Below are 115,343 nucleotides of genomic sequence, written 5' to 3'. Positions count from 1 at the left end.
CTTCCTTCACTTATGGGAGGCTGGGGACGACCCGTTGGAAAGCTATGAGCAGTTGGAGCCATGGGTGGAGCATTTCCATCTGAAAAATATCCTCTCTCTTGCTCACTGCAGCGTGTTTCAACCCCATCAGGTGTATGCGGCTAACGGCAGCCGGCAAGGGATGGTTTCGCTGGCGAACGGAGCGGTCGATTACCGTCGTATTATCGATCGCATCGGGTCGAGCGGCAAGTTCGCCTCTTTGGAATGGTTCGGGGCCGAACCTGGACGGATGCTGAGTGGGGAAATCGGATGGCTGCGTCGCAGGCTGGACCGTTTATACGCGCCAGCTCCATAAATGCTCGTGAATGAAAGGCAGCGCTAAAAGCTGCCTTTTTTTTGCAATCAAATCTCGCTCCTATCATGGAAATCGTTTACAGCCTGGCGAAACTGCGGTAATCTATGGGTACTGGGAGGCGGCGATTAAAATTGGATTTTATAAGGACCATGTTGCGCCATTTTACTCAATATAAACTACTGTTCTCCATTTTTTTGTTTAGCATCTTCTTTGAAGTCGCTTATGCGGTGGCAGCCCCCTTGAGCCTGAAATACTTGGTGGATGAGGCATTCACACCTAAGGACTTCCAAGCGTTCACGATCATTCTGAGCATTTTGCTCGGAGGCGGATTTTTCAACATTTGCGCAAGTGCATGCGGGGATTACTCGTTAGGCAAGCTGAGCGGCGAGGTGATTCGGGAGCTGAGAACCGAGCTGTTTATCCATCTGCAGCAGCAATCGCTGCCTTTTTATCAACGATACAGAGTCGGCGACCTTGTTACTCGTTTCGCAGCGGATATGGCGTCCATGGAGAAAGTGATCCGCATCTCGTGTCCCTTCTTTCTGAAGGAGGCTTTAAGCATCCTGCTCGGACTCTTTATGCTGTTTTCAATCGAATGGAAGCTCGCGCTGGCCGTGCTTGCCGGCTCCGTACTGATGTTTGTCGGGCCCAGACTCCTTCAAGCCCGTGCGGAAACGGCCAATGCGGGCTATAAAGAAGCCCAGGAGCGCTTCTCCAATACGATCGACGAGATGGTCAAGGGTCATAAAACGATTAAAGGCTTGCATCAGCAGGCCAGGTTGCGGGAGCGGGCCCGTAAGCAAATTCAAGAGCTGTTTTCCTTTGGTTTGAACATGCACATGACCAACTCCCTGATGGAGCGCTTGCCTCTAACGGCTTTATTGATCTTGAACGGGATTATGCTCGGCTTCGGCGGATATTTGATACTCCATGACGATATGACGGTCGGCGGCTTTATGGCCTTTTTTACATTGTTTATGAGCGTTGGTCAGGCGGCCTCCAATTTATCGTTCCTGATCCCGAACCTCATTGATTCGAGCGTTAGCTTCCGGCGCGTCGGGGAAATTTTCGATCAGCAGCCCGGCGTTCCGGAAGCCGCCAACCCCATAGAGCTTCCATCTTCCATAACTTCGATCCGGATGGAACGGGTCACCTTCGGATATACCGAGGAAACCGATCAATTGCGGGACGTCAGCCTGCACATCGCAGCCGGCAGCTATACGGCATTCGTAGGTTCAAGCGGCTCCGGCAAAAGCACCGCGTTGCAGCTGCTGTCCCGTTTCTACGATCCCAGGCAGGGCACGGTTGCGATGGATGATTATGACCTGCGTACCGTAAGCGAGGCTTCCTTAAGAAAGCTATCCACGTTGGTTACTCAGGATACTTTTTTATTTAACACAACGATACGGGATAATTTGCTGCTGGACGGGGTTGACGTCACGGATGCGGACATGGTTGAAGCCGCGAAGCAGGCGAAAATACATGACGTCATTGCAAGCTGGCCTGCGGGATATGAGACAATGATCCACCATGAAGGGGGATCTTTGTCAGGGGGTGAACGGCAGCGCATCGCGATTGCACGGGCGATTCTGAGAAATCCGAAGCTGCTGCTGCTTGATGAGGTGACGTCGGCACTGGATCCGGCTACGGAAGCGGATATCAATCAATGGATTCAACAGATTCGCAGGCACACTACGATTATTTCCGTAACCCACCGGTTAGCCTCTGTTGTGAATGCCGATAGGATTCATGTGTTCAAGGAGGGCCGAATCGTCGAATCCGGTACCCACCAGGAACTTCTGCAGCAAAACGGACTATACTATAGCCTTTGGGAAAAGCAGCATGGGTTTCACTTGTCTCAGGATGGCCTTCATGCAACGGTGGAGGTTGACCGGCTTGCGAAGCTGCCCTTCTTCGAAGGGATCGAGCTTCCGCTGCTCCAGGACATGGCTAGCCTGTTTTCCACCGAAACGTGCAAAGAGGGCGAGGCTATTGTGCGTGAGGGAGAGGAAGGCCATAAATTTTACATTATTGTCCGCGGCAAGTTTGAAATCGTGAAGCAGGTTCCCGAAGAGGGAGATAAGCGGGTAGCCGTTCTGCAGGACGGTGATCACTTTGGCGAAATCGCCCTGCTCAGGGATATTCCAAGGACCGCTACGGTGAGGGCCATGGGCCCATCGGTGCTGCTATCTGTAAGACGGGAACAATTTCAAATATTAACAAACCAATACCCTCAAATTCTTCAAACGCTGGAGCAAACGCTGAAGAAGCGAATTTGACGTCTCGTGGAGACAGAAAGAAGGATCGCAATGACGACGCTTTGCAGACGCTGTTCCAATGATGATGAGTTCGCCAAAGTCAGTTTATTCTTTCTTGAGAACAGACGCGACCTGCATCTTTCTTATACAACCATGGATACGATTAGCCTGCTTTATTCCTATTTGACGCAGGGCCATTTGCTTCAAGCCACGGATGCCGACAACCGGGTGATCGGAGTATTGGGTTATTATCAGGGTACACCGGAAGAGGAATTTAAGGATAAAGAGGTTGCTTTTGCGGATATGGTCATTTTAGACAAAGCCCACAGGGGGACGCGGCTATTTATTACCGGGCTGCGGTTTTGGGTTCGTGAGCTCGTGAAGGAGCATCCGGAGGTGCAGGAATTGAGATTCGCCGCTCTGGAGGAAAATCAATATTTATGCAAATTGTATTCCAAATTTTCCGAAACAAGCTACAGACGTGAGGGTATGCTTGGAGAAGAATTGGTCTTTTGTGTGAAAATTAACCAGATTAGGACTATCTTAAAAATTTTCGACAAGGTATAATTAGGAAAAAGAAAACAAAGGATTGATTTCGAAAAGGAGGGGTACCGAATGATTCCACCAAAAGGATTTGGTTCTAAAGGAACCGGCGGCAAAGGTGACAGATTTGGGCAATTAGTCATCATCAATGATTCCTTAAGAGCACAACCGAAGTAATGCCCTACGAATTTCGTCCTTGCGATTTGGAAATGGACTATGAATCGTATGTAAAGTTTGTAATCAAGCATCACGATGAACTGAATTTGCCTTATTCATTTGCCATTAAGCTTAGTTTTATCAGCAGCCCTTTAATTTTTGGCAAAGCCATGCTCATCTTCAGTGAAGAGCCTTACGAGATTGTCGGTGCGGCCGGTTTCGTCTATGGTACCGGCGCCAACCAATATGAGGACCGGGAAGTATGTCAGGTGGAGGTTGCTTTTATTCAGAAGGCTTATCGGCGCACATTTGTGTTTGCACGAGGATTGCAGGCGCTGATTGACCAGATGAAAGCGGGAAACCCGAATGTCGAGAAGGTTCAGTTCTGGGCTTCTGAGGGTCAGGGGGAACTGGAAAGGCTCTTCACGAAATTCAGCGAACTGCCTGGTTCGACAAAATCCATCGTGAACAACTTGGCTCTCTATACGGTTTCGTTTCATGAGCTGGAGGCCTATTGCCTTCGTTTTGGAGCCGCTGATGGACTTAGAGGAAACGAAGGCCGTGTCTACTGAACACGTGCTTCAGACCGTCGGGAATTCTCGATGGTCTTTTCTTTACGCTGTTTTCGTGAGCAAAGCAGACCAAATAGAGCTGTTCAGAGCGATTAAGAATGACTTGTTCCCTGATTCGCTAAGGATAAAGGTTTTCAGCACGAAAGTGGTTTATCTTCTAAATGATTTTATAAAAAACTCCTATCAAAAATCTTGCGAATGGTGTTGTAAGGGGAAGTAAAATAAAAGCATAGATTGTACCCCAAACGAATGTACCTTCAACGTTTATCGTTTCCAATCCGCCCCTAACGATAGTTTCGCCAAAAATCGCACCAACTGTTCCGCTGTATAAGGTTACGAGAAATGCACACTTATAAGGCTTATCAGCCAAAGTTTTTTGTTAGATAATGCATTTCTATTGTGAAAATATCCACCTAAAACTGCAAAGGTAATAGCAAAAGGAATTATCACTGAGAAATATAGCCACTCTTCACCCCAGAATGAAGTAATTCCACCAGCCCAAACTTGACCTATTAACATAAATAATAATGCAGTAATGAATGAAAATAAAGCACCGAAGATAAGACCTTTTATCCAAGAAAGATGTTTCATCATCTAATCACCACCAAATATTGATTTAGAGACAAGACGGATTTATCCTATTTCTTATTTACAATATTACAGAAAATCTGGATATTATAAAACTTTACCCTAAAACAACAATCTTTGCGAAAACAGCGTTTCTTTATTTTAAGGCTCTGTTAAATTTTAATGTTGATTTTCAAGAAATTAATGAAGGGTGGCATCATATGCCACCCTTTTCAGGTCAATTTTCTATCCAAAATCTTTTTACAACGTTACCATCCTCTTCAGTGAAACTTGCAGCTTGTAGTTATCGAGTGTCTTGTATCGAAGCATTACTGTTATTCTCGGCCAGTACTGTCAGAGGATCGTATGGAGGACCGACCACTGTTCCAGGTATCAGCGCGATATCTACAGCGTTTTCCGGGATGCCCCATGAATTTCCGGAAAAGACAAATACAGCTGCTTCAACAACAAATCCGCGGGTGTTATAGACAACATTATCCAGGATATTGCCGTTTGTACCCGGATTTAAATACGCTGGCTGGCGAAGAGAATAGAAGAGATTATTTTGCACCAACAGGTTGTTCATGTTGCCTGTTTGTGTCACAAAGCCGCGATTGACTACCCAGCCCGTTGAAGGCCCGGCTTGTGGAGGGCCGAATATGGTGTTGTCCAGTATTCGATGATTGTTACCTCCAATTTGAATAAATTCCCTTGCATACGGGATATCGCTGGTCATGGTCAGCCCTTTGACCGTTACTCCGCTTCCCAACACTATAATTGGAATGACATTCGCTTGCAGCATGACGATCGCGCCCGGATAACCAACTAAACTGACGCCGGCTTTGTTAACCAAAATGGTGGATGTGACCGGATACGTTCCCGGCAGAATGTGAACCGTTCCGGTGGGCAATACTGCCGTTACGCCTTGCTGGATTGTACCGAACGGGCTTGCTTGCGATCCATCCCCGCCTATTGCGCCTGCCTGAACATAAACTTGAAACGGATTGGGCTCAACCGTTCCGGTAGGCCCTGTCGCGCCAGTCGCGCCAGTTGCGCCCATCGGTCCCGTCGCACCTGTCGCTCCCGTCGGTCCGGTCGCCCCCGTAGGTCCTGTCGCGCCGGTAGGCCCTGTTGCTCCAGTTGGTCCAGTTGGTCCCTGCGGCCCGCCGGAAGGTCCTGTCGGTCCTGTCGCGCCCGTTGCTCCAGTCGCCCCAGTTGCGCCAGTTGCGCCCGTTGCGCCCGTTGCTCCGGTTGCGCCCGTTGCTCCGGTTGCGCCCGTTGCGCCAGTTGCGCCCGTTGCTCCGGTTGCGCCCGTTGCGCCCGTTGCTCCAGTTGCGCCCGTGGCTCCGGTTGCGCCCGTTGCGCCTGTCGCGCCCGTTGCTCCGGTTGCGCCCGTTGCTCCAGTCGCCCGTTGCGCCGGTTGCGCCGGTTGCGCCCGTTGCGCCTGTCGTCGCCCGTTGCTCCGGTTGCGCCCGTTGCGTCCAGTCGCGCCCGTTGCGCCCGTTGCGCCCGTTGCGCCTGTCGCGCCCGTTGCTCCGGTTGCGCCCGTTGCGCCTGTCGCGCCCGTGGCTCCGGTCGGCCCTGTCGGTCCCGTCGGTCCGGTAGCTCCACCCCCTGCCGCCTCCAGTAACGCTGCGTCATCCGCAATGACATCCGGACTACCCGTCTGAGGAAGTTTATTGATCAGGACTAAAGCTTGCGTAGTACCTGCCGGCGCCACAGAGGTTGTTTGGTAGATTTCCAGCCAAGTATCATCGTTTACATCAGGCAATCGGTCGGTCTGAATCGTAGTAATCAATCCGTATCCCAGAAATGTGAATGAATCGTTATAAAAGGCGACAGTCAAGGAAATGGGAGGGCTTGGCGCAGTTCCGACCTTCGCAAGTGAAACCAGGAATTCGTATGACTCTCCGGGGGTTGCGGGCACAAACTGCGTAATAAAGGAGTTTAAATCTCCGCCGAGCAAACGCGCTGCGTAAAAACCTGAATGCGAGAAATCGGTTGTAATGGTTGCATTAAAATTAATCCAGGGCAATAAAGACCCTGTTTCAAACCCGCCATTGACAATAATGTTAGTGATAGACATATGTTCTCACCTCTTTTAGCGCCATAACTAGGACGCAATAGTATTATATGTTGTCCAACTTCTTCTGCCACGTCATCTATAACTGCCAAAACACACAAATCGTATTGAAGAAGGCGACGATAATCAAGTAATCCAAGATGCACAAATCCAAGTGACCCGGTGTAAAGAAAGTTTTTGAAATGATAAGTATTTAGCAGTTTTTATTTGATTAAGTTGATACTATCGATATGAAAGCACTTACATTATGTGAATGGTACAATAAAAACTGGATTGCAAGGAGATGGTGCAAAAAATGAAACTTGGTTCCTCGTACCATAACGGATGGGTTTTGGCAAATGGGGTGAGAACACATTATTCTTGGGCCGGAACTGAAGGGCCTGCGGTTGTTTTATGTCATGGCGGCGGCCCCGGTTCGTCTGGAGGAGCCGGTTGGAGATTCATGCTGCCGGCTTTGGCAGAAGCAGGCTTTCGTGTATATGCGCCTGACCAGATTTCCATGGGATGGACGGATGCCCGGCCTCATGCTTGGCCTGTGCTGGGGCATCAGAGCCTGGTTAATCATGTAAGTGATTTTATTGACGCGTTATGTTTGGATGAGGTGTATTTGGTTGGCAATTCGCAAGGAGCTTACGTGGCGGCTAAGTATACGATTGACCATCCGGAACGTGTGAGGAAATGCTTCCTTATTGGCAGTGCCACCATCGCCATGTCCATGGGCCTCGAGCGGCCGGACGGGGGGAACAATGCAGCTTTCCAAGCCCTGCTCCACTATGACTATACAGAAGAGGCGATGCGCAAGTTCCTCACGGCCATTATCAACGACCCGACCAAAGTGACGGATGAGCTTGTGAGAGCTCGCCATGTGGCGGCCAACCGTCCTGGTATTCGCGAATCGATGCAGGCTTTTCAAGACTACCAGTCGCGTATGCGGAGAGAGCCTCAACTTTGGGATCGGTTCAGCTTAAAGGATTCATTGCCACAATTGAAGGTGCCGACCGAGTTTATATGGGGGATCGACGACAGCTTCGCTCCTGTGGAGATGGGGCATGAATTAGAGAAGCTGTTGCCCAATATTCCATTTTCTTACATCAGAGAGGCGGGTCACCAGTGCCAAACGGATCAGCCGGAATTGGTAAATCGCATGGTGATCGAGTTCTTCCGGCAAGAGTAAGCGTGGACATCAAGGCTGCATGTGTCCATGCAGCCGATCAGATAGATAAGAAAGGAAGGTGGATGTTGAACGATGGCAAGAATCGTCTTCGCAGCTGCCGTTGCTCATACAGCGCTGATACTGCGGGCCAAAGACAAGGCTCCTCAGGAACAAATGGAACGGGTTTATAAGGCTTTTGGAGAAATAAGACGCCGCCTGGAGGAAAGCGGGGCAGAGACGGTGATCCTTTTTTCCGCCGAACACATGAAGAGTTTTTTCTTGGATAACATGCCTTCACTTTGTATAGGGACAGGTGAAAAAGCACAGGGATGGGGCGAAGCCGGCGTTCCCCCCTATTCGGTTGATCTGGATTTGGACTTGTCACAGCATGTATTGCAGTACGGTCTTGATCAGGAGTTCGACCTGGCTTATTCTTACGAGATGCGACTGGATCATGGCTTTATGGTACCATTGCACTTTCTGACACCGCAGATGAACATTCCGGTTGTTCCTGTGTTCATGAATGCCGCATCGCCCCCGATTGCGCCGCTCCACCGCTTGTACCACTTTGGGAAGATGGTGGCCGATGCGGTTAACGGGTGGGAGAAGGACCGGAAGGTGGCGCTGGTGGCCACGGGCGGAATTTCGCATTGGGTGGCTGTTCCCCGCATGGGGGAGATCGCCGAATCCTTTGACCGGCGTTTCCTGGAATTGCTGCTGCACCATAGGGACGAGGAAATTCTCGGATGGAGCAACGCACACATCGAGGAAGAAGCGGGCAACGGCGCGTTGGAAATTAAAAGCTGGATGGCTCTGGCAGGAGCGCTGCCGCAGGGACGGCGTGAGCTTATTTGCTATGAACCAGTCGAAGCTTGGGGAACGGGAATTGCCCTTATTGATTTTGGTGCAGTGATCAAGTGAAAGAGGTGTGTGGCATGAACGGTTACCGTATCAACAAATTTTTGTTTCACCTGTCGCAACGGGAAGAGCACCAGCTTCTCTTTTTGCAAGGCGATGCAAATCTTTTTGATGATTACGATCTTGAACCTGAAGAGCGTGAAGCGATCTTGCAGTGCAGCGTAACCCGTTTACATCAGGAGGGTGTTCATCCGCTGCTGCTTATGCACCTGTCTCTGATCCATAGGATGGACATACGGGAACTGTACAGACAGGGGATATAACAATCCATAGAGGTATAAAGTCGCCTTGGATGAAGGTCTCCTTACAGAAGTTGAGTTGAAAATATCGACGGCACTAAAGGATTGAGGAAATAAATGTCTAATATCTCATTGTGGGACTTTAGGATTAAGAATGCTGATAAAATTATGGCGGTGAAAGGGGAAATTTAAAAATGGTTCAACAAAAAGATGAGATTATGGTTCGTCAACGTGAGATGGTCCGTCAAGCCACACAACAGTGGAAAGGTCAAGTGGACGGAAAGGTTGCGGTAGTCACAGGCGGTGCTCGCGGGATTGGCCGAGTGATCGTAGAAGGTCTTCTTGCGGCTGGAGCCAACGTAGTGGCTGCGGATCAAAAGTGGGACAATGCTGAAGAGTTTCGCAAGCATTTAGAAAGCACGGGAAGAGGAATGGCCGTACAAGTGGACGTGGCGGAGGACGCTTCACTGGATTCGGCTTATGAAGCAGTTATGGAGAGATTTGGGACTGTTGATGTTCTGGTGAACAACGCCGCTCTTGTATCGGAGACACTTTTTTATCCGCAAGGTCATGTCAAGACGCTCGATACAAAGGATAGCGATTGGGAAACGATGTTCAAAGTGAACACGTTCGGTGTTTTGAAAGCGATCCGGCGGTTTATTCGCCCGATGCTTGATAAAGGCAGCGGCAGCATCATCAACGTCGTTAGCAGTGGAGTGCTGCCGACCCATCAAGGGGGATCTTATTTCGCGCTGCGCCCGTGGACGGTGGAAATGCCGTATCAAGCCACAAAGGCAGCGACGATGGCGCTGACCTTCTATTTGGGGGAAGAGGTTCGGGGGGAAGGCGTTGCCGTCAATGCGATCATGCCCGGACATACGCGTGCTTCGTGGTTCGACGCAACGGCGAAGTCTTGGAGCGAAATGGGGATGGTTTACTTCATGCGGCCATCCATTCCGGAACATGTCACGCCTTCGATTCTTTTCCTAGCGGGGCAAAACGGGCAAGGGGTCACGGGACGGCTCGTTTATGTCCCGGAATGGAACTACGATCACGGATTCGGCGATTCCGCTGCTTGGAGCGACGTTTCGTTGCCGCCGGAAATGGAAGAGATGTACAGCAAGCTGGAAGCCGTCATGCCGAAATACAGCCGTTCGGGCGTGTCGCACTTGCCGTTTGACGCTTGGGCCGCTCTTTGGATTTCCGCCTCTGAAAGGCTTGCTTCAGAGCAAGGGCAGTCATAGCGGAACAACCGTGTCGATCCTGTCAGACGGCATCGAGAACTGTGATTGTGCAACTTTTTAAATCTCAATGGAGGTGATTGAGTAATGCTGAATTTGGATAAGGCAATCAGAGATCAGGAGGGCTACATCGATTCCAGGATTTTCACGGATGAAGAGCTTTATCGCCTGGAAATGGAAAAGGTTTTTCAACACACCTGGTTATTTGTTGGTCACGAATCGAGTCTCCCCAAGCCGGGCGATTATATCCTCAATAAAATGGGCGAGGACGAAGTCATCGTGGTCCGCGATCGGAGCAATCGTGTACGCGTCTTTTTGAACCGCTGTACGCATCGCGGGAATAAAGTTTGTCTTTTTGACCGCGGTTCGCAGAAGAGTTTCACCTGTACGTTTCATGGCTGGCAGTATAATATCGAGGGTGGGCTGATGGGACTTCCGCAAGGCGAATCCTATGCCGGCAGCTTGAAGCGGGAAGAGTGGGGCCTCAAGGAGGTTCCGAAAGTCAGCAGCTACGGAGGGCTCATTTTTGCCAGTTGGGATGAAGAGATCTGCTCCCTGGACGATTACCTGGGCGACATTCGCTGGTATCTTGACCGCATGCTCCTCAAGCCTTTTCTCGGTGGCATCGAGGTGCTGCCCGGTAGGGGAAAATATATGATGCCGACCAATTGGAAGATGATGGCGGATAATTTCATGCACGACGAGTATCATGTGCCCATCACCCATGTCTCCTTTTTTCGTGCGCTGATGCATATGTCTCAGAATGGTGGAGACAACTGGATGTGCGGCAATCAGTTTGATCGGGGTTTTAATGTTCTCGCCACTTCTCCGGCAGGCGTTCCCCATGCCGCTGGCCTGGTTGAATTCTGGAATGACCCGCGTCCGGATTCATCGGCTCAAGTCCAACCCCTGAATGACCGGGCCATAGCTGAGCGTCTAGGTCCCGAAGCCGTAGAATGGCTGCAGGAGCGGGAGCGCAGGATGAAAGAATTCATGGAGGAAGAACAACATAAGGTTCATGGCAGCGCGAACTGGACCATTTTCCCCAACCTCAGCTTGATTCTTATGCCCGGTGCCTTGCGGGCAAGCGGCATTATCCAATGGCACCCGAAGGGGCCTATGATGCTTGAAGGCTGGCAGTGGTTTGCTGTTGAGAAGGACGCTCCGGACGTTGTGAAGCGGTATGGCGCGAGTGTTCTGGCGGCTGATCAGGCGCCGGCCGGCATGATTACGACCGACGATACGGAGAACTTCGACCGGATGTATAAGAACGTTATATCCAAAGGAGTGGAAGAACGTCCCTTCAACTATGCCATGCCTGGTATTGACCTGCAGCGCTTCTATGAGGAATTCCGTGAGGCAGGCCTTGATTTGGAAGCGCTACCAGGAACTCCTTTGCCGGTATTCACCGAGGAGAAGGCTCTTGCATTCTATCAGTATTATCGTGATCTCATGAAAAAGGAACGCTGAAGCGTCCCCCATTGATATGTAACCCATTGTGAAAGGAAGGTGTGACATGAGCTTCGCTTCGACAACAGTACTGAAACAGGAGATTGAGGAGTTTCTCTACCGGGAGGCTTGGCTGCTCGACAACTACAAGGTACGCGATTGGCTCGAACTCCTTACGGACGATATCCGCTACTGGATTCCGACAATCGAGAGCGTTTTTGGAGAAACCGGGTCTTATCGCGAGGATGTTCCTTATGTCCCGTATGTAGATGATAATCGTGATCTGATAGAAATGCGGGTCATTCAACTGGAGACGGGGCTGCGACACAGCGAGATTCCAGTTTCAGTCACGCAACGAATCGTTACCAATATTCTTGTAGATCCCGCCGAGCGGGAAGGAGAAGTGAAAGTGCATTCCAATCTGCAGGTGACCCAGGTTCGCCATGGAGATATTGAGACGGTCTGGCGCGCCCGGCGGGAGGATCTGCTGCGCAGCACGAATGGACAATGGAAGCTGGCCAAACGTAAAGTGATCTTGCTCGGTTCGGTAATACCGCGTACACTGGGCATATTCTTGTAGGAGAACGACTGCTCTCCCGGGGAGGAAAAGATGGAACGCTTAAAAAACAAGGTTGCTATTATTACGGGTGCAGCATCAGGACAAGGCAAGGCAGCATCTTTGTTGTTTGCCCAAGAGGGCTCAACGGTTATTGTGGCGGATTTTAACGATGAACAAGGACGAAAAGTGGTCGATGAAATTGCGGCCGGGCATGGACATGCGGAGTTTTATCATGTCGATGTAACGGAAGAGTCGTTGGTCGAATCATTGGTGAAGTATACCGTAGAAAAGTACGGTAAATTGGACATTATGTACAACAATGCCGGTTTGGTCAAAATGCGCCCTATAGGTGAGTTGCCCACGGATGAATGGGATTTTACAATCAGGTTCGAGTTAAACCAGGTGTATTACGGTTGTAAATATGCGCTTCAACAAATGGAGAAGCAAGGATACGGTGTGATTCTGAATACAGCGTCCACGTCCGGGTTGATTGGCATACCGGGTCATGGTCCGCATGCTGCATCGAAAGCGGGCGTGATTGGCTTGACCCGCTCCATCGCTGTGGACTATGGACCCAAAGGGATACGTTGTAACGCGATAGCGCCAGGGTTTATTCCCTATACGCAGCAAACGGAAGATCTATCCAACGATCAGTTTATCAACATGATGCTTCAGGTTCAGCCGATTAAACGTCATGGCCAAGTGGAAGATATTGCGCAATGTGCTTTATTTTTATGTTCGGATGAATCGTCGTGGATTACGGGGCAAGCCATTGCTGTAGATGGCGGGCATACTGCAATGTAGGTTCTATCCGAATGAGGATCCGCAGATTCGTCTGATTCTGCAAGCTGTTTATTATGGAGGTATAACTATGGGGAAAATTGCGACTGCTCTGGCATCATCCCGAAATAATAGTTTTACCATACAATGCATATGTTAGTATACCTTGATGAACTTTCAAAGGATGACTTGTCTTATTTGGAAATTTTTAAAAGCCTGGGCAGTATAACTTGTCACTCCAAAAGATCTGTCGTTTTTGAGCAGAAGGATGTCGGGAAATATGCCTATTGCACAGTCAAAGGGATCGCGAAAGTGGTATTACTATCTGAAACCGGACAGATTCGAACGGTTAATTATGTGACGCCTGGTATCTTCTTTGGGTTATCAGCCGTTTTTCTGGAGCGTCCTATTTCGAATTCGATCGTAGTTATGTCTGTAACGGATGTGGAAATCTTATCCATATCCAAGGAGGTTGTCCTGAATTGCATTCATAATAATCCGAATATAGCCTCCTATTTACTAAAGTGTGTAGCCCTTCAAATTGAAAGTTTATTCAATCATGTTGAAATAGACAGTTTCGGCGATTTAATATTCCAAGTGGCTTCTGTTTTAAATTCTTTTCCTAAACAACAAAAATCCGGAAGAAATTATGTGACACTCTCCCAGGAAGAACTGGCATCAATTATCGGTAAGTCTAGAATTACAGTAGCAAAGTCGCTTCATCAATTGCAAGATTTAGGAATTATCAGATTAATAGGAAAGAAAAAGATAGTCATTGAAAATGAGGTAGAGTTAGCGTATTTATCAGGGAATCTACAAAAATAGAGCAGGCATGGACGGAAGAAAAACGTCCTGCCTTTCGAGTTTTAAAATGAACAAATATTAAACAACGTACCTTTTGTTGTTTAATGCTTGTTCATTTTTTTTCGTTAATGATCATGATTACCATTCACATGAAACCGTAAATTGATGAGGTTGAATTTTGGTATTTCGTATTGACAATATAAGGAAAATGATTTATCGTTATATATAGAAACTCGAGTTTCAAATACGAACACACGAGGAGGGTATAGCGGAACGAAAAATTTTATTGCAAGCAATTTGTAAACGCTTACCAACCTAGACTTAGCTTAATTGTGAATTTCTCATGAGTAAACGATTACTATGGATTTCACGAATCTAATTGTAGGAGGGAAAACAGTGTCTGTTACCCAACAAACGAAAGCGCTTACATTAAAGGAGCTTATCTCACGCAGGGACCAGCTGACGAAAGAAACAGGGAATTACTATGGAATCAAGGACCTAAAGCTCAAAAATAGCGACCCGGTTAAATATGAACGTTTTTATTCAAGATTGCATGCCTCTGTTTTGGCGGCTCGAGAAGTGGCGAGATACGTCACGGCATCACCCGGTTCGCGGGAAATGGGGGAATCGTTGTGGACGCTCACGACCCCTGAGGGTGATACCTTAGTGATTTCACTCGGCTTCTTCAGTCACCTGACTTCCAGCCAGGTCGCCATACGTTTTATGGCAGATCATTATTATGACATGAATCCCGGCATTCGGGACGGCGATGTATTTGTAACGGATGACGGGAAGACGGGCGGCGCTCCACATCCGGGTGACACGTATACTTATGTTCCGATCGTAATTGACGGAGAAGTCATCGGGTGGGCCATGTCGGTGAACCACATTATGGAGGCCGGAGCTCCGGTGGCCGGCAGCTGGCCAGGCTTCTCCGTAGATACGTTTATGGATGGGTTTGTCATTCCGCCGATGAAAACCGGAGAAAAGCTGCGTCAGTTTACGTGGTGGGAGCAGCTGTGGAAAACACGCACCCGTGCCGGGACTTTAAATAATCTGGACGACAAGATGCGATTGGCCGGTTGTGCCATTATTCATAAAGCCGTACATGAAATTATTGAAGAATTTGGTATCGACTACTACAAACAAGCGATCCGTGAAATCATCGAGGAAAGCCGTTTGCAAATTTTGCAAAACATTCGCACCTTGATGGTTCCGGGCCGATACACAAGCGTGGCGTTCCGCGCAGTCAAATATAAAGGTCTCCAAAAGCTTTGGGTCCATGCAGATAAAGATTCACTCATTCATATCCGTCAAAAACTGGAAGTGAATGAAGAAGGCGGCTTGTACGCAAATTTTGAAGGCACGTCAAGGTGGGGCTACCATGCATTCAATGGTTACCCGGGCGGCGCGGATGTTGCCTTTTATTTGTCCATGATCAATCAATTCGCTCACAATACCAAACCGACCGGGGCTATTTCTTATGTAGCCAAGGCACACATCCGGAAGGCTCGATTTATAATCCGGATATTAGCACGGCAAGCTTTTCTAATATATGGGCACAGTCTATGTCAATGAACACGTTAGGTTTTAACGCCATCAACCGGGCCTTGTTCTCCCGTGGTTATATGGAGGAGGCGTTTACAGCCGACGGCAACTGGGAGGGCATTCAAGGCGCCGGTGTGCTGGAGGATGGCACGACGTACGGATTTACAAACTTTGAATCGGTTGGCGGCGCAGCTATGGGGGCCTTTAGTTTCCGCGACGGTCAACCGCTTGCCTGGGCAGAATGGACGCAGCTGCCGAATATCGGGAATGCGGAAGAATTTGAATATTTAATCCCTCCGTTATTTTACATCGGACGCAAGCTGCTGCCTAATTTCTGCGGGCACGGCAAATTTAGAGGCGGTATCGGCGATTCCTCGATACATTGGATCAAGAACCCCGGGAAGCAGCTCGGCATTAGCCGTGGGGGCTCCCAGGTGGCGGCGACTACGTTTGTCGGACTTGGCATGAGCGGGGCTTATCCGGCACCGAGCGCTTTCCACGTATCGGCACGGGGGAGCAATACGAATGAATTGGTTCAGCAGGGTGTAGCGCTTCCGAGAGATGCTTCCGAAGTGCTGGAGTACGCTGAGCAGGGTATCCTGAAAGCGGAAAATTTAGATGTTTGGAAATTCGATATGCCGGAACAAAGCTTCGGGGATGGCGATATGTTAGCCGATGCGGCCGGGGCTGCCGGGGGATGGGGCGATCCGATCGAACGTGACCCGCGTTCCGTGCTGGAAGATGTCGTCTACGGCTGGGTCGATCGCAAATTCGCGGAGGGATTGTACGGGGTTGTATTGAAAGATCATGCTTCCGGCTCGCTTGAAGTGGATGAAGACGCAACGCGAAGCCTGCGCAAACAAATCATTGAAGAAAGACGGCAATTGGCAAAGCCTGCTTTTGAGTGGTGGCGGAACGAACGCGAGCTTGTCATCAAACAAGACTTTATTGACCCTGTACGGGATATGTACGAAGGCTCGATGAGTTTCCAGGCTTTCCGGGATGAAATGATCCATTTTTGGCAAGTGTCCGACCATTTTTCTGGATGAGAGGTGAGTTCTATGTCAGAGTCCATTGATAAGGACCTTATCCGTCAACTGCTGGACGGCACGATCAGCGATGATGATGTGCAACGGCTGCAGAGAATGCCGGACAAGGATGCCGATCGTTTTTGGCAATACGCCCAAGTGCTGCAAGAACGCGTTTCATGGGACGATCAGATTTTATTGCGCTTAAACGATCATCTTTATGTGGTAAGAGACAAGGCGAAAAACCGGATTGTAAAGTGCGATTGCGGGCATGAATTTGGCGATTACCGGATCAACTGGAAACTTCATTCACTTGTTCGGGTGCGTAAAACCTTGGATGAGTTCAAAAAGGTGTATGCTCCTGAGCCGGCCTGTCCGGAACCTGAATGGCAGGAAATTCGGGAATTTTACTGCCCGAATTGTGTGGCTCAATTAGCTGTGGAAGTCGTGCCTCCAGGCTTTCCGCTCGTATTCGAGATGCTGCCGGATTTAGACAGATTATATCGGGATTTTTTGGGTAAACCGCTTGAAGATGAAGCACCGGACTGGTATGAGGATCGTTCTGAACAATTGCTTGCTGCATGGGGTCAGAAGTTAAGTAGTTAAAATGGGGGGTAGACTATGGTGAACAAGGAAGAAACGAATCAAGGGTATATTCTTGCCCTTGATGCGGGCGGAACCATGACAGATACAATCCTGGTGAAACCGGATGGTTCCTTTATTGTGGGTAAATCCTTGACGAACAGGGAGGACGAGAAAACCAGCTATCTGGAGTCTGTTGGGGATGCAGCGAGTTATTTGGGCTTGACCTCTGCCGATATTCACAGTCGCTGCGCGGTGTCGATTTATGCGGGCACGGGCATGTTGAATACGATTTTAACGGGTACGGGGGCTAATGTCGGATTGCTAGTCACCAGAGGGTTTGAACATATGACCGTCATGGAGGGCGGCTTGACTTGGCTTGGGGAGAGTCAGGCGGAGATTTTGCATCAGCAATTACGCCGGCATACAACCCCCTTGGTGGATAGTCGCAATGTGATCGGCGTCAGCGAGCGGATTGCAGGCCCCACCTATCTTACGGCGGAAGCCGATTCGGGTGAAATCCTGATCCCGCTGAATGAGAAAGAAGTCGAGGCGGCCGTCAAGGCCCTTCTCAAGAATCGCGTTGAAGTGATCGGGATTCTGTTTGTGAACGCCTATGTCGATGCGAGACATGAACTGAGGGCGAAGGAGATTGCTGAACGCGTCGTGCAGGAGAACGGGGCCGATGTGGCGGTCGTTTGCTCTGCTGAAATAGCCCCCGTCATGCGGGAGAACAACCGCGTCAAAAGCGTCCTGTTTCAGACGTTCGCAGCCGAGAAAACGCGGGATCAACTGAGACAAGTGGAGGAGTCCGCCCAGAATGAAGGGTATAATGCCCCCCTGCAAACCCTGCTCTCCTACGGCGGAGCCGTAACGATCCACTATCCGCGTCTGTACGAAACGGTACTTTCCGGTCCCATCGGGGGACTGACCGGGGCGCAGCAGATTGCCAAGATCACAGAATACAAGAACATCGTCACGGCGGATCTTGGAGGAACCAGTTTTGACGTCGGCTTGGTCGTGGACGGCCTGATCGGTATCCGTAAAGATGCGGATTTTGCACGGCATCGTCTGGCACTGCCGATGGTTGCGCTGGATTCCGTTGGCTCCGGTGCAGGCTCGGTCGTTCGCATAGACGATTATCGCCGGATGCATATCGGTCCGCAAAGTGCCGGATATCGCGTAGGTCTTTGTTATCAATACCCGGAGCTGACCATTACCGACGTCAATGTGGCGCTCGGCTATGTAGATCCCGATTATTTCTTGGGCGGCAAGGTGAAATTGAATCGGGATAAAGCTCTTGCAGAGCTGGAGCAGCGTATAGCAAAGCCTTTGGGAATGGACGTTTACAAAGCTGGCGAAGGTGTACTCGACGTATTCCATACTCAGATGAAAGATTTAATTCGCGTAACCATGCAGTCTCGAGGCTACAACCCGGCTGAGTTCACCCTGCTCAGCTATGGCGGCGCGGGCCCGGTTCATATGTGGGGCTACAGCGAAGGAACGGGTGTCGGCAATATTTTGACCTTGCCGTTTGCGGCAGCGTTTTCAGCTTTTGGAGCTGCTTGCTCTGAATATACCCATCGGTATGACAAAAGCTTGGTGGTGCTCCTGCCCCATTCGCTTGGTAATGATGAGAAACAGCGGGCGGCTGAAACCATTAACGCTGCCTGGCGCAACCTTGAAGGTATCGCGATTCGCGAAATGGCTGCTGAAGGCATTGATCTTAAGGATATTTCATTCAGGTACGGGATATATGCCAGGTATATCGGCCAACTGGAAAGCTTTGACACGCCTTTGACATTTGATCAGATACATACCGCAGATGACATTGGCCGGTTAACGGCAGCGTTTGAGAATGTTTATACGAAAATTTTCCCGGAGGGAGCCCGGTTCCCGGAAGCCGGCTATGCAGTGACGGAGGTTTACGTTCAGGCCGTCGCCCCGAAACCGGTTCCGGTTATCCGCGAGTACGCGATGGAGGGAACGAAGCCTGCGGATTCCGCTTTTGTCTCTACCCGTGAAGTTTATCACAAAGGTAATTGGAAAATATTCACCGTATGGGAAATGAACGATCTGAACGCAGGCAATATTGTGAAGGGGCCGGCCATTATTCAAGACCCCATGACAACGGTGGTCATTCCACCCGGCAAAGAAGTAGCTTTGGATAAATTCCGTTTGCTGCACTATCGGGACGCCAGATAACGGATAAAGCCTAAATTCCAGCTAAGAAAGCGAAGTGAAGAGCTTGTTTGCATTTCATAACAAAGTAGCTCTTGTAGTGGGCGGGACGGGTGGGATCGGGCAAGCGATTGTTCGTGGATTAGCAGCAGGTGGAGCCAAGGTAGCGTTCAGCTACCGCTCCAATGCTGCTGTCGCCGAGCGGATTGTATCCGAACTATCGGCAGAAGAACAGCCTTGCATGGCCCTGCAGGGGGAGATCACAGACATTGCCTCAACCCGGGATCTGGTTCAATCAACAGTGAAGCAGTTTGGAGGCCTCGATATTCTCATTAACACGGCAGGCTGGCACACGATGGGGCCGTTTATGGAAGACACCTCCGATAATATTGAAACGGTGATCGACGTTGAATTCCGGGGGGTTGTCTATCTCGCTCAAGCCGCATTGCCCGCTTTGGTGCAGAGGAAGGGCAAAATCGTATTTATCGGTTCCGATTCCGGGAAGGTGGGCAATACCGGGATGGCGGTGTCCGCCGGATGCCGTGGGGCGATCAACGCTTTTGCGAAATCATTGGCGCGGGAACATGCACGGGATGGGGTGCTGGTGAACGTAGTGGCTCCGGGACCGACAGACGATGAGCTTTGGAAGCATTTTAAAACGCAAAGCGAGTGGGCGTCTAAAGTTTCTACAGCGATGGAACGCGCTATCCCGCTCCGCAGGCTTCCCCGTCCCGAAGAAGTGGCTTCGGTGGCCCTGTTTCTTGCTTCAGATGCGAACTCGGTGATGACAGGCCAAGTGGTAAGTGCTTCCGGAGGCTTGACGATGTGTTAATTTCATGAGAGGAGGGTCTGTCAAAAATGGAATATAGTGACATTTTGTTTGAAAAGGAAAACGGAATTGCTATAATTACCATAAATAGACCGAAAGTTCTAAATTCCTTCAGACGTCAAACGGTGGAAGAACTGATCATGGCGTTTGAAGCTGCCGGTCAGGACCCGAACATCGGGGTCATCTTATTGACAGGGACCGGAGACAGAGCTTTTTGTGTAGGGGGCGACGTGAAGGAGTGGGGGCCATCAGGATATGATGGCTCCTCTTGGATCGATATCGGACTCCCTGTAGTCCGGCTTCAGGAGTTAATACGCAGTGTCCCCAAACCTGTAATCGCAGTCGTCAACGGGTATGCAATAGGCGGGGGGCATGTGCTCCAGGTTGTGTGCGACTTGGCCATTTCGTCGGAAAATGCCATTTTCGGTCAGGCTGGCCCTAAAGTGGGCAGTTTTGATGCAGGCTATGGTACAGCCTATCTGGCTCGCCTGGTCGGGGAACGTAAAGCCAGAGAAATTTGGATGCTTTGCAGGCAGTATACAGCAGAAGAAGCGTTACAAATGGGACTTATTAATAAGATCGTGGAATCTTCGGCATTAATGGACGAAGCCCGGAAGTGGGCTAATGAAATTCTAAGGTTGAGCCCAAGCGCTTTAAAAATGATAAAAGCTTCTTTCAATGCCGATACCGATCACATTCATGGCCTTACGAAGCTTGCCTTTGGCGCTTTAAATTTCTTCTATGCCACGCCTGAATCGAATGAAGGGCACCAAGCCTTTATCGAGAAGAGAGCTCCTGATTTTTCGGAGTTTCGTGACAGAGGTGAGAACCTTTGAGCATGATCAAGGAAGATCCCATTTGGTTTCCCTCCGAAAATTACATTGCCGGTTCGCATTTGCAAACGTTGATTCATCGGCTTGGGTTAAACAACTACGATGAACTATACGACTTTAGCGTGCTGCACATGGATAAGTTTTGGCAGGCTGCGCTCGATGCGTTGGGGATTGAATGGTTTACTCCGTATCATAAGTTTGTCGATCTAGCGGCGGGGCCGCAGTGGCCAAGGTGGTTTGTCGGCGGACAGATTAACCTTGTGCACAATGCTTTGACGCGGCAACTGAAGCTGGGACGCGGGGATCAGACGGCTATCGTCTGGGAAAGCGAATCAGGGAGCAGCCGATCTTTAACCTACAGGGAACTTGATGAGCAAACCGCTTGCGCCGCCAATGGTTTAATCGAACTTGGATTTCGGCGGGGGGACGCCGTAGGTTTATTTGTTCCGATGATCGTAGAAGCGGCTGTCTTTTTTCTGGCCGTCATCCGGCTGGGAGGGATTGTCGTTCCCATTTTCTCTGGATACGGAGCCGAAGCGGTTGCTACGCGTTTACAGGATGCGAAGGTTCGTTATTTGCTGACGGCGGATGGAATCGAACGTCGGGGCAAGGTGCTGCCGATGAAGAGCGTAGCGAATGAAGCTGTAAGTAAATGTTCGACCATCGAACGCGTCATTATGGTTGAACATCTGCACAATGTCCCCGGAGCCGAATTAACGGATAAGGACATCACATGGTCGGACTTGACCGAAGGCAAGGAAACTTCGGCGCCCATAGAGGCGATGGATGCCAACGATCCGTTTATGATCATATACACCTCGGGAACTACGGGTAAACCTAAAGGGGCTGTACATACGCAGGGCGGATTCCCGTTAAAGACCATTCAAGATATGGCGCATGTGTTCGACCTGAGAGCGAAGGAGACGTTATTATGGTTAACGGATCTCGGATGGATGGTTGGACCCGCTGTCATCATAGGCGGACTTACACTAGGCGCAACGACGGTATTTTACTCGGGTGCTCCGGATTACCCCGAACCGGACCAGATTTGGAATATCGTCGAACAAAACAAGGTAACGCACCTGGGACTGGCTCCAACCCTCATTCGTTCCTTGCGCGCATTTGGAGAGGAGCCGATGAACCGGCACAATCTCGATTCGCTGCGAGTGCTGATTTCGACAGGCGAGGCTTGGGATCTGGAGTCGTATGTGTGGTATTCCCGCAAGGTTGGTAAGGGAAAATTGCCGATTTTAAATTATTCGGGGGGCACCGAAGTGTCCGGAGGCATTCTGGGATGCGTCACTCATCGGCCCATTAAGGCTACTGGCTTTAATACGGCTGTCCCGGGCATCCAGGCCGCTGTTCTGAATGATGCAGGACAGCTTGTACAGGATCAAGTAGGCGAGTTGTCCGTGCTTCGTCCCTTTGTGGGAATGACGAACGGATTCTGGAACGACCAAACCAGGTATCTGGAATCGTATTGGTCAAGATTTGACCAGGTGTGGGTTCACGGAGATTGGGCTTTTCAGAACGCTGACAACCATTGGTTCCTGTTTGGACGCTCTGACGATGTCATTAAGATCGCCGGTAAAAGGGTAGGGCCGACGGAAATTGAAGCCGCCGCCGGTCAGCATCCGGCAGTAGTGCAGGCTGCTGCGGTGGGGGTACCGCATCCGGTGAAAGGAGAGGAGGTGGTCCTCTTTGTCATCGCTCATCCTTCGTTCACACCCAGTGAGCAATTGGCAGAAGCGGTCAAGGAGGAGGTCACGCGTACGCTAGGAAAATCATTAAAACCAAGTCACGTTTATTTCGTCAAGGATCTGCCGCGAACACGCAACGGGAAAGTGATGCGCCGCGTGATCAGAACCGTATATCAAGGACAACAAACCGGCGATCTTTCGGCTTTGGAGAACCCGGATGTGATCGGGATGATCCAAAATTTGCATAAAACGCGGGACTGAAAAATGTGTGCGTCAACCAGAGGGAGGAACCTGCCATTTTTGATAACGACGATAAGTACATTGTTCCATCTGTGAAACAGGCTGTAGAAATTCTGCATTTGTTAAGTCGGACGCAGCATCAAAATAAAAAATTCGGCGAAATCATGGACATATTGAATATTCCGCGAACAACGACGATGCGTTTGCTGCGAACTTTAATATCTTACGGTTTGGTTTATTATGACGAGCGTTCACAAACGTACAGCCTGGGGCCATATCTTGTTATTTTAGGCGCGAGAGCGACAGAGTTTCTTGATTATCTGGGCATTGTCAGAAAACATTTGTCCCAGATCCAGCAAGTTACCGGACTGACTTCGGTGGCCGCTCAGCGGATCAGACGCGATCGGTTAACGTATCTGGTAAAAGAAGAGAGCAGAAACTTTGTACACGTGACCGTATCTTTAGGACAGCAATTTCCGATTGACCGCGGGTCCTTCGGGAAAGTGTTTTGTGCCTATTTAGAGGATGAAGAATTAAAGGAAGTCGCTTCCAGCCGCTACAACGAACCATTTATAGCGGAGCTTAAAGAAATCAGGAAATTGGGATACGCGACCAGTAAGGGAGAACAAGTGGATGGAATAAGCGGGGTTGCAGCCCCCATATTTGGACCGGACGGTCAAGTGTTTCTCGCTATTTCATGTATCGGCGTTATGGAGCAGCTGCCTTCTTCCAAAATGATCGAGTACGGGGAGCTGCTGCGGGATAAAGGGATTCGGATCACCCAGGAAATCGGGGGAGTCGTCCCCAAGTACGTGAACTCGTAATCACAGTTCGACAGGGACGGACGCTTTGGTGAAACGGCTTTGCCCTGTTCTTGGATTCGTTGGCGAATACGCTGTTGGAGGTGCGACGCAGGTATATGAAAATTCTCGTTTTAATGAAGCAAACGTTTGACACCGAAGAAAACATTGTGCTGGAAGACGGCCAAATCAGCGAGGACGGGGTAAAGTTCATCATCAACCCGTACGACGAGTATGCGATCGAAGAAGCCATTGTGCTGCGGGATAAGTTTGGCGGCGAAGTGACGGTGATCACCCTTGGTCCGGCGCGGGCGAAAGAAGCGCTGCGGAAAGCGCTTGCCATGGGGGCGAATCACGCCGTTCACATTCATGACGCAGCATGGTTTGGCGATGAATACAAGGCCGCCAAAGTGCTGGCGGCCTATATCAGGACGCAGGAATATAACCTCATATTGGGCGGCAATCAGGCGATTGACGACGGTTCCGGACAGGTTGCCGTACGGGTTGCGGAACTGCTCGGTATTCCTCATATTTCGACCATTACGAAACTTGAGATTGACGGCGTGAAAGTGACGGCGCACCGCGATGCGGAAGGCGATACGGAAATTGTGGAAACGTCAATGCCCGTACTCCTGACGGCCCAGCAAGGATTGAACGAACCTCGTTATCCTTCCTTGCTGGGAATTCGCAAGGCCAACCATATTCCGCTGAAAGTGATCGAGGCGGTCGATCTGAACGTCGACGCGTCCTCCAAGAACGAAACGGTCGAAATTAATTTGCCGAAGGAAAAAAACGGCGGGCGGCTGCTTGAAGGCGAGCATGCACACCAAGTGAAAGAACTTGTAACCCTGCTGCGCAGCAAAAACAAAGTTATATAATGACCTGCAAACAGCCATTAGCGGCAGCTTGAAGCCAGGTATGGATGCGTACGGAAAACAAGAGATGGGAGGGTGAAGAGGATGAGACGCCATGTACTGGTGCTTGGAGATACACGGAACGATAAACTTCGCCATGTGACATTCGAATCTCTTACCGCTGCCTGCAAACTGGCAGACGGCGGTTCGGTTTACGGTGCCTTACTCGGCAAAAATGTGTCCGGTATGGCGGATCAGCTGGCGCATTACGGAGCGGATCGGGTATTTGTTGTAGAGGACGACGTACTGGCTAATTATGTGCCGGATGCTTATGCCAGAGCGCTTGAAACCGTCATCCGGGAAAGCGGGGCGGAAGTTGTACTGATGGCGCATTCGGCGATTGGCCGTGATTTGGCACCGAAGCTGGCCGCGCGCTTTGAAGCGGGTCAGGTGTCCGATATTGTAAATATTCAAATCGAAGGGGACAGCCTCGTATTTACCCGTCCGATCTATTCGGGAAAAGCGTTTACGACAAATGTTATGAACGAGGGCATGGTGTTTGCAACCGTTCGCCCGAATAATCTGGCTGCGGCTGTAGCCGATAGCTCGCGAAGCGCAAGCGTCACCAAGGTAACGCTAGAGTTGCCGGCAGATGGTTTGCGCACATATATCAAAGAAATTGTAAAGAAAAGTACCGGGGATGTTGACTTGTCAGAAGCCAAGGTCATCGTATCGGGAGGACGTGGGGTTAAAAGCGCGGAAGGATTTAGACCGCTTCAGGAACTGGCCGGCGTGCTCGGGGCAGCTACCGGGGCTTCACGCGGCGCGTGCGACGCAGGCTATTGCGACTATGCGCTGCAGATCGGACAGACGGGTAAAGTGGTCACGCCCGACCTGTACATCGCCTGCGGTATTTCCGGCGCTATCCAGCACTTGGCCGGCATGTCCAGCTCCAAAGTGATCGTGGCCATCAACAAAGACCCGGAAGCGCCAATCTTTAAGATCGCCGATTACGGAATTGTGGGCGATTTGTTTGAAGTCGTTCCACTGCTGACGGAAGAACTGAAGAAAGTGTTGTAAGGAGAACCCGACAGTCGGCCAGAAGGGAAGTTTATCGATCTTGACTTTTGTAAGTGCCGTGATCGACAGATATCGGCTAACGAAGGGGGATTGCCATGAAGGTTGAGAACATTACCGTGATAGGTTCTGGGGTCATGGGGCAAGGAATTGCCTATGCAGCTGCAGTCGGGGGATTCCACGTTCAGCTGTATGATATTAAGCGCGAGTCGATGGATCATGCGTTTCAGGTCATCCAACGTGATTTGGAAGAAGCGGTCAGGCGGGGAAAACTTACGGTGCAGCAGGCCGACGCGGCGATCGGACGGCTTCAGTTGACTGAATATTTCGACGAATCTATAAAAAATGCTGATTTGGTGATAGAAGCCGTACTAGAGTTAATCGACCTTAAAATGGATATTTTTCGCAGATTGGATGCGATCTGTCCATCCCATACCATTCTGGCTACGAATACGTCGACGATGAGTCCAACGGAAATAGCCGCCGTCACCCGCAGGGCAGACCGCTGCGTGGCCATGCATTTTTTTAACCCTGTTGCGAAGATGAAGCTCGTCGAGATTATTCGCGGCATGGACACGTCGGATCTGACGGTTGCAGCGGTACGGGCGGTCGCCAGGCAAATGGGGAAGGAAACGGTTGAAGTCAACGAATTTCCAGGGTTTGTGCCGGGACGCATCAGCGCTCTTGTGGGGAACGAAGCCATGTACATGCTGATGGAGGGGGTCGCCAGCCGGGAAGATATTGACAAGGCGATCAAGCTCGGACTCGGTTATCCGATGGGGCCGCTCGAACTTGCCGATCTCGTCGGTTTGGACACCCGGTTGAGAAATCTGGAGTATTTGCATAAAACGCTAGGGGAGAAATACCGCCCTTGCCCGCTTTTAACGAAATATGTAAAGTCCGGCCGGCTGGGCAAAAAAAGCGGCCGGGGAATTTTTGAATACGATGAACTCGGCCAGAGGCTGTCGTGAAGTGAGAGAGAAAACTGTACGGAAAAGGAGAGACAATCATGCAGTTCACATTTTCGGAAGAGACAGAAGCGATTCGTCAGATCGTCAGGGAGTTCGTTGCGAATGAAGTGGAGCCTGCAGCTCATTGGATTGAGGAGCATGATGAAATCCCCCGAGAAATTGTGGAAAAGTCACAAGAATTGGGGCTGTTCGGGATCAGCATTCCTGAGGAGTATGGGGGTCTTGGGATAGGCATGGTTGGGAAATGCGCCATCTACGAAGAGCTGGGAAAAACCCATAACGGGTTTACCACTTTGATCGGCGCACACACCGGCATTGGATCGGTCGGCATTGTGGAGATAGGAAATGAAGAGCAGAAGCAGCGTTACCTGCCCAAAATGGCGTCTGGGGAGTGGATCGGGGCCTTTGCTTTGACCGAACCAAGCGCAGGTTCTAATGCGACGAATTTGAAAACTACGGCCGTCCGAAAAGGAGATCGGTACATTATAAATGGTTCGAAGCATTACATTACCAATGCAAGAGACGCTCATGTATTTACAGTCATGGCGGTCACGGATCCGAGCATGGGCTCCAAAGGGATTACTTCTTTTATTGTGGAGCGGGACTTCCCTGGATTTACGGTCGGCAAAACGGAAAAAAAGATGGGGCTGCGGGGCTCCCATTCCTGTGAGTTGTTCTTCGAAGATCTCGAAATTCCGGCAGAAAACCTGTTGGGGGAAGAAGGGCAAGGCTATGTAAACGCATTGAAAATTTTGGCCAACGGCCGTGCCGGTCTTGCCGCCAGAAACCTCGGTTCCTGTCACTATTTACTGGATAAATCGGTTCAATATGCGATGGAGCGGGAACAATTCGGCAAGCCGATCTTCGAACAGCAGGCGGTTCTCCATATGCTGGCCGACATGGCGGTGGAGGTTGAAACACTCCGGTGGATGACCTATCGGGTGGCCTGGATGACCGATCAGGCCATCAATGTCATTAAGGAATCGGCCATGGTGAAGCTGTATGCTTCCGAAGTTTACAACCGGATCGCGGATAAGGCTGTGCAGGTGCACGGGGGGATTGGCTATATCACGGAATATCCGATCGAACGCTTCTATCGGGACGCAAGAATCACGAAAATATACGAAGGAACGTCGGAAATTCAGCGTAACATCATCGGAACACAGTTGATTAAGGAATACAGCGGGAAGCACTCGCCAACACGAATAAAAAAATGATCGTTGTTGTGATCCATAGAGGGTCTTTGCAAGCAGATTCGGTCGAAGAGGAGAGGAGCAAATATGTCTGGAGTTGTCATCGTCGATGCCGTTCGTACAGCGGTCGGAAAGGTAGGCGGCGCATTAAAGGGCGTAGAAGTGGATTATTTGGCTGCGAGTGTGATCGGTGAAGTGCTCAAGCGCAATGCGATCGAAGGCTCCGAAGTAGACGAAGTCATCTTAGGGCAAGCCAAGCAAAGCACCGATACGCCGAATTTGGCGCGTGTGGCCTTGCTTCGGGCGAAGCTGCCGGTGGAGGTTCCCGGATTTACGGTTCACCGCCAATGCGGGTCCGGGCTGCAGGCGATTAACAATGCGGCACAGCAAATTCAGTGTGCGCTGGCTAACATCATCGTCGCAGGCGGCGCGGAAAGCATGAGCACTGCCCCCTATTACATTCGGGGGGCCCGGTTTGGACTTGAGGCGGGAAACGGACAGCTGCTCGACCCGAACACGGAGAGTCAGCCCCGCTCACAGCCGCCTGAAGTGTACGGCAAAGAATTGACGATGGGACTGACGGCGGAAATTTTGGCGGAACGATATAATATCAGCCGATTGGAGCAGGATGAGTTTGCGTTCATCAGCCAAAGTCGGGCAGCCAGCGCTATTTCGTCCGGCAAGTTCAAGGAAGAGATTGTACCGTATGAGGTCCGGTTTAAGAAAGGGACGGTGCGATTTGAGGTGGATGAACACCCTCGTTTGACGCCGGTTGAAACATTGCTTACCCTTCCTGCTGTCTTTAAAAAAGAAGGAACGGTGACCGCTGGAAACTCCAGCGGCAGGAATGACGGGGCTGCCGCGGTGCTTATGATGTCGGAGACGGAGGCCAATCAACGCGGTCTGAAGCCGAAGGCCCGGATTATCGCGCAGGCGGTTTCCGGCGTGTCCCCGGAAATGATGGGAATCGGGCCGGTGCCGTCGACGCTCAAAGCATTGCGGATGTCCGGTCTGCAGCTGCAGGACATGGACCTGATCGAGCTAAACGAAGCGTTCTCCGCGCAAGCCCTCGCCGTCATCAAGGAGCTTGGCCTGGCTATGGATCGGGTGAATGTCAACGGCGGAGCTATCGCATTGGGTCATCCCGTAGGCGCGACGGGTGCCATTCTGATGACCAAATTAATCTATGAAATGAAGCGCCGGGGTTCTCGATACGGTATGGTTACCCTTTGTATCGGCGGCGGACAGGGGATCACAACCATTATCGAAAATTTGCAGCGATAGTGGAACATAACCCTCGCCATGGTACGGTAACAAATAGAGAGGGTGCTCCGATCCTCTCGCTTTTCGATTTCTAGAAGCAACCTGCGCTGTGGTTGGGTGTGGCTGGGGAGAGGAGCAGCATTCTACTTCAAGGCTTTAGGAGAGGTGAACGGCTGATGCGGTTTTCGGGCCTTGTATTTACACTTGCCTTTTTGATCCTTCTCGGATATTCGTTGTTTACGTTTTGGAAAGTCATGTACGCCCGCTACAAATTCATCCAACTGGGGCAACCGGAGCCGCTCGGCGGTTGGGGGGAGCGGATTACGGGCGCCCTGTACCAAATATTCGGGCACAGTAAGCTTTTTAAAGACCGGAAAAGCGGTTTGGCCCACTTGGTCATCTTTTATGGATTCATCGTCCTGCAATTCGGGGCTGTAGAACTGATTTTGAAAGGCTTTGTCCAAGGGTATCACTGGCCGCTCGGCTCGTTTCATCCCGTCTTCAGCTTATCGCAGGAATTTACGGTTATGGCTATCATTCTTGCGGTTGGGTACGCGGCGTACAGAAGGTTTGGCGAAAAGCTGCCCCGATTGAAACAAGGGGCGAAGACTACTGTGCTGTATGGGTTTATTTTTCTTCTAATGGCAAGCATTTTGTTGACACTGGCGTTCGAGAAGGTTTGGCTGGGGGAGCTGCCATCAGGGGCCAGTCCGATTTCCTCGCTTCTATCGCTTGGGTTGGCAGGGGCAGGTCAGCAAGCAGCCTATTGGCTGTTTTACGCTTGCTGGTGGCTGCATCTCCTGATTCTGCTTGCCTTTCTGCTGTATGTGCCGCAGTCGAAGCACGCCCATTTGTTGTTCGCGCCCTTCAATATCGTATTATCGAGCATGGGGCCTCCCGGCCGGCCGTCGAAGCTTGATTTTTCCGATGAAACCGCGGAGGAATTCGGTGTGGGCAAGATTGAACATTTTACGAAGGGGCAGCTGCTTGACTTATATGCGTGTGTGGAGTGCGGCAGATGCACGAACGTGTGCCCGGCTTCCAATACGGGTAAGATGCTGTCGCCGATGCATTTGATCACAAAGCTCCGCGACCATATGAATGAAAAAGGGGAAGTCCTGCTGGCACAGTCGCCTTGGGCGCCGGGAAGAGTGATGGGGTCTCCCCAAGGAATGGCTCATGCTATGAGCGAGGTTCCTTGTGTCCAAGGGGAGCCGGAAGGCTATCGGGCCAATTCACATTGGCATACGGACATTGCCCCGACTATGCGTAGACAGGAACAGGTATGGCAGTTGCAGGAGAAGGAGGCTGCCGGTCTCTCCTTAATCGGCGATGTAATTTCCGAAGAGGAGCTGTGGGGCTGCACGACCTGTCGCAACTGCGAGGACCAGTGCCCGGTCGGGAATGAGCATCTTAGTCTCATTTACGGGATGCGCCGCTATCTGGTGATGACGGAGGGAAGCATGCCTGCTGAAGTCACCCGGACCTTGAACCATATCGAGCGGCAGGGAAACCCTTGGGGAATGAACCGGAATGATCGCGTCCGCTGGCGGGATGAATACCACAATCTCAACATTCCGACGGTCGATGAAGTGAAGGAATTCGAGTATCTGTTCTGGGTCGGTTCGATGGGATCGTACGATAACAGAAACCGCAAGGTGATCGCGGCATTTGCCAAAATTATGAATGAGGCGGGGATTTCGTTCGCGATCTTGGGGAATGAGGAATTAAACTCCGGGGACACGGTACGCCGTGTGGGGAATGAATTTCTGTTTCAGGAACTGGCGCAGCAGAACATCGAGCTGTTTACGGTATACGGCGTCAAGAAGATTGTGACATGCGATCCGCATGCTTTTAATTCATTTAAAAATGAATATCCGGACTTCGGATGGACAGCGGAAGTGTATCATCACACCCAGTTAATCAGTCAATGGATCAAGGAAGGCCGGATCAAGCCGGAAGTTCCGGTTGAAGAACGGGTCGTTTACCACGATTCTTGCTACCTGGGCCGCTACAACGGCATCTATGACGCCCCGCGGGACATACTGAACGCCATTCCCGGCGTACAGCTGCTCGAAATGAAGCGAAATAAAGAAAACAGCATGTGCTGCGGAGCAGGCGGCGGCAAAATGTGGATCGAGGAGCAGGAGGGCGTGCGCGTTAACGTGAAGCGGGTTGAGCAGGCGCTTGACGGAAATCCGACCGCTATCGGCAGCAACTGTCCGTATTGTTTAATTATGATGGGGGACGGTTTAAAGCAATTTGATGCCGATGAGCAGGTCGCCGCGCTCGATCTAGCCGAATTGGTCGTAAGGTCGCTGGGGTCAAAGGCTTAGTCCGTTTTGATGAACGCAATCAACGGCACCGGAGCCCTTATAAGTACGGGACTCGAATCCAATCGGAAGAGGTGCAGGTCATGGCATATAAACATTTGTTAGTCCAGGCGGAGCAAGGCATCGGCTGCATTACGATCAACCGGCCGGAAGTACGCAACGCTCTGAACGCTGCGACGATCGACGAGATCAGGGATGTACTGAATAACTGGAAAAAGGATTCCAATGTACAGGTCGTCGTTATTATCGGGTCTGGCGACACATCATTTGCCGCCGGAGCGGATATTGCCCAATTGAGGGAACGAACGGTGTTTGATGCGCTGGAAGCCCGGATGCAGTCCTTTTACAGTGAACTGGAATTGTACGAGAAACCAACCATCGCTGCAATCAACGGGTATGCATTGGGCGGCGGATGCGAGCTTGCCATGTCCTGCGATATTCGGATTGCCGGCTCCAATGCCAGATTGGGACTTCCGGAATTAAACTTGGGGATCATTCCCGGAGCGGGAGGCACACAGCGCCTGGCCCGACTGGTCGGGAGAGGCAAAGCGGTAGACATGATCCTGACGGGTGCGATCATTGATGCGGAAGAAGCCTTACGAATCGGCCTGGTTACCCAAGTCGCCCCCCTGGACAAATTAATGGAAACGGTACGCATCACGGCGGAAGCCATCATGGCCAAAGGGCCGCTTGCCGTTCGTCTTGCCAAACTTGCCATCCAAACCGGATTGGATACGAATCTCCAGACGGGACTTGTAGTCGAGAGGCTGGCACAAGCCGTGCTGTATACATCCGAAGACAAGCGGGAAGGGACTGCGGCATTCCTGGAAAAGCGTAGAGCGGAGTTTCAGGGACGATAACCGAACGCATAATCCGTCCCCTCCGAGTGCAAAAAATTTGCAGTGTGCAAAACCAGCGATGCATAAACAGGAGGGCGACATGAAAGCTGTAACTTTCGAAGGGGTAAAGAATATGTGAAACAGGTCGCCGATCCGGACGCTCCAGAAAAATGACGGGATTATCGTTCGGATCACCTCGACGGCCATATGCGGTTCCGATCTCCATATTTACCAGGGGGCGATCCAAGCCCAACCCGGATACGTGGTCGGACATGAACCGATGGGCATCGTCGAAGAAGTAGGCCCTGAGGTGACAAGGGTCAAGAAAGTCAACCGGGTCGTGCTGCCGTTCAATATCTCGTGCGGCAACTGTTTTTACTGCCAGCATGAAATGGAGAGCCAATGCGACAACTCCAACCCCAATCCTCAAGTGGATACGGGAGCCTATTTTGGATTTGCCGAACGTTACGGGAATTATCTGGTCGGGCAAGCCGAATTGCTGTATGTGCCGTACGGCAATTTCATGCCGTTCGTCATTCCGGAGTCATGCGAATTGGAGGACGAGAAGCCCGTTCAACATCGCGATGAACGCGGTGAGAAAATTCGGCACGATTCAGATTACGGGGGTATACGGTTCTAAATACAACCAGTTCATGTTCGGAAACATATGGGAACGAAACGTGAAACTGACCATGAGTCAGGCCCACGTGATTCACTACATGCCGATGAAAGCATTAAATACGTCTTGAAGCCGTAAAGTATGGATCCTTTTGGCACCGCCATAAATAAAAATCCTTGAAGAATCAGGGATTTTTTTTGTTTTAGAGATAGGAATGCTAATCATGGTATTCCAAACGGTCATGATGTAGTGTTAGAATGAGTAAAACGGAGATTCTGGAGGAAGCGCCATGGAACTTCTGGAAGTATTTAAAGCGTTGTCCAATGAAACGAGAATGCAGATCATACAGTGGTTAAAAGATCCGGAGATTCATTTTCCAAAACCGCAAAACGGGGATATACAAGAAGACGGGGTTTGCGTGAGCGATATCCATAAAAAAGTTGGATTGTCACAATCCACAGTGTCCCTTTACCTATCCATGCTGCAAAACGCCGGGTTGATAAAAGCAAAACGCATTGGGCAATTTACTTATTATAAAAGGGATGAGGAAAACATCAAAAAAATGACGGAATGGTTATCCAAAGAATTGTAAATCATAATCTTTGTATTCCACTCCTTTTTTAATGCTTGCATGATCCCGATTTTTATTTTATTATATCGATAATTATAGATATCTAAAAATAAGGATATGGAGGGACGAAGATGAATAAATTTGGAAAGCATAAAGGGTACTCACGCATGTTTAAAGAAAACAATCTGACTCTCGGATTGTTCTTTCCGTTGGAATCCTACGCAGGCAGCATTCCGGAGATGAATCTGGAAAAGCAAATTAAACTGGCGAAAAGAGCGGAGGAGCTGAATTTTGCCGCATTGTTCGTCAGGGATGTTCCGTTGCATGACCCGAATTTTGGGGATGTGGGCCAAATCTATGATCCCTGGGCCTATTTAGGATATATTGCCGCCCATACCCGAAACATCGCACTGGGCACCGCAAGCATTATTCTCACCTTGCGTCACCCGCTGCATGTCGCTAAAGCGGCGGCTTCCATCGATCACCTGTCCGGCGAACGTCTGGTTCTCGGCGTGGCGACCGGGGATCGCCCAATAGAATTCCCGGCCTTCTCAGTGGATTTCGAAGACCGTCCCCAATTGTTTCAGGAAGCCTTAACGGTCATGAGAAAAGTGTGGGGAGAGAGCTTTTCGACGATCCGATCGCAACGAGTCGAACTGTTGCAAGGGGGGGACCTGTTGCCCAAACCGCGGCTGGCGGATATTCCAGTGCTGGTAACCGGCCACAGCTCGCAGTCTGTTGAATGGATTGCCGAAAATAGTGACGGTTGGATGTATTATCCCCGAAACTTGAAATTCCAGGCGGATCTGATTAAAAATTGGCGCTCTCTTACCGATGAGTTTAAACCATTCAGCCAGTCTCTCTATATAGATTTGGCGGAGGATCCGAATCAGGCGCCAATCCCTATTCATCTAGGATTCCGAATCGGTCGCAAACCGCTGATTGAATTCATTCAGTTTCTTAAAAATGTGGGTGTCAATCATGTGATTATCAACTTGAAATATGGCCATCGTCCTGTTGAAGAAGTGATTGAAGAACTGGGAGAAGAGGTTCTCCCGCACTTTCCCGCATTAACCGGCGAACCACAAGAAATTTCGTAACAGGAAAGCCCCGGTTGCCGCGTGATCGGTTGGTTCACCAAAATCTGATGGGGAGTGGCTGATAATGAAGGTGCTGACGATCGTCTCGCATCCCAGAAGGGAATCCCTTACGTTTTCTGTGGCCGATCGTTTTGTTCAAGGACTCACCGATGCCGGACATGAAGTTGAAATGGCGGATTTGTACGGGGAGGAATTTCATCCGCTCGTCTTCGAACAAGATGAACCTGATTGGGATAACCCCCGGAAGAGCTATTCCGCACGTGTTCAAGCTGAAATGGCAAGGCTGAAGAGAAACGAGGGACTTGCGTTCATCTTTCCGTTATGGTGGTATTCCTTACCGGCCATGACGAAAGGCTATATAGACCGCGCGTGGAACTATGGTTTCGCTTATGGCGGAGCGCACCTTCCACACCAAAAAGTACTCTGGATTCCGCTTGTCGGGGAGACAGAAGATAGCTTGAAAAAACGGAGTTTCGATACCATGATTTCCCATTATCTGAATGTCGGTCTGGCTGGATATACGGGCATTTCACAGTCGGAAGTAGCATTTCTGTATAACACGCTGGCTGAAGAACTGGAGAGCGGGGATGAAATTAACAAGCATTACGAAAGTATGTTTCAACGAGTGTATGAGTTAGGGTATACCTACAGCGATTCGCTCGCTCACAAGTAAAAAATGAAGACGTATTAAATCGATGCGTTCATGGGAGAAAGACCCGGGAATCGATTTGCCGATAAGGAGGAGCTGGCAGCGATGGCTTACCGTGTTTATGCTATGGATTTTTCCTTCTACAACTCCATGGGAATTTACAGTTTTGAAGCACGATGCGAGATGCTGAAAGAGATCGGGTACGATGCGGCGCATTTGTCCATCTGGCACGGAGAGCGGTGGCGGGACGCGGCGAAGCTCGGCAGCGTCAAGCAGAGATATGGGCTGGACGTCGCGGGTGTGTACGTCGTGTTGGATCTCTCTTTAGGCGAGAGCCATCCGAGAAACCAAGGCATCCTGAATTTGTTGGAGACGCTGGAGGGTTGTTCGACCGTTGAGCTGGCGATCCAATCCGCAGGAAGTCATCTGCGCCCCTCAGACCCGGCGGGTGACGACGCTGTGGTGAAGTGGCTGGAACAAGCGCTCCAGATTTGCGAGCGGCGCAACATCGACATCCTGCTATACACGCATCTATCCTTCTGGGTCGAACGCCACGAAGATGCGGTGCGACTGTGCCGGCGTCTGAATCATCCCCGTTTGGGGATCGTATTCTGCGGTTTCCATTGGTACGCCGTTGACGGGACCAATCTAACAGGTACGCTGGAGGCGGTGGCGCCGTACCTGAAGCAAGTGAACCTGTCCGGCAGCCGTCGGAATCCGCACGGTTTTGGTGACGTTGCGACGATCGAGCCATTGGACGAAGGCGAGTTGGATAATTTCGCGTTGCTTGGGCAGCTTAAACAGATCGGTTTTCACGGGATGATCGGCTTTCAGGGTTGGAGCGAGGGGGGCGACGCCTACCTGAAGCTGAGTCGCTCGCTCCAAGCATTCCGTGACATGGAACGGCGTCTTGAGGCACATCCGCATTGGGCGGAGTTGAAATTGCTTCCGTAGCGTTTGGAAAACAGGAATATATTGCATAAACTAACTTGACAGATATGAATAGTATGATTAAAATCAATATGATCCATGGATTTGCAGATGGATATAAAAACTTAATCGACCGTTCAAACGGAGGTTCCCTACTACTTTCACAGTCCGAAAGTAAAGGGAACCTTTTTGGTTTAGAGGGTAGAAGGGGGATCTGACACGGAATAAAGTAATATATTTTTATATCTTAAAACTGACTAAACCGATAAACATAATCAAATTATCGGGATCAAGTTTAGACAAGAAAGGGGATTGACCACTATGGCAAAAAAGATACGCTTAAATCTATTTGATATGAATGTGATCGGGCATCTTGCACATGGAATATGGAATCATCCATCCGATGAACGCCGGCGGTTCAATGAACTGAGCTATTGGGTGGAATTGGCGCAGCTTGCAGAACGGGGGAAGTTTGACGCCATTTTTTTAGCAGACATTCTTGGGGTGTGTGACATTTATCAACAATCGCGGGACATTTCCGTGAAGACGGGCATGCAGGTACCAGCCAACGATCCCATGCTGATTGTCCCGGCGATGGCGCAAGCTACGACTCATTTGAGCTTCGCGGTAACCATTTCGACAACTTACGAGCATCCCTTTTCCTTAGCCCGCCGGTTGTCTACTCTCGACCATTTAACCAATGGACGGGTGGCATGGAATATTGTAACCACGGCCGTGACGAGCGCTGCCCGTAATTTTGGGCTGAGCGAGGTGATTCAACATGACAACCGATATGACATCGCTGACGAATTTTTAGAAGTTTGCTATAAATTGTGGGAAGGCAGCTGGGAAGACGATGCAGTTGTGCTCGAGAACGGCATCTATGCCGATCCGGCCAAAGTACATGAAATTAATCATCAAGGTCAGTATTTCAAAGTAGAAGGTCCTCACTTATGCGAACCGTCATCACAGCGTACGCCGGTCATTTATCAGGCAGGCAATTCAGATCGCGGGCGGAAATTTGCGGCCAGGCATGCGGAGTGCGTTTTTGTCGGTGGTACTTCGATGGATGCTGTTCGTTATTACACACAGGATATTCGTGAGAAGGCAAAGGCTTACGGCCGTGATCCCGAACAGCTGTTGATGTTCAAGGGACTGAATGTAGTGGTTGGGAAAACAGCAGGCGAAGCCAGGGATAAGTTCGAAGATTACAAAAAATATTGGAGTGCCGAAGGAGCTTGGGCTCATTTTGGCGGATCGACGAATTTGAATTTGGCTGATTATGATCCGGATGAGATCTTCGAATATGTGGAAACCGTGGGCAACCAAACCCACACCGCTCAATACAGCAAGTTCGGGAACAAAAAGCGGACTGTGCGGGAGGTGATGGAAGCTATCGGGGATTTCGGAGGCAGTGCAGGCGGAGCCAATATGGTTGTCGGAACGCCGATCGAGGTTGCTGATTACATTCAGCACTTGGTCGAGGAAGCCGGAATCGACGGCATTAATCTGGCCCAAGTCACGACACCGGGAACCGTGAAGGATTTTATCGAACTTGTGCTGCCGGAGCTGCAAAACCGCGGGCTTGTAAAAGAAGAGTACGAGGAAGGCTCGTATCGGCAAAAACTATTCGGGGGCAACGGTCGACTGCCCGACCATCATCCGGGAGCTCGCTTCCGCAAAGTCGGTCTTGCAAAGTGATGACCTATCACAATTTATTTTTAGGGGGAGGGAAACCAATGAAAACAAAGACAGCACATGCATTTATAGCATTAGTCGTCGTTTTTGCCATGATACTTTCGGGCTGCACAAGCAAAGAGCAGGGAACCATCGCCGAATCTACCTCCACGAAAGACGCACCGAAACAAGGCGGAACGCTCATCGTAGGTCTTAATGCGGAAATTACGGTACTCGATCCTTCACGGGAGGCAGGTTGGGAAACTTTCCGGGTCAACCGTCAAATTCACGAATCGTTGGTAACCGAGGATTTATCCAAGCCGACAAAGGAAGTGCCGATTCCTCCTCTTAAACCTGCACTGGCTGAATCCTGGAAAGTTTCTGAGGATGGTCTGATATATACGTTTCACTTGAGGCGGGGAGTCAATTTCCATGACGGCACGCCATTCAACGCTGCGGCTGTGGAATTTAATATCCGCCGAGCCTGGGATCCTCAGTTCGAATATTACGATAAGATTAGCGCCGCAGTCATGCAGCTTACCTATAACGGCTTGAAAGAAATTAAAACCCCGGATGATTACACGGTCGAATTGATATTTGAAAAGCCGTTTTCCCCTTTCCTGCGCATGCTCGCTCAAGGCAGTGGGGGTACGGGATTGATCTTGAGTCCTACGGCGCTCAAGAAATGGGGGAACGACGGTTATGCAGAGCATCCCGTTGGAACAGGCCCGTTCCAATTCGTTGAAAGGATTCGTGGGGAAAAAATTGAGTTGAAACGTTTCGATGGATACTGGGGAGATAAACCTTATCTCGACAAAGTGATTTTCCGGCCGATTCCTGATGACAATGCTCGAGTAACCGCTTTGGAGACAGGGGAAATCGATATCATTTCGTGGCCATCAAGGGATAGTGTTGCCAAACTAAGGGATAAAGGGTTCAAAATTGGGGAAGGTGACTTGCCATCTATTTTTTATTATGCTTTTAATTTTGATAGTCCATACTTTAAAGATCCCAAAATCCGGCAAGCGTTTATTTATGCCATTGATCGAGAAGGACTTGCGAGAGATCTGTTAAAAAACACCGTTTCTCCGGCATTTAGTATTCAAAATCCCGGCAATGAAGCTTTTGATCCGAATTTTAAGGATTTCAGCTATAATCCGGAGAAGGCTAAGGCGCTTTTGAAAGAGGCAGGTTATCCGGAAGGGTTCGAAACAAAATTGATCACCTATGCGGGGAAGGAACCTGTCGCCGAATGGATACAACGGGACTTGGCCAAAGTCGGAATCAAGTTAAAGATCCAGACCTATGACTGGAACAGCTATTTAGCCGTAAAGAAAGCCAAGACGCCAGATATAGGTTTAGACAGTATGGAATGGGGATTTGTTACTCCCTATTGGCTATATATTGTCGCTCATTCTAATAGCGGGTCAAACAGCGGAAAGTACGTAAGCCCTGCCTTCGATCAAGCCGTAGACAAAGCCATTCTGGAACCGAACCAGCAAAAATCAATTACCTATTGGAAAGAAGCTAACAAGATTATTGCTGAGGATGCTGGAATACTGCCAATCTATTACGATCGCACACATTATGCGATTGGTAAAAATGTGAACGGGTTTGTTGTCGCTGCCCAAGATTGGTATGACTTGAACAAAGTTTGGATTAAACAGTAAACAAATCTTGATAAGGAGGGGAAGATCGATTTGATGTCGGGATTCGTATTGAAGAGAATTCTCTCGGTACTTCCTGTGCTCTTCAGCGTGACTTTCTTTGTATTTTTAACCGTCTATTTAAGCCCCGGCGATCCGGTGTCCAATATTCTGGGGCAACAGGCCACGCCGGAGAATGTCGTGGAATTACGTAAAGAGTTCGGTTTAGATGAACCGTTTTTGATGCAGTATTTCCTTTGGTTGAGTCACATCGTAAAAGGGGATTTGGGAGATTCGATCATTATGCGTGTTCCGGTTATGGATGTTTTGATGAAAAATTTTAAAAACACGCTCATTCTGACTTTGGGAAGCCTAATCATTTGTGCCGGTTTAGGAGTAGTAATCGGTGTGTTGTCCGGTTTAAAACCGTCTTCCTGGTTTGATCGAATCAGTATGTTTCTTGCACAGCTCGGTGCCAGTGTTCCGGTGTTTTGGCTTGGGATTGTCCTCATGTGGATATTCTCCCTTCAACTCGGATGGCTCCCTTCATCCGGCATGTACGATATGAGAAATGAGGGAAGCTTCTTCAGTCTTCTCGAGCATATGCTGCTGCCTTCCGTGGCTACGGCGATCGTATCGCTGGCTGTTATTGCAAGGCTGACCCGTTCGAGCTTGATGGATGTCATGAATGCCGATTACATTAAAACGTTTCGATCCTATGGGATGCCGGCAAGCTTGATCATACGAAGACACGTGTTCCGTAATATGCTATCTCCAGTCATCAATATTACCGGATTGCAAATCGGACATTTGCTTGGGGGCGTATTATTCGTGGAAATGGTTTTCTCCTGGCCCGGCATAGGAACGCTGCTTTACCAAGCCATAACAGCCCATGACATTCCGATGATTCAAGCAGGCGTTTTGTTCGTTGCTTTCAGTTTTGTACTCGTGAACTTGATTACCGATCTCGTTGTAGATATGCTCAATCCGCGAATGAGCGGCTAAGTTTTCCAAGCAGGCAAGAGGTGTACAAAATGCGAAACAGAGAGGCATGGATCCCGACGACGTTAAACCCGAAATTAGATGTAAATCAGGCATGGAGAAGAATCCGTCAAGACAAACAAACTTTAGCAGGCATGTTGATCGTGCTAGCCGCTATTCTGATCTCGTTGCTGGCGCCATGGATCTCCCCTTATGACCCGAATGCCGGCGATGGTGCTCTACGCCTTTCGCCTCCTGGTACGCCAGGGCATCTGCTGGGGCTGGATGATCAAGGCAGGGATATACTGAGCCGTCTGATATGGGGGAGCCGATATTCCTTGCTTGCGGCTCTGCTGCCGATCACAATCGCTTTTGTTATCAGTATATGGTTAGGTCTAACGGCTGGCTTTGTCCAAGGGAGGATTGGCGAATTGATCATGCGGATCTTGGATGTACTTTTTGCGTTCCCAATGATTCTTTTCGCGATTGCGATAGCAGCAATATTAGGTCCAGGTGTGATGACCATACTTGTTACCATTACAGTAGCGCTCATCCCTTATATGTCGAGAGTCGTTTTCGCTTCCGTCAAAGAGGAGAAAGGTAAAGAATATATTGAGGCGGCACGTATGCTTGGAGCTTCTACGACGTCCATACTTTTCAGGGAATTGCTTCCTAACGTCATCTCACCGTTAATCGTCTATGCCACTACTTTAGTCGGTTCCATGATCGTATTCTCATCGGGACTTAGTTTTCTGGGATTGGGTATTCAACCGCCCGATTCAGACTGGGGCAGAATGACTGGAGATGGAATGAAGGTTTTGACGCAGGGTGCGCCCCATGTGGCTACGATTCCAGGATTACTCATCATGCTGGTCTCACTTGGATTTAATTGGCTGGGAGATGGATTAAGAGATTGGCTGGATCCTTATAAACGAATGAAATGATAAAATCCGATAAAAGGAGGCGATCGCTTGTCATTACTGGAAGTTCGCAATCTCCATACGGAGCTTGTCACTCCCCGTGGTACTGTCAAAGCGGTGAATGGTATCGATTTCCAAGTGTCTCCCGGTGAAGTGTTGGCACTGGTAGGGGAATCCGGATCTGGAAAGAGCATGACCGCACTTTCCATTATGGGATTGCTTCCCAAGAATACGGCACAAATCACGTCTGGTGAAATACGTTTTAATCAAACGGAAATCACTAGTTTGGAAGAGAAAGAGTATAACCTGATTCGCGGTAAAGAAATCTCGATGATCTTTCAAAATCCATTGACGGCGCTCGACCCCTCTTACAAAATCGGCACGCAATTGGTTGAGACGATTGCGTACCGCCGGGGGATCAACAAGAAAGAGGCGGTGATCGAAGCCCGGCAGTGGCTTCAAAGAGTGGGAATTTCCGATGTAGAGCGTGTGCTGAAGTCCTATCCTCACGCCTTAAGCGGCGGGATGAGGCAGCGTATGATGATCGCGATGGCGATCAGCTGCCGACCCAAGCTAATTATTGCGGACGAACCTACTACGGCACTCGACGCCACCATTCAGAAACAGATTCTGAATTTATTGAAGAGCATCAACCAGGAGTTTAATACTTCAATCATCATCATCACCCACGATTTTGGTGTGGTGGCCTATTTGAGCGACAAGGTGGCGGTCATGTATGCGGGGAAAATTGTGGAATACGGAAATACGAGCCGTATTCTTTCAGCTCCGGAACATCCGTATACACGGGGACTGATCCGTTCGGTGCCCGAAATCGGGAACAAAGGCACAAAGTCAGCACGCCGCAGATTATCTCAAATTGATGGAGTTCCACCCGATTTAATGAATATGCCACAAGGCTGCAGTTTCGGGAGCCGCTGCAAGGAGGCGACGGAACGCTGCTTCAGCCACCCGCCCGGGGTAGTTTCCTTGGGACAGGAACATCTGGTCTCTTGCTTTCAACGGGAGGTGAAGCGAAGTGACGCTGCTGGTTGAAACGAAGAACTTGAGTAAGACCTACAGCATTACGTCAGGCTTTTTGTGGAAGAAGCCGCATCGTTTTAAGGCAGTTGACGGGGTTGACTTGGCCATTCGCAGCGGAGAAATCGTAGGCCTGATCGGGGAGTCCGGTTCTGGTAAATCTACATTGGGCCGACTGATTGCAAGGCTCATTCAACCGAGTGAAGGGAGCGTTTATTTTGACGGCAAAGACATAACCAATCTTTCCCATAAAGAATTGATTCCATATTACCGAAGGATGCAGGTTATCTTTCAGGACAGTGCTTCATCCTTAAATCCGCGTAAAACGATCGGAGAACAAATCGTGACTCCCATGTTGAGGATGGGGATTGCCAATCATCGATCGGAAGCGGAATTTTCCGTATATCTCATACTGGAGAAGGTGGGGTTGAAAAAAGAACATTTTACCCGCTATCCTCACGAGTTTTCCGGCGGACAGCGTCAACGAATCGGGATCGCACGGGCATTAGCCGTACAAGCGGAATTTCTTATCCTGGATGAGCCTACTTCCGCCTTGGATGTATCCATTCAAGCCCAAATTTTAAACTTGCTGTTGGATTTGCGTGAGGAATTAAATCTAACGTATTTATTTATCGGGCATAACCTGGCGGTCATCGAGTTTTTCTGTGACAGAGTGGCTGTGATGGATAAAGGACGGGTGGTCGAAATGCTGCCGGCAGATGAATTGTACGAAAGGGCAGTACACCCGTCAACTCGAAAGTTAGTAGATTCTGTCTTGTCCCTCGACCCAGGAGTGCAGCGGTATTCATAAACGGTCAGTACAAAATTTACCAAATAGAATGGAGAGATAAGAAATGAGTTTAGTGATAAATGAAACGGATCTATATTTTGAAAAAGCGGTTCAGCTGGCGCAAGAGTTTGCCAAGGATGCGGTAGAACGAGATAAAGCAGGCGGGACACCGATCCGGCAGCTGAATATGCTTCGGGAAAGCGGTTTGTTGAATTTGCTTATCCCCAAGCAATACGGGGGAGAGGGACAACCGTGGTCGGCTGTGCTGCGCATCGTTCGGGAGTTTGCCAAGGTGGACGCGTCACTTGCCCATTTGTACGGCTACCATTTTATAGCGGTAGGGTCACCGCATTGGCATGGTTCACCTAAACAAAAAGAGTATTATTACACGGAATCGGCCAAAAACAACTGGTTTTGGGGAAATTCAGTAAATGCAATGAGCCGAAGTTTGTTTGGTAAACGCGACGGGGATCGGTATATTTTGAACGGGAAGAGGCCTTTTAGTTCAGGGGCGCCAGGTTCGGACTATCTCATTATTAGCTGGGAGGACGATCAAACTTTCGAGCTGATTTATGGGGCTATTCCGACCAATCGTCAAGGCGTTACGGTTCATGAAGATTGGGATGGCATCGGACAGAAACAAACCGGCAGCGGAACGGTGTCCTTTGGGGATGTCATTGTGGAGAAAGAGGAGATCTTGGATACGAATTATCATAAGCATACGGCTTTCTCTACGATTTCTCCTTCCTTTTCTCAAAGTGTGCTGCTCAATGTATTTATCGGCAGTGCGCTTGGCGCCATTGAAGAGGCAAGCAAGTACACCACTACGACTTCACGCGCATGGATAACTTCCGGAGTGGAAAAAGCCTCGGAGGATCCCTCTATCCTCCGTCAGTATGGCGAGTTTTGGGTCGAAGTCCAAGGGGCTGTAAGTTTGGCCGACAGAGCATGGGTCCAATTAGACCGGGCTTGGGAGAAAGAGTTCGATTTGACCGAAGAGGAACGCGGGGAAACGGCCGTTCTTGTCGCTGCCGCCAATGTGCTGGCCGGGAAAGTGGCGTTGGACGTGACCAGCCGGATCTTTGATGTGATGGGCGCGCGTTCTGCCACGACCAAATACGGTTTTGACCGTTTCTGGCGCAACGTTCGTACGCATACTCTCCATAATCCTGCGGAATACAAGCTACGCAACGTGGGAAGGTGGGTGTTAACCAAAGAATATCCAACGCCAGGCTATTACTCTTGATTTCATCATGCAGTTGAAATTCCGTACAAAAGATGAGGTGTCGCATGGAGATTCGCGCTTTAGGTCAGGACGATTTCGAAACGAGTCTGGAATTAACGAAGTATGCCTTTCAATTGGACTTTAATGAAAAGGATAAAGAAATTTTACGCGCACGTTTCACGAAGGAGCAAACATGGGGCATATTTGACGAAGTCCGCCTCTCCGCTCAATTAGCGATCGTTCCGTTTGAAACGTATATCAATGGAACTCGTGTTGCGATAGGGGGGGTTACACGTGTATCGACATGGCCTGAACTGCGTCGGCAGGGGCTGATATCCAAACTCATATTGCATTCTCTCAAAACGATGAAGGAAAATGGGCAGTCCCTTTCCTTCCTTGTGCCCTTTTCCTTTGGTTTTTACCGTAAGTACGGATGGGAAACGTACACTGAATATAAACAATATGTGCTGGAGACGGCTCAATTTCCGCCTCGTGTAGAAACGAACGGATATGTGGAACGCCGGGACGGAGACATCGAATTATTGAGTCGAGTATACGAAGTTTATGCCGCACGATATAACGGTACGTTAGTCCGTCCGTTAGATTGGTGGAAAAGTCCGATTTTTCAGCGCAAGAAAGGCCATGCAGCTGTATATTTTCGGGAGGACGGTACGCCTGCGGGGTATGCTCTTTACGAGATCAGGAAGCAGTCGGAACATCTTAAGGCCAAACAATTTCGGGTACAAAGGGAATTACTCGTTCATGAATTTGTATTTTTAGATGAGGATGCCAGATGGGGATTGTGGTCGTATTTGTCCAATCACGATTCCATGGTGGAAAGAGCCGTGGTGACGGCGCCGGTAGATGATGCGCTGCCATTTTTCCTTCCCGACCCGCGCATTCAACAGGAGGTGCTGCCGTATTTTATGGCGCGAATTGTCGATGTCCAACAATTCATAGAGCAGTACGTTTTTTCAGCAACAGGCGAATCACTTAAGCTTGCCATTCGTCTTACCGACAAGTACGCGCCGTGGAACGATGGATTATGGGAGCTAACGATCAATGGGGAAGGGAGGGCGAGCATAAATTCCTTGAATGAAAACGATACTGTGTCTGATCGAACGGCGATTCGCTGCGATATCCAAACCCTGTCAGCTCTGCTGCTAGGATATAAGAGACCTGAAGAGTTGCATCGAATCGGACGGATCGGGGGAGTGGAAGAAGTTCTTGCTCAATGGGAAGCGATTATTCCACGGCGGACGACCTATATGCTCGATTTCTTTTGAGAGCTGGAAGCTGTGGGAGTGGACATCCTGCTCTTCAGTTACTTCGTGAGTGTGGAGGGATATAAGTTGATTTTATTAGATAACATCAATAAAACGTTTGTAACTCCAGGGGGGAAATTCCAGGCCATTTCTTCTGCGTCGTTGGAAGTCGATCAAGGGGATATTTACGGAATTATAGGCTTTAGCGGAGCAGGAAAATCAACACTTTTACGGACGATTAATTTGCTTGAAAAGCCTGACAGCGGTTCAGTTATCGTGGATGGGGAAGATTTGACCCTTCTTACCAAAAAACAACTACTGAAAAAAAGAATGTCTATGGGGATGATTTTTCAGAACTACAATTTAATCGGCAACCGAACCGTTTTTGATAATGTCTCTTTTCCTTTGGAGATAGCAGGGGTGTCGAAATCAGAACGCAGAAAAAAAATCAGGGAGTGCTTGGAGATTGTTGGTTTATCGGACAAAGCAGATCATTATCCAGTTACATTGAGCGGTGGGCAAAAACAGAGAGTGGCCATTGCCAGAACCATGGTGACTCAGCCTAAAATACTGCTTTGTGATGAACCGACATCCGCATTGGATCCGCAAACAACGGAAAGTATCTTAGCATTTTTAAAAGAACTGAATGAAAAATCCGGGATCACCATTGTCATCGTAACCCATGAAATGGAGGTGATCAAATCTATTTGCAATAAAGTCTCCGTTATGGAAAATGGTCATGTCGTGGAAAAGTTTCAATTAAAAGACCCGAATTTTGTTCCTCAAACAAGAATCACGAAGTTTTTATTTAATAATGAAATTGAAGTACGCCGGGAAGGAGAGGGTGTATTTGTTGGATAATATCATCGCATTATGGCCGGAGATCGTTGTAGCGCTCGGCCAGACGTTTTACATGATGGTCATTTCGCTCGGTATTGCGATCGTGATAGGTACACCACTTGGGACCTTATTATTTTTAATCCGTCCCGGCTCGCTCGTAAATGCGCCTCGTCTTTACGTTGTCATTGACGGAATGGTCAATATCGTTCGCTCTTTCCCGTTTCTCATTTTATTGATTGCCATTATTCCTCTTACCCGCTTTATAGTTGGGACACCGATCGGCACTACAGCAGTTACGGTTCCTCTGGCTATTAGCGCCATTCCAGAGTTTGCAAGGTTTGTAGAGCAAACCTTGCTTGAAGTTAACCGTGGTGTTATAGAGGCTGCGGAGTCTATGGGAGCGAATACTTATCAGATCATTTGGAAGGTTCTTTATGTAGAAGCGAGATCAGGAATTGCAAATGCCGCTACGATTATTAGTGTCAGCTTTCTTTCGTACTCGACAGTTGCAGGACTAGTTGGAGGCGGCGGCATTGGAGATTTTGCCATAAGATATGGATATTACAGGTATCAGACAGATGTAATGGTTTTTACGGTTGTGATGATTGTGATCATCGTGCAGCTGATTCAGATGATCGGAAATATGGCAGTCCGGAAACTGGATAAAAGGAAATAAATAAGATCTAAAACTAAAAAGTATAAAATATAAAATATAAAATATGAAAAAATGGAGAGTTATTATGAAAAAGACACTGTTGATGGTTATTATCGCGATTTTCCTTCTCATGACGGCATGCAGTACGAAAGAAACCGCAACTGGCAGTAATTCCAATGATAAAACGATTGTATTCTTAGCAACGAATTATAAATTGTATCAGGATACCACTCGTGTTCTGGCAGCAGAGGTAGAAAAAAGAGGATATAAATTGGATTATAAATTTATTAGTGATAGTATTCAGTTAAACTTAGCGGTTAAAGAAGGAAATGCAGATGCCAATTATTTCCAGCATCAAGCCTATCTGGATGGATTTAATGCCGGTAATGGAACTAATCTGGTAGCGGCATTTGAAGCGTTTTACGATTGGGGCGGTGTTTTTTCCAAAAAACATAGAAGTCTAAAGGACATTCCGGACGGCGGAACTATTGCTATTCCGGTTGAACCCTCCAACAATGGCCGTACATTGGTTATGCTTCAGGACGCGGGATTACTTAAGTTAAGAGAAGGTGTAAGCGGTGTTCAGGTCAAAGTTAATGATATTGTAGAAAACCCCCATAATTACAAGTTTAAAGAAATTGAGTATGCCATGTTGCCACGCTCGCTGGATGACGTAGATGCCGCTTTTTTACATGCCACAGTAGCTGCAGATAATGGGTTCGATTTTGACAAGGATGCTTTGGCGAAGGAAAGAAAAGAAGTTTTATCTCCTGATATCATTGCTACCCGTCCGGAGTTGGTCGATTCACCTAAAATAAAGGTGTTGAAGGAAGCGTATCAAAGTGATGCAATGAAAAAAGCATTTCTGGAAGCTTATGGTGGTAAGACTGTGCTAGTCCCCGGCTGGTAATCGCCTGACTGTTTAATTCGTTTCCTCTAAAGCTAACAAATGAAAGGCTTCATCCCCGAATGGAATCGGTTGATTGGGGGACAGACCCCCAACAACCCGACCATTCGGTTACACCCCGTCATTCCTCGTTACATAAACAACCGAAACAAGCGGATCCGCAACCATTTCTTTTCGTATCTCCCCACTCTTTCCTTAACCTTCTTAATACTTCACCAATCGAGACGAACGTTTAGATGTATAACGTTTAGATGAATAAAGTTCAAATAAAAAACATATTTGCTTGTGAAGGAATTTGGTGAAATTTGGCGAAAGGTATTATATAGGTATATTAGCGCAGTACGTTGGAATTATATTAACCAGAGGTCGCTGTTCACTTTTTTCAAAAACAGGTCATCGGACGCATGAATCGATCCTGCCCAAAGGCAGGGGAGCAATACTTCAGGCCTAAGGATTCCATCTGCGGCAGTTGGGTTACCGAAATGGATGCTGGAGGGCTACTCTTTTCTTTCGGAGTAGCCCTTTCATTTGAGAGGAAAGAAGACTCGATGGAGAATATTGCAAATCTTATTGAAAACAATCATTTCTACCATGTATTTCAGCCGCTGCGGCGACTTCCCGATCAAGGCAAGGTCGGTTATGAAGCTTTGATTCGCAGTACATCCGGCATTGGCCCGAATGCGCTTTTTCAAGGAGCTATTGAACAGAACCGATTGTATCAATTGGATACCTGGTCCATTGAACATGCGCTTTCCAGCTTCTTTTTTTCTCCGGTTGCACAAGAAGACGGGTTGTTGTTCATTAATCTTTTCCCATCTACCATCATTGCCGATGCTTTTCCTTTGTTTGTGAATGATCTCAGGAGGCGGCTCCTTTCTTTTGTCCATCGCATTGTGCTTGAAATCAACGAATCCATTACCGAAGAGCCGATTTGGAGCAACCCTGTATTTATGCAAAGAATCAAAGATCTCCGTAACAATGGGTTCTTGATTGCTTTGGATGATGTAGGGGAAGGAACGACTACGTTTCGGAAAATCTTCGAGATATCGCCGGACTTCATTAAGATAGACCAATTTTTTTCCAAAGAGCTATCCCTTTGCAAGAAGAAACAAAAGGTAGTCCAGCTCTTTGTCGATTACTGCGGGGACGCTGACAGCACCCTTATTTTGGAAGGGATTGAGCGGGAAGAGGATTTCGTCTGTGCAGCATGTCTCGGTGTAACGATCGGACAGGGGTATTATTTAGGGAAACCGAATCGACTGAACATATGAAGAAGAAGTTGAATCTGAAACTGGAGGACTACGCAAGATGGAAGATAAAAGCATGTATTCACGCAAAGCAACACTTTCACTCAAAATTTCCGAGTTTGAAGTTCCGCCGATGCAGGACTTGTTAATTATCGGGAAAAAAGCGCCAATCGGTCCAGAAGCCGTCAGGCGAATGTCAGAGGCGCTCTCCCCCGGACAATTTACCCTGCTTAAGATTGATCATCCCAAAATAGAAGCCATTCTGGTCCGAAATTCGCTTTTGCAAATGCTGGACCAAACCCTCCTCATGAAGATTGTCATGGAGGAAGCGGAACGATTGATCCTCGATACTACGGTGCTGCGCTCGGAACTGAAAATTGCAGTTTCCGTACAACGGGAGGTCGAACTGGGATGAAAGTGTCCGAGCTCATGACGTCCCCGGTTTATACGGTTTCGTCAGACAAGAGTGTTTTCTATGCAGCGGAACTCATGAACGAATGGAGAGTGGGGTCGCTAATCGTTATGGATCACGGCACGGTCGTAGGCATCTTCACTTCCCGTGATGTGCGCTCAACGCATCCCAACCGGATTGTAGCGGACGCCATGACGCCCGACCCTATCACGATTACCTCTGAATTCTTTATATGGGACGCGCTGAAAGTTATGGATCAACACCGAATTAAACGTCTATTAATCATGGAAGAGGGCAAGCTTGCCGGTTTGGTAACCCGGGAAGCCATCAAGATGAAATTGTCTGAATTTATGGATTCGCTGACGGGATTCTATCGTGCACCTTATATCCAATCCGTCGGTGAGGCGTTCCTGAAAAAGAAACAACCTTTTCATCTTTTATTTATTGACCTGAACGGTTTTGGCAACATTAACAAGCGTTACGGCCATCCTTTCGGCGATGATGTGATACGTGAATTTTCCGGCAGGATGGCATCCTTGGTAAAGGAAGATCGGGATTTTGTTTGCAGATATGCCGGCGATGAATTCGTCATGATCACTTTGGCAGACGAGGCAGAAGTCGATCGTTACATCCGGTTATTCTCCTGCTCTGTCTTCATCAACAATGTTGCCGTTTCCGCGGCGGTAGGGTACGTGAACGGGCTGGAGGAACCCGACTTTTTTTCCTTGTCGTTCCGGGAAATCTTGAGAAAGGCCAGTCTGTTGTCCACTTCCGCGAAGCCCGCCCATGATGAAGGCAGCGATGAAGTTTACTTGCGTTAGGACAACGTGGATTCCAACAAGGATAGGGTTCGCCGAGACGTCCAATTGTTTCGATTCGAGATCCAGCAGCAGCACCGAACAGTTCCGGAAGGGTCGCAAAAAGCGAAGCACGCTTAATGCCGATAGGCATTTGGCGTGCTTTTCTGTTTTTTCGGTCCGTACAGAAGGGGAGAGGTTATTTTGCCTCTCCGGTTGGATAACGCTTATCGTCGTCCTGCTTATGTCGGATTATTCCAAAAATCGGACATAAATGTCCATGTTCAAATCATTTTATTGTATTGATAATAATAATAATCAATCAAAGGGAGGAAATTTGGTGAATATGCAATCCCGGCTTGAAGTGGAAGAATTGGATTACTTAACAAAAAATTTTCATTTATCCATCAAGCCATTGCCATATTCAACGGATTGTATTCGATCTGTTGATTTGCTTGACGGTAAAAAATGTGCGTCGTATTTGGATGAATTATCAAGTGTTCTCCGGTCTCCGTCAAGAATGATTACCGCTTCGCAGTTCTCCAAGAGGTACGCCTTTCTAACCCTGACTACCGGTTTATATGCCATGACGATGTACAATAAAGGATTGGATTTAGGTATCGAAAATAGCCTTCTTGAATCGTCCGTAACCCACAATAAATCTTGGTCGACCAGGATATGTGCGCCAGATTTGCATGTTACCGAACCTGCGGCTGGGAAACGGGATGAATGGCGTAATGAAACGATAAGAAATCTCTTCGCAGGGCATTTGGCAAAACTGTGGCGTTCCATTTCTGAAACCGCCAACATTCCAGTGGCTATTTTATGGGAAAATACCGCAGTTCGTTTATATTCGCTGTATGAGAAACGAATGGGGGAAGGGGCCAATTCACAAGAAAACAAGCGCATACAGGAGGACTTCGAGTATCTGATAAGTAAAGCGCCAGGGACCGTATTCGGGGAAACGGACAATCCCATGGAAAAGTTTTACTTTCCTGCATGTATGACTTCTTCTGCAAATCAACCGGTTCGTATTCGAAAGACTTGTTGTTTCTATTATAAAGTTTCCGCGAACGAAAGCTACTGTTCAACCTGTCCGAAAGTAGTTAAGAAACACGAATGACTTGATAGGGAGAAGCTTGCAAGAACGCTCCGCTTTACTATAATGAAAGTGAGTTTTTTTAAGAGAGGACCGTGTTGTTATTGTGGAAACGTGGACTCACTGATCCGGAAGAAGTACGGATATGGTCGGGTCTTATTTGCCGCTGCAACTGTTCTGAAGGAAGGATAAAATCGTATCCGAACAAGGAATTCGCGATAGATTTGTCGAAATAACATCTAATGAGAATGATTATTATTCACAGAAAAGGACGAGTGCAAATGAATAACAGCTCACATCTTTCAACGCGACTCGCTGCTTGCCTGTATAAACTGGAAGATAGTCAACACGTAATTTCGAATGAAACCTTATTTCAGCATGATAATTCGTTGTATGGAATGTTGTTGTTTATGGAAGCTGAAGGAGACATTGTCATCGACGGACGGAGCTATCCCTTACAGCGGCAAAAGATTTTCATCGTATCTCCCGGTGCCTATGTAAAACTGTCCATTCACCCAAGTAGCCAAGCAGATTATTATTACATAAAGTTTTATGCGCTGCAACCTGCGGATCCGGGTCATTTTGTACTTGCGGAACTGAAATGTCCGGATGAACTATATACTGCTCATTTTCAGTTTCTGGCCGACATGGTTCAAGAGATGGAGAAAAAACATCGCAGTGACAGTAGCTGGGATGTCATGAAAGCGAATATGATGTTTCAAGAAATGATAGTCGCGCTATTCAAGGATACCATTCATGAACAGAAGTCAGATTTGAAACAAGCGATTCATCTCACCTTGGAATATATGGAACAATACTATCCATTACATATTACCCGAGAGAAGCTTGCTGAAATCGCAGGTTTGAGTGCGGATTATTACTCACGGGCATTCAAGAAACAAGTCGAAAAAAGCCCGATGGAATATTTGACTGAAATTCGGATTAGCCAAGCCAAGCAATTGCTGGTTCAGTCTGACGGATCGTTTCGTTCGATTGCCCACAGCGTCGGCTTTAGCGATGAATTTTATTTCAGTCGCAAGTTTAAAGCAGAGACAGGTTACTCGCCGATGTCTTATGTGAAAAAAATCAAATATTCCAGCAAAATTGCTTCACTTAATCATCAAACAACAGGTCATTTGATTGCGCTGGGCATCGAGCCTTATGCCGCTGTCATCAATAACGCTTATCCGATCACCACCCGGTTGCGCAACACAATTGCTGTCGGCCACTCCAATCCTGATTTGGAAAGACTGGTGACTGCCAAGCCAGACTTAATTGTGGCGAGCGGTTCTCGCCATGTGGAAAAATCTCAAAAAGAGAGAATATTTAATCAAATCGCCCCGACGATCACTCTTCATTATTCTAATGACTGGAGAGTTCATTTTCAGACCATAGCTAAGATCGTTGGCAAAGAAAAGGAAGCAAACGGTTGGCTGGAGCGTTATGAGCGAAAAGCGGAAACGATTCGAAAACAAATAAAAAGCAAAATCGGAGATGAAACCTTCTTAATCGTTGGTATTGGCGAAGGGAAAATGTGTGTGTATGGTCTACGAAACATGGGGACGGTGCTGTATGGCGATTTAAAGTTGACCGCTCCCCAAGGGGTGCCGGGTATTGCCCACTATAAGGAGGTAACGCTGGAGGATTTGTTTGAGTTTGAAGCGGATCGGATCCTATTAACTAGCTATAGGCACAATGGGACTGCACAGATGGATCAGACGATCCGAAATGAAGTAGGTGCGTTATATGACAACAAACAATGGCATGCTTTAAAAGCAGTCAGGAACAGAAAAGTTTATTGTATGTATGACAGCCAGCATCTCTATACGAGCTATAATGCGCTGTCTCATGACTTATTTCTGGACAAAGTGCATCAGCTGCTGATGTCGGATGAGGAGTAAAAAAGCGGACATCCGCCATGAACTGCTGAAATATCGGAAAAGTCCAAAAATTAATCATTAATATCCATGTTCTTTATAGATTACTCTCTTATAATGAGAATAAGAATCAATATCAATACCATACGTTCAACAAGAAAAAGGAGAGGTACAAGGATGGTTAGAAGTAACAAATATGGATTAGTACTAGCAGCGATTTTTCTATTTATGTTCGTGATCGCTGGTTGCGGGGGGAATCAGCAAGGGGGAGCAGTTTCTCAGCCGACACAAGTACAAGAAACTGAGAATCAAGAGGCCAGAGTCATTCAACATGCCATGGGTACTACGGAAGTTAAAGGTACACCTAAGAAAGTGGTCACGCTGTTTCAAGGAGCTACGGACGCTGCCTTAGTGCTGAAAGTTAAGCCTGTGGGAGCCGTTGAATCCTGGATAGAACAACCTTGGTACAATTACATCAGAGCCCAGATGGAAGGGGCAACCAACTTGGGCTCGGAAAACCAGCCCGACTTGGAAAAATTGGTTTCACTTCAACCGGACTTGATTATCGCTTCCAAAACACGCCACGAGAAAATTTATCAGCAATTATCGGCCATTGCGCCAACCGTCATGACAGAAGAGGTACATCTGTGGAAGGATACGTTGAAACTGTCAGCAGAAGCTCTAAACAAAAAGGAAGAAGAGAAACAATTTCTGACAGAGTGGGAGCGAAAAGTAACTGATTTCAAGGGGAAAATGGGTGATAAATTAAAATTGGAAGTGGGCATTGTTGACTTTCGAGTGGATCATGCCCGAATTGTTTATACCGGGTTCTCAGCTCTCGTTTTGGATGAGTTGGGAATTGCCCGTCCTGCTAGTCAGAGGGGAACAGAATGGGGAGTTCAGCTCTCATCCAAAGAAAATATTCCGCAAATGGATGCAGATATCATATTTGATCAAACGAGTACGACAAGAAATGACGGTCGACTGGATTTGAGAAAAGCATGGAGCGAGCATCCGCTGTGGAAAAATTTGAAAGCCGTTCAAAACAATAGAGTATTCGAGGTAGATACGGCGGTATGGAATAACGGCTCTGGTCCGTTAGCAGCTATGGAGATGCTGGATGATCTCTATGCTTTCTATGGATTGAAATAATATAGTTAAATTAAAGAGGCTGTTGACGAGCGCTGGTGTCAACAGCCTCCAATGAGTTCACTCGTTTCATACCGCTTCGTGTTATGAAGGCTATGGAGGGAATGAACCTCAAAGAGGAGGGTCTTTGTGAATCCATTATTACACCAGACACCTTTAAGAGCGCTGGGTTTGGTGTTTGGTTTTTTTATACTTATGATCTCTTTTATACTAAGTATCGTCCTTGGAACAACGGAGATAAGCTTTCTAACGGCTGTCGAGTCATTTACCCATTATGATATGTCATCGAACGAACATGTGATTATCCAAACGACCCGGTTCCCCCGCGCCATATTTGCAGCTCTGATCGGGGGGAATTTAGCCGTTGCAGGGGCTCTGATGCAGGCGTTGACTCGAAATCCTTTAGCTTCTCCAAGTATTTTCGGGATTAATTCGGGTGCCGTTTTTTTTGTGATATTGGCGTTAACGTTTTTCCCCGTCTCTTCCCTGGATCAATTGGTATGGGTCGCCTTTTTGGGAGCGGGTATTGGCGCTTTGACCGTTTATTTCCTCGGTTCCCTGGGCAGGGACGGATTAACTCCACTGAAAATTGTGTTAGCCGGTGCAGCTATGACGGCCTTGTTTACCTCGTTTACTCAAGGCATGCTGGTTGTTAATGAAGCCAGCTTACAAAATGTGTTGTTTTGGTTAGCGGGTTCTGTCGCCGGCAAATCGGCTGAGGGATTAATTCCGGTCTTACCGTATATGGTATTCGCCGGGATCACCGCATTGGTACTGGCACAGCCTGTCAACATCCTGACTTCGGGAGAGGATGTCGCCAAGGGATTGGGGCAAAGAACGGGCCTTGTGAAAATTTCAATTGCGGTTGCGGTCATTTTATTGGCGGGAAGCTCTGTTGCGGTTGCCGGCTCCATCGGATTTGTAGGTCTCGTTATTCCGCACATTGCCCGTTTCCTGGTGGGTATTGATTATCGCTGGGTTATTCCTTACAGTGCCGTACTGGGGGCTATCTTGTTGTTACTTGCAGATATCATTGCTCGGTTTGTGATTATGCCTGGAGAGATTCCGATCGGAGTGATGACGGCTTTAATCGGAGTGCCATTTTTTATTTACACTGCGAGGAAGGGGTTTCGCTCGAAAGGGGTTTCGCCATGAAGCAGTTAATCGTTGTTCGAAGCAAAAAGGGACAGTTTTCTTTTCTTGTGCAGAAAAGAACGGTGATTCAGCTCTCGGTGTTAACGGCAATGTTGATCGTTGTATTTGTTATGAGTCTGGGGCTGGGCAACAAGGGTACTTCACCAGTGGACGTGCTCAAAACGTTACTTGGGCAAGGAACAGCCGTAAATTCGTTGATTATTGGCACTTTAAGGCTTCCTCGTATAATAGTTGCTGTTCTGGTTGGAGCGGCTCTGAGTGTTTCCGGATCGATCCTTCAGGGAATTATCCGCAATCCGCTAGCCTCGCCGGATATTATTGGGATTACAGGGGGAGCCGCGTTTGCGGCAGTGGCTTTTTTTACCTATTTTGCCGGTACGGTCAGTATCCAGTGGCTCCCGGTAGCAGCCTTTTTGGGGGCTGGCTTCGTTTCGATCGTGATTTATTTGTTGGCATGGAATAAAGGGGTTACTTCAACGAGGCTGGTGTTGATCGGAATTGGGATTTCAGCGGCGACCAGTTCTTTAACGATGTTAATGATTGTTCTCAGCCCTATTAAAGCAGCCAGTCAAGCCTATATTTGGTTAACTGGAAGTATTTACGGTGCATCGTGGGATAATGTGTATGCCTTGCTGCCCTGGGTGATTGTTTTTATTCCTTTGGCACTCATTTATTCGAGAAACATCAATGTTCAAGAACTAGGCGACGATGTCGCGAAAGGTGTAGGAGCTTCTGTTCAACTTCACCGATTCCTGCTGCTGATCATCAGTGTGGCGTTGGCGGGTTCAGCCGTGGCTATTGCTGGAGCGATCGGGTTTATCGGCTTAATTGCTCCGCATATCGCCAGAAAGCTCGTAGGTCCTTCTTTTGGCGGCTTAATTCCGGTTGCGGCTCTTATTGGCAGTCTTATGCTTTTGATTGCCGATACGTTTGCTAGAACGGCCTTTCTTCCACTCGATATTCCTGCGGGTGTGTTCACTGCAGGTGTAGGTGCTCCTTTCTTTATTTATCTGCTTTATAGAAATCGCAATAAATAGAGCTGCACTATTCGTACGGAAAAATGACAGGGTTTGAAATGCAGCCTTTTTTGGAATCCTACTCCTATCAAGATAGACGTGAAGGAGTGAGGTGATGAAAGAGGCTGTTATCACTGCAATAACAAAAGCAACAAGCAGAAAATCCCTTTATCATTTTACAAGAGTACGGAATTTGCCGGCTATTGCTCATTTTGATGCTCTATTGTCCAGTTATAACCTAAATCCCCACGGTGCAGGTGAGCGCCGATCAGAGGCCAAGGAAGTGAACTATCATGAATATTCGGTTACAATAAATGCTCATTTAAGGATTCCTGACAGTATGATAGATGCTGAAACCACACAGGAACAATTTCGGGCTTGTCTGGATCGGCATGTATTTTTTTGGCCCACATTAAAGGATTGTCAGAAAATGATGGACACTTATACGCGGAGAGAACCGGATGAAAGGTTTGCCATTCTGGAATTCGATGCGTATTTCTTATTATTGGAGCATTATTCAGCAGTGAAGTTATCCAAATACGACTCGGGGAGCTCGCCGCGGTTTCCGACTCTCTGTTCTTACAAGAAGAGTCCAGATATGTTTCTACCATTAAATGGCTTCAAGATCATACTGAATAACATCGTGCCGACAAAAGCGTCCGAAATACGGGAGGTACTCATCGAAGATCAGGTTATCAACGTGTCAAAGTATTTACGGGCTGTTTACGTCGATAATTGTAAAGTTATACCTGAGTGCTGGAGAGATCGGGCGAAGCCTTTGGCGGATTTGCAAGTCATGAAATCAAGATGAATGCATCGCTTACAGAAGTTGCTTAATCCATAACCTCATAAAACCTCATATCGAGCGGAGAACTGCAAAAAAAGCTGCCGGTGGATCTCAATAGATCCTGCAGCTTTTTTTAGATTGTAATATCGTATTCTTCAATTTTTCTGTACAACGTCGTTCTTCCGATTTCCAATAGAGCTGCGGCCTTGCTCAAATTCCAGCCCGTTGCCTGCAATGCCCTTTTGATTGCCTCGATTTCCGCCTCTTTAAGCGAAGGGACGGAATCATCGGCAGCCTGAGCCTCCCGCCGCCCGGTTTGACAGTCGGTTTCGAACTGCAGATGTTCGGGGCGAATGGGACTTCCCTCGGCCAGAAAAGCGGCCTGAATAAGGACGCTGTTTAATTCGCGAATGTTTCCGGGCCAAGCATACTGCAAGAGCTTATTTGCCGTTTCTTTCGATAAATGAGGGTTCGGATCGTTATGGCTGCGTAGCAAATGTATGGCAAGCTCAACGATATCGCTTCTTTCGCGGAGTGAAGGCAATGTAATTTGAATTCCTTTCAAACGGTAATAAAGATCGGCGCGAAACCGTCCTTCCTTGATTTCATTTTGCAAATTTTTATGAGTCGCTGCAATGATTCTTATATCAATGGGCTTACTTTTGGCACTTCCGACGGGGGTGATGGTGCGTTCCTGCAAAACCCTCAATAGAGCCGCCTGTGCGCGCAAAGACATATCGCCGATTTCATCCAACAAAATCGTACCCTTATGGGCAGCCTCGAATTTCCCGGCATTTCCTTCCCGATTGGCTCCCGTAAATGCGCCCCGCTCATAACCGAACAATTCGCTTTCCACCAGGCTGTCGGGTATTGCGCTGCAATTAACGGCTATGAAGGGTTGATTCGAACGCAAACTGGCCGAATGAATGGATTGCGCAAACAATTCTTTTCCGGTGCCGCTTTCTCCCAACAACAGAACCGGAAAGTCGGTGAGAGCCGCTTTGTAGGCCAGTTCTTTTTTCTGTATGAGGCTTGGGCACGATCCGGCGATATCGGAAAAAGTATACATGCGATTTACGCTGATCACTTTTTTTTGAATCGCTATGGAACGCCAAACTTTTTGTTGATGATCGTGTATTTCTTCGATAAAAAATCCTTCGATGCCGGAGAATTCATGGCCGATGGCATCCTTGCCTAAAATCCGGAGAGCGGCTTGATTGGCGCGAATGATTCTGTTTTCGTGATCCAGCGAAAGGAGCGGAAGCGGATTGTTTTTCATCGAATATTCCAATTCCTTCAAAGTGATGAGATGTTCCTTCCTGGATTCTTCGATGAGAAGTTGGTTCTGCAATGAATCCGCGGCCATCGTTGAGAGAGAAAGACTAAGCGCATTATAGTTTTCCTGTTTGCTGCTGAAATTGATGGCGCCCAACAACTCCCCGGTCGGACTGAACACAGGCGACGATGCGCAAGTAAGGAAATGATTCAACTGGCAGTAGTGTTCTTCGGCATGAACGCGGACAGGTATTCTTTCGTTAATGGCAACCCCGATGGCATTCGTTCCCTTTCTGTTTTCAGCCCAATTGGCGCCCACCTGGAGCTGAACCGCAGCCGCCCGTTTGGAGAATTCAGGATCTCCGACGGAATAAATAATATTGCCTTGAGCATCGATAAGAAGGGCCACTTGTCTCGATTGCTTAATGAAGTGCTCCATTTTCCCGAAAATATGTGAGGTATGCTTAATCAGAGCCTCATTCTCTTTAAGGATTTCATGAATTTGCTTTCCTGTAACCAATTGATCATCCACAGGATCCATCTGTTTCAATCCATATTGTTGACAACGCTTCCAAGAGCTCGCCACAACTTCTGAATGCTTCCTTATTTCCAGAGATGACAACGTAAGCACCTCCACACACAACATGTGTGATATTGATTGTAGTATAACATAATGGATATCCAGATGTGCCCATTTAAACAAGATTGTTTCAAAATGTTACACCTTACCGACGGTACGATTTGATCAAATTCGGACACCGAGAGACACCGTTTCCGTTTCACATAGGAGCACTGCTTCGCAACAATTCTATTCGGCAAATCAGAAAAAAACACCATTACGCATTGGATTTCAGTGGAGTGGTGATTCAGCTAAATCCAATAACGTAACGGTGTTTTGTGTGTCACTGGCACAATAAATTCAGCGGCAAGCGCTTACATTATTAAAATGTCAAGACGATCCGTCCGTTAATGTTTCCTTTTTCCATACGTTCAAAAATTTCATTGATTTTTTCCAGTGGCTGTGTTTCGATGATCGCTTTCACTTTGCCGCGGGCAGCGAAATCCAAAGCTTCTTGCATGTCTTTTCTTGTACCGACAATCGAACCTGTTACTGTAACGCCGTTGAGAACCGTATCGAAAATCGGGATCGGCAATTCGCCGCTCGGAAGACCGACTACCACCAGTGTGCCGCCGCGTCTTACAGAACGATACGCTTGTTCAAACGCTTTCGGAGTCACTGCCACGCTCACTGCAGCATGAGCGCCGCCGACTTTGTTCTCGATTTCCTCTACCGGATTTACCGACTTGCCGTTTATGGTAAGATCGGCTCCCAGCTTCTTGGCAAGTTCCAATTTATCGTCGCTGATATCGACTGCAATGACGTTAAATCCCATAGCCTTCGCATATTGGAGCGCAATATGTCCGAGACCTCCAATGCCATAGATCGCCACCCATTCTCCCGGCTTTGCACCCGTCACCTTCAGGGCTTTATAGGTGGTTACGCCTGCGCATAAGATCGGGGCAATTTCTTCATCCGATACGCCGTCCGGGATTCTCGCGACATAGGCAGCAGGTGCGACGCAATATTCCGCGTATCCCCCATCGACCGAATAGCCGCCATTTAATTGGCTTTTGCATAACGTTTCCCAACCGGTCAAGCAATACTCACATTCGCCGCAAGCGGAGAACAGCCACGGAATTCCAACCCTGTCCCCGATGTTTATGGAACTTACTCCCGGACCGACTTTTTCTACATAGCCAACGCCTTCATGACCAGGGATCAAAGGAAGTTTAGGTTTCACGGGCCAATCCCCATGAGCGGCATGCAGGTCGGTATGGCAAACTCCGCAAGCTGTGATTCTTACCAGTACTTCTCCTTGTCCGACATCCGGAGTCGGTACTTCTTTGATTTCCAGCTTTTGATGAAATTGATTTACAATAGCAGCTTTCATTTGAATCCTCCTTCAAAATGAACGAATATGGTTGCTTGGCATGCAACACTTTCATACATACGCAAAACCCATGCCAACCCCAAAAACGCAGAAACGCTATGTTTTTATCATTGAAATGACGAAAATTCGGCCGTTAAGCCGAAAAAACGGCTGCCTTATCATTTTTTCGGCATTTTATAAAATATTTTCCAAAAAGTAAAATAACAAAGTACAATAGCAATGAAGGAGGAAGATCCATGGGTATTTTCAAATTCATGACACCCGAAATTATTTTCGGTACGAATGCTCTGAGTCAAATCGGGGAAAGCCTGCTTCGATTGGGAGCGAAAAAGGTTTTTGTTGTCTCCGATAAAGGCGTTCTGAATTCCGGTTGGGTGGAACTTGCCGTCCGCTATTTGAAAGAATGTAAACTGGACTACTGCTTATGGACGGAACTTACCCCCAACCCCAAGGACTATGAAGTGGAAAAAGGCGTTCGAACCTATATGGAAAGCGGTTGTAATTCGGTTGTCGGGATCGGAGGAGGAAGTGCAATTGATGCCGCAAAATCAGTTGCCTTACTTGCAACCAATAGCGGGACGATCCAACAATATGAAGGTGTCGATCTCGTAACCAGGCCGCTTCCGCCAATGGTCATGGTGCCGACGACTGCAGGGTCGGGATCGGAAGTTTCCCAGTTCTCCATTATCCGCAATTCCAAACACAAGGTGAAAATGACCATTATTTCCAAATCGTTAATTCCCGATATTGCGATCATTGACCCGCAGACCTTGATGACGAAAGATGCGCGTTTAACGGCGCATACGGGTATGGACGTTTTATCACATGCCATTGAATCTTATATTTCTCTAGCGGCTACCCCGATGACTGAAGGGTATTCCTTGCAAGCGATTCGCTTAATTGCCAATTACCTTCGGCCTTCCGTGGCAAGCCAACACAATCGTGAAGCGAAAGAAGCTATGGCGATGGCAAGCCTTCAGGCAGGTATCGCTTTCTCCAACTCGATTTTGGGAGCGGTTCATGCCATGTCACATCAACTAGGCGGTTTGCTGGATCTGCCGCATGGGGAGGTAAATTCTATTTTGCTGCCTTATGTATTGGAGTATAATTTGATCTCTTGTCCCGAGAAATTTAAAAACATTTCCGAGGCTTTCGGTGAGAACGTGGACGGTCTCAGCCTGACTGCAGCCGCCAGAAAGGCGATTGGAGCCGTTAAAGAATTGGCCGGCGATCTCGGCATCTCTGATTCTTTGTCCAGTTTGAACCTGAAAGAGGAACAGATTGATTTTATGAGCCATAATGCGGTTCATGATGCCTGCATGACTACGAACCCGCGGGATATGAAGGCGGCGGATGTGAAAATGTTGTTCCGCCTTGCTCTGGGGAGTGACTTCTGATGTCGGGCAAACAAGAGTTGATTGACAAGTTAACAGGAATTAAATCTTCACGAAAAAGTTACTACAGTGAATTAAACGCTATCGTCGAAGAAATGAAGAAAAAGAACAAGCAGCTGGAAGTCATTAACCGGTTAACGCAGATCCATGTGGACAAATCCTGGGAGGAAGTCAGCAGCTATCTGGCAGCCCAATTATCACAAATTCTTTCTTTCGACCGGTTTGTCTTGACACTTATCGACCATTCCGATCTGTTGTTTTATATTTCGGAGCCGGAAGCGGCGAACTGGTCTTGCCGTTTTGTCAAAAGGCGAATGGTGACGAAGACGGCCATGTCGATTGAAGAATTTAAAAAGCTGCTTAAAAAGGAAATACCGGATCATTACGGCACATCCGTTTGTTTGCAATATCAAGCCGGAAACATCTATGGATTTCTTACTCTTTTGAATCAGGAGAAAGTAGAGTACCCCCAAGAGGAGCTTGAGCTTTATAGGCGTATGGGAGAACATGTGCGAATCTCCATTGAAAACATCCACTTGTTTAAAGATGTGAGCGAGAAAGTCAACATGGAAGCGCAGCTGATCCAGTCTGCAAAGATGGCTGCTTTGGGAGAGATGGCTGCGGGGATCGCCCATGAATTGAACAGTCCGCTAACCGCCATTCTTGGAAATGTCCAGCTTCTGATGCGCGACATGAAAGACGGGCGTCCGGGCAAAATGCTGGAGGATATTTATCAGTGCGGCCTGCGCAGCAAAAAAATAATACAAAATTTATTGACATTCTCTAGACAAGAAGAATATCAATTAGAAACCATGCACCTCTCCAGTTTGATAGAAGACGTATTAGGGCTGGTGGGGTATCAACTGGCAGTTTCCGGTATTTCGATACGGAAAGAAATAGATCCGACACTTCCTCCTGTCAGTGGGAGCCGCAATCAAATCGAACAGGTGTTGATTAACCTCTTTCTTAATGCGAGAGACGCCGTTCAAGGAAAAAGCAACCCGGAAGTGATCATTGGAACTTGCCTCGCAGGTTCAGAGGATCGGCCATTCGTTTCCATCTATGTGCTCGACAACGGAGTTGGCATTGAAGAAGACTATGTATCTCAAATATTCAATCCTTTTTTTACAACGAAGGAAAGCATGAAGGGTACCGGTCTGGGACTTTCTGTGAGCCTAGGCATTGCCGAGTCCCATGGAGGAAAGCTTCTGGTAGACAGCAGGGTCAATGAATACACCCGGTTTTCCCTTCTGCTGCCGATCCAGGAAAATGAAGGAGGGGAAGAATATGAGAAGGGTGCTAGTAGTCGATGATGAAATCGAAGTGACCTCTTTTTTTCGATATTTTTTGGAAGATAAAAGCTGTGACGTGGCGATTGCGAATTCAGGGAGGGAGGTAGATGAGCTGCTTCACCGGCATCCATCTCCGTTTCACCTGGCTCTTGTGGATCTGAAGCTGCCTGATGCCAATGGATTGGAGTTGTTGGCCAAATTAAAACCAAGTACCCGGACTGCGAAGTCATGATCATGACCGGTTACAGCACCGTCAAATCAGCTGTACTGGCCATACAGGCAGGGGCGAAAGACTATTTGGAAAAGCCGTTTGATGACCTGGAGAGTCTTGAAAACATCATCAATTCGGTATTACTGAACCCCGTCGGCAATACGGAAAAACTGAACATGGAAGCTGCGCAATACGGAATTATTTATACGAATTCAAGTCCACTGCAGAAAGTCATAGCCGTAGCGGAAAAGTTGGCCAAGAAAGCCATCAACATTTTGATCGAGGGAGAGACGGGCACCGGCAAGGAATTGATGGCCCGATTCATTCACGGCTCCAGTCTGAGGGCCCCATATCCGTTTGTCGGTATCAATTGCGGGGCGGTGCCGGAAAGCCTGATGGAGAGTGAATTGTTCGGTCATGAAAAAGGGGCATTTTCCGGAGCGATCAAGACCAGGAAGGGATATTTCGAGCTTGCTAACAACGGAACTCTCTTCATGGATGAGATCGGAGAGGCACCGACTTCCATTCAGGTAAAATTGTTGCGTGTGTTAGAGACAGGAGAGTTCATGAGGGTAGGCAGTGAAGAGATCCAAAAGAGCAATGTGAGGTTCATCTCAGCCACAAATCGAAATTTGGAAACCGAGGTCGAAAACAAACAATTTCGCGCTGACCTCTTATACCGGTTGGAGGGAGTGAAATTGTCCATTCCTCCTTTGCGGGAAAGACCCGGGGATATTCCGTTGATTGCGCAGTCCTATCTTGACAAAAAATATGGTGGCGAGTGCCGGCTTGATTCGGATGCAGCGGAGATTTTAAAAATGTACGATTGGCCCGGAAACGTGAGACAACTCCTCAATGTGCTCAATCAGACGCATGCCATTCACGAATGCAAGTGTTTAAAGGCTGACCATCTTCCGCCATATTTGCTGCAAAGAGCGGAGCATCCCGTCAACCAAATGCCGATTGATCGGCAAATCGAAGATTTTATTGAACGGGAAGCCGAGCAATTTGTGCAAAGTCTGGTAAATGGCTTAAGCCAAGTCGAGCAGATCCATTTAAAAAAAGTAATGGACAGAATCAGAAAGATGGAAAGGGAAATCGGGAGAAAAGTGATTGAAAGAAGGTTGTCCGAGACAAATAGAGACAGGCAATTGTTGAGTAAGAAATTAAATATCTCAATAAGGACACTCCGATATATTTTAAATGAGAAGTAACGAGAGCCGTTGCTGCGATTGTTCTATTTTGAACAAGATGAAACACCTGATCTGTTTCATAATGTATGCAAAGCGATACAAGCGCTTACAAAAAAGCTTGCGCAGCCGTTAATTTTCGATTGGCACGACTTTTGCTCTATTTTTGATTGCCAAAAAAATAATTGGGCATAAGGAGGCTGGACAAATGATTTATGCACAACCGGGGCAAACTGGCTCCAAAGTTACTTTTAAAAAGCGCTACGACAATTTTATCGGAGGAAAATGGGTAGCGCCTGTCAATGGGCAATATTTTGAGAACATCACGCCGGTAAAAGGTCAGCCTTTTTGTGAAGTGGCCCGTTCGACTTCGGAAGATATCGAATTGGCCCTGGATGCGGCCCATGCCGTCAAAGAGGCTTGGGGACGTACATCGGCAGCCCAGCGCGCCTTGATTCTTCACCAAATCGCCGATCGCATGGAAGCCAATTTGGAGCTGCTTGCCGTAGCCGAAACCTGGGATAACGGAAAGCCGGTCCGGGAAACGTTGGCCGCCGACATTCCTCTGGCGATCGATCATTTCCGTTATTTTGCGGGCTGCATTCGTGCCCAGGAAGGAACGCTCGGCGAAGTGGACGGCGATACGGTTGCCTATCATTTCCATGAACCGTTAGGCGTCGTCGGGCAAATCATCCCCTGGAATTTCCCGCTGTTGATGGCTACTTGGAAGATTGCGCCGGCGCTCGCTGCGGGCAACTGCATCGTGCTGAAGCCAGCGGAGCAAACGCCTGCTTCCATCATGGTTTTGGCGGAGCTGATCGGCGATTTGCTGCCTCCAGGAGTGTTGAATATCGTCAACGGCTTCGGGCTGGAAGCAGGTAAGCCTCTTGCTTCAAGCAACCGTATCGCCAAGATCGCTTTTACAGGAGAAACGACGACAGGCCGCTTGATTATGCAATACGCGTCACAGAACATTATTCCGGTTACGCTGGAATTGGGCGGCAAGTCTCCCAACCTCTTTTTTGACGACGTTTACGCCAAAGATGACGCGTTCTTGAATAAGGCCATCGAAGGGTTTGTGCTGTTCGCTCTGAACCAAGGCGAGGTTTGCACCTGCCCGTCCCGCGCCCTTATTCAAGAATCGATTTACGAACCCTTCATGGAACGGGCATTAAAGCGCGTGGCCGCGATCAAGCAAGGCAATCCGCTCGATACGGAAACGATGATCGGAGCTCAAGCATCTTCGGAGCAGGTGGAGAAAATTTTGTCCTATATCAGCATTGGAAAGCAGGAAGGAGCGGAATGTCTGATCGGCGGAAACAAAGCGGAGCTGAAAGGCGACTTGGAAGGCGGGTATTATATTGAGCCGACCGTATTCAAAGGGCACAATAAAATGCGGATCTTCCAGGAAGAAATTTTTGGGCCCGTCGTTTCTGTGACGACCTTTAAAGATCAGGAGGAAGCTTTATCCATCGCCAATGACACCCTGTATGGGTTGGGAGCAGGGGTATGGACCCGCGATATGAATACAGCTTACCGTTTCGGAAGAGGCATTCAGGCCGGGCGCGTATGGACCAACTGCTACCACGCTTATCCGGCGCACGCCGCATTCGGGGGCTACAAAGTTTCGGGGATTGGCCGCGAAACGCATAAGATGATGCTTTCCCATTACCAGCAGACGAAAAACCTGCTTGTCAGCTACAGCCCGGACGCTCTAGGGTTCTTCTAAGAAGGCCGGCGCCATGGAAGAAGTCCGAAAAGTTCTGGCCACTGACGCCGCCCTGGAGCTGATCGAGTTTTTGAAAGCCAAGTACGGCCCTGTCATGTTTCATCAATCGGGAGGGTGCTGCGATGGCAGCTCTCCGATGTGCTATCGAGATGGCGAATTTCTGATCGGCGATTATGACGTGTTATTGGGGGAAATCGGCGGAGCCAGCTTTTATATGAGCCAGGCTCAATATGAGTACTGGAAGTATACCCAACTGTTCATTGATGTCGTTCCCGGCAGGGGAGGCATGTTCTCGCTGGAGGGACCGGAAGGACTCCGGTTCTTGACACGCTCTCGCGTTTTCACAGATGAAGAGTTGAAGGCGCTTCAATTATAAGCACCCCTGTCAAGTAGACAGATATGAATGGAAACTGAACGATTAGGCGGCTGTAGTCAGGAAATCGCTTGGGCTGCAGCCGTTTATTGGTGCGAATTCGAGCTAGATCACTCAACCGATTCTATCGAAGGTAGTGTTTAAATTGAAAAGAATCAACAAAGTATCGGTTATCGGACTCGGGGCAATCGGAGCTGCTTATGCAAGTAAACTGCACGATTTGAACCCGAACTGCGTTCAGGTTATTGCTGATGAAGAACGGATTCGGCGTTACAAATCGGACGGACTATGGATCAACGGCAGACGCTGCGATTTCAATTATTTGACGCCGGAAGTGGAAGCCGGGCCGGCGGACCTTGTATTGGTGGCGGTTAAATACCAGGGGCTTCAACAGGCTATAGCCGATATTAAACATCATGTCGGACCGGAAACCGTGATTATGTCGCTGATGAACGGAATTTCTAGCGAAGAAATCATTGCCCATACCTATGGAAGCGAGAATCTGCTTTACGCGATGTGTGTCGCGATCGATGCAGGAAGAGAAGGAACGGACATCTCCTTTTCGAGTATAGGCAGAATTTGTTTCGGAGAGAAGAGGAATCCGTCTCATTCGCCAAAAGTACGGTCAGTCAAACAATTATTTGAACAAGCCGGAATTCCTTATGAAATTCCGGAAAATATGGAGCACGCGATGTGGTGGAAATTCATGATCAATGTCGGGATTAATCAGACATCGGCTGTGCTCAAAGCGCCGTACCGAGTGTTTCAAGAGATACGAGAGGCGCATGATTTAATGGTAACGGCGATGCAGGAAGTCATTGAATTATCGAAGAAAGCAGATGTACATTTAAACGAAGGGGATTTGGCTGCGTTTGATCTCATCTTAAGACAGTCGCTTTCGCCTGAAGGCAAAACGTCGATGCTTCAAGATATCGAAGCAGGTCGGAAGACCGAAGTGGAATATTTCGCAGGAACGGTATGTCAGCTGGGGCGCCGGTATGGCGTGCCTACTCCTGTCAACGAAATGCTGTTTAGAATGATTCGTGTGCTTGAGCAAGTCAACGGCAGGGGGTAATTTGATGTTCCGGACGAATAGAAGCCTTTTCATCCTTTTGATGAAAGGCTTCTATTTTTATCTCACTCCGTCGATAGAGACTAACAAAGATTGTCTAAAAAAACATAATTTTCAGACTATTGGTGTCGTTGTTGATTTAACCAGCAGTCCGTTACTATAAACATGTATGAAAGATTAATATTCATGGGAGGTTGATAAAGAAATGATGAATGGCAAAGAGTATTTGGAAAGTTTGAATGATGGTCGCGTCGTTTACCTGAACGGTAAAAAGATTGAAGATGTAACCACTCATCCTGCATACCAGAATTCCGCAAGATCGATTAAACGCATGTATGATTCGCTGCACGATCCGGAAAAAGCTTCCATTTTGACGACAAAAACCGAAGAGGGATACGTAACCCAGAAGTTTTTTAAAGCGCCTACGAGTGCCCAGGAACTGTTAGAATCCAGAAATGCGGTTGCTGAATGGTCAAGACTAAGCTTCGGATTTATGGGTCGGACGCCTGACTACAAAGCTTCATTTACTGCACACCTGGGCGCGTTTTCTGATTTTTATAAAGGTTTCGAAGGAAATGCGCAGAGATGGTACGACAAGACGGTAAGAGAAAATACGTTTTGTAACCACACGCTTGTCAATCCGCAAGTTGACCGTTCCAAACCGCTGCATGAGAATAAAGATGTCTTCGTACGCGCTGTCGATGAGCGTGATGACGGAATTATTGTAAGCGGTGCCAAATTGGTGGGAACAGCCGCAGCGCTCACTCACTATAACTTCGTATCCAATTATGGAGCTACTGATCTTGGGGATGGCGATCAAAGCAACGCATTAATCTTCTTTGTTCCGATGAATGCACCGGGGCTAAAAATGATCAGCCGCCAGTCTTATGAATTGGCAGCGGCCACAAATGGTACGCCGTTTGATTATCCGCTATCCAGTCGCTTTGATGAGAATGATGCGGTTATCGTGCTTGATAACGTATTTATCCCCTGGGAGGACGTGCTGACGTACAAGAATTTAGAAATAACGAATAACTTCTTCGTACAAACGGGATTCTTCAACCGCTTTTGCCTCCACGGCTGCACGCGTTTTGCCGTAAAACTTGATTTCCTGGCAGGAATGCTGCTGAAGGCAACTGAGATGTCCGGAACCCAACAATTCAGAGGTGTACAAGTCAATATCGGTGAAGTGTTGGCCTGGCGCAATATGTTCTGGGCGCTCTCCACAGCCATGTGTCACGAAGCGGTACCTGGACCTAATGGCATCGTAATGCCGGGTATGGATTCGGGAGCAGCCTATCGCGTGCTGGCGCCAATGGCATGGTTGAAGATAAAGAGCATTTTCGAGCAAGTGATCGCGGGCGGATTGATTCAATTGCCGTCAAGCGCAGAAGACTTCAATAATCCTGAAATCCGCCAGTACCTGGATACTTACTATCGGGGATCGGGAGTAACTGCTGAAGAACGCGTGAAGTTAATGAAGTTGGTTTGGGATGCCATTGGCACAGAGTTTGGCGGCCGACACGAGCTGTACGAAGTAAACTACGCCGGCAATACCGAAAACATTCGTTTAGAGACACTGAAAATAGCCGATGCTACGGGTCAATCAACTAGGTTTAAATCTTTTGTAGACCATGCGATGAGTGATTACGACCTTACCGGCTGGACGAATAACAACTGGATTAATGTAAAGAAAGAAGAGTTGGTACGCTAATGGACGACCGTTTATTTCGCAGCGCAATGGGGAAATTCGCGACAGGCGTTACAGTCATTACCACAGAATTAGAGGGTAAGCCTTATGGCATGACGGCAAACGCGTTTGTATCTGTCTCCTTGAATCCGAAACTAGTGCTCGTCTCCGTAGGGATACATGCACATATGCACAACAGAATCAAGGAATCGAAAAGGTATGCCGTCAACATATTAAGCGAGCACCAGCAAGATCTGTCAGCGCTTTTTGCCGGTCAGAAGAAAGACGGAACAGAAGTTAGATTCGCAACGTTGGATGGGATTCCTGTGTTAGAAGACACGATTGCAACCATGACATGCAACGTTACGGCTGAATACTTAGTGGGTGATCACACTTTGTTTATCGGTGAAGTCACGGATATTCGCCTGCAGGACGGTGAGCCACTGCTGTTTTCACAAGGAAAATACGCTCAGGTGTCAAAATAACCATAAACAGGTAAAAAAGGGTTGCATAGTAATGAAAATAGCATACAATTAATTTAAAACACTCATATGAAATGTGGCGAACCGAGCAAAAAACTGTGCATATGTAGAATTTTCTCTTCGCGCATTGTAAGCGATTGCATTCAAAAATATGGAGAACGGTATTTATTTTATTAAATAATGGAGGAATGAAAAATGTCCAAAGAACCGAATTTTGATGTTGCACAACTTGCCCATGTTGAAATTTATTCACCAAAGCCAGAGGAAACACTATGGTTTTTTAAAGATCTTCTTGGCATGGAAGAAACAACTAGAGAGGGCCAATCGGTATATCTTCGTGCCTATGAAGACCATTATCACCACACATTGAAGGTAACGGAAGCAAAAGATGCCGGTCTGGGTCATGTCGCCTGGCGCGCGAGTTCAAAGCCAGCTCTGGAGCGTCGTGTGAAAGCGATTGAAGCAAGTGGTTACGGAAATCAGTGGATTGACGGGGATCTTGGTCATGGAGATGCTTATCAGTTTCAGACACCTGACGGTCATAGTATGGAAATTTTATGGGATGTCGAGTACTATAAGGCTCCTGAAGAGAAAAGATCTGCTCTTTTGAGCCGGCCGCAAAAAAGACCATTACACGGTGTGCCTGTCCGTCGTTTAGATCATGTCAACCTGCTTGCAAGCGATGTCACGTCAAACAAGAACTTTCTCATGGATGAACTTGGATTCCGGTTGCGGGAACACATTATGTTAAACGATGGCAATGAAGCTGCCGCTTGGTTGAGTGTGAGTCCATTGGTCCACGAAGTTGCCGTCATGGGTGATCGAATGGGTGGCCGTGGTCGTTTACATCATGTTTGCTATTGGTATGGTTATCCGCAGCATTTGTCCGACATTTCCGATATTTTCACAGAGAATAATATCAAAATTGAGGCTGGCCCTGGCAAACATGGCGTAAGTCAAGCTTACTTCCTTTATGTGGTAGAACCTGGAGGAAATCGCGTAGAACTATTCGGAGATGCAGGTTATTTAATCTTTGATCCGGAATGGCAACCGATTCAATGGAAAGAGGAACAATTGGAGAAAGGCATTATCTGGTATGGTTCTCCGCTTCCTGCCGAGTTTTTCATGTACGGCACGCCAGTTATCCAACCGGCCAAGGTGTAAAGACGGCTATTGAAACGACACCGTCGCGTCAAGGGATACCCGCTTGAGCCGGTAAGTTGGTTTCCGCAATCAAGCAGGAGTGGAGATTAAGCAGTCTCATCTTCTGTTTATTCTCCACTCATCAAAGAAATATCAGGAGGTGATCGCATGAGTGAACACGGAAAATACATGGAAACCGGGGGCATCATGACGCATTTTCATGAGGATGGGCAGGGAGACCCGCTTCTGTTAATTCACGGATCAGGACCGGGAGTGTCTGCTTGGGCCAATTGGCGTTTGGTGTTTCCCGCTCTATCCAAGCATTTTCGATTATACGCGCCTGATGTTGTAGGTTTTGGATATACCAAACGACCTGAGGGAATCCATTACTCCGTTGATGTATGGGTAGACCATATGATTTCGTTTATCGAAACGAATAAGCTCCATAATCTATCTATGATTGGGAATTCGATGGGTGGCGCATTGGCACTCCATATTGCCTATAGAAGGCCGGACTTGGTAAACAAACTGATTCTGATGGGCAGCGTCGGATTGTCTTTTCCGATTACAGAGGAATTGGATTTGGTCTGGGGGTATTCACCTAGTTTCGAAAACATGAAACGTCTGATGAGTACTTTTTCCTACGACCAAACGATGGTTAAAAACGATAACCTTGTCCAACTGCGTTATCAAGCGAGCATCCAAGAAGGTTTTCAAGAAGCGTTTGCTTCCATGTTTCCCGCACCTCGCCAGCGGCATGTTGATGCGCTTGCCTTAAACGAAGAAGCGTTAAAAAGTATTACCAAACCTACTTTGTTGATTCACGGCAGAGAAGACCGGGTAATCCCTTTTGAGCAAACCAGCTTGAAAATGGAGTTGTTGATGCCCAATGCAGAACTGCATGTGTTTTCAAAGTGTGGACACTGGACGCAGATTGAAAAGACCGAACCGTTCTGTGAGCAGGTCATTCAGTTCTTAAGCCGGTGAATGACAGACTTATCGCAGTCTTGACGGACTTGGCTCTGCCTCGGCCGTCTTTATCAAATAATAAAGGGGCGGTTAGCATGCCATTTATTCAAATCAATATGATAGCGGGACGTACCCCCGAAAAAAAAGAGAAGCTGATTCACGAAGTCTCCCATACTGTAGCTAACGTTTTGGACGCACCAATTGAGACTGTCCGGGTCATGATTAACGAAATGCCCCCGGAACATTGGGGAATTGCCGGAGAGTCTGTGAAAAAGCTTCAATCCAAATAACCGGGAGTGATGGCTGTGGAGTGGACTCTGCTGGGGAATGCATGACCACGCCCCTGGGATGGGCCTCATTTCATTTACGGGAGAAACGTCATAGTGTGGGTATTAATACCAAAAAAGGTGTGAAGATAGATGACAAATAACAAGCTTTTATTCGATCATCATATTGTATCAGACCATAACGGAACTATTCACATGAACAACGAGAGAATCATTTTATTATCATCATCCGCTTTCGGAACGTTTCGAAAGGACTTGATTGAAAATATTGGAATGGACAGAATGAAGGGCTTCCTGATCCGTTATGGCAGGGATCTGGGGGTGAAAGATGCGAAAAATGTTCTCGCTATGAATTTATCCTCGGTTGAAGAATCCATTATCATGGGACCGGACATTCACATGATTAAGGGATTTACCGGCGTTAACACAACAATGTTGAAAGTTGAATATCTCCCGGATAAAACTGTGAAATCCATTCACATGGAAGGTATCTGGTATAACTCGTATGAAGCTGAAGACTGCGTGTCGCGGTTGGGCTCCCCGGGTTGTTACACGTTAGTCGGCTACGCTAGTGGGTATTTGTCTGCTATTTGCAACCACATTGTGATTGTAAAGGAATTAACTTGTGAAGGAATGGGGCATAAGGAATGTAGATGGGTGGGAAAATCCCTTGACCTATGGGACGGGGAAGTGTATGACTTCCTACGCTATTATGAAGACACACCCATTGTTAAAGAATTGGAAATAACCTATGAAAAACTATTGGAAGAGCGCAACAATCTATCCCGAATATCTAACATTCATAAAAAATTAACGGAAGAAATTATCAACGGGAATGATCTGCAATCGATCGCCCATATCGTTTATGAAACAACGGGCATTCCCTTGATCATTGAAGATGTCAATTTTCGCGCTTTCGCCTATTCAGGTTTAACGCCACAATTTTTTAAAGAGGCAAATGAAGATTTTAAAGACTATATCCAAAAAAACAAGAAACCCGTTCATGATCCGAATGTGACGCCTAACGGTTCTTTTTTGCATTCGACATCGATCAATGCATCCTGCCATTCTCGTTTAATCACGCCGATTTTCATTCGGGGAAAAATATCGGGTTATTGTTCATTTATATCTCAAAAAGTGAAAGAATATCCGGAATTCGACCTCGTTACTTTAGAGCGGATTGCCTCCGTTTGTTCGCTTTATCTGTTAAATGAAAAGACAAGCTTAGAATCGGCGGAACGGATGAAAGGACATTTCTTGGAGCGAATTTTACAAGGGCAGTTTTCTTCAAAGCAAGATATTCTTAATCACGGCAGTTATATTAATTTTGATCTGGAGCAGCCGTTTTACATCGTTATCCTCAAGTATCAAAATCAGCATGGGTATTTTGAGAATGAAATGCTAATATATGAAGAAATAATAGAAACGACCTTGCAATACTTTAAAAATAAGATGTGGAATGTATTAATGTGTCAACGTGGGAATAACATTGTGTTGCTTGTTCAAACGGAATCATTAGCTAATTTGGATATTTCAGCCTTATGTAACGGTGTTATCGAGCACTTAGCCCATATATTCAGAAAATACACCTTTCAGATCGGCGTCAGTTCGAAAGGGGAACAAATCGATCGCTCCATAGACTATTATGATGAAGCTATTGTCGCCTTGCGAATGAGTATGCCCAGCACAAAAAAAGTGGTTTTATTCGAATCTCTCGGTATAGTAGGGCTGTTGATTAACAATAAAAATGAGAGCGCTATCAAAAAAGCTGCGCGGCAGCTGCTAGGACCACTCTATTCGACTGATTGTAATAAAAATCCGGAATTGATTAAAACACTCTACATATTTTTGTCAAACGGCGGAAATCTCGAACAAACAGCAAATGAGCTTTGTCTATCTATGAGTGGACTCCGCTATCGTATTCATAAGATCGAGACTCTTCTTGAACAAGAATTGCGTAATCCGGCCTTCAATTATCAACTGTATCTCATACTCCAGGCGTTACTTGTGATAGGCGAAATCGCAATTTAATATACATGGGATTGTTAGTTGAAAAATGAATAGAAATGAGAGGGCTGCCGCGGCGGCCTATTTTCTATGATGTTGAGGAATCAGGAAGCATAGCCGGTTATTCGAACAGTCTGGGGTCCCGCCAACATTTTACCCAAAACATACGATATGACATTTTTCGTATAATAACTGAATTTTGGGTTCTAAACGCTATTCAACAGAAGAAAATTATACGTCTAACGTTTATGACTAAGGATAGTCGGGAATTGGTAAGAAGATGCGCGGCGTTCCTAGGGCTTTAAATGACTGCCCACGCTAGCTTGACACTCAAAAGGCGAGAAGCTGAAAGTGAAAAAGTTCGTTCATTTTGCTATGATAAGCAAGATACCAAACATTGCAGGTAGGATGTCACCTCCTTTCTTCGCGTGCTCATTATAATTGTACTCGTAATCAGGAATGTGAATAATCATAGTAATAAAATCGGAAAAGAATGAAAAAAGTATTGCATCATTAAAATTAATTATGTTATGATTCTTTACAAATAAATAATAAGGCTTCCTAATGCGGACCGACCATTCAACTGGAGGTCTCATTCTCTCGAAGTTAATGTGGATCGAACATACAAATGGAGGTCTCATTTTCTTAAAGGGGGAATGAGACCTCTTTTTATTATTTTTTAAATCAGTATATTCTTATTTGAAATTGTTAATGGGTCGTTCAAAGCTTTTTACTGGGAGGAAGTTAATGTGGGCACAAAGTTTAGGATGAACTCACGTCAAAAAAGGATGTGGCCCATTCTCATATTGGGAGCTTTTTTTGAAGGCTTCGATGATGCGGTAATTAATATAGCTCTGCCGTATATAATGAAAGATTTTGGAATAACGACACAGATGTCCGGGTATGCCCTTTCCATCATTGCCGTTGGAACGATGGTTGCATTCTTCGTATCTCGAATGGCAGACACGATCGGACGTCGCCAGGTTTTTTTATCAAGTGTTTATATGTATTCAATTTGTAGTCTAGTCACAGCTTTCGCACCTAATATTGAGGTTTTTATTTTCCTGCAGTTTGTTGCACGTATTTTCTTAATCGGTTGCTGGTCTGTCGGGTATGTCATTCTCTGTGAGGAGTTTTCAACAGAACATCGAGGAAGTGCTGTTGGACGATTCCAGCTTACAGCGGTTTTTGGTGCTTTGTTGATTGGAATCCTGCTTCCCATCATAACGAAGCTTGGGCTAAGTTGGCGAGTACTTTACATTGTTGGAGCATTTCCGATGATTCCTGTATTCCTGCTTAGAAAGAGACTGCCTGAAACAGAGGCTTTCCTGCAATTGCAAGAGGAGAAGAAACTCGGTAAAAAGCTCCCGAAAGGAGACTTTTTCGGACCTTGGAAAAGCCCTTATATCAAATACACGGTGGTCATGTCCATCGTATGGGTATTTCTCTATTTCGGAATCAAAGGTACTTTAAATTTCTTTACCTTAAGGGTTGTAAACGAATTGAACTGGACCCCAAACATGGTGAGCATCGGCTTATTGACTCAAACCATTACGGCAATGCTTGTCATTGCTTTGAATGGCAAGCTGATGGATCGTATCGGACGCAAGCGTGCCGCGACGATCATTATCATCGTTGGATGTATATGTAGTGTTTTAATGTTCACCCTTCATAATTTTTACGCTGTGCTCATCTGTAGCATTATCTCAGCTGGTTTCGTGAACTCTTTCCTCATTGTCGGATCAACGCTGACCAATGAGCTCTTTCCCACTGAAATTCGTGCGAGTGCTATGGCCTGGGCAAATAACATCGTTGGCCGCTTAGGGCAAATCTTAGTCCCTACTGTTGTTACAACAATCGCCCTATCGCTCGGCTTAGGGAATGCCGCTGCCCTAGCTGTAAGCTTACCGATCATTTCCCTTATTCTTATCCTGGTTTTCTTACAGGATACGGGTAAGAAAACCATAAATAAGCCTCTCGAAAATAAGGGAATAACGGAAAATAGCTGACTATATAAAGAGATAAAAGGAGCAAGCAAAAATGAGTAAAAAAATGAGTTTAGGATTATTCATTCAGTTACCTGGGCAACATTTAGCAAGTTGGAGACATCCGTCATCACAGTCACATCGTAATTATGATATCGATTATTTTATTGAAATTGCACAAATAGCAGAGCGTGGTAAATTTGATATGTTATTTATTGCCGATTCGGTAGCTCGTCCCATTCATGAAAATTCGTATTCCGAATTAAAACTAGATCCATTAATGATTTTGGCAGCTGTCTCAAGTGCTACGAAAAAAATCGGGCTTACCGTTACAGCATCAACGACTTACAATGAGCCGTTTCATATCGCAAGGAAATTTGGTTCTCTGGATCATATATCAAAAGGACGAGCAGGTTGGAATGTCGTTACATCTGCCAACGATTTAGAAGCGACTGTCTATGGAAAAGAAGAACATTTGTCACATGCTGATCGTTATGAACGCGCAGAAGAATTTCTAGATGTAGTGAAGAAATTTTGGTTCTCCATTGAAGGGGATGCGGTTGTTGCAAATAAAGAAACCGGTCAATTCATTGAAGTATCCAAAGTTCATCCCGTCAAACATGAAGGTAAATGGTTTAAAGTAAGTGGATTATTAGATGCACCGGCACCACCGCAAGGACATCCGGTAATCATTCAAGCTGGATCATCAGAGGCAGGTAAAGAACTCGCTGCCAGAACAGCTGAAGTTATATTTACAGCTTGCCAATCCTTGCAGCATGCACAAGCATTTTATGAAGATCTGAAAGGTCGTCTAGCTAAATATAATCGTGACCGTGATGACGTAAAGATTATGCCGGGGGTATATATTACGGCTGCAAAGTCTGAAGAAGAGGCACGTCAAAAGCGTGAAGAGCTAAATAAATTGATTATGCCAGGTGCTGGGCTTCTGTTTTTATCCGAATTTACACAAATCGACTTTAGAGGATTTAATCCAGATGATCCATTCCCAGATTATGATACATATGCGGATCCTACAAATCCACGAGTTCGTTATAAAATTATTTGCGATATTGCCAAACATGAGGGATTAAAAACGCTGCGTGATATATATGAACGCATTTCTTCAGCGCGTGGACATTTTGAAGTAATAGGAACACCTGAACAAATTGCAGATCAGTTAGAAGAGTGGTTTGTTAAAGGGGGGGCAGACGGATTCAATATTATCCCGCCAACCTTCCCGGAAGACTTAAATCTTATTGTCGATTATGTCATACCAGAGCTACAAAGACGAGGTCTATTTAGAGAAGAGTATGAGGGAGATACGCTGCGCAGTCATTTAGGACTAAAAATTCCGGAAAACCCTAATACAAAAAAACATAAAAATCAACAAGTAGCGCCTAGTTTTCAATAAATGATCAAGGGGGAAATATATGGTTTTGAACGTACAATCTGTTGAACAAATGATATTAGAACAAAAAAAATATTTCTATAGCGGCGCTACAAAGGATATTGAATTTCGCAAAGAACAGCTAATAAAATTAAAAACTGCTATTCAAACAAATGAGAAGGAAATCATTGACGCCTTATATAAGGATTTGCGAAAAAGTGAATTTGAAGCGTATGCAACAGAAGTTGGTTTGGTTTTAAATAGTATAAGTCATATGATTAAGCATATAGATAAATGGGTCAGACCTGTCCAGGTAAAGACACCCCTGCAGTTCCAACCGGGAAAAAGTTTTATTGTACGAGATCCATACGGGGTCGTATTAATTATCGGACCCTTTAATTATCCTTTCCAACTTGTGATTGAACCTTTATTAGGGGCCATCATTGGCGGAAATACGGCAATTATTAAACCATCGGAATTATCGATTCACACAACTGCTATTATTAAAAAAATTGTAGAAGAGATCTTTGAAGAAAAGTATATACGAATAGTCGAAGGTGAAAAAGAACTCGTTCAACAATTAATTCATGCACCATTTGACTACATCTTTTTCACAGGCAGTATTGAGGTTGGCAAAATTGTGATGCGCGCGGCGGCCGAGCGTTTAACCCCGATTTCATTGGAGTTAGGTGGTAAAAGCCCTGTGATCGTTGACGAAACAGCAAATTTAGGTATCGCAGCGAAACGAATTATTTGGGGAAAATTCACCAATGCCGGGCAGTCCTGTGTAGCACCTGATTACTTGTTCGTCCATGCGTCCATTTATGAAAGATTCATTGAAAAGCTGAAAAAAACAATTGAACAATATTATGGAGAAAACCCACAAAAGAGCCCTGATTTCGGTCGGATTATTAATGAACGTCATTTTCAAAGGATTGAACAAGTATTAGAAGCAGATGCACATCTTATTACATTTGGAGGTCAAAAAGATATCTCGGAATTATACATGGCTCCTACTTTTTTAGAAGGTGTCACTTGGGAAAGCAAAGTGATGGAATCGGAGATTTTTGGACCTATCTTACCGATTATGAAATATACAGACATAACACAGGCCATTCATGAAATTCGACAGTTAACCAAACCATTAGCAGCTTATTTATTCTCTGAAAATGAGCAAGCCGTCCAATTCTTCCTTCAAGAGCTTCCTTTTGGTGGAGGTAGTATTAACGACACCATGTCTCACGTTGGTAATGTTTATTTACCCTTCGGTGGAGTTGGTTCTTCAGGAATGAATGTGTATCACGGAAAGGCTAGTTATGAAAGCTTCACACATCCGAAATCCATTTTAAAACGCTCGACCAAGCTAGCGAGTGACTTATCATATCCGCCCTATAAAGAAAAGGTAAAGATTGTGAGAAAGATTATTAAATAAAGGATGTCCAGCGGCGTCGGACACGGTATAGTTTTTTTCATTCTATTGAGGTATGCTATATTTGAATGTGAAATACAAGAAATTCCAAGAAAAAAGTAGGAGCTGCCCCAAGACAACGTTACCGTATTTGCTGCAACATGCTTACAATCCGGCAGATGGGTTCCCTTGGTCGGATGAGGCTTTTGAAATTGCAAAGCGCGATAATAAACCTATTTTCTAGTATTACTGGAAGGAGTGATTAGTTATGGGTAATTCTATTCCACAGGTCACACTTAATGATGAAGTTACTTTACCGGTTATAGGTTTGGGTACATATACACTTAAGGGTAATGAAGGTGTCAATGCTATAGTAGGTGCAATTGATATAGGCTATCGACTAATTGATACTGCTTATAATTATGAAAATGAAGGAACAGTAGGCGAGGCCGTTAAACGCACTGGCGTTCCAAGAGAAGAATTAAGAATTACATCTAAATTACCGGGTCGCTACCAAGCGTATGATAAAGCTGTTACTACCATTCAAGAATCTTTATACCGTGCAAATCTGGATTATTTTGATTTATATCTTATTCATTGGCCTAACCCTAAACAGGATAAATATTTGGAAGCATGGCAAGCATTAATTGACGCTAAAAAATGGGGTCTTATTCGCTCTATTGGTGTCAGTAATTTCTTGCCTGAACATATTGAGCGTTTAGAAAAAGAAACGGGCGTTAAGCCAAGCGTAAACCAAATAGAATTACATCCATTTTTCAATCAAGCACAACAAAGAAAATGGCATGAAGAGAACAACATTAAGACAGAATCATGGAGTCCACTAGCCCGAGCAAGTGTACTCTTACAAAATGACACTATTCAAAAGATTGCCGAGCGTCATAACAAGTCAATTTCACAAGTAATTTTACGTTGGCATTATCAACTTGGAGCCATTGGAATTCCTAAATCTTCATCTCCCGAACGGCAGCTTGAAAATATATCTATTTTCGACTTTTCCCTAGATGAAACAGAAATGAGCATTATTTCAGGATTAACTCGCTCTGATGGAAGGATTAATAATCAAGATCCTGCCACATATGAAGAATTTTAAACCGGAAATTATCCCGAAAATCCAAAACTCATGTCTAACTAGACATGGGTTTTTCTTTTTGTAGGAGGGTATGAGCTAGCAGGGCTAGTTGAAGCAGTAGGCAATGATGTACAACAATTTGAGAAAGGCGACCAAGTTTTTGCATCTTGCGGTATATGACCGATGAGGATGCCGCCGCCGTTCCTATTGGGGATCGAGAAGAAACTAACGACCGTTCCCCGGTGGAATTTCGGGAAACGGTCGCAGCGAATAAGTGTCTTTTTATTCGTGTCTACTTGACAGGGTTATGACCAATTGGCACGACTTTTCATTGTTAGGCTTTAGACATTTGATGAGGTGCCTTTCGCCTAAGGTCATTCTAGAGAGAATTATTGGAAGCACTTTAAACGAAAATAAAATAGCATTTAAGAAGATTAGTGGAACCCGTAAGGGGGAATGAAGTCACCTTGATTCCTGGGCCTTCCGGACTGATTTCTACGTTTCTTTCTTACGCTTGGGAGCGGAAACTGAGCAAAAATCCGGAGGAATTTGGCAAAGGGGCTCCCGAGAGCGTTGCCGGTCAGGAGTCGGCCAATAATTCCGCCGGTGTAGGGAATTTGGTTCCCCTTCTATCACTTGGAAAACCATTTTCTTGAACAGCAGCCATATTATTGTCGGCCATGATGATTCATGGGGTTACCCCTGGGCCGCTGTTAGTTACGAACCATCCGGACATTTTCTGGGGATTAATTGCTAGCATGTATATTGGGAATATCATGCTTTTGGTTCTGAATCTTCCTTTGGTAGGCCTATTTATCAATATTCTGCGAACGCCTAAAACCTGTTGATGCCCATAATTCTAGTACTGTGTATCGTAGGAGCTTATGCTGTTAATAATTCCGTTACCGATTTGTGGATTATGATGATCGCAGGAGTGGTTGGATACTTTTTGGAAAAATTAGGTTTCTCAACGGCCCCCCTTATTCTTGCCGTGGTCATCGGCCCCATGTTGGAAGACGCGTTGCGGCAGTCCTTGCTGCTATCCCATGGTAGCCTTACCATTTTTATCAACCAGCCCATCGCGTGCTCCCTTCTAGTCATGACATCAATTGTCACGATGTATATTGTCAAAATTGATTCGAATGTTTCTTCGTAAGAGAGTCCAATCAAATAATGCAGCTGAACGATAGGTTGACAAATCTGTCATTCAGTTATACGAAGGCGGTACTCAATATCTGGTTTGGTCACTTAAAAACTTCTCCAAGTCAGGAGAAGTTCTTTTGTGTACTTTGAGATTCTGATAATTCTTGATAGGAACTTGTTCAAGTGATGCTTAAAGATTTATAATGAACAAAGTAAAGAAAATTGAAGACTGCAGAAGAACATGGCTCTAACCAAATTTCAAGTACAATAAGAAAGCGGGATAAGTATGGGACGTAAGTGGAACAATATTAAGGAAAAAAAAGCCTCAAAAGACGCAAGCACGAGTCGTATTTATGCAAAGTTTGGAATTGAAATTTATGTTGCTGCTAAGAAAGGTGAACCAAATCCGGAATCTAATGGCGCCCTAAAATTCGTACTCGAACGGGCAAAAACGTACAATGTACCGAAATCAATCATTGACCGGGCGATTGAAAAAGCAAAAGGAAGCTCAGAAGATAACTATGTAGAGCTTCGTTATGAAGGTTTTGGCCCCAATGGGTCTATGGTCATCGTAGACGCACTGACAAATAACGTGAATCGTACTGCTTCGGACGTACGCTCCTGTTTTAATAAAAATGGCGGAAGCATGGGTGTAAGCGGGTCCGTATCATATATGTTTGATTCAACGGCAGTCATAGGTCTAGTGGGTAAAACATCAGATGAAGTATTTGAGCTATTAATGGAAGCAGATGTAGACGTACGTGACATTTTTGAAGAAGATGAAGCCACCATTGTTTATGCTGAACCTGATCAGTTCCATGCCGTGCAAGAAGTATTCAAAAATGCCGGAATAACGGATTTCACGGTTGCTGAGATTACGATGCTCGCGCAAAATTATGTAACTCTTGCGGAAGACGCGCAGGCACAATTCGAAAAGTTGATTGATGCGTTAGAGGATTTGGAAGACGTACAGCGAGTTTACCACAATGTGGATGCGGAGGATTAACCGAATTACCGAAACATCGAATATCTGAAAGGTTTTGTCTCACGACATAAACCTGAACGATTTGGATCCTGTATTTAAGTCATGTCGATTCATAGCCTGATTTGGTTGCATTTTACTTAGGGCTTGCCGCGGAAGAGAAATATGCCCAATCCTTTAGGGCCTTGGATCGCGGTCAAAAAGCAGAGTCGATCCGCGTTACACTCGGTTCTTTAATCATTTAGCAGCGTTGTGGGTTCACGGATCGAGAAACGTGTGCAGCATTTCGTTGAGAACCTCTACTTGCAGTACTTCATTGAGTTGCTTGGCTTGCTGATGAACAGCTAACCTTGGAAATCACAGAATATGCATTAACTGCACCACAAGTCGATGCATGCGAAGATGAAGATACCCATGGTGACGACGATGATCACAAGTCGCGTAAAGGAAAGTCAAGCGCACTTGCTGTAAACGCTACTACGAATGCTCTAGACGAGTCCAACGTCACCAACAAAGGCATGCCAAAACATGATGCTTCTTTGTGCTCCGGTCGAAATTGCATATCCGAAATCAGTAATCGAGCCTATGGAAATAATTCCATAGGCTCGATTGAGGTTTAATAAGAAACTGATAGAGAGGATTGTGTGTAACTTAATGAAACTGGATACTTTATTCCCATTACTATAAAAGGAGAAAACACTATTAAATTGTTTGCTCTGAATAGAAGAGAACTGATTGAACAAAGACTAAAAAAGACAATTTTAGTTGTGTCTAATGATGAAAACTATTCATCTATCGAGGCGATTCTGAATAGTAAAGGAGCATACTCGAACTTTCATGAAAATAGGAGAAAGATAATTGAAATAATAAATGATTTAGATAATAGTCAAGTATTCAATAAGGAATATTTAATTAATATGCTCTATGCAAACACAATAACTATATTAGAGTCTTACCTCTCTGATACATTTATTCAAACGGTATTAAGCAACGATGTGTACATAAGAAATTTTGTTGAAACATTTCATGACTATAAAAAAGAGACGTTAAAAATGACAGATATATATATTAATTATGAAAGTTTAAGTGTAAAGGTAACAAAATCTATGATGGATGTCATTTACCATAATATTGATAAGGTTAAAGGTATGTATAATGATACTTTAGCGGTTACTTTCCCAAAGGATTTAACAAAAATTATTTTTAGCAATTAAAAATAGACATGACATTGTGCACAGAAATGGACGAAGAGTGGTTGATAAATCAAAACGAAGAACAAGTACAGGCTTAGATGATAACGTACCATTGTTAATTGGGTGTTACTGCCAACGCATAATGTCCGCCAGTTGACGGCGTAAGTTGTCCTGCTGGTGACGGACAAGTTGTCCGCACGAGACTAGGGGAATGGGAGAATTACGATAATTCTCCCTGGATGACTCGCTTGACCATATGATCGTCGATGATGCGATGTTTGTTTTGTGATCCATGGATGAGAACGTGTGTAAATACTTTGTTGATCAGTCTGGCGGCTCCGCTCGAGAAACGGAAGATGTCATCAATCGCTCCTTCGGTGAAGATGTCGTGATCAGCGCCGGCGTACGTCATGTGACGGCGAATATAATCGCCGGTCTGAGACCTGTCGTAATACGGCAATTTACATTGCAGGTCGATCCGCTGCCGGATAGCCGCATAAGCCTGTAGGTTCAGGCGATCCCAGAGCACACTCTGACCTACCAGGATCAGCGCCATGGGACTCTGCGCATCCATCTTGAAATTGAGCAGAAAGCGTACTTCCTCCAGGATCTCGCGATCGAGCAGATGGGCCTCGTCGACAACGACAACAGGCAAGAGCCGGTGAATACCGCGCATAAGCTCGATCTCACGATGCAACTGGCGTTTGGCATCGCCACGGTAGAATTTTGATTCGCAGCCGAGCTGTTCGAGCAGCCCCTTGTAGAAATGCCGCGGGGTCAGCTTCGAATCTGACAAGTAGAGCACCTTGTACTTGGCTGGATCGAGCACTTCGGTGAACCGGCGAATCGTCGTCGTTTTGCCCGTGCCGCAGTCACCGGTCACTACGGCGAACCACTGCCGGTGGGCAGCATACTCGAGACGGCCGAGCGTCTCCTCAAAAGAGCTCGCTCGTCGGTATGTCTCGCGAAAACGGGGAACGTCCAAGACCGTAGAATGACTCAAACATGACCGTCCTCCTTGCTCACCCGGCGGTAGGCCACGGCGGGTATCTGCTCAGCCTTGCGATCTCGACTTCGTTCTTCCGCCACCGTGAGCAGTCTTGATGTATCTGCTGGAACGGGGCTCAAATGCTCCGGCAGCGGAGGGCGCTTGCCTGCACGTTCCCCGATGACAAGTTCCCGAACGCGCCACGGCGTATGACCTTCGTACTCGACCGTAAGCGCAATTCGGTTGAGTGGTACCCTTGGTCTGAAGAAGCTTTTGAAAAAGCGAAACAGGAAAACAAACCTGTCTTCTTATCTATGGGGTATTCTTATTTAATGAAATAAAATTCCACTTGCCATTGATGTCGTGTCGATCAAGGAACAATTGACTTTAGAGCGCGTCAAAACAAGGTTTATATAAAAAAAGAGACAATGCGTATCATTGTCTCTCGGTTGGAAAAAAGTATATTATCTCATTTGATTTGCCGTTAAGTAATACAAAAACCAAACAGCGTGGTTTTGTTCGTCTGCCGACGCACGCCGGAAAGTTTCTTTAATGTATGGGTCATTGGTTTTTTCAGCAATATCAAGATAAAAGTCCGTTGTCATTTGTTCATCCTTAAAAGATGCTCTAAGACCTGCTGTGTACTCTGTTTCACATTGTTCGATGATTTGTGGTGTAGGCTGCCTTCCAGTTAAGGACACAAAGATTTGTGAGAAGGCTTGGTAATGCTTGATTTCATCGTTTCGAATTTCAAGAATTTGATTTCTTGCTTCTTGATTAGGAGCAAGTTTCGCCAACTGTTCATAACAAAAAATTGCGCTATATTCTCCATTGATTGCTTTGGCAATATCCGCGATTAGATTCATATCGGCTGAAGAGTGGAAGAGAATTTGATTATTATAATACATCTTCTAATTGTCTCCTTTCAATTGCACATTCGCCCATTCATACTATGATGCGAGGGACTACGACGAACGTTGTCCGGTTAGAAATTAAATGAATTTGACATCAATATCGATATTAGACTCTTCGCGTGTATATGTGATTCGTTCGATGATGCTTTGCGCTAATCCGTTTAATTGTTCGGGTTCGGCGTTCTCCGCATTCCAAGCCTTCTTGAATTCTTCAATGCGTTGTAAGCGTTCTTCGGTTGTCAATCCTTCCTTATGTCCTAACGTCGCGACCAATTATTTCAGTTCGTTTTGCTTGCGTTGAATTTGTGCTGACAATTCATCCGTCTTTACCTTGACTTGCTCCTTGTTCAATGTGCCCATGATGTAAAGATCGGTGATTCTATCGAATCCGCTTTTTAGCTGTTCAATTTTATTTTCTTTCGAAGCGATGAGATTCTTCAAATCGTGTTCATCTTCGCTTGTCAATTCTTCACCCCGTAACCGATCTTCGTATTCGGTCAAGAAGTGATTCAGCGCGTTATAAATTACCTCGGCACTAACACCACTATTCCTGCATCGGTTCCCAACGTGATCTGCATGTTGGCACGTTTTCAACGAAACTTTTTGATTCGATGTCTTGAAGGTGAAAGCCATATTGTAGCCGCATTTCCCACAACGTACAAGACCGGATAGGGGATAAGCCATTTTTCGTGCTTTTGTCGGTACAAGTTTACGTCGGGAAAGCGCGGACAATATTTCAGTGTGTTCTTCTTCGGTTTTAAGAACGGCATGATTGCCGCGAACCTTGATCCATTCTTCTTCGGGCTTTTCCATCAAAGGTGCGGTACGTTTGTTCTTGTGACCGCTCCCCGAAGTTTTGCCATAAATCACATAACCCAAGTGAATTTCCGATGTCAAGATTCGATGAACCGCGTTTTCTGACCATGAAATAGGCTTGTCAAGCCTGCGCGGTTTTCCTGGTCTCAACACCCATTCGATTCAATTCCCATGCGATGCGGTAACATGGATTTCCTTCGAAGTGACGTTTCTTGATTAGTTCATAAATAATCAACTTATCAAGGTCAACATAAGCGTTTTCGTAAGCGGATTATAAACGTAAGGGAAGGGCGGTTTGCCATTTGTCCAGTTGCCGTTCTTTGCTCCGCGCTTCTTGCCACGATTCAAACGCCTCCTGATCATGCGGTACTCGCGACGAGAAAACACGCCTTCGATGTCATTTATCAATTCGGCTTCTTCGTTGTTGAAATCATAAACCTTTGTTGGAGTAATGACCTTCGTAACCGAATTCTTCAAGATGCGTCGAATCTTGCCTTGAGCTTCAAGATCACCGCGACTTAAACGATCATAATCCATGACAAGAACGGCATCGAAAAGATCGGCTTCAACGTCTTGTAACAAGCGAACCATTTCGGGGCGGTATTCGATTGAAGCTGATGAACCGATTTCTTTGTAGATCGAATATCGCCAACCATAAGAGGTTGCCAATTCAATCAATTCGCGTTCGTGTTTGTTCAAATCGTCCTTATCGTCGGGTACTTCGCCGCGGCTTTTTCGAAGGTATATGGCAACGTCTTTGACTTCGTATTTTTGCTCCATGACACTCATCCTTTTCAATGACATGTATTGTATCTTAGATAGTAAATGGAAAAATATAGTATATCAATCTGCGATTGATATATTCAAATAAGCTAAAAAGACAACGAGCGAATATGCCCGTCGTCCTTTGCCATCATGCCTTCTTCAAGTTTGATTCAGCGATCTTATTCAATAACACGCCCGCCCGTTTGATTGCTGCCTCACTGGGCGGTTTGCTTGTGCTCTTATTGTCATGTTACCGCTTCGGAATGTCGCGGTGGTTGTGTGTTCTTCCTTGCTTTCACTTATCAATTGGATACCTTTGATGGTTCCGAATAATTTCATGTTTAACCCTCCATAAACAAGAAAACCGCCATAGCGAATGCCATGACGTTTCGTGCTTGGTATCTGATTTGTGCTTCATAGCTTTCGATTTAGCGGGTCGAAGGCTTGAAGCGACCTTTCCTATTTGATCAATGAAAAAACGTCAGCAGCGAACGGCTGATGACGTGTCCTAATCAAACCCTTTATTCGCTTTTAGATAATTTCGCTTTCGCCTTTGCACGTGTCAATGTTGCCTTCGATATTCCCGTCATGGCTTCAACTTGCGTATACGAATTATGTTCCAATAACGACAATGCGTGTTCGATCTGCTTCCGATTGAACTTCTTCGGTCGACCTTCGCGGAAGTCGGGCGATTGTTTTGCTATCGCTTTTCCTTCTTGCGTCCGTTCGACGATTAAATTCCGTTCCATTTCCGCTACGGCAAGCATTGTCTGAAGGAAGAACCGTCCCATCGTCGTATTTTCCAGCAGACCGACATTCAACACGTGAACCTTTACGCCCTTCTTAAATAACGATTCAATGATTTCAATTCCTTCCTTAACGTTCCGCGCCAACCGATCAAGCTTCGTAACGACCAATGTATCTCCGGTTTTCAACTTCGAAACAAGTTCTTCAAATCGCGGTCTGCTTGTCGTCGTTCCGGTAAACTTTTCTTCGGTAACTTCTTCGCAACCCTCCGCTTTCAACGCTTCGATTTGGACTTTTAAGTCCTGTCCCAATGTGCTGACTCGTGCATATCCGTATTTCATGTGCGATTTCTCCTTCACACTTTTGATTATGAGTTTTGATTACGTCTTATAACTTGATGCTATCAGACCCCAAAAACATAATCAATACTTAAAAAGTTATGAATATACGGGTACTAAAAAGAAAAGGCAACCGTTCGCTTGGTTGCCCGATCATTCATCTTCATCGCTTGCTTCGATTTGTTTCACAAATTCACGATCTTTTTCCCATAAATCGCTGATTGATTGTTCGATGGGGAACACCGTCAACCAAATATCTTTTTGCCTTGCCCATCGTCGGAGTTGATCAAGGTCGCGGCAAGCTTCGGCATCTTTTCGATGTTTCGGTGAGCATAGAACGACATCGAAGGGAATGCCAACTTCATTATCTTGGACGCGGCTTCGCCGGGAGGACGGGCGGCTGTTAGCCCGCTTCCGGGATGGAGATGCGGCGCCTGCTTCCGCTGGTGCAGGACAAAACCGCCATCGGCGGGCGAACGACCGCCTACGTGTGTGAGAACTTTGCCTGCCAGTCGCCGACGACGGACGTAGAGGAATTGCGCGAGCTGCTGCACGTATCCCTGGAATCGATTGGCGAAGATCCGCATGCTGGATAACCTGAATCTCAAAGCTGAAACCGATGATGAGTAGGCGGAGGCTATATACAGCATTGAACTAACGGAAACTTGCACGATTATCAGTAAAAGGGCAAGAGGGACGAGACGATCCGTCAGAGCTAACCGGATAAACGGAAGGACCGTTCGGCAATTTGTCCGAACGGTCCTTTGTCACGCTTCAGGCCTTTTATCTACTTTTGCTGAATCATCGTTTGCCATACATTGGCGTTGTCATAGCCGAGACGCCAGGCCGCTACACCGGCCAGCTCGTACTTCTTGGCGAGGTCGATGCGCGCCTTGATGGTCGCTTCGTTCTCAAGCCAGAAGACGTTCTTGTACCCGTCCTGCATATATTCGACTTTGTACTGCTGGAAGCGGGCGTCCCACGTTTTCGTAGCCTTTTTCTCTTGAATGAGCGGTTCAAGGTCCTTCATCAACAGGGCGCGGTTGCTCTCCAGATTGCCCGCGCTGTCGACTTTCCATTCGCGAACGTAGAATGGCACGCCCATGATCAGCTTGTCGCGAGGAATGCCGTACGACAAAAATTCTTTGATGCCTTCCTCGACCCAAGGCAATCCGGCTACGGAGCCCGGCTCAGTACTGCCTTTCCAGTATTGGTCGTAGGTCATCGTGATGATGTAGTCGACGATGCCTCCCAGCTTCTCGTGATCGTAGGCGGTTTGCGCATTCCACTTCGCGCTGCCGCGTGGCAGATCGACGGAGATGAGCAAGTTCCGGGCGTGGGCGGCGGCGGTGAGCTCTTCCATGAACGCGGTGAAATTGGCGCGGTCGCTGCCAGATAGGCTTTCGAAGTCGATATTCAAGCCGTCGACGCCGAGCTGGGCCGCTTTATTGACGAGCGTGCCGATAAACTTGCCCCGCGCTTCCTTGGAGGCGAGGAAGGCCGTCGTCAGCTTCGGATCGAATTGGTTGTGAACGAGCGGGTGAACGGCGTAGCCTTGTTTCTTCAACCAGGCAACCGTATCTTTGTTGGACGTGTCCGTCACATTGCCCGCGCTATCCTCGAGATTAAAATAGGTCGGAGAGACGACGTCAAGTCCGGATGTCGTATTGACATGGCTGCGGATAGTGCCGTCGCTGGATGTGCCGTTCCATCCCCAGTATTGAAGCTTGCGCAAGTTGTCCCAAATGGCGGTCCCTCCGTCATATAAACGAATGGAGGCATTGCTGTAGCCTTTGGCGTAATTCAACGCCGCTGGTATGGTATTGAAGTCGGCAATCAAGTTGTTGTTTTGGAAAACTTGATAATACGGATAATTAGACCAGACGGTTTGGTTGCTTCCCGCCAATTTCGGCGCTTCTTCATTGACGATCCGGGTATGGTCATACCACTTGGCATAAGCAATCGCATCGTCCACGCTTAAGAATGCGTCCAGGTAATTGTTGTTCTGGTAGACCTTGAACGATTTGACGTTCGAGAACACGACCTTACCGGTGGACGTATTCACGATCGTCGAATTGCTCCAGCGCAGCGATTCGGCGATCGCATCTTCCAAATAAGCGAACTTCCAGCTATCCGTCGTGTATTTTCCCTGGTACACCTGATACGTCTTGGCGCCGGTTTGGCGAAGCTCTGTCTTCTTGGCGGCAGCCACATTGTCCCACACCCAACGATGCGTGCTGAGGTCGACAATGTGTGCGTTCGCCCATTTCGTTGCTTCGGCAATCGCGTCGTTAAGCGTAACGAACGTCCAGCCGTCCAACGTGTTATCGCCTTGATACAGCCGGTAACGGGGATAATTGTTCCACACCCAGCCGCCCGACTGCAGGTCGCGCACGCTTGCGCTGCCCCACTTGGACGCTTCGCGGACGGCTTCGTCCAAGGTCGCAAATTCCCAATTGGGGGTGCTGTAGCCGTGCTGATACACTTTGTACCGGGGATAATTGTCCCAGAGCCAGTTGCGTGTGCCGATTTCTTCGACATGGGAATCAGCGAACCAACGCGCGTAATTTTCCGCTGTCTTGTAATCGCTAGTTTCCAATATGAGTTTCGTGTCTTGATATACGCGGTATTTCGACGTCTTATCGGCTGCCGCGGCGTTGCCGGCGACGGATAAGAACAAGGTTATGGCGGCAAGCGACAGCAGGGTCTTACGCTTCAACATGCATCAGCCTCTTTCTGCTCGAGTCTACAAAACTACCACTCTATTAAACGCGGAAAGAGGCCTGAAAGTTGCAAGGAAAATAAATGAAGAAAAAGCTTACCTCGCGGTAAGCTTTCAGGTAATGCTCGTTATAGGCGATAAGGTTAGGCGACGTACGCCACGATTTCCTCTTCCAGCTCAAGCCGGATTTGTTCACGGAACACCCGCATGCCATGCTGGGTAAACATGTAGCGCTCGATGGCCTCCAGCATGTTCGCCGCAATCAGGATTTGGCTGCGCCCTTCGGCAAAGACTTCGGCGGAGAAGCCGAGGTCTTCGTCCCACATCAGCTCAACCTCGACCTGCGTCGGCTGAAGCTGCTTGCGTTCGGCGATGTTCAAGCAAATCGCGTTAATAATGTCCTGTTCCATTAATTTCATGCGGCCTTACTCCTTAATTCCGGATTAATAACCGCGCGGGTTTTGCGGGTTTTGGTTGATCTTCTTACGATCGCGGAAGTATACGTATACTTTGCGAATGACCATGAACAGAGCGACCAGTGCAAGTACGTTCACCAGCAGGCCGAGAATGTTGCCCAGGGCGCCCAAGCCTCCGAACAAGCCTCCGAACAACATGCCGGCCAGACCGCCGATCAACAAGCCCTTCATCAAGCCGCCGCTGAAAAAGCCGGGTTTCTGAGCCGGAGTCGTCGTAGACGCTGCCGGCGATTTGGTAGCGGCAGGGGCGTTATTGTTGACCCCGCTGTTCGGTGTTTGGTTTGTAGAATTCGTTGAATTGTTGCTAGGGGTGAAGCTTTTCTTCGACGATTTGTAGCCTTTGGCATCGGCGTGCTGCGGCGCGCTGAACGAGAAGGCGATCGTAGCTGCCAGAACGAGTAAAGATAGCTTTTTCCACATGGTGAGAACATCCTCCACATACAAGTATAGTTTTTGCGTACAAGGGATTCATACGTTTCAACTGGGCTCATGGTTTCACAATTATATTTAAATTGTTAAAATAAATAAAATAACGAGTCGAGCAAAGGGGAACAGTAGGAACATGAACGATTATGCGGATGCCTATGTGCGGTATTTGAATCATTTTCATGTGGAGCGGGATTATTTCGAATGCCACGAAGTATTGGAGGAGTTCTGGAAGGAGCATCCCGACGATCCGCAGGCCGAGGCGTATGTGGCGCTTATTCAGATTGCCGTCGCTTCCTATCATCAGCGGCGGGGCAATCTGCGCGGCGCCGTCAAAATGTTCAACGCGGCGTTGGAACGGCTGGCTCGAACGAGCGTGCAAACGCTCGGACTGGACGGGACGGCGCTCAAGTCGATGCTGGCGGGCAGACTGCAGGAGTTGGAACGGGGGACGCCTTTTTCGGATATCAATTTGCCCATAACGGATACGCAGTTGTTAGAACGCTGTAAGCAAAGCTGTTCCGACCCGGACAGATGGGGGACGTCTAGCGAGGCCGGCGACACGTTCCTGCTCCATAAACATACGATGCGGGATCGAAGCGGCGTTGTGGAGGAACGGGAGAAACAACGTCAAATTAAAGCTTCACGGCGCTCCGGCGGAAGCCCGGATTTGTGAAAGTGTCATTTGAACTTGTCGATTGATGTCATTATAAGGTAAAATCTTAAGGGGATAGTGATAGATAACCATAGACACATCGAAGAGCTGGCTTGTGGAGAAGGAGGAGAGTTCATGAACAATTCATTAAAGCAAATTTTGGAGTATAACCAAAGCTTTGTCGAGCAGCGCAAGTATGAGCCTTATATCACGTCGAAGTTTCCGGACAAGAAGTTCGTCATTCTCTCTTGTATGGACACCCGATTGCTCGAGCTGCTGCCTGCCAGCATGAACATCAAGAACGGGGACGTTAAGATCATTAAGGCCGCGGGAGGCATCGTCACCTCGCCGTTCGGCGGCATTATGCGCAGCATCATCGTCGCCATCTATGAGTTGGGAGCCGAAGAAGTGTTCGTCATCGGTCATTACGATTGCGGGATGAGCAATGTAAATCCGGAGAAAATCAAACAAAAATTTCTCAATCACGGTATTAAAGAGGAGACGATTCAAACGATCGAGTACTCCGGGATGAACCTGGAGCGCTGGCTGCGGGGGTTCGACGACGTGAGGGAGAGCGTGCGCAGCAGCGTGAAAATGATCCGCAATCACCCGCTCGTCCCGGACATTCCGATTCACGGTCTCGTGATCGACCCGACAACCGGAAAGCTCGACGTCATCGAAGAAGGCTGAGTCAGGCGCGCTTATCGATGATTTTCATAAATGCATTGTAGATTTGGCCGCTGCTTTTCAACACGAAGCAGCGGTCTTTGCTTGTATAATCCACCGTCATGCGTTCCTCGAAGAACACCTCGTGCTTGCGGTCCATCCATAAGGGGAACGGCTGCCCGTCCACTTCAAAGTCGCCCGGCTCCGGTTTCTCTATAATCCACAATGTCGGCACGCCACTGACGGCACAACCGCATCCTTCATTATCATAAGCGAGCTTCATTAGGCCGGGCCGATCCGTTCCCAGCTTCTGCATCGCGGCCTCTGCGGCTTGTTCGGAAAATGTAATGTGCATCGATAATGCCTCCTCATGATGTGCAGTGATCTTTATTTTGCCGGAATTTGCTTCTCTTTTCAAGAAAAAGTATGATCGAGTATAGAATCCATGATAAGGAAGGGGAAAACCTGTGGGAAACGAGCAAAGGGATGCCAAGTGGGCGTTATTCAAATCGTATTTGAAAAAAATGAAAAGCTATGAAGAAGCCATCGGCCTCATTTATTGGGATATGCGGACCGGTGCGCCTAAGAAAGGCATCGCTCAGCGTTCCGAAGTCGTGGGAGAGTTATCGGGCGAGTTGTTCCGGATGTCGGTTTCCGACGAGATGGGCGCGTTCCTCGACTATTTCTTGCAGGAAGACAACCACGGGCAATTAAGCCGGACCGATCGTAAAATCGTAAGCGAATGCAAAAAAGAATTCGACCGCAGCAAAAAAATACCGCCGCAACGATATCAAGAGTACGTCGTCCTGACCTCGCAAGCGGAAGCCGCTTGGGAAGAAGCAAAGGATAAGGCCGATTTTGCTTCGTTCCAGCCGTATCTGGAGAAAATCGTAGCGATGAATCACGAATTTATCGACCTGTGGGGGTATGAGGGGCATAAGTACAACACGCTGCTCGACATGTACGAGCCGGGCATGACCGTGGCGAAGCTCGATCAAGTGTTCGGCGCGCTGCGCGAGCAGGTCGTGCCGCTGCTGTCCGCCATTCAGGCTTCCCCGCACCGACCGGATACGAGCTTCCTGAAGCAGCAGTTCGATAAGGAGAAGCAAAAGAAATTCAGCTTGTTCATTCTGGAACAGATGGGCTATGATTTCGCGGCCGGAAGGCTCGACGAAACGGTTCATCCGTTCGCCACCGGCTTGAACCCGGGGGACGTCCGTATTACGACGCGTTACTTGCCGGACGATGTGAACAGCGCGCTGTTCGGCACCATCCACGAGGGAGGTCATGCGTTGTATGAGCAGAACATCTCGCTGGAGCTGGTAGGCACGCCGCTTTGCACCGGTACTTCCATGGGCATCCACGAATCGCAGTCGCGCTTCTGGGAGAATACGATCGGCCGCAGCCGCGCTTTCTGGAGCCGGTATTACAGCGATTTGCAGCAGCACTATCCGGGTCAATTCGATAGGGTCGAGGCGGAGGCGTTCTACCGCGCCACGAACGAGGTGAAGCCGTCCTTGATTCGGATCGAGGCTGACGAGCTGACGTATAACTTGCACATCATGGTGCGGTATGAGATCGAGAAGGCGTTGTTTGACGGTTCGGTGCGCGTGTCCGATTTGCCGGAGGTGTGGAACGAAAAGTACCGGGACTATCTCGGCGTCGTTCCGTCGCATAACGGTGAAGGCGTGCTTCAGGACGTGCACTGGTCCGGCGGGGCATTCGGCTACTTCCCGTCGTACGCGCTGGGCAACATGTATGCGGCGCAAATCGCCCGTACGCTGGATCGCGAGCTTGGCGGAACGGACGCGCTTGTAGCCGAAGGCCGTCTGCTGCCGATCAAGGAGTGGCTGTCCGATAAAATTTATCAATACGGCAAAAGCTTGACGCCATCCGAAATCATCATGCAAGTAACCGGCGAGGAGTTAAATCCTTCCTATTTAGTGGAATACTTGCGTGCGAAGTACAGCGATATATATAAGCTATAGCGTTCATAAACCGGAAGCTTCTCACCGAATGGGAGAAGCTTCCTTTTTTTGCGTTGGGCCGCTGCACCCTTCTCTAGGCGGAAGCATATGCTGCAATTATACGAAAGCAGAAGGGGAGGGACTTGCTTATGAAATTAAAATCCGGAATGAAGGCCGCGGCTTTGGCGTTGACGCTCGTACTCGCCGGTACGGCGCTGCTGACCGGGTGCGGTCCAAAGACGCAAGAGGGGCCGGTTAAGGTGCGGGTGGGCGAGGTGACGCGTTCCATCTTTTATGCACCGCAATATGTGGCGGTGAATAAAGGATTTTTCAAGGAGCAGGGGCTGGAGATCGATCTGACGACGACCGCGGGAGGCGACAAAACGATGACCGCGCTGCTCTCGAACGGTATCGATGTTGCCCTGGTAGGCTCGGAGACTTCGATCTATGTCCATCAGCAGGGCAGCGCCGATCCGGTCATTAACTTCGCGCAGCTGACCCAGACGGACGGCACGTTCCTCGTCGCCCGCAAACCGCTGGAAGGCGCGTTTGATTGGAGCAAGCTGAAGGGTGTAACGTTCCTCGGCCAGCGCAAGGGCGGCATGCCGCAGATGGCGGGAGAGTTTACGCTGAAGAAGCACGGCATTAACCCGCATGCGGATTTGACGCTGATTCAGAACGTCGACTTTGCTAACATTCCTGCCGCTTTCGCTTCCGGTACCGGCGATTACGTACAATTATTCGAGCCGCAAGCTACCGTGTTCGAGAAGGAGGGCAAAGGCTACGTGATCGCCTCCTTCGGGGTGGAAAGCGGCAAGCTGCCGTACACCGTATTCATGACGAAGAAAAGCTACTTGACGAAGCAATCGGCTACGGTGCAGAAATTCGCGAATGCGGTGCAGCAGGCGCAAAATTGGGTGCAGCAGGCAACCCCGGACGAAATTGCCGACGCGATTATTTCCTTCTTCCCGGATACGGACAAAGCGGTTGTCCGCGATGTTGTGAAACGGTATAAGGATCAAGGTTCATTCGCAACGGACGGCATCGTCGACCAGGCGGAATGGAACAACCTGCAGGATGTGATGGAAGCGGCAGGCGAACTGAAGCAGCGGGCGGATCACGGGCAGTTAGTCGATAATACGTTCGCCGAGAAAGCGAAGCAATCCGTGAAGTAACCAAAGGGGCGGCGAAAGTGTGCGGACGGCAGCTTTCGCCTTTTCTTTGCAAGATGATAAGAAGGAGGGCACCGAATCGTATGACAAAGGCGTCTTCTATTGAAATAAGCGGCGTGTCGCAAGTGTACGTCAACCGGAAAGGCACATTTGCCGCGCTGCAGCATATCGATCTCCGTATCGAGCCGGGCGAGTTCGTCAGCATTATCGGACCGAGCGGCTGTGGTAAAACGACCTTGCTTTCGCTGATCAGCGGTTTGCTGACACCGACTTCGGGCAGTGTGAGTATCATGGGCGAGCTGATCAAGCGGCCGACTCCGCGGGTCGGGTATATGCTGCAGCACGATTATTTGTTTCCGTGGCGGACCATTAAAGAGAACGTCTGCCTCGGCTTGGAGCTGCTGGGCAGGAAAGACGAGGCGTCGCAGGCATATGTGACGGAGCTTCTGGCGGAAATGGGACTCGCAGAGTTCGCCGACGCCTTCCCGCATCAACTGTCTGGGGGGATGCGGCAGCGTGTGGCGCTTGTACGGACGTTGGCGACGGAGCCAGATATTTTGCTGCTGGACGAACCGTTCTCGGCGCTCGATTATCAGACGAAGCTTCAGCTGGAAGATTTGATCGTCACCACGTTGAAGGCGCGGGGGAAAACGGCCGTTCTCGTTACCCATGATATTTCCGAGGCGATCGCGATGAGCGACCGGATCATCGTGCTGCAGCCCAATCCCGGGCGTGTACTGGCTGATGTGACGGTACCGGAGCCGATTCGTCAGGCGCAGCCGCTTCATGCCCGCGAGAAGGAAGGCTTTCACGAGCTGTTCCGGCGGTTGTGGTCGATGTTCGAGCAGGTGGAGAGGAAAGGGGGCGGCGCGGATGGAACGCCATGAGGTAAACGAACGGGCGGAAGACATGCACTTGCTTGCTGCCCGGGTTTATGAGACGTTCCTGCGAAGGGAAAAGCGGCAGTCGCTATTTGTCCGGTTGACGCAAGGCGCTCTGCTGCTGATGTTCGTGCTGATGTGGGAAATAGCGGCCCGGCTGATGTGGATCGACGGGCTGTTGTTCAGTTCGCCGAGCCGCATCGGGACGCTGCTGCTTGAGAAGACGGCCGACGGTTCGCTGCTTGTGCACACCGGGGTCACGGTCTGGGAGACGATCGTCGGCTTCGTGCTCGGTACGCTGGTCGGGACGGCGATCGCCGCGCTGCTGTGGTTTTCTCCGTTTCTGTCGCGGGTGCTCGATCCGTACATCGTCGTGCTGAACAGCTTGCCTAAGGTGGCGCTGGGCCCGCTGTTCATCGTCGCGCTTGGGCCAGGCGCGTTGTCCATCGTCGCGACGACGCTTTCCATCACCGTTATTATCACGATTTTGGTCGTTTATAACAGCTTTAAGGAAGTTGATCCGCAGCTGTTGAAGGTCGTACAGCTGTTCGGCGCAAGCCGCAGCACCGTGTTCCGGAAGGTCATTCTTCCCGCATCGTACCCGACGATTGTGTCCACGCTGAAGGTGAACGTCGGTTTGTCTTGGGTCGGGGTCATCGTCGGCGAGTTTCTCGTCTCGAAGCAAGGGCTCGGCTATTTGATTATTTACGGGTTTCAGGTATTCAATTTCACGCTTGTCATCGGCAGTGTCGTGGTCATCGCGATTGCGGCGACGCTTATGTACCAGGCCGTCTCCTACTTGGAAGGAAAGCTGGTGCGCCAGTGAGGAGCGATAGGGAGAAACCGCAGGGAAGGGCGGGCTGCCGGCGAGGCGGCCCGCCCTTTCACGCGCTTCCTCTATGCGCCGCTTGACGGGGATCGGTCTGAGCGGGTATCTCCGGGTTGTCGGCGTTCCGGAAAAAGAGTAAGATGGTGGAAATTGACTTTGCGGCTCTTTTGTGGCTCTTGTGTAAGGTGGACACCGTAATATGGGAATTCGCGTCATCAAAACGGCGCTTGCCGTCATCCTATCGATTTATATCGCTCAATATTTGGGGCTTAGCTCGCCCTTGTCAACCGGATTGCTCGCCATCATGGGCGTGGAGGTGACGAAGAAGCGGGGCATTGCGCTATCGCTTCAACGTATTGCGGCATCCGTCTTTGCGCTGCTGTTCAGCGTGGCCTTGTTCTGGACGCTCGGTTATCAGGTGTGGGTCATCGGGTTGTACGTGCTTACGTTATATCCGCTGCTGAGCCGGTTGAAGCTGAAGGACGGCATCGTGTCCAGCTCGGTCGTGATGTTTCACGTGTTTGCGGCCAAGACGGTTACCCTGGAGCTCATTGTGAACGAGGTCCTGCTGCTGGTGATCGGTCTCGGCACCGCGACGCTGATCAATATCGTCTATATGCCGAAAGAGCATACCCAGCTTGTCCAGTATCGCAAGCAGGTGGAAGAGCTGTTCTCGCGAATTTTTATCGAGCTTTCCCGTCATCTGCGGGACAATACCTACGTATGGAGCGGCCGGGAGCTTCTCGAAGCCGAGGAGCTGCTGCATAAAGCGGTTGACGCGGCCCGTCGGCAAAGCGATAACCGGTTGATTTTCGAAGGGGCAGAGTGGACCGTATATTTCTACATGAGGGAGCGGCAGCTTGAAGCGATCGGCAGAATGACGGAGCACGTCGCACGGGTGTACCAGACGCTGCCGCATGGCGAGCTGCTCGCGACCGTGTTCGAAACCTTAAGCGAGGATGTCCTGATGCCGCATTATACCGGCCGGACCGAGCGGCACTTGTTTGAGCTTGAGCAATCGTTCAAAGGCATGGCGCTTCCGCTGACAAGAGAGGAATTCGAAATTCGGGCGGCGCTGCTTCAATTGGTTGAAGAACTGAAAGTTTATTTAAACGTAGCCAAAAAAGAAAAACGCCCGGTAGGCGTCTAAATACAAGGGGCATTTGTCCCTGCTAATCTCCTCTGACATTTGCAAAAAAAGTTATCACACTAGACGAATGTCCTGCATACAAATGTAATGAATGATTGTATGGAGGAGGTTAGAAGGATGTCATTAGATAAAGACTTGCAAGTCAGAGAGATCTATACGAAGGCTGTCTGCGGCAAAGGACGTAAATTTTCGCAAGTAACCAACACGGTCACTCCGCCTCATGCTCCGACCAGTATTTTGGGTGCTTGGATTATCAACAACCAATACGACGCGGTGAAGTCTGGGGAGAATGTGGAGGTGGTAGGTACTTACGATATCAACATCTGGTATTCTTATGACCGGAATACAAAAACAGATGTTGCGAAAGAAACGGTCTCCTATGTTGAGGTTGTGCCGCTTCATTATCTGGATAAGAAACATAAGCCATCGACGGCCGAAGTGTTGGCTGCCGCCACGCAGGAGCCAAACTGCGTGGAAGCCAGCATCTCATCCAACGGATCTGCGGTGCTGATCCGCGTAGAGCGCGAGTATAAGGTCGAAATGATCGCAGAGACGAAGGTTTACGTGGTGGTAAGCCCGAACGGCATTGACGATTTCGACGATAAGCATGTGGATTTCGACACCGATGACGGCGGCTTTGAAGATTTGGATCCGGATCTGCTTGACGACGAATTGAACTGATCTTGCTACAGTATATGCCGGGAGAAGTCATTTCGGCAGAGGGCGTCAGCCCTCTTTTTTGTTTCCCGAGGCGTTCGCCGGCAAAATGGGCAGGCGGCGCCGCAATACATTCTGGCCAGCCGTGCGTAACGGCGAGGGAGGGACGCGATGTCCGCCTTTTTGCTTCATTCCCATGAACCGGAGCTGCAGCCGCTGCTGGAAAACTTGCGAATTCCGCACGGAGCGAGGCTTTCTGCCGAACGGAAGGACACGGCGTATATCATTCATTGGGGGGCTTATCACCCGAATACAGGAGGAACCAATCCCGAGGCGCTGCAGCCTGTAAAAAGCATATTGGCGGCGCTGCAGCCCCGGCGGCTGTCCGATACGCTCCGCCTGCACGGCATCGACTGCTTCTTGGACGAGGAGTCGCAAGCGGAGGGCGAGGAAATCCGCTGGCGTCACGAATTTGTGGTGCCCGTCTTTGATTTGCAGGCGCTGACGCTGTTTCACCGTTCGAGCGGGGTGTTCTATGCGGGCCGCCGTGGGGCGGCGGACGCGAGTGCGGATCCGGGCGGGGCTGGACCGGGCAAGCCGATGACAAGCCGCCGGGAGACGGCTTACAGCGAGATCGGGCTCGAGCAGCGGGGGTTTTATGCGGTTCGTGCGATACGCGAAGCCGTCAAAAGCATCTATGCGCTCGGACTGGACTACGGCGTCGTGCGCATCGGGGTGCGCCCGGCAGGAACGCTCGCCGTGCGCGGCGTAGAACCGGTTCCGGCGTTGACGCCGCGGCTGGCGGAGCTGTTCGCGGACGCGATGAACCGCTTCGACGAACGGATCGGGAAGCTCGAGGCGCAGCCTCCGGCCGTGGCGATGCTGGGCGCAGACCCTGAATTTCTGCTGCTGAATGCGCAAGGGAAAGTGAAGTTCGCCTCGGCCTTCGTCGACAAGGACGGCCCGTTCGGCTGTGACGCGATCGTGCTGCCGAGCCGCCGTAAAGTATATCCGCTGGCCGAGCTGCGTCCGGCGCCGAGCACCGATGTGCGCAAGCTGGTCGTTCATCTGCACCGGACGCTCCAGCTTGCGGCGAAGCGGATCACCGACCCGGAGCTCGCGTGGGTGGCGGGGGGCATGCCGGTTCGCGGCTTTCCGCTCGGCGGGCATATTCATTTCAGCGGAGTTGAGCTGGATGTCCGTCTACTGCGCGCGCTGGACAATTACCTGGCCCTTCCGCTGACGCTGGTTGAGGGCGAGACGACGGCGGCGCGCAAGCCGCAGTACGGGTTTCTCGGCGATTTCCGGCGGCAGCGGCACGGCGGCTTCGAATATCGCGTGCTGCCGAGCTGGATGGTGTCGCCGTCCGTCGCCAAAGGCGTGCTGGCGCTCGCCAAGCTGATTGCCGAGCATTACGCGCAGCTCAAGCAGCGGCCGCTGAGCGAACCGGAGGTGGTGAAAGCGTACTACCGCGGCGACAAGGCGCGCATTCGTCCGCTCGTTCCCGGCTTGTGGCGGGATATGGAGAAGCTGCCGGGGTATGCGGAGCACGAGTCGTATTTGCTGCCCCTATGGCGCATGATGCTGCAGATGAAGGCCTGGAACGAACGGGAAGACATCAGGCCCAAGTGGAAAATAACGACGCGCTCGTAAGAAACGGGTGTTCTCTATCTTTTCATGATATAATCATAGATAACTTACGAGGCGAAGCGCGGCGTCCGGCTGCAGCCTGCAGGTGCGCGCGCTTTCGTCTCCCCGTAAAGCGTAGAGCGTGGAGGATGGAGTATGGCCAAATATACGCCAATGATCGAGCAGTACCTTGCCATTAAAGCGGAGGTCAAGGACGCTTTTTTGTTTTTCGTTTAGGCGATTTCTATGAAATGTTTTTCGAAGACGCGGTACTAGCTGCGCGCGAGCTGGAAATTACGTTGACAGGCCGGGAAGGCGGCATGGAGGAACGCATTCCGATGTGCGGCGTTCCCTATCATTCCGCAGAAAACTATATTGCCCGGCTGGTAGAGAAAGGGTATAAGGTCGCGATATGCGAGCAGGTGGAGAATCCGGCGGAAGCGAAAGGGGTCGTGCGCCGGGAAATCGTGCGGATCGTCACGCCGGGCACGGTGATGGACGCCCGCTCGCTCAGCGAGACGAGCAACAACTACATAGCCGCGGTTCAGTCGGACGCGGCAGGCTTTGCATTGGCAGCTTGCGACATCTCGACCGGCGAGCTTTACGTCACCCGGTTAACCGGGTCCTTCGAGCGGCTGATGGATGAGCTGAACGTCTACAACCCTTCTGAGCTGCTCGGCGCAGCGGAGGTGCTGGAGCGTATTCAAAGCGGCGCGGGAGCGATGCTGCGGACGGCCGTTATGACGGTCAGGTCGGAAGAGAGCCTCGCGGCGGCGGGCCTTCAGCCGATTACCGCCTACTTCTCGGACAAGCAGCTCGCCGCATTGCCGGACGGCGGGAGAGAAGCGCTGTCCGTGCTGATGGGCTACTTGCAGGAGACGCAAAAACGTTCGCTCAGCCACATCAAACATATCCGCATCTATGAGCCGAACCAATATATGGTGATGGACCCGTTTACCCGGCGAAATCTCGAGCTGGTGGAAACGGTTCGGGACCGGACGAAGAAGGGGTCGCTGCTCTGGCTGCTGGATAAGACGGTGACCGCGATGGGCGGCCGTTTGTTGAAGCGCTGGATCGAAAAGCCGCTGATGAACGCAAGCTTGATCGAAGAGCGGCTGGAAGCGGTCGACCGCTTGTATAACCAGTTGATGCTGCGCGACGATCTGAGGCAATCGTTGAAGGAAGTGTATGACCTGGAGCGATTGACCGCCCGGATCGCCTACGGCAGCGCGAACGCACGCGATCTGGTTGCGCTGCGGGCGTCGCTGGAGCAGGTGCCCCGGCTGCGTGAGTTGTGCGAGGGCAGCGGTTCGGCGACGCTGAAAGCTTTGGCGGAAGGCATCGATCCTTGCCAAGACTTGATGAGCTGGATCGCCGACACGATCCAGGACGAGCCGCCGGTTTCCGTCCGGGACGGCGGGATGATCCGCGCGGGCGTTAACGCACGGCTCGACCAGCTGCGCGAGGCGAGCACGAACGGGAAGCAGTGGCTTGCCGAGCTGGAGCGGCTCGAGCGGGAACGCACCGGTATCAAATCGCTCAAAATCGGCTTTAACAAAGTGTTCGGTTATTTCATCGAAGTGACCAAATCGAACTTGTCGATGCTGGAGGAAGGCCGTTACGAGCGCAAACAGACGTTGGCGAATGCGGAACGCTTCGTAACGCCGGAGCTGAAGGAGAAGGAAGCGCTCATTCTGGAAGCCCAGGAGGGCATGATCGATCTCGAATACGCCCTGTTCACGGAACTGCGGGACCGGCTGGTCGGACAATTGTCGAGGCTGCAGCAGCTGGCCGAGCGGATCGCCACGATCGACGTGTACCAGTCGATCGCCCACGTCAGCGCCGCACAGCGGTATACGCGCCCGACGATCGGCGAGTTTTACGGCTTGGAGATCGAGGAGGGCCGCCATCCTGTCGTGGAGGCGGTGCTGGAGGACGGCGTCTTCATCGCCAACGATACGGCCTTGACGCGCGAGAGCGGCAGCATGCTGCTGATCACCGGGCCGAATATGGCCGGGAAGAGCACCTATATGCGCCAAGTGGCGATGATCGGCCTGATGGCGCAGATCGGGTGCTTCGTGCCGGCGAAGCGGGCGGTCGTACCGATCGTCGACCGGATTTTCACACGCATCGGGGCGGCGGACGATTTGATCGGCGGCCAGAGCACGTTCATGGTCGAGATGATGGACATCCAGATCATGACCGAGAAGGCGACCTCGCGGAGCCTTGTCATCATCGACGAGCTTGGGCGCGGCACGTCGACCGGCGAAGGGATGGCGATCGCGCAAGCCGTCATCGAGTTTCTGCACGACAACATCGGCTGCAAGACGCTCGTCTCCACCCACTTCCATGAACTCGCGCATCTCGAAGAGAGCCTTCGGGATTTACGCAATTATTGTATGGCGGTGAAGGAGAGCGGACAGAACGTGACGTTCCTGCGCAAGCTGATTCGCGGCGCCGCCGACACCAGCTACGGCATCTATTGCGCGCAAATCGCCGGACTGCCGAACTCGATCATCGAGCGCTCGTACGAGCTGCTGAACGCATTCGAGACTCGCGCCGAGCTGGCGCAAGGGCATGCCGAGAGCACGGCGGGCAAGGAAGCTGCTGCGACCGCTGTTTCCCGCAAGCCGCAAGCGGAGCTTGTCCGAGAGGCCGTCGAGTCCAGTCCGGAGGCGTCTGCGCCGACCGCACTTGCGCCGGCAGCACCGGAAGCGGCGGCCGGCCCGGCGATCCAGTTGAGCTTGTTCCCGGCCGAATCCCCGGAGACTGATAAATCGGCGAAGAAAACCGGGAAATCCGACAAAGTGCTCGAGCAGCTGCGTCACGCGGATTTAATGAATATGACGCCGATGGCGGCGATGAACTTTTTGTACGAATTGAAGAAGCAGCTGACGAACAACTAAACCATTCCGAAGAGAAGAGGAATTCCGATGAACATCAAGCATAAAGGCAAACTGTGGCGTCATGCCGTCAGCTCCGTACTCGCGTTATCTCTACTAGTCCCTGCAACCCAGCCTGCGCTCGCAGCGGCAGAGAGTTTGAGCGCGGCCGACCGCGCGAAGGAAGTACTGAGTTTGCTTGAACAAAACCATGTCAGCGCGCCGGACGCCAAGAAGCTATCCGATGCCGCGATCAAGGCGATGGTCGAATCTTTGAACGATCCTTATACGCAGTACTTTACGGCGGAGCAATTGACCGAATTCGAATCCTCCATAGCTAATCAATATGTCGGGATCGGCGTTCGCGTCAGCGAGCAGCCCGACGGCATCTACATCGCCCAAGTGTTCGAGGGGCCTGCGCAAGCGGCGGGCATTCGGATCGGCGACGTGATCGTCGGGATTGACGGGCAATCGGCTGTCGGCGTTCCTTTGAACAAGGCGACGGCCAAAATCATGGGCGAGCCGGGCACCGAGGTGAAGCTGCAAATCGTACGCGACGGCGCGACATCGGAATTGACCGTGAAGCGCGAACGGATTCAAGTTCCGGTCGTGATCGCCAACCGATTCCAGGGCGTGGGCTACGTTCGTATATTGAGCTTTTCCAGCGATGCCGACGAGATGACGGCGTTGTTCCTGGATGGGCTGCAGGCCCCCGGCGAGCTGAAGAGCCTGGTTGTCGATCTGCGCGACAATCCGGGAGGCCTGCTGGAAACGGCGCAGCAACTGGCAAGACTGTTCGTCAAGGAAGGTACGCTGATTCATACGAAAAACCGCAATAATACCGACGAACCGGTGACCTTCTCGGGCGGCGAGACGCAGCCGTTCCCGGTCTATTTTCTCGTCAACGGCAACAGCGCCAGCGCTTCGGAGGTGTTGACGGGGGCGCTGCAGGATTACAAGGCGATTACGGTGATAGGAACGAAAACATACGGCAAAGGCAGTGTACAAGAGGTGGTTCCGCTTCAATCCGGCGGCGCTTTAAAGGTGACGGTCGAGGAGTATTTGACGCCAAAGCTGCGCAAAGTGAACGGCGTCGGCTTGGAGCCGGACGTGAAGGTGGAAGGCGGAGAAGTGCCGGAGCTGCTGACGGCGCTCCGCACCGCGGGTCTTCAATCGATTACGCTGGAATTGAAACGAATCAGTATGTCCGTGAACGGATTAGACGTGGTGGATACGTTCAAAGTCGTCCGCGAGAACGGACAAACGTACGTACCATCCCGCGTTCTGGCCGCCCTCCTTGGCGCCAAGGTGGAATGGAACGAAGCGTCCCGTTCGGTGCAGATTACTTCAGCGGACGGCCAAACCTCGTATACGCCTGCGGACGGGGACGTGCTGCTTCGCGAAGGAACAAGCTATGTCAGCGCCGCGAAGGCGGCTGAGGCGTTCTCTTCGCTAGAGTGGAGCGACAACGGACAGACGCTGAAGCTGAGCACAAGCAAGTGAGATAGAGGGTTAAGGAGCCTCGGTCATGGGAAAAATAAACATTCTAGACGAGCATATCGCCAACCAGATCGCTGCCGGCGAAGTGGTCGAGCGTCCTTCGTCGGTTGTGAAGGAATTGGTCGAGAACGCGATTGACGCCGGCGGCACCCGGATTGACGTGACGATTGAAGAGGGCGGCCTCAGTTTGATCCGCGTCGCGGATAACGGCTCCGGCATGGACCCGGAGGATGGCGAGACGGCTTTCCTCCGCCACGCCACGAGCAAGATCGCGAAAGCCCAGGATTTATTCGAGATCCGAACGCTTGGCTTTCGTGGCGAGGCACTGCCCAGTATCGCCGCCGTCGCGAAGATCGAGCTGCTGACGAGCGCGGATACGACCGGACTCGGCACGCGGCTCGTCATCGAAGGCGGAACGCTGGTGAGCAAGACCGATCACGCCGCTCCGCGGGGGACGGATATTACGGTGCGGGAGCTGTTCTACAATACACCCGCCCGGTTGAAGTATATGAAGACGATTCAAACCGAGCTCGGCCATGTGACGGATTATATGTACCGGCTGGCGCTGGCGCATCCGGGCATTGCATTTACGCTGAAGCATAACGGTAACACGCTGCTGCAAACGCTCGGCAACGGCGACCTTCTGAACGCTATCGCGGCCATTTACGGCACGGCGGTAGCGCGCACGATGCTGAAGATCGAGGGCGAAACGCTCGATTACAAGCTCGTCGGCTTCATCTCGAAGCCGGAGATGACCCGCGCGAACCGCGGCGGCATCTCGACGGTCATCAACGGCCGGTACATCCGCAACTACACGCTTGCGCAGGCTCTATTGCAGGGTTATCACACGCTGCTGCCGATCAACCGCTTCCCGGTTGCCGTGCTGCATCTGCAAATGGACCCGACGCTCATCGACGTGAATGTGCATCCGGCCAAGCTGGAGGTGCGCTTCAGCAAGGAGCAGGAGCTGATGCAGTTCGTCGAGCGGGAGGCGCGCGGCGTCTTGGCTCAGCAGCGCTTGATCCCGCAGGCGGGAGCGGTGAAGAAGCCGCGTGAAGCGGTGATTCAAGAGCAGCTTGAGCTGTACCGCCCGCAAGCGGCCTCTACCGCTGCGGAGCAGGCGGGAAACCGGGCGGAGAACGCGGTGGAAGCAGGGAATGCGGGGCGTCCGGACATTCCGGAGCGAAGCTTCGAAGAAAGCCGCCGCGCGGCCGCGACGTCTTGGCGTGAAGCGAACGGTGCGTCGGGCTTCACGGCGCCGCCTGCCGCGGGCAGGGCGGAATCGGCATACGGAACGCCGTCCGCGCGACCGGCGACCGGCGAAGCGGCAGCCGCTTCGCCGCGTACGCCAGGAACGTCCGCTGCGCCGCGCGTCCCGCTCAGCCAGCGCGAGACGGCGGCCGCGTCCGAGGCGCTGCTGCGCTCGTTGACCCCGGCCGGCGAAGCCGCTCCGGCGCTGCCGGCCTTCCCGAAGCTGGACCCGATCGGGCAGCTTCACGGGACGTACATCGTCGCGCAGAACGAAGAAGGGCTGTTCCTGATCGATCAGCATGCGGCGCATGAGCGGATCAATTACGAGCATTATTACGATTTGTTCGGAAAACCGGCGGAAGCGAGTCAGGAGCTGCTCGTCCCGATTACGCTGGAATTGACTTCGTCCGAAGCCGGACGTCTGCAGGACAAGCTGGGCCAGCTCGAGCAGGCCGGCGTTTACCTTGAGCCGTTCGGCGGCTCCTCGTTTCTCGTGCGCGCTTACCCGCACTGGCTGCCGCGCGGCGAAGAGCAGGCGTTGATCGAAGAGATGATCGAATGGCTGTTAAACGAGAGGAAGGGCGTCGATATCGGGAAATTCCGCGAGAAAGCCGCCATCATGTGCTCCTGCAAAGCATCGATCAAAGCGAATCAAACTATGGGTACGCTCGAGATGGAAGTGCTGCTCGACCGGCTGGCCGCATGCCGAAATCCGTACACGTGTCCGCACGGACGGCCGATCGTCGTCAGCTTCTCGACTTATGAATTGGAGAAAATGTTCAAAAGGGTGATGTAGCTTTGTTCGTCACAACTTCCTACGACCCGAACGCCGCGCAGCTTGCCGAGGCCCGGCGTCTGGCCGGAACGCTCGGCGGACGCTGCCTGCAGCGCCGCCAAATGACGCTGGCTCAACTGCGCGCCCGATTCGGGGACGAGGATATTTTAGTCATTTCGAAGGAGCGGCTTGAGTATCATCACGACGGCCGGCAGCCGCTCTTTTTTCACCCGAGCACGGCGGCCGTCCGCGTGAAGCGGCTGCGCAACGGCGAGCCTGATACGCTGCTCGCTTTGGCCGGCGTTCGTCCCGGCGACCGGATTGTGGACTGTACGGCCGGACTCGGCTCCGATGCGATCGTTTTCGCGTTTGCGGTCGGCGATGAAGGAACGGTTGTAGCGCTCGAAAGTGCGGCGATCCCTGCTTTTTTACTTGCAGAGGGCTTAAAGTCCTATCATTCCGATGTGCCCGGTTTGAATGAAGCGATGAGACGCATCCAGGTGCATCCGGTCGATCATTTGACCTATTTACGCGGACTACCGGACGATAGCTGCGATGTCGTATACTTCGACCCGATGTTCCGCAAGCCGATCACGGAATCGAACTCGATCCGCGCGATTCGGGGAATTGCCGACGACCGGGCGCTCTCGGAAGAGGCGGTCGCCGAAGCGAAGCGCGTGTCGCGGCGCTGCGTCGTCATGAAGGAACACCGCGACAGCATGGAGTTCGAGCGGCTCGGCTTTGCCGTCGCTCATCGCTCCTCGACGAAAATTGCTTATGGAGTGATACGATGTTCGTAGAGAGAGACGGCACAAATCCGGCGCCTGCGCGCAAGCCGAAGCTGCTCGTGCTGGTAGGACCGACCGCGGTCGGCAAGACGAAGCTCAGCCTGACGCTGGCCCAAATGTACGACGCCGAGATTATATCGGGCGATTCCATGCAGGTATACCGGCGGATGGATATCGGGACCGCGAAGGCGACCCCGGAAGAACGCGCGATGGTGAAGCACCATTTGATCGACATTCACGAGCCGGAAGAGCCGTTCTCGGTCGCCGAGTTTCAGGAACGGTGCGTTCCGTTGATCCGGGATATCGACCGCCGCGGGAAGCTTCCGTTTATTGTGGGCGGCACGGGCTTGTATATCGAATCGGTTTGTTACGATTTCCAATTCAGCGAAGCCGGCTCGGACGAAGCGTTTCGCGAAGAAATGGAGACGTTTGCTTTGCGCCATGGGGCTGATGCGCTGCATGCCCGATTGCGGGAAGTCGATCCCGAATCGGCGGAACGGCTGCACCCGAACGATCAAAGGCGGATCATACGGGCGCTTGAAATTTATAAAGTGACCGGAGAACGGCTTTCCGACCGGCTGAAGGTCCAAAAAAGGGTAACGCCTTACGAATTGTGTATCATTGGGTTGACAATGGATAGAGCTTTACTATATAAACGTATTGAAGAGAGAATCGATCTCATGATCGAACAAGGTTTGGTGGACGAGGTTCGTGGCCTGTTGGCCCAAGGCGTCGATCCTTCGTCCTTATCGATGCAAGGGCTGGGGTACAAAGAAATTGTTTCCTATTTGGAAGGCCGAGCAACGCTGAACGAAGCAATCGACGTTTTAAAAAAGAACACCCGCCACTTTGCCAAACGGCAGCTATCGTGGTTCCGCCGGATGAAAGATATCGAATGGGTGGATATGAGCCAAATGGGAGAATTTTCTACCCAGTTGCAATTCGTTCGTGGTATAATAGCAACTAAATTAACTTTGACCCGTTAACTAAACCTGAGGGGGCCCATTGATGAACAAGTCGATCAACATTCAAGACACGTTTCTGAACCAATTGCGCAAGGAGAACATTCCGGTCACCGTTTATTTGACTAATGGATTCCAAATCCGCGGAGTCATTCGCGCGTTCGATAATTTTACCATTATCATTGACAGTGAAGGTCGCCAGCAAATGGTGTACAAGCATGCGATTTCTACGTTTACCCCGCAGCGCGCCGTATCGTTGATGCAGCAGCAGGAGCAGAACGCCGAATAATCGGCTTTTGCCCGCTATTCATACGCAGGGTACTTGACCCAGGGTTGGGGCCGGAAGCAACATTTCCGGTTCGAATCGCGTCTAATTGCATAGAAACCGAAAGAACAACCCGATTCTTCCGGGTTGTTTCTTTGTTTAAGACAGCTTTGCGCAGGTTAATAGGACTGTGACACAGATAAGGAAAGGAAGTCGGGGCATGACGGGATCAAGCAAAAAGACACCGAACCAAGCGCCGAAGGAGAGAAAGACGTCAAGCGGCTTGAAAAAGAAGAAGAAGAAAATGACGACAGGCAAAGTATTCTTAGGCATGTTCATTGCCGGAGCATTAGCTGCGATTTGTGCGATGGGGGTCTACATTTTCGTCATATTAAACGGAAATAAAATATTGCAGGAAAACCTGGATAAGCTTGAGTTTGATGAAGCGTCGCATATTCTGGATATCAATGGGGCGGAAGTCGGCGTTCTGAAGGTGGAAAACCGTGAAAATATAGATCCGAAGGAAGTGCCAGAGCTGCTGAGACAAGCGTTCGTGGCGACGGAGGACAAACGGTTCGACGAGCACGCCGGGGTCGATTTGTTCGGGATCGCCCGGGCGCTGGTGAAGGACGTCGTCGCCCGCAGCATGGTCGAAGGCGGAAGCACCATTACGCAGCAGTTGGCGAAAAACGTGTTCTTGAGCGCGGACAAAACGTTCTTCCGTAAAGCGACGGAAATGTCGATTGCGATGGCGTTGGAGCAAAACAAGACGAAGGACGAGATTTTGACGTACTATCTGAACCGGATTTATTTCGGAAACCGGGCTTACGGGGTGAAAACGGCCTCGAAAATTTATTTCGGAAAGTCCGACCTGAGCAAGCTGGAGCTGTGGGAGGTCGCGACGCTGGCGGCCATGCCGAAGGCGCCCAATACGTACAACCCGATCTCGAATCCGGACAAATCCAAGGAACGCCGGGCCGTCGTGCTGAAGCTGATGTACGACCAAGGGTATATCACGGAAGCGCAGCGGGCGGAAGCGGCCGCACACGACTATGAACGGCCTGCCGGCGCAGCGAAAGATCAATTCCAGTCCTATATCGATTACGTATTGCGGGAGGCGCAGGAAAAGTATAACTTCGAGGAAGACGATCTGCTGCGGGGCGGCTACAAAATTTATACGAATCTGGACCCGAATGCGCAGGCGATCATGGAACAAACGTATGCGAACCCGAAATTTTTCCAAAAGGATGGACCTGCTCAGAAGATGCAAAGCAGCATGGTCATCTTGAATAACAAAGACGGCGGGATCGTCGCGATGATCGGCGGGCGGGATTATGTAGTCCGCGGGTTGAACCGGGCCGTTGCCCAGCCGCGTCAGCCGGGGTCGGCGTTCAAGCCTTTGATCTCCTACGCGCCGGCCCTGGAGCTTGGCAAGTTCTCGCCTTATTCGAAGCTTCCGGATGAACAAAAGTCGTATAACGGTTATTCGCCGCGGAACTGGGACGGCGTCTACCGCGGCCAGGTGACGATGTTCGAAGCGATCAAGAAGTCGGTGAATATTCCGGCCGTTGAGGTGTTAAACCAGGTCGGCATAAGCAAAGCGAAGTCGTACGTCGAAAAGCTTGGCATCCCGTTCGATAAAGCGGATAATAACTTGGCCATTGCTTTAGGCGGTTTGACGAAAGGCGTTACGACGCTGCAAATGGCGCAGGCGTATACGTCATTTCCGAACAACGGAAACGTCGTCGAAGCGCACGCAATCATTAAAATTATGGACGACAGCGGAGAGCGCGCGGCTTTCAAGGCGGAGAAGAAGGCTCCCGTCTGGAGCGCCAAGACGGCTTGGTACATGACCCAACTGCTGCAAGGCGTCCTGGAGCCCGGCGGCACCGGTACGGCGGCGAAGTTCGAACGCCCGGTTGCGGGGAAAACAGGTTCGACGCAGCTCGAGCTTAAAGGTCTCGAGAAATATAACCGCGACCTCTGGTTTGTCGGGTACACGCCGGAATGGACGGCCGCCGTCTGGATGGGCTTCGATAAAACAGATGCGAAGCATTATGTTTCGATGAGCAGCGGCGCGCCGGCCGCTATCTTCAAGGAAGTCATGCAGAAGGCGCTGGCCAAAAAGCCGATAACGAAATTCGTCAAGCCTAGCGGTGTAGCGGATATGGATGAACCGCCAAAAGGAATCGGCGATCTGAAAGCGGAGTTCGTCGCCGAGAAGAAATCGGTGAAGCTGACTTGGTCCGCTGTCGGCGAAGGCGTCGTATACCAGGTATTCCGTAAGGACAGCAAAATGCAGGAGTTTCCGAGCGAGCCGATCACTTCGACAACGGTGACCGAGGTCAACGATATTTCGGCTATTCAGCCGGATACGTACGAGTATACGGTCGTTCCGCTTAACCCGGAAAACAACGTGGCTGGCGCTCGCTCGAACATAGCCAGCGTAACGGTCAGTGATTCGTCAAATCCGCAACAGCCGGGTACGGAAAACGACGGCGAGCCGCTTGATCCGAACGCGCCGGAAGCCGGACAGCCGGGCACCGGTACCGGACATAATCCGGGCGGAACTAACGGAAATGGCGGAACAGGAGCCGGTTCGGGACAACAGCCTGGAACCGGTAAGCCCGGCGGTACGACAACCCCGGGTGGATCGAAGCCTGGGACGGGGACGGGCGCGGGAACAGGTACCGGAGGCACGGGAGCCGGCGCCGGAAGCGGCACACCCCCAGGGACGGGTGGAGCCGGCGGTACGACGCCCGGGAACGAGCCCGGCGGCGGCGAAGCCTCAAATCCAACTGGCGGGCAGCCGATAACCCCGGACCCGGCAGTCGGCGGCAATACCGGCGGCACGTTTGGAAGTCCCGCGCTGCCGCAGCGTTCCCCATAACAAGGGGTGTGACCCCGGGTTGCAGTTTGAATATTTTATTTTCCGAGTTCCGGTGTAGTATAATCATGCCGTAACGTGATTCCAATAGCTGCAGATGGAGATGAACCAAACGATGATTTCAAAGATTGCGCAAAAAACGATACGTACAGCCCTCGCGGCGGGCCTGGTTGCCGGTATGCTGGCCGGATGCGGCACGAAGCCGGCGCCCGCCGACAATTCGAACGCGAGCCATCCGTCCGCCCAGCCGAATGCTTCAACCGGTACGACGTCTGAACCGGGCAAGAAAACCTGGTCGTCGCCTCCGGAGATGAAGATCGATGCGAACAAATCGTACACAGCGACGGTCACGACGTCCAAGGGGACGTTCGTCATCGAATTGTTTGCCAAGGATGCGCCCAAAACGGTAAACAACTTTGTGTTTTTGGCGAAAGAAGGCTTTTATAACAACATCACCTTCCACCGGATCATTCAATCGTTCATGGTTCAGACGGGAGATCCGCTCGGCAACGGGACGGGAGGTCCGGGCTACAAATTCCCGGATGAACTGAAGTCGCCTTACAAATACGAGCCCGGGATCGTAGCGATGGCCAATTCCGGTCCGAATACGAACGGCAGCCAGTTCTTCATTTGCACCGGGGAAGACAGCAAGAGCTTGAATAAATTGCCGAACTACACGATCTTCGGCAAAGTTGTCGAAGGTATGGACACCGTGCAAAAAATTGCCGCCACACCGGTCGAGCAAGGCTCTGAGCCAACGCCAAGCAAACCGAAGGAGAAAGTCGTCATTCAGTCGGTCACGATTACTGAAAAGTAACGGGATGGTCAGGCAGCGTGGAAATCCACGCTGCCTTTTGTTTCGACTGAGGGAACCATATTCCGGATACATTCGTCTAATGAAAGGAGAGACCTGCATATGGCCGAGGAACGCGCGTGCTTGCTGCTGCACGGCTTTACCGGCGGACCTTACGAGGTTCAACCGCTGGCGGATTACTTGCAAGGATACGGTTATGATTGTCATGTCCCGACGCTGCCCGGCCACGATCCGGAGCTGCTGGGTCTCGCGGCCTCCACGTGGCAGGATTGGCTGGATGCGGCCGCCGATGAGGCTCGCCGGCTTAGCCGGCATTATGCGTCTGTCGATCTGATCGGCTTTTCGATGGGGGGACTGATCTCCGCATATTTGGCCAACCGCTTCCCGATCCGCCGCTTGGTGCTGCTGAGCGCCGCTGCGATTTACATAAGCCCGGTTCGGTTCATGCGGGATCTGGTCGACCGGATGCGTACCCACGATTGGGAGCATTGGCAGCGGGTGAAACGCGTGCCGCTGCCCGCTGCGGTGCAGTTCATGAAATTGGCCCGGTTTGCGAAGCGGCATGAGCTGAACCGCATCTCGGTCCCTACGTTAATTATACAAGGGCGTCAGGATCAGATCGTTCATCCGCGCAGCGCCCGCTATATCTACAACCGTATCCAAGGCGAGAAAGAGCTGCTGTATGTACCGAAGTCCCGGCATTTGCTTTGTCTCGAGCCCGAAGCGGCTGAGGTGTTTCAAGCCGTACGACGCTTTCTGACGCAGTAGGGGGAACAATCGTAAGGGACTGATTGCAATGAAAGAGAAACGACGCCGGAAGGCGATGAAACGAAAGGATCGCTGGATACGGGGCGGCCGCTGGCTGCTGGCGATTGCACTTGTGGGCGTCCTATGGATTGGCGTCGTGCAGGTTCGCATGGCCACATTGCCCGATCGGGAGCTGCCACCGCAGGACGTTGGCATCGTGCTTGGAGCCTCGCTTTGGCAGACGACGCCAAGCCCTGCGTTGAAGGAGCGCTTGGACCGGGCGGTGGAGCTGTACCGCAGCGGCGTCATTACCGAGGTGATTGTCAGCGGCGGCTACGACACGCCGAAGTCTACGCTGACCGAAGCCGAAGGGATGCGCAATTATTTAATGGAGCAGGGCATTCCGGAGGGCCACATTTACTTGGAGAACGAAGCACGCAGCACCTATGAGAATTTGAAATTCAGCCAAGCGATTATGAAAGAGCACGGATGGACGTCTTCGGTCATTATTACGCATCGCTATCATGCGGTACGCGCCCTCGACATTGCGCGCTTTCTCGGCTTCGAGCGGCCGCAGGCTTCGCCGATGGATTCAAGCGTGCTGATGATGTCCTGGCACCGCAGCCGGGAGACGCTGGCTTTCGCCAAGTGGCAGTGGGACAAGGTCCAGCTTTCGCTCGGGTACGAACTGCAGCGCTAGGCGGCAGTGGACCAAACTGAAAGTTTCTTTTCGCTCGCGGTCTTGGTATAATGCAAGGAAAGGATAGTCCCAGAAACGGGGTGACGAACATGCCGTTCAATATCGGAATCGGCGGACTTTTACTTATTTTAATCGTTATACTGATCTTATTCGGGCCGTCGAAGCTCCCCGAGCTTGGCCGTGCGGTCGGTCGTACGTTAAGCGAGTTCAAAGAGTCGACGCGAGGTTTAAGATCCGGCGAGAATGAGGAAGAGAACAACAAGAAGAACGAACCGAAGTCATAATCCGTCGGGAATCCGTATGTAATCAAACTCCCTGCCGGTCATGCGAGAGCATGATCCGCCGCAGGGAGTTTTTTTGTTGTCCGCCGCCGTTGTCCGCCGCCGTTGTCCGCCGCCGTTGTCCGCCGCCGTTGTCCGCCGCCGTTGTCCGCCGCCGTTG

The 115,343-nt window shown here is 49.2% G+C and carries 104 protein-coding genes and 6 pseudogenes (1 of these 110 running past the window's edge); 96 read left to right on the top strand and 14 right to left on the bottom strand.

The window, feature by feature from the left end:
• From JMF85_RS19190 to JMF85_RS19175, 4 genes are all read left to right on the top strand, one after another.
• A protein-coding gene (locus JMF85_RS19190; RefSeq protein ID WP_201318751.1) for a sugar phosphate isomerase/epimerase family protein crosses the window boundary here: on the top strand, positions 1-334 show its 3' portion. It extends 524 nt beyond the left edge of the window; 334 of the gene's 858 nt are visible here — the last part of the coding sequence; its start codon lies beyond the left edge, outside the window; its stop codon occupies positions 332-334.
• A 104-nt stretch (positions 335-438) separates the two neighbouring features.
• The gene (locus JMF85_RS19185) at positions 439-2,613 is read left to right on the top strand and encodes an ABC transporter transmembrane domain-containing protein (protein ID WP_308645028.1); all 2,175 of its coding nucleotides are present in this window, start codon (positions 439-441) and stop codon (positions 2,611-2,613) included.
• Positions 2,614-2,643: 30 nt separating this feature from the next.
• The gene (locus JMF85_RS19180) at positions 2,644-3,159 is read left to right on the top strand and encodes a hypothetical protein (RefSeq protein WP_201318749.1); all 516 of its coding nucleotides are present in this window, start codon (positions 2,644-2,646) and stop codon (positions 3,157-3,159) included.
• Positions 3,160-3,398: 239 nt separating this feature from the next.
• Positions 3,399-3,863: a hypothetical protein gene (locus JMF85_RS19175; protein WP_181410166.1), complete on the top strand. Its 465-nt coding sequence runs from the start codon at positions 3,399-3,401 to the stop codon at positions 3,861-3,863.
• A 333-nt stretch (positions 3,864-4,196) separates the two neighbouring features.
• Here the strand turns inward: JMF85_RS19175 and JMF85_RS28165 are convergent, their stop codons facing one another.
• Both JMF85_RS28165 and JMF85_RS19165 read right to left on the bottom strand, forming a co-directional pair.
• Positions 4,197-4,457, bottom strand: a complete 261-nt coding sequence (locus JMF85_RS28165; protein WP_236595922.1) for a hypothetical protein — start codon at positions 4,455-4,457, stop codon at positions 4,197-4,199.
• A 277-nt stretch (positions 4,458-4,734) separates the two neighbouring features.
• Positions 4,735-6,516: pseudogene (locus JMF85_RS19165) on the bottom strand (NTTRR-F1 domain).
• Positions 6,517-6,796: 280 nt separating this feature from the next.
• Here JMF85_RS19165 and JMF85_RS19160 point away from each other — a divergent pair.
• The 48 genes and pseudogenes from JMF85_RS19160 to JMF85_RS18930 all read left to right on the top strand — a co-directional run bounded on the left by JMF85_RS19160 (position 6,797) and on the right by JMF85_RS18930 (position 57,303).
• Positions 6,797-7,687 (top strand): alpha/beta fold hydrolase, encoded by an 891-nt coding sequence (locus JMF85_RS19160; RefSeq protein WP_127609889.1) that lies wholly within the window; start codon positions 6,797-6,799, stop codon positions 7,685-7,687.
• Positions 7,688-7,759: 72 nt separating this feature from the next.
• Complete coding sequence (locus tag JMF85_RS19155; RefSeq protein WP_127609887.1) at positions 7,760-8,587, top strand: DODA-type extradiol aromatic ring-opening family dioxygenase; 828 nt, start codon at positions 7,760-7,762, stop codon at positions 8,585-8,587.
• A gap of 14 nt (positions 8,588-8,601) precedes the next feature.
• Positions 8,602-8,847, top strand: coding sequence for a hypothetical protein (locus tag JMF85_RS19150; RefSeq protein WP_127609885.1), 246 nt, complete (start codon positions 8,602-8,604; stop codon positions 8,845-8,847).
• 170 nt (positions 8,848-9,017) lie between these two features.
• Positions 9,018-10,067, top strand: coding sequence for an SDR family NAD(P)-dependent oxidoreductase (locus JMF85_RS19145; RefSeq protein WP_127609883.1), 1,050 nt, complete (start codon positions 9,018-9,020; stop codon positions 10,065-10,067).
• Between the two features lie 84 nt (positions 10,068-10,151).
• A complete protein-coding gene (locus tag JMF85_RS19140) occupies positions 10,152-11,534 on the top strand; it encodes an aromatic ring-hydroxylating oxygenase subunit alpha (protein WP_127609881.1) in 1,383 nt (460 codons plus the stop codon).
• A 46-nt stretch (positions 11,535-11,580) separates the two neighbouring features.
• Positions 11,581-12,093 (top strand): aromatic-ring-hydroxylating dioxygenase subunit beta, encoded by a 513-nt coding sequence (locus JMF85_RS19135; protein ID WP_054799889.1) that lies wholly within the window; start codon positions 11,581-11,583, stop codon positions 12,091-12,093.
• 30 nt (positions 12,094-12,123) lie between these two features.
• Positions 12,124-12,876, top strand: a complete 753-nt coding sequence (locus tag JMF85_RS19130) for an SDR family NAD(P)-dependent oxidoreductase (protein WP_054799890.1) — start codon at positions 12,124-12,126, stop codon at positions 12,874-12,876.
• Between the two features lie 174 nt (positions 12,877-13,050).
• The gene (locus JMF85_RS19125; protein ID WP_164751944.1) at positions 13,051-13,677 is read left to right on the top strand and encodes a Crp/Fnr family transcriptional regulator; all 627 of its coding nucleotides are present in this window, start codon (positions 13,051-13,053) and stop codon (positions 13,675-13,677) included.
• Between the two features lie 339 nt (positions 13,678-14,016).
• Positions 14,017-15,033, top strand: a pseudogene (locus JMF85_RS28685) (hydantoinase B/oxoprolinase family protein); the annotation flags it as partial.
• On the top strand, positions 15,030-16,253 hold the full coding sequence (locus JMF85_RS28680; protein ID WP_397375998.1) for a hydantoinase B/oxoprolinase family protein: 1,224 nt from the start codon (positions 15,030-15,032) through the stop codon (positions 16,251-16,253). The pseudogene JMF85_RS28685 and the gene JMF85_RS28680, both read left to right, overlap by 4 nt.
• 12 nt (positions 16,254-16,265) lie before the next feature.
• Positions 16,266-16,838, top strand: coding sequence for an acetone carboxylase subunit gamma (locus JMF85_RS19115; protein WP_155615312.1), 573 nt, complete (start codon positions 16,266-16,268; stop codon positions 16,836-16,838).
• A 15-nt stretch (positions 16,839-16,853) separates the two neighbouring features.
• On the top strand, positions 16,854-19,019 hold the full coding sequence (locus JMF85_RS19110) for a hydantoinase/oxoprolinase family protein (protein ID WP_155615313.1): 2,166 nt from the start codon (positions 16,854-16,856) through the stop codon (positions 19,017-19,019).
• Positions 19,020-19,053: 34 nt separating this feature from the next.
• A complete protein-coding gene (locus JMF85_RS19105) occupies positions 19,054-19,827 on the top strand; it encodes an SDR family NAD(P)-dependent oxidoreductase (protein WP_201318748.1) in 774 nt (257 codons plus the stop codon).
• Between the two features lie 26 nt (positions 19,828-19,853).
• Positions 19,854-20,660: a 1,4-dihydroxy-2-naphthoyl-CoA synthase gene (gene menB / locus JMF85_RS19100; protein WP_201318747.1), complete on the top strand. Its 807-nt coding sequence runs from the start codon at positions 19,854-19,856 to the stop codon at positions 20,658-20,660.
• Positions 20,661-20,662: 2 nt separating this feature from the next.
• Positions 20,663-22,618, top strand: a complete 1,956-nt coding sequence (locus JMF85_RS19095; RefSeq protein WP_236595927.1) for an AMP-binding protein — start codon at positions 20,663-20,665, stop codon at positions 22,616-22,618.
• 5 nt (positions 22,619-22,623) lie between these two features.
• Positions 22,624-23,421 (top strand): IclR family transcriptional regulator, encoded by a 798-nt coding sequence (locus JMF85_RS19090; protein WP_236595920.1) that lies wholly within the window; start codon positions 22,624-22,626, stop codon positions 23,419-23,421.
• A 95-nt stretch (positions 23,422-23,516) separates the two neighbouring features.
• Positions 23,517-24,275 (top strand): electron transfer flavoprotein subunit beta/FixA family protein, encoded by a 759-nt coding sequence (locus JMF85_RS19085; RefSeq protein WP_201318745.1) that lies wholly within the window; start codon positions 23,517-23,519, stop codon positions 24,273-24,275.
• Positions 24,276-24,356: 81 nt separating this feature from the next.
• Positions 24,357-25,331: an electron transfer flavoprotein subunit alpha/FixB family protein gene (locus JMF85_RS19080; protein ID WP_155615319.1), complete on the top strand. Its 975-nt coding sequence runs from the start codon at positions 24,357-24,359 to the stop codon at positions 25,329-25,331.
• A 95-nt stretch (positions 25,332-25,426) separates the two neighbouring features.
• Positions 25,427-26,299 (top strand): 3-hydroxyacyl-CoA dehydrogenase, encoded by an 873-nt coding sequence (locus JMF85_RS19075; protein ID WP_201318744.1) that lies wholly within the window; start codon positions 25,427-25,429, stop codon positions 26,297-26,299.
• 38 nt (positions 26,300-26,337) lie between these two features.
• Positions 26,338-27,516, top strand: coding sequence for an acyl-CoA dehydrogenase family protein (locus tag JMF85_RS19070; protein ID WP_201318743.1), 1,179 nt, complete (start codon positions 26,338-26,340; stop codon positions 27,514-27,516).
• Positions 27,517-27,579: 63 nt separating this feature from the next.
• Positions 27,580-28,776: a thiolase family protein gene (locus JMF85_RS19065; RefSeq protein ID WP_201318742.1), complete on the top strand. Its 1,197-nt coding sequence runs from the start codon at positions 27,580-27,582 to the stop codon at positions 28,774-28,776.
• A gap of 155 nt (positions 28,777-28,931) precedes the next feature.
• Positions 28,932-31,091 (top strand): (Fe-S)-binding protein, encoded by a 2,160-nt coding sequence (locus JMF85_RS19060; RefSeq protein ID WP_201318741.1) that lies wholly within the window; start codon positions 28,932-28,934, stop codon positions 31,089-31,091.
• Positions 31,092-31,171: 80 nt separating this feature from the next.
• On the top strand, positions 31,172-31,948 hold the full coding sequence (locus JMF85_RS19055) for an enoyl-CoA hydratase-related protein (protein ID WP_155615324.1): 777 nt from the start codon (positions 31,172-31,174) through the stop codon (positions 31,946-31,948).
• Positions 31,949-32,027: 79 nt separating this feature from the next.
• Positions 32,028-32,492 (top strand): annotated as a pseudogene (locus tag JMF85_RS19050) (alcohol dehydrogenase catalytic domain-containing protein); the annotation flags it as partial.
• 343 nt (positions 32,493-32,835) lie between these two features.
• Positions 32,836-33,138 carry an ArsR/SmtB family transcription factor gene (locus tag JMF85_RS19045; protein WP_127609877.1) on the top strand — a complete coding sequence of 101 codons (303 nt, stop codon included), beginning with the start codon at positions 32,836-32,838 and terminating at the stop codon, positions 33,136-33,138.
• Positions 33,139-33,248: 110 nt separating this feature from the next.
• Positions 33,249-34,217: an LLM class oxidoreductase gene (locus JMF85_RS19040; RefSeq protein ID WP_127609875.1), complete on the top strand. Its 969-nt coding sequence runs from the start codon at positions 33,249-33,251 to the stop codon at positions 34,215-34,217.
• Positions 34,218-34,281: 64 nt separating this feature from the next.
• Complete coding sequence (locus tag JMF85_RS19035; protein WP_155615325.1) at positions 34,282-34,890, top strand: NAD(P)H oxidoreductase; 609 nt, start codon at positions 34,282-34,284, stop codon at positions 34,888-34,890.
• A gap of 81 nt (positions 34,891-34,971) precedes the next feature.
• The gene (locus tag JMF85_RS19030; protein WP_127609871.1) at positions 34,972-35,820 is read left to right on the top strand and encodes a sugar phosphate isomerase/epimerase family protein; all 849 of its coding nucleotides are present in this window, start codon (positions 34,972-34,974) and stop codon (positions 35,818-35,820) included.
• Between the two features lie 297 nt (positions 35,821-36,117).
• Complete coding sequence (locus JMF85_RS19025; RefSeq protein WP_201318740.1) at positions 36,118-37,497, top strand: LLM class flavin-dependent oxidoreductase; 1,380 nt, start codon at positions 36,118-36,120, stop codon at positions 37,495-37,497.
• Between the two features lie 38 nt (positions 37,498-37,535).
• The gene (locus JMF85_RS19020; RefSeq protein ID WP_201318739.1) at positions 37,536-39,143 is read left to right on the top strand and encodes an ABC transporter substrate-binding protein; all 1,608 of its coding nucleotides are present in this window, start codon (positions 37,536-37,538) and stop codon (positions 39,141-39,143) included.
• Between the two features lie 33 nt (positions 39,144-39,176).
• Positions 39,177-40,124: an ABC transporter permease gene (locus JMF85_RS19015; protein ID WP_201318738.1), complete on the top strand. Its 948-nt coding sequence runs from the start codon at positions 39,177-39,179 to the stop codon at positions 40,122-40,124.
• A gap of 29 nt (positions 40,125-40,153) precedes the next feature.
• Positions 40,154-41,044 (top strand): ABC transporter permease, encoded by an 891-nt coding sequence (locus JMF85_RS19010; RefSeq protein ID WP_201318737.1) that lies wholly within the window; start codon positions 40,154-40,156, stop codon positions 41,042-41,044.
• A gap of 27 nt (positions 41,045-41,071) precedes the next feature.
• Entirely contained in the window at positions 41,072-42,073 is a 1,002-nt protein-coding gene (locus tag JMF85_RS19005; RefSeq protein ID WP_201318736.1) for an ABC transporter ATP-binding protein, read from the top strand.
• Complete coding sequence (locus JMF85_RS19000; protein ID WP_127609863.1) at positions 42,057-42,869, top strand: ATP-binding cassette domain-containing protein; 813 nt, start codon at positions 42,057-42,059, stop codon at positions 42,867-42,869. Before JMF85_RS19005 ends, JMF85_RS19000 begins: the two co-directional genes overlap by 17 nt.
• 43 nt (positions 42,870-42,912) lie before the next feature.
• Positions 42,913-44,094, top strand: coding sequence for an acyl-CoA dehydrogenase family protein (locus JMF85_RS18995; RefSeq protein ID WP_155615329.1), 1,182 nt, complete (start codon positions 42,913-42,915; stop codon positions 44,092-44,094).
• A gap of 44 nt (positions 44,095-44,138) precedes the next feature.
• A complete protein-coding gene (locus tag JMF85_RS18990; RefSeq protein ID WP_201318735.1) occupies positions 44,139-45,359 on the top strand; it encodes a GNAT family N-acetyltransferase in 1,221 nt (406 codons plus the stop codon).
• 66 nt (positions 45,360-45,425) lie between these two features.
• On the top strand, positions 45,426-46,199 hold the full coding sequence (locus tag JMF85_RS18985; protein WP_141335648.1) for a methionine ABC transporter ATP-binding protein: 774 nt from the start codon (positions 45,426-45,428) through the stop codon (positions 46,197-46,199).
• Positions 46,189-46,854 (top strand): methionine ABC transporter permease, encoded by a 666-nt coding sequence (locus JMF85_RS18980; RefSeq protein WP_054799897.1) that lies wholly within the window; start codon positions 46,189-46,191, stop codon positions 46,852-46,854. Before JMF85_RS18985 ends, JMF85_RS18980 begins: the two co-directional genes overlap by 11 nt.
• A 64-nt stretch (positions 46,855-46,918) precedes the next feature.
• Positions 46,919-47,743, top strand: coding sequence for a MetQ/NlpA family ABC transporter substrate-binding protein (locus JMF85_RS18975; RefSeq protein WP_155615348.1), 825 nt, complete (start codon positions 46,919-46,921; stop codon positions 47,741-47,743).
• Between the two features lie 401 nt (positions 47,744-48,144).
• The gene (locus JMF85_RS18970; protein ID WP_236595919.1) at positions 48,145-49,011 is read left to right on the top strand and encodes an EAL domain-containing protein; all 867 of its coding nucleotides are present in this window, start codon (positions 48,145-48,147) and stop codon (positions 49,009-49,011) included.
• A gap of 37 nt (positions 49,012-49,048) precedes the next feature.
• Positions 49,049-49,402, top strand: a complete 354-nt coding sequence (locus JMF85_RS18965) for a hypothetical protein (RefSeq protein ID WP_127609850.1) — start codon at positions 49,049-49,051, stop codon at positions 49,400-49,402.
• Positions 49,399-50,220: a GGDEF domain-containing protein gene (locus JMF85_RS18960; protein ID WP_127609848.1), complete on the top strand. Its 822-nt coding sequence runs from the start codon at positions 49,399-49,401 to the stop codon at positions 50,218-50,220. Before JMF85_RS18965 ends, JMF85_RS18960 begins: the two co-directional genes overlap by 4 nt.
• 322 nt (positions 50,221-50,542) lie before the next feature.
• Entirely contained in the window at positions 50,543-51,319 is a 777-nt protein-coding gene (locus tag JMF85_RS18955) for an IucA/IucC family C-terminal-domain containing protein (RefSeq protein ID WP_236595926.1), read from the top strand.
• Positions 51,320-51,576: 257 nt separating this feature from the next.
• Complete coding sequence (locus tag JMF85_RS18950) at positions 51,577-53,196, top strand: helix-turn-helix domain-containing protein (RefSeq protein ID WP_201318734.1); 1,620 nt, start codon at positions 51,577-51,579, stop codon at positions 53,194-53,196.
• A 153-nt stretch (positions 53,197-53,349) separates the two neighbouring features.
• Positions 53,350-54,324 (top strand): ABC transporter substrate-binding protein, encoded by a 975-nt coding sequence (locus JMF85_RS18945; protein WP_127609213.1) that lies wholly within the window; start codon positions 53,350-53,352, stop codon positions 54,322-54,324.
• 126 nt (positions 54,325-54,450) lie between these two features.
• Complete coding sequence (locus JMF85_RS18940; protein ID WP_127609215.1) at positions 54,451-55,476, top strand: FecCD family ABC transporter permease; 1,026 nt, start codon at positions 54,451-54,453, stop codon at positions 55,474-55,476.
• Positions 55,473-56,513 carry a FecCD family ABC transporter permease gene (locus JMF85_RS18935; RefSeq protein WP_127609217.1) on the top strand — a complete coding sequence of 347 codons (1,041 nt, stop codon included), beginning with the start codon at positions 55,473-55,475 and terminating at the stop codon, positions 56,511-56,513. The genes JMF85_RS18940 and JMF85_RS18935 overlap by 4 nt, the downstream gene beginning before the upstream one ends.
• A 94-nt stretch (positions 56,514-56,607) precedes the next feature.
• Positions 56,608-57,303, top strand: a complete 696-nt coding sequence (locus tag JMF85_RS18930; RefSeq protein WP_141335641.1) for a DUF7002 family protein — start codon at positions 56,608-56,610, stop codon at positions 57,301-57,303.
• 109 nt (positions 57,304-57,412) lie between these two features.
• Here the strand turns inward: JMF85_RS18930 and JMF85_RS18925 are convergent, their stop codons facing one another.
• Together JMF85_RS18925 and adhP are read right to left on the bottom strand one after the other, a co-directional pair.
• Positions 57,413-59,095 (bottom strand): sigma-54-dependent Fis family transcriptional regulator, encoded by a 1,683-nt coding sequence (locus JMF85_RS18925; RefSeq protein WP_236595918.1) that lies wholly within the window; start codon positions 59,093-59,095, stop codon positions 57,413-57,415.
• A 400-nt stretch (positions 59,096-59,495) separates the two neighbouring features.
• A complete protein-coding gene (gene adhP, locus JMF85_RS18920) occupies positions 59,496-60,506 on the bottom strand; it encodes an alcohol dehydrogenase AdhP (RefSeq protein ID WP_127609223.1) in 1,011 nt (336 codons plus the stop codon).
• A 236-nt stretch (positions 60,507-60,742) separates the two neighbouring features.
• Here adhP and JMF85_RS18915 point away from each other — a divergent pair, with 236 nt between their 5' ends.
• The 22 genes and pseudogenes from JMF85_RS18915 (at position 60,743) to JMF85_RS18805 (ending at position 83,554) form a co-directional block, all read left to right on the top strand.
• Positions 60,743-61,903 (top strand): iron-containing alcohol dehydrogenase, encoded by a 1,161-nt coding sequence (locus JMF85_RS18915; protein ID WP_054797426.1) that lies wholly within the window; start codon positions 60,743-60,745, stop codon positions 61,901-61,903.
• Positions 61,903-63,213, top strand: coding sequence for a sensor histidine kinase (locus JMF85_RS18910; RefSeq protein WP_201318732.1), 1,311 nt, complete (start codon positions 61,903-61,905; stop codon positions 63,211-63,213). The genes JMF85_RS18915 and JMF85_RS18910 overlap by 1 nt, the downstream gene beginning before the upstream one ends.
• Positions 63,188-63,424 (top strand): response regulator, encoded by a 237-nt coding sequence (locus tag JMF85_RS28160; RefSeq protein WP_236595917.1) that lies wholly within the window; start codon positions 63,188-63,190, stop codon positions 63,422-63,424. Before JMF85_RS18910 ends, JMF85_RS28160 begins: the two co-directional genes overlap by 26 nt.
• Before the next feature lie 2 nt (positions 63,425-63,426).
• Entirely contained in the window at positions 63,427-64,617 is a 1,191-nt protein-coding gene (locus tag JMF85_RS18905) for a sigma-54-dependent transcriptional regulator (RefSeq protein WP_236595916.1), read from the top strand.
• A 184-nt stretch (positions 64,618-64,801) separates the two neighbouring features.
• Positions 64,802-66,322 carry an aldehyde dehydrogenase gene (gene adh, locus JMF85_RS18900; RefSeq protein ID WP_141336720.1) on the top strand — a complete coding sequence of 507 codons (1,521 nt, stop codon included), beginning with the start codon at positions 64,802-64,804 and terminating at the stop codon, positions 66,320-66,322.
• Between the two features lie 13 nt (positions 66,323-66,335).
• Positions 66,336-66,698: a DUF779 domain-containing protein gene (locus JMF85_RS18895; RefSeq protein ID WP_201318731.1), complete on the top strand. Its 363-nt coding sequence runs from the start codon at positions 66,336-66,338 to the stop codon at positions 66,696-66,698.
• A 142-nt stretch (positions 66,699-66,840) separates the two neighbouring features.
• On the top strand, positions 66,841-67,770 hold the full coding sequence (locus tag JMF85_RS18890; RefSeq protein ID WP_201318730.1) for a ketopantoate reductase family protein: 930 nt from the start codon (positions 66,841-66,843) through the stop codon (positions 67,768-67,770).
• A gap of 202 nt (positions 67,771-67,972) precedes the next feature.
• Positions 67,973-69,481: a 4-hydroxyphenylacetate 3-hydroxylase family protein gene (locus JMF85_RS18885; protein ID WP_127609236.1), complete on the top strand. Its 1,509-nt coding sequence runs from the start codon at positions 67,973-67,975 to the stop codon at positions 69,479-69,481.
• On the top strand, positions 69,481-69,942 hold the full coding sequence (locus tag JMF85_RS18880; protein WP_141336719.1) for a flavin reductase family protein: 462 nt from the start codon (positions 69,481-69,483) through the stop codon (positions 69,940-69,942). Before JMF85_RS18885 ends, JMF85_RS18880 begins: the two co-directional genes overlap by 1 nt.
• 192 nt (positions 69,943-70,134) lie before the next feature.
• Entirely contained in the window at positions 70,135-71,103 is a 969-nt protein-coding gene (locus tag JMF85_RS18875) for a catechol 2,3-dioxygenase (RefSeq protein WP_127609238.1), read from the top strand.
• Positions 71,104-71,250: 147 nt separating this feature from the next.
• Complete coding sequence (locus JMF85_RS18870; RefSeq protein ID WP_201318729.1) at positions 71,251-72,069, top strand: alpha/beta fold hydrolase; 819 nt, start codon at positions 71,251-71,253, stop codon at positions 72,067-72,069.
• 77 nt (positions 72,070-72,146) lie between these two features.
• Positions 72,147-72,341 carry a 2-hydroxymuconate tautomerase gene (locus JMF85_RS18865; protein WP_054799906.1) on the top strand — a complete coding sequence of 65 codons (195 nt, stop codon included), beginning with the start codon at positions 72,147-72,149 and terminating at the stop codon, positions 72,339-72,341.
• A 129-nt stretch (positions 72,342-72,470) separates the two neighbouring features.
• A complete protein-coding gene (locus tag JMF85_RS18860) occupies positions 72,471-74,369 on the top strand; it encodes a XylR N-terminal domain-containing protein (protein WP_201318728.1) in 1,899 nt (632 codons plus the stop codon).
• Positions 74,370-75,094: 725 nt separating this feature from the next.
• The gene (locus JMF85_RS18855; RefSeq protein WP_201318727.1) at positions 75,095-76,354 is read left to right on the top strand and encodes an MFS transporter; all 1,260 of its coding nucleotides are present in this window, start codon (positions 75,095-75,097) and stop codon (positions 76,352-76,354) included.
• A gap of 31 nt (positions 76,355-76,385) precedes the next feature.
• Positions 76,386-77,741 carry an LLM class flavin-dependent oxidoreductase gene (locus JMF85_RS18850; RefSeq protein ID WP_155615340.1) on the top strand — a complete coding sequence of 452 codons (1,356 nt, stop codon included), beginning with the start codon at positions 76,386-76,388 and terminating at the stop codon, positions 77,739-77,741.
• A gap of 19 nt (positions 77,742-77,760) precedes the next feature.
• Positions 77,761-79,149, top strand: a complete 1,389-nt coding sequence (locus tag JMF85_RS18845; protein WP_201318726.1) for an aldehyde dehydrogenase — start codon at positions 77,761-77,763, stop codon at positions 79,147-79,149.
• Between the two features lie 52 nt (positions 79,150-79,201).
• A complete protein-coding gene (locus JMF85_RS28440; RefSeq protein WP_269103545.1) occupies positions 79,202-79,369 on the top strand; it encodes a DUF255 domain-containing protein in 168 nt (55 codons plus the stop codon).
• Between the two features lie 24 nt (positions 79,370-79,393).
• Positions 79,394-80,236, top strand: a complete 843-nt coding sequence (locus JMF85_RS18835; protein WP_201318725.1) for an aldo/keto reductase — start codon at positions 79,394-79,396, stop codon at positions 80,234-80,236.
• Positions 80,237-80,332: 96 nt separating this feature from the next.
• A pseudogene (locus JMF85_RS28435) lies at positions 80,333-80,395 on the top strand (hypothetical protein); the annotation flags it as partial.
• Between the two features lie 257 nt (positions 80,396-80,652).
• Positions 80,653-81,371: pseudogene (locus JMF85_RS28675) on the top strand (tripartite tricarboxylate transporter permease).
• A 273-nt stretch (positions 81,372-81,644) separates the two neighbouring features.
• Entirely contained in the window at positions 81,645-82,364 is a 720-nt protein-coding gene (locus tag JMF85_RS18810) for a YebC/PmpR family DNA-binding transcriptional regulator (protein ID WP_201318721.1), read from the top strand.
• 683 nt (positions 82,365-83,047) lie between these two features.
• Positions 83,048-83,554 (top strand): hypothetical protein, encoded by a 507-nt coding sequence (locus tag JMF85_RS18805; RefSeq protein WP_201318720.1) that lies wholly within the window; start codon positions 83,048-83,050, stop codon positions 83,552-83,554.
• A gap of 199 nt (positions 83,555-83,753) precedes the next feature.
• Here JMF85_RS18805 and JMF85_RS18800 read toward each other — a convergent pair whose 3' ends face one another.
• On the bottom strand, positions 83,754-84,536 hold the full coding sequence (locus JMF85_RS18800) for an ExeA family protein (protein WP_236595915.1): 783 nt from the start codon (positions 84,534-84,536) through the stop codon (positions 83,754-83,756).
• 125 nt (positions 84,537-84,661) lie between these two features.
• Here JMF85_RS18800 and JMF85_RS28670 point away from each other — a divergent pair, with 125 nt between their 5' ends.
• Positions 84,662-84,862 carry a DUF255 domain-containing protein gene (locus JMF85_RS28670; RefSeq protein ID WP_373423937.1) on the top strand — a complete coding sequence of 67 codons (201 nt, stop codon included), beginning with the start codon at positions 84,662-84,664 and terminating at the stop codon, positions 84,860-84,862.
• Between the two features lie 123 nt (positions 84,863-84,985).
• On the opposite strand, the gene JMF85_RS18790 is transcribed toward JMF85_RS28670, so the two are convergent.
• The 5 genes from JMF85_RS18790 to JMF85_RS18770 all read right to left on the bottom strand — a co-directional run bounded on the left by JMF85_RS18790 (position 84,986) and on the right by JMF85_RS18770 (position 88,104).
• Positions 84,986-85,429 carry a ferritin-like domain-containing protein gene (locus JMF85_RS18790; protein ID WP_196426997.1) on the bottom strand — a complete coding sequence of 148 codons (444 nt, stop codon included), beginning with the start codon at positions 85,427-85,429 and terminating at the stop codon, positions 84,986-84,988.
• Between the two features lie 84 nt (positions 85,430-85,513).
• Positions 85,514-85,678, bottom strand: a complete 165-nt coding sequence (locus JMF85_RS18785; RefSeq protein ID WP_155615742.1) for a hypothetical protein — start codon at positions 85,676-85,678, stop codon at positions 85,514-85,516.
• Positions 85,679-85,708: 30 nt separating this feature from the next.
• Positions 85,709-86,404 (bottom strand): recombinase zinc beta ribbon domain-containing protein, encoded by a 696-nt coding sequence (locus JMF85_RS18780; protein WP_155615743.1) that lies wholly within the window; start codon positions 86,402-86,404, stop codon positions 85,709-85,711.
• A 78-nt stretch (positions 86,405-86,482) separates the two neighbouring features.
• The gene (locus JMF85_RS18775; RefSeq protein ID WP_196426998.1) at positions 86,483-87,031 is read right to left on the bottom strand and encodes a recombinase family protein; all 549 of its coding nucleotides are present in this window, start codon (positions 87,029-87,031) and stop codon (positions 86,483-86,485) included.
• 506 nt (positions 87,032-87,537) lie between these two features.
• Positions 87,538-88,104 carry a recombinase family protein gene (locus JMF85_RS18770; protein WP_155615745.1) on the bottom strand — a complete coding sequence of 189 codons (567 nt, stop codon included), beginning with the start codon at positions 88,102-88,104 and terminating at the stop codon, positions 87,538-87,540.
• Positions 88,105-88,526: 422 nt separating this feature from the next.
• Here JMF85_RS18770 and JMF85_RS18765 point away from each other — a divergent pair, with 422 nt between their 5' ends.
• Entirely contained in the window at positions 88,527-88,697 is a 171-nt protein-coding gene (locus tag JMF85_RS18765) for a hypothetical protein (protein ID WP_155615746.1), read from the top strand.
• A gap of 191 nt (positions 88,698-88,888) precedes the next feature.
• Here the strand turns inward: JMF85_RS18765 and JMF85_RS18760 are convergent, their stop codons facing one another.
• The 3 genes from JMF85_RS18760 to JMF85_RS18750 form a co-directional block, all read right to left on the bottom strand.
• Positions 88,889-90,823, bottom strand: coding sequence for a glycosyl hydrolase family 18 protein (locus JMF85_RS18760; protein ID WP_201318719.1), 1,935 nt, complete (start codon positions 90,821-90,823; stop codon positions 88,889-88,891).
• A 143-nt stretch (positions 90,824-90,966) separates the two neighbouring features.
• Positions 90,967-91,242: a YxcD family protein gene (locus JMF85_RS18755; RefSeq protein WP_054800019.1), complete on the bottom strand. Its 276-nt coding sequence runs from the start codon at positions 91,240-91,242 to the stop codon at positions 90,967-90,969.
• Positions 91,243-91,266: 24 nt separating this feature from the next.
• Positions 91,267-91,719, bottom strand: coding sequence for a hypothetical protein (locus JMF85_RS18750; RefSeq protein WP_054797643.1), 453 nt, complete (start codon positions 91,717-91,719; stop codon positions 91,267-91,269).
• Positions 91,720-91,861: 142 nt separating this feature from the next.
• Between JMF85_RS18750 and JMF85_RS18745 the strand changes: the two genes are divergently transcribed.
• Both JMF85_RS18745 and JMF85_RS18740 read left to right on the top strand, forming a co-directional pair.
• The gene (locus JMF85_RS18745; RefSeq protein ID WP_201318718.1) at positions 91,862-92,401 is read left to right on the top strand and encodes a DUF309 domain-containing protein; all 540 of its coding nucleotides are present in this window, start codon (positions 91,862-91,864) and stop codon (positions 92,399-92,401) included.
• A 114-nt stretch (positions 92,402-92,515) separates the two neighbouring features.
• Positions 92,516-93,070, top strand: a complete 555-nt coding sequence (locus JMF85_RS18740) for a beta-class carbonic anhydrase (RefSeq protein WP_054797645.1) — start codon at positions 92,516-92,518, stop codon at positions 93,068-93,070.
• 1 nt (position 93,071) lies between these two features.
• Here JMF85_RS18740 and JMF85_RS18735 read toward each other — a convergent pair whose 3' ends face one another.
• Complete coding sequence (locus tag JMF85_RS18735) at positions 93,072-93,401, bottom strand: iron-sulfur cluster biosynthesis family protein (protein WP_054797646.1); 330 nt, start codon at positions 93,399-93,401, stop codon at positions 93,072-93,074.
• Positions 93,402-93,513: 112 nt separating this feature from the next.
• Here JMF85_RS18735 and JMF85_RS18730 point away from each other — a divergent pair, with 112 nt between their 5' ends.
• The 18 genes and pseudogenes from JMF85_RS18730 to tatA all read left to right on the top strand — a co-directional run bounded on the left by JMF85_RS18730 (position 93,514) and on the right by tatA (position 115,186).
• A complete protein-coding gene (locus JMF85_RS18730; RefSeq protein ID WP_269103541.1) occupies positions 93,514-95,034 on the top strand; it encodes a carboxypeptidase M32 in 1,521 nt (506 codons plus the stop codon).
• A 128-nt stretch (positions 95,035-95,162) separates the two neighbouring features.
• The gene (locus tag JMF85_RS18725; RefSeq protein WP_054797647.1) at positions 95,163-96,188 is read left to right on the top strand and encodes an ABC transporter substrate-binding protein; all 1,026 of its coding nucleotides are present in this window, start codon (positions 95,163-95,165) and stop codon (positions 96,186-96,188) included.
• An 80-nt stretch (positions 96,189-96,268) separates the two neighbouring features.
• Positions 96,269-97,072 (top strand): ABC transporter ATP-binding protein, encoded by an 804-nt coding sequence (locus JMF85_RS18720; RefSeq protein WP_054797648.1) that lies wholly within the window; start codon positions 96,269-96,271, stop codon positions 97,070-97,072.
• Positions 97,059-97,892: an ABC transporter permease gene (locus JMF85_RS18715; protein WP_054797649.1), complete on the top strand. Its 834-nt coding sequence runs from the start codon at positions 97,059-97,061 to the stop codon at positions 97,890-97,892. Before JMF85_RS18720 ends, JMF85_RS18715 begins: the two co-directional genes overlap by 14 nt.
• A gap of 202 nt (positions 97,893-98,094) precedes the next feature.
• Positions 98,095-99,045 (top strand): aromatic acid exporter family protein, encoded by a 951-nt coding sequence (locus JMF85_RS18710; RefSeq protein WP_141336387.1) that lies wholly within the window; start codon positions 98,095-98,097, stop codon positions 99,043-99,045.
• Positions 99,046-99,162: 117 nt separating this feature from the next.
• Positions 99,163-99,726, top strand: a complete 564-nt coding sequence (locus JMF85_RS18705; protein ID WP_054797650.1) for an outer spore coat protein CotE — start codon at positions 99,163-99,165, stop codon at positions 99,724-99,726.
• A gap of 147 nt (positions 99,727-99,873) precedes the next feature.
• The gene (locus JMF85_RS18700) at positions 99,874-101,355 is read left to right on the top strand and encodes a putative amidoligase domain-containing protein (protein ID WP_201318717.1); all 1,482 of its coding nucleotides are present in this window, start codon (positions 99,874-99,876) and stop codon (positions 101,353-101,355) included.
• Positions 101,356-101,487: 132 nt separating this feature from the next.
• Positions 101,488-104,237, top strand: a pseudogene (mutS, locus tag JMF85_RS18695) (DNA mismatch repair protein MutS).
• A gap of 27 nt (positions 104,238-104,264) precedes the next feature.
• On the top strand, positions 104,265-105,716 hold the full coding sequence (locus JMF85_RS18690; protein WP_141336385.1) for a S41 family peptidase: 1,452 nt from the start codon (positions 104,265-104,267) through the stop codon (positions 105,714-105,716).
• 25 nt (positions 105,717-105,741) lie between these two features.
• Entirely contained in the window at positions 105,742-107,760 is a 2,019-nt protein-coding gene (mutL, locus tag JMF85_RS18685) for a DNA mismatch repair endonuclease MutL (protein ID WP_155615750.1), read from the top strand.
• A 2-nt stretch (positions 107,761-107,762) separates the two neighbouring features.
• Positions 107,763-108,539: a class I SAM-dependent methyltransferase gene (locus JMF85_RS18680; protein ID WP_127610205.1), complete on the top strand. Its 777-nt coding sequence runs from the start codon at positions 107,763-107,765 to the stop codon at positions 108,537-108,539.
• Positions 108,530-109,513 carry a tRNA (adenosine(37)-N6)-dimethylallyltransferase MiaA gene (gene miaA / locus JMF85_RS18675; protein ID WP_141336253.1) on the top strand — a complete coding sequence of 328 codons (984 nt, stop codon included), beginning with the start codon at positions 108,530-108,532 and terminating at the stop codon, positions 109,511-109,513. Before JMF85_RS18680 ends, miaA begins: the two co-directional genes overlap by 10 nt.
• Positions 109,514-109,535: 22 nt before the next feature.
• Positions 109,536-109,778 (top strand): RNA chaperone Hfq, encoded by a 243-nt coding sequence (gene hfq, locus JMF85_RS18670; RefSeq protein WP_054797369.1) that lies wholly within the window; start codon positions 109,536-109,538, stop codon positions 109,776-109,778.
• Between the two features lie 196 nt (positions 109,779-109,974).
• Complete coding sequence (locus tag JMF85_RS18665) at positions 109,975-112,644, top strand: transglycosylase domain-containing protein (RefSeq protein ID WP_155615751.1); 2,670 nt, start codon at positions 109,975-109,977, stop codon at positions 112,642-112,644.
• Between the two features lie 112 nt (positions 112,645-112,756).
• Positions 112,757-113,458 carry a peptidylprolyl isomerase gene (locus tag JMF85_RS18660; RefSeq protein ID WP_127610199.1) on the top strand — a complete coding sequence of 234 codons (702 nt, stop codon included), beginning with the start codon at positions 112,757-112,759 and terminating at the stop codon, positions 113,456-113,458.
• A 99-nt stretch (positions 113,459-113,557) separates the two neighbouring features.
• Positions 113,558-114,223, top strand: coding sequence for an alpha/beta hydrolase (locus JMF85_RS18655; protein WP_054797370.1), 666 nt, complete (start codon positions 113,558-113,560; stop codon positions 114,221-114,223).
• A 28-nt stretch (positions 114,224-114,251) separates the two neighbouring features.
• The gene (locus JMF85_RS18650) at positions 114,252-114,902 is read left to right on the top strand and encodes a YdcF family protein (protein ID WP_141336256.1); all 651 of its coding nucleotides are present in this window, start codon (positions 114,252-114,254) and stop codon (positions 114,900-114,902) included.
• 89 nt (positions 114,903-114,991) lie between these two features.
• Positions 114,992-115,186 carry a twin-arginine translocase TatA/TatE family subunit gene (tatA, locus tag JMF85_RS18645; RefSeq protein ID WP_054797403.1) on the top strand — a complete coding sequence of 65 codons (195 nt, stop codon included), beginning with the start codon at positions 114,992-114,994 and terminating at the stop codon, positions 115,184-115,186.
• Positions 115,187-115,343 lie beyond the last annotated feature (157 nt).

It is taken from the genome of Paenibacillus sp. EPM92 (assembly GCF_016586185.1).
Classification (GTDB): Bacteria; Bacillota; Bacilli; order Paenibacillales; family NBRC-103111; genus Paenibacillus_G; species Paenibacillus_G validus.
Note: the sequence above shows the minus strand (reverse complement) of the source record. Positions and strands in the feature narration are given on the sequence as shown.

Coding starts and splice junctions, on each gene's coding strand:
- JMF85_RS28670 (WP_373423937.1), top strand. CDS start 84,662: ATGCTCCGGCAGCGGAGGGCGCTTGCCTGCACGTTCCCCGATGACAAG.
- JMF85_RS18950 (WP_201318734.1), top strand. CDS start 51,577: ATGAATAACAGCTCACATCTTTCAACGCGACTCGCTGCTTGCCTGTAT.
- JMF85_RS18955 (WP_236595926.1), top strand. CDS start 50,543: ATGCAATCCCGGCTTGAAGTGGAAGAATTGGATTACTTAACAAAAAAT.
- JMF85_RS19145 (WP_127609883.1), top strand. CDS start 9,018: ATGGTTCAACAAAAAGATGAGATTATGGTTCGTCAACGTGAGATGGTC.
- JMF85_RS18965 (WP_127609850.1), top strand. CDS start 49,049: ATGGAAGATAAAAGCATGTATTCACGCAAAGCAACACTTTCACTCAAA.
- menB (WP_201318747.1), top strand. CDS start 19,854: ATGGAATATAGTGACATTTTGTTTGAAAAGGAAAACGGAATTGCTATA.
- JMF85_RS18975 (WP_155615348.1), top strand. CDS start 46,919: ATGAAAAAGACACTGTTGATGGTTATTATCGCGATTTTCCTTCTCATG.
- JMF85_RS18650 (WP_141336256.1), top strand. CDS start 114,252: ATGAAAGAGAAACGACGCCGGAAGGCGATGAAACGAAAGGATCGCTGG.
- JMF85_RS18760 (WP_201318719.1), bottom strand. CDS start 90,823: ATGTTGAAGCGTAAGACCCTGCTGTCGCTTGCCGCCATAACCTTGTTC.
- JMF85_RS18750 (WP_054797643.1), bottom strand. CDS start 91,719: ATGTGGAAAAAGCTATCTTTACTCGTTCTGGCAGCTACGATCGCCTTC.
- JMF85_RS18755 (WP_054800019.1), bottom strand. CDS start 91,242: ATGAAATTAATGGAACAGGACATTATTAACGCGATTTGCTTGAACATC.
- JMF85_RS18880 (WP_141336719.1), top strand. CDS start 69,481: ATGGACGACCGTTTATTTCGCAGCGCAATGGGGAAATTCGCGACAGGC.
- JMF85_RS19035 (WP_155615325.1), top strand. CDS start 34,282: ATGAAGGTGCTGACGATCGTCTCGCATCCCAGAAGGGAATCCCTTACG.
- JMF85_RS18960 (WP_127609848.1), top strand. CDS start 49,399: ATGAAAGTGTCCGAGCTCATGACGTCCCCGGTTTATACGGTTTCGTCA.
- JMF85_RS18705 (WP_054797650.1), top strand. CDS start 99,163: ATGTCATTAGATAAAGACTTGCAAGTCAGAGAGATCTATACGAAGGCT.
- JMF85_RS19180 (WP_201318749.1), top strand. CDS start 2,644: ATGACGACGCTTTGCAGACGCTGTTCCAATGATGATGAGTTCGCCAAA.
- JMF85_RS19045 (WP_127609877.1), top strand. CDS start 32,836: ATGGAACTTCTGGAAGTATTTAAAGCGTTGTCCAATGAAACGAGAATG.
- JMF85_RS19095 (WP_236595927.1), top strand. CDS start 20,663: ATGATCAAGGAAGATCCCATTTGGTTTCCCTCCGAAAATTACATTGCC.
- JMF85_RS18895 (WP_201318731.1), top strand. CDS start 66,336: ATGGAAGAAGTCCGAAAAGTTCTGGCCACTGACGCCGCCCTGGAGCTG.
- JMF85_RS18925 (WP_236595918.1), bottom strand. CDS start 59,095: ATGGATCCTGTGGATGATCAATTGGTTACAGGAAAGCAAATTCATGAA.
- JMF85_RS19025 (WP_201318740.1), top strand. CDS start 36,118: ATGGCAAAAAAGATACGCTTAAATCTATTTGATATGAATGTGATCGGG.
- JMF85_RS18655 (WP_054797370.1), top strand. CDS start 113,558: ATGGCCGAGGAACGCGCGTGCTTGCTGCTGCACGGCTTTACCGGCGGA.
- JMF85_RS19085 (WP_201318745.1), top strand. CDS start 23,517: ATGAAAATTCTCGTTTTAATGAAGCAAACGTTTGACACCGAAGAAAAC.
- JMF85_RS18715 (WP_054797649.1), top strand. CDS start 97,059: ATGGAACGCCATGAGGTAAACGAACGGGCGGAAGACATGCACTTGCTT.
- JMF85_RS18935 (WP_127609217.1), top strand. CDS start 55,473: ATGAAGCAGTTAATCGTTGTTCGAAGCAAAAAGGGACAGTTTTCTTTT.
- JMF85_RS18660 (WP_127610199.1), top strand. CDS start 112,757: ATGATTTCAAAGATTGCGCAAAAAACGATACGTACAGCCCTCGCGGCG.
- JMF85_RS19020 (WP_201318739.1), top strand. CDS start 37,536: ATGAAAACAAAGACAGCACATGCATTTATAGCATTAGTCGTCGTTTTT.
- JMF85_RS18735 (WP_054797646.1), bottom strand. CDS start 93,401: ATGCACATTACATTTTCCGAACAAGCCGCAGAGGCCGCGATGCAGAAG.
- JMF85_RS18990 (WP_201318735.1), top strand. CDS start 44,139: ATGGAGATTCGCGCTTTAGGTCAGGACGATTTCGAAACGAGTCTGGAA.
- JMF85_RS18665 (WP_155615751.1), top strand. CDS start 109,975: ATGACGGGATCAAGCAAAAAGACACCGAACCAAGCGCCGAAGGAGAGA.
- mutL (WP_155615750.1), top strand. CDS start 105,742: ATGGGAAAAATAAACATTCTAGACGAGCATATCGCCAACCAGATCGCT.
- JMF85_RS19015 (WP_201318738.1), top strand. CDS start 39,177: ATGTCGGGATTCGTATTGAAGAGAATTCTCTCGGTACTTCCTGTGCTC.
- JMF85_RS18845 (WP_201318726.1), top strand. CDS start 77,761: ATGGTTTTGAACGTACAATCTGTTGAACAAATGATATTAGAACAAAAA.
- JMF85_RS18860 (WP_201318728.1), top strand. CDS start 72,471: ATGACAAATAACAAGCTTTTATTCGATCATCATATTGTATCAGACCAT.
- JMF85_RS18995 (WP_155615329.1), top strand. CDS start 42,913: ATGAGTTTAGTGATAAATGAAACGGATCTATATTTTGAAAAAGCGGTT.
- JMF85_RS18810 (WP_201318721.1), top strand. CDS start 81,645: ATGGGACGTAAGTGGAACAATATTAAGGAAAAAAAAGCCTCAAAAGAC.
- JMF85_RS19070 (WP_201318743.1), top strand. CDS start 26,338: ATGCAGTTCACATTTTCGGAAGAGACAGAAGCGATTCGTCAGATCGTC.
- JMF85_RS18905 (WP_236595916.1), top strand. CDS start 63,427: ATGACCGGTTACAGCACCGTCAAATCAGCTGTACTGGCCATACAGGCA.
- JMF85_RS19140 (WP_127609881.1), top strand. CDS start 10,152: ATGCTGAATTTGGATAAGGCAATCAGAGATCAGGAGGGCTACATCGAT.
- JMF85_RS19055 (WP_155615324.1), top strand. CDS start 31,172: ATGGCATATAAACATTTGTTAGTCCAGGCGGAGCAAGGCATCGGCTGC.
- JMF85_RS19155 (WP_127609887.1), top strand. CDS start 7,760: ATGGCAAGAATCGTCTTCGCAGCTGCCGTTGCTCATACAGCGCTGATA.
- JMF85_RS19060 (WP_201318741.1), top strand. CDS start 28,932: ATGCGGTTTTCGGGCCTTGTATTTACACTTGCCTTTTTGATCCTTCTC.
- JMF85_RS19080 (WP_155615319.1), top strand. CDS start 24,357: ATGAGACGCCATGTACTGGTGCTTGGAGATACACGGAACGATAAACTT.
- miaA (WP_141336253.1), top strand. CDS start 108,530: ATGTTCGTAGAGAGAGACGGCACAAATCCGGCGCCTGCGCGCAAGCCG.
- JMF85_RS18700 (WP_201318717.1), top strand. CDS start 99,874: ATGTCCGCCTTTTTGCTTCATTCCCATGAACCGGAGCTGCAGCCGCTG.
- JMF85_RS18915 (WP_054797426.1), top strand. CDS start 60,743: ATGGGTATTTTCAAATTCATGACACCCGAAATTATTTTCGGTACGAAT.
- JMF85_RS28165 (WP_236595922.1), bottom strand. CDS start 4,457: ATGATGAAACATCTTTCTTGGATAAAAGGTCTTATCTTCGGTGCTTTA.
- JMF85_RS18775 (WP_196426998.1), bottom strand. CDS start 87,031: ATGGAGCAAAAATACGAAGTCAAAGACGTTGCCATATACCTTCGAAAA.
- hfq (WP_054797369.1), top strand. CDS start 109,536: ATGAACAAGTCGATCAACATTCAAGACACGTTTCTGAACCAATTGCGC.
- JMF85_RS18710 (WP_141336387.1), top strand. CDS start 98,095: ATGGGAATTCGCGTCATCAAAACGGCGCTTGCCGTCATCCTATCGATT.
- JMF85_RS19185 (WP_308645028.1), top strand. CDS start 439: ATGGGTACTGGGAGGCGGCGATTAAAATTGGATTTTATAAGGACCATG.
- JMF85_RS18945 (WP_127609213.1), top strand. CDS start 53,350: ATGGTTAGAAGTAACAAATATGGATTAGTACTAGCAGCGATTTTTCTA.
- JMF85_RS18970 (WP_236595919.1), top strand. CDS start 48,145: ATGAATCGATCCTGCCCAAAGGCAGGGGAGCAATACTTCAGGCCTAAG.
- JMF85_RS18835 (WP_201318725.1), top strand. CDS start 79,394: ATGGGTAATTCTATTCCACAGGTCACACTTAATGATGAAGTTACTTTA.
- JMF85_RS19065 (WP_201318742.1), top strand. CDS start 27,580: ATGTCTGGAGTTGTCATCGTCGATGCCGTTCGTACAGCGGTCGGAAAG.
- JMF85_RS19135 (WP_054799889.1), top strand. CDS start 11,581: ATGAGCTTCGCTTCGACAACAGTACTGAAACAGGAGATTGAGGAGTTT.
- JMF85_RS18865 (WP_054799906.1), top strand. CDS start 72,147: ATGCCATTTATTCAAATCAATATGATAGCGGGACGTACCCCCGAAAAA.
- JMF85_RS18930 (WP_141335641.1), top strand. CDS start 56,608: ATGAAAGAGGCTGTTATCACTGCAATAACAAAAGCAACAAGCAGAAAA.
- JMF85_RS18870 (WP_201318729.1), top strand. CDS start 71,251: ATGAGTGAACACGGAAAATACATGGAAACCGGGGGCATCATGACGCAT.
- JMF85_RS18745 (WP_201318718.1), top strand. CDS start 91,862: ATGAACGATTATGCGGATGCCTATGTGCGGTATTTGAATCATTTTCAT.
- JMF85_RS28440 (WP_269103545.1), top strand. CDS start 79,202: ATGCTATATTTGAATGTGAAATACAAGAAATTCCAAGAAAAAAGTAGG.
- tatA (WP_054797403.1), top strand. CDS start 114,992: ATGCCGTTCAATATCGGAATCGGCGGACTTTTACTTATTTTAATCGTT.
- JMF85_RS28160 (WP_236595917.1), top strand. CDS start 63,188: ATGAGAAGGGTGCTAGTAGTCGATGATGAAATCGAAGTGACCTCTTTT.
- JMF85_RS19010 (WP_201318737.1), top strand. CDS start 40,154: ATGCGAAACAGAGAGGCATGGATCCCGACGACGTTAAACCCGAAATTA.
- JMF85_RS18875 (WP_127609238.1), top strand. CDS start 70,135: ATGTCCAAAGAACCGAATTTTGATGTTGCACAACTTGCCCATGTTGAA.
- JMF85_RS18885 (WP_127609236.1), top strand. CDS start 67,973: ATGATGAATGGCAAAGAGTATTTGGAAAGTTTGAATGATGGTCGCGTC.
- JMF85_RS18720 (WP_054797648.1), top strand. CDS start 96,269: ATGACAAAGGCGTCTTCTATTGAAATAAGCGGCGTGTCGCAAGTGTAC.
- JMF85_RS18690 (WP_141336385.1), top strand. CDS start 104,265: ATGAACATCAAGCATAAAGGCAAACTGTGGCGTCATGCCGTCAGCTCC.
- JMF85_RS19115 (WP_155615312.1), top strand. CDS start 16,266: ATGTCAGAGTCCATTGATAAGGACCTTATCCGTCAACTGCTGGACGGC.
- JMF85_RS19075 (WP_201318744.1), top strand. CDS start 25,427: ATGAAGGTTGAGAACATTACCGTGATAGGTTCTGGGGTCATGGGGCAA.
- JMF85_RS19110 (WP_155615313.1), top strand. CDS start 16,854: ATGGTGAACAAGGAAGAAACGAATCAAGGGTATATTCTTGCCCTTGAT.
- JMF85_RS19040 (WP_127609875.1), top strand. CDS start 33,249: ATGAATAAATTTGGAAAGCATAAAGGGTACTCACGCATGTTTAAAGAA.
- JMF85_RS18850 (WP_155615340.1), top strand. CDS start 76,386: ATGAGTAAAAAAATGAGTTTAGGATTATTCATTCAGTTACCTGGGCAA.
- JMF85_RS18770 (WP_155615745.1), bottom strand. CDS start 88,104: ATGAAATACGGATATGCACGAGTCAGCACATTGGGACAGGACTTAAAA.
- JMF85_RS18725 (WP_054797647.1), top strand. CDS start 95,163: ATGAAATTAAAATCCGGAATGAAGGCCGCGGCTTTGGCGTTGACGCTC.
- adhP (WP_127609223.1), bottom strand. CDS start 60,506: ATGAAAGCTGCTATTGTAAATCAATTTCATCAAAAGCTGGAAATCAAA.
- JMF85_RS18910 (WP_201318732.1), top strand. CDS start 61,903: ATGTCGGGCAAACAAGAGTTGATTGACAAGTTAACAGGAATTAAATCT.
- JMF85_RS18740 (WP_054797645.1), top strand. CDS start 92,516: ATGAACAATTCATTAAAGCAAATTTTGGAGTATAACCAAAGCTTTGTC.
- JMF85_RS19130 (WP_054799890.1), top strand. CDS start 12,124: ATGGAACGCTTAAAAAACAAGGTTGCTATTATTACGGGTGCAGCATCA.
- JMF85_RS19150 (WP_127609885.1), top strand. CDS start 8,602: ATGAACGGTTACCGTATCAACAAATTTTTGTTTCACCTGTCGCAACGG.
- JMF85_RS19030 (WP_127609871.1), top strand. CDS start 34,972: ATGGCTTACCGTGTTTATGCTATGGATTTTTCCTTCTACAACTCCATG.
- adh (WP_141336720.1), top strand. CDS start 64,802: ATGATTTATGCACAACCGGGGCAAACTGGCTCCAAAGTTACTTTTAAA.
- JMF85_RS19160 (WP_127609889.1), top strand. CDS start 6,797: ATGGTGCAAAAAATGAAACTTGGTTCCTCGTACCATAACGGATGGGTT.
- JMF85_RS18790 (WP_196426997.1), bottom strand. CDS start 85,429: ATGTATTATAATAATCAAATTCTCTTCCACTCTTCAGCCGATATGAAT.
- JMF85_RS18765 (WP_155615746.1), top strand. CDS start 88,527: ATGCGGCGCCTGCTTCCGCTGGTGCAGGACAAAACCGCCATCGGCGGG.